Origin of the sequence: Paraclostridium bifermentans (assembly GCF_019916025.1) — a bacterium.
Taxonomy (GTDB): domain Bacteria; phylum Bacillota; class Clostridia; order Peptostreptococcales; family Peptostreptococcaceae; genus Paraclostridium; species Paraclostridium bifermentans.
Window position 1 is genome coordinate 230,685 of sequence record NZ_CP079737.1, and the last position, 115,343, is coordinate 346,027.

A 115,343-nucleotide genomic window follows, 5' to 3' on the forward strand; every position below is an offset into this window, starting at 1 on the left:
ATGGAATAGGTGCTGTCAAAGATTCTAAGGTTATAGATTTAGTTATAAGATTAGAATCTTGGAATGATAAAACTTATTATGATAGATTAGGATTAGATAAAGAGTATGAGGAAATATTAGGAATAGATGTAGAAAAACTAATAGTTCCAGTAAAACCAGGAAGAAATACAGCTATGATTTTAGAAGTTGCAGCTATGAACTTTAGACAAAAGCGTATGGGATATGATGCAGCAAAAGAGTTTACAAAGAAGTTAGCGACGTTAATAGATAAAAATAAATAAGGTGTGACGATTTGTCACACCTTATTTTTATGTTCAATATAAGCAAATTTACTATTCAGTAGCTTTAGCTAATTCTTCATCACATTCGAAAAAATTGCTTTTATCGAAGTAGTGAGTATGAAGGTATTTATGAGCTAAATCACCACATGGATTACCTAAAAACTCATCATACAGTGTATTTACTGCAGGATTTTTATGAGATTTACGGATTTCTTTATTAGAATCTATATTGTATAACCCTTCAGATCTTGATTTAACTATAGAATAATCTCCGCGGTGATAAGGTTGACCTGCTCCTGCTATACACCCTCCAGGACAAGCCATTATTTCTATTATGTGATACTTAGAATTACCAGCTTTAACATCATCCATTATTTTCTTTGCATTTCCTAAACTGCTAGCAGCACAAACGTTTATTATTGAGTCTCCAATAGTAATACTAGCTTCTTTTATTCCATCAAGACCTCTAACAGATTTAAAATCTAAACTTTCTAGTTCTTGACCAGTAACCCATTCATAAGACGTACGAAGAGCGGCTTCTAATACGCCTCCTGTAGTACCAAATATATCAGCTGCACCTGTAGATTCGCCCATTGGATTATCGAAATTTTCATTATCTAAATTTAAAAAATCTATTCCAGATTCTTTTATCATTTTAGCAAGTTCTCTAGTAGTGATAGATACGTCAACGTCTAAAATACCATCATTTCCTAGTTCAGTTCTAGAAACTTCATATTTCTTTGCGATGCAAGGCATAACAGAAACCACAGTTATATCTTTAGGAGATATATTTATTTTAGAAGTAAAGTAGTTTTTAGCTATAGCTCCAAACATGTTTTGAGGAGACTTACAGCTAGAAGCTAAATTTAAACATTCAGGATAATGGTGTTCTAAGTAGTTTATCCAAGCAGGGCAGCAACTTGTTAAAATTGGTAAATTTTTGTTTTCTTTTAATCTATTTATAAATTCAGAAGCCTCTTCAAGTATAGTTATATCAGCTGCAAAATTTGTATCAAATACATATGTAAAACCTAATAACTTAAGAGCAGAAACCATCTTTCCAGTAGTTATAGTACCTGGAGCAAGCCCGAATTCTTCACCTAAAGCAACTCTTACAGCTGGAGCAACTTGAACCACTGTTGTTTTTTTAGGGTTATTAATTTCATCCCAAACTAAATCTATATTATTAACTTCAGATAAAGCCCCTGTAGGACAGACAGCAACGCATTGTCCGCAGAAAGAACAGTTAGTTTTAGCCATATCTTCGTTAAAGAATGTAGATACCATAGTTTCAAATCCACGATTAACTCCTGATAAAACTCCTACCTTTTGTATTTCACTACACATAGTTTCACATCTTCTGCAAAGTATACATTTATCATGGTTTTTAACTATAGACTTACTAGAATTATCAATTCCTAAATTAGTTTTTTCACCTTGATAACTTATATTTCTTACTCCTAAGTCATGAGCAATAGTTTGAAGTTCGCAATTTCCATTTTTATCACAAACCAAACAATCTTGAGGATGGTCTGATAATAACAGTTCAACTACAGTTCTTCTTGCATTTAAAGCACGAGGAGTATTAGTTTGAACTTCCATACCTTCCTTAACATTAGTAGCACAAGCAGGTACTAAACCTCTTTTAGTATCGACCATACATACACGGCAAGAAGCGCATTTATTATGCATATTTATTTCATCCATATGAAGATGACATAATGTTGGAATTTTTATATTTAAATTTTTAGCTGCATCAAGTATTGTAGTTTCGTTCTCAACAGATATATTTTTACCATTTATAGTTAAATTAACTAGACTCATCGATTATCCCCCTTATCTCTTAATTATTGCATTAAATTTACAGTTGTCCATGCAAGCTCCACATTTCAAACATTTTGATACATCTATTTCATGCTTTTCTTTAACTGAACCAGATATACATCCAGCAGGGCAAACTTTAGAACATTTTGTACACCCTATACATGAATCAGTTATAACAAAGTTTAATAGTGCTTGGCATTTGCCAGAAGGACATTTTTTATCAATAACATGAGATTTATATTCATCATAGAAATAGTTAAGAGTACTTAGAACTGGGTTAGGAGCAGATTTTCCTAATCCACATAAAGATGTACTTACTATAGTTTTAGATAAATTTTCTAAATCTATTAAATCTTGTTCCGTACCTTTTCCATCTGTTATTTTTGTTAATATTTCAAGTAGTCTCTTATTACCTATACGACAAGGTGTACATTTACCGCAAGATTCTTCGACTGTGAATCCTAAGAAGAACTTGGCGATATCAACCATACAGTCAGTATCATCTAAAATAAGCATACCTCCTGAACCCATCATAGAACCTAGGTTACTTAAATTATCAAAATCTATAGGAGTATCTAAGTAATCAGAAGGAATACAACCTCCAGATGGACCACCTGTAAGTACTGCTTTAAACTCTCGACCATCCGGTATACCACCGCCTATATTATATATTACATCTCTTAGAGTTGTACCCATTGGTATTTCAACAAGTCCTACATTATTTATCTTTCCTCCAAGAGCAAAAACTTTAGTTCCAGAAGATTTCTCAGTTCCTATATTTTTATACCAATTACCGCCATTGCTCAAAATAGGAGGTATATTTGCAAAAGTCTCAACGTTATTTGCACAAGTTGGAACATCCCAAAGACCTTTTTTAGTTGAGCTATAAGTTTTCATTCTAGGTTCTCCACGATTACCTTCTATTGATCTCATTAATGCGGTACCTTCACCACAGACGAATGCACCAGCTCCGTATTTAAGTTCTATATTAAAGTTAAAATCAGTTCCTAATATATTATTACCAAGAAGTCCTAAATTTTTAGCTTGAGATATAGCTAGTTGAAGTCTTTCTATAGCAAGTGGATATTCAGCTCTTATATAAATATAACCAGTATCTGAACCTACTGCATAACCACAAATAGCCATAGCCTCTAGAACTTTATGAGGATCTCCTTCTAATATAGATCTATCCATAAATGCACCAGGATCGCCTTCATCTGCATTACAAACAACATACTTTTGATCAGATATAGATTTTCTAGTAGCTTCCCATTTTATTCCTGTTGGGAACCCTGCACCGCCTCTACCTCTAAGTCCTGAAACTTTTACTTCTTCTATAACTTGTTCAGGTGTTAACTCAGTTATACATTTACCAAGCGTTAAGTAACCATCGTTTGCTATATAATCTTCAACTTTTTCAGGATTTATGTATCCACAATTATGTAGAGCTATACGCATTTGTTGTTTATAAAAAGAAATATCCTCAGAAGCATGTACCTTTTTGTTTTCTGAAGCTTCCAAATACAACAATCTATCGACTACATTTCCTTTTACTAAATGTTCTTGAACAATTTCTTTAGCGTCATCGGAACTAACCTTTACATAGAAAACGTTATCAGGATGAACCTTAACAATTGGACCTTGAGCACAAAAACCAAAACAACCTGTTAAAGATACACTCACAATATCTTCCAAGCCTGCATTTTTTATTTCGGATTTCAAACTATCGATTATAGGCATACTATTTGCAGCTCTACATCCTGTATCTCCACAAACTAGTAATTCTTTTTTACTATTTTCATGGATTGTATTATTTCTTAAAGATAAATTTGGTTTTAACTCATCGATTAGATCTCTTAACTCATTAAATGACTTTATTTTACTCATCTATTCCCTTCCCCCTTAATTAACAAGTAGCTTCTATTTGTTTATATTCAGCTATTATATCTTTTACTTGATCAACCTTAACTTGACCATAAACTTTTCCATTTACAACAACTACAGGAGCTAGGCCACAAGCTCCAACACATCTAAGACCTTCAAGAGAGAACATAAGGTCAGATGTAGTTTCCCCAGATTTAATCCCCAATTGTTTTTCAAATTCAGCAAGTATTTTGTCTGCACCTTTTACGAAACAAACCGTGCCTAGACAGACACTTATTTTATATTCACCTTTTTGTTCAGTGGTAAAGTAAGAGTAAAAACTTACAACACCATAAACTTTAGCTGGTGATACATCTAATTTTTTTGAAATATGAAGTTGCACTTCTTTTGGTAAATAACCAAATAGACCTTGTGCATGGTGTAAAACTTGAATTAGAGCCCCTTTTTTAGTAGGTAAAGAATCTATAAATTCATCTAATTCTTTAAATACATCATTGTTACATTGAGAACATCTACACATACAGAACCTCCTTGATATTAAACTAAAACTTTATTTTTATAATATATTAATACATTTGTCGTGATATACATATTATAGCGTATTTACTATAAAGTTTTTACCAAATTTCTAAATTTTCAAAAAATAAAAAAATAACAAAAAATAAAATAAAAACACCCAAAATAATATATTTATTTTAGGTGTTTTTGTTTTATAAAACAGGAGATAGAAGTCTTGATATAGATTCTTTAAACTGAATAACTCTAGATCTGTTATCATACATTTCCTGAGTTACTTGTACACATTTTTCTATATCTGCTTCAAATATCTCTTTTTGTTTAATTGCAACATTAGAGCAATACATAAATGCATTAACTTCAAAATTAAGTTCAAAACTACGGATATCCATATTTGCAGTACCTATAGAACAAATTGAGTCATCTATAACTACTGTTTTTGAATGAAGAAAAGCATTCTTATCATAAGTATAAATCTTAGCTCCAAATTTTAAAAGTTCTCCAGCATAAGAATAGCTTGCCCAATATACAAATGGATGATCTGGTTTAGATGGAATCATTATTCTTACATCTACACCTGATAAACATGCTATTTTTAGAGCATCAAGCAAAGAACTATTTAATATAAGATATGGAGATTGGATATATAAATATTTTTTAGCTTTTTGAATCATTTTTAAGTATCCATATTTAATTTCGTCTATTTCTGATAAATCAGGACCACTATTAACTATTTGTATTCCTACATTGCCATTATACGGATTAATATCATCATTTAAATACTTAGTAAAACTAATATCTTCATGAGTAGTATATCTCCAGTCCATCATAAATCTAAGATTTAAATCATTTACTGCAGATCCTACTATTTTAGTATGAGTATCTCTCCAGTAACCAAACTTAGGATCTTTTCCTAAATATTCATCCCCAACATTAAATCCACCAACAAATCCTACTTCGCCGTCGATTACAACTATTTTACGGTGATTTCTAAAGTTTAAGTTGAAGTTTATTATCTTTAAGAATGAAGGGAAGAAAGCTCCGATCTTACCTCCAGCTTTTCTTAGCCTTTGAATTCCTTTTTCAGATAAAAGTCTACTCCCAACTGTATCATATAAAAGTCTAACCTCTACACCTTCAGAAAGTTTTTCAATAAGAATATCTAAAATTTCATTTCCTATTCCATCGTCTTTAAAAATATAAAACTCAATGTGAATATATTTTTTAGATTTTTTTAATTGAGCTTTTAATTCATCAAAGAATTCGTAACCATCAGTATAGATTGAAACTTTATTATTTGTAGTATATGGAGCACTATTTAAGGTAGCTAAAGAGTAAATCATATCTCTATGTTCTACTATACTAGGTTCAAATTTCTCTGAGTACTGTAAGAAATCTGCAGATTCAATCATTCTGCTTTTTAATTTTTTATCTTCTTCTTTTTTTAATTTGAACATATTAACTTTATTCATTTTTCTACCAAACACTATATATAAAACAAAACCTGCTGGAGGAACTATTGTTAAAATTAAAATCCAAGCAACTGAAGATTCTATACTTCTTCTTTCTCTAAATATCATATTAAGAATAACTAAAAAGTTAATCACATATAGAGCTATTACTAAAAATTCATATGAAAAAATTACGGATAAAATGATAATCCCCTCCTTAAATGCATTTTACGTAATTAGATAATTATATTAATTATAACAAAAAGACAAAAATTTAACCATATAAAAACCCTCTTATGCATAATAAGAGGGTTTAACAATATATAATATTAATTTTCGCTTTTACTCATAAATAAGAAGTAGTAAGATCCTGCGATTATCATACCACCTATTATGTTACCTATAGTAACTGGTAGGAAGTTATGTAATAAAACATTTCCAAAGTTAAAGTTTGCAACATCAGCTAAAGTTTTATGAGCTGCTTCTAAATATGTTGGGTTTAATTTAACAATTAAACCAGCTAATAAATATCCCATGTTAGCAACAACGTGTTCTACTCCGATACATACGAATACGAATATTCCTAACCAACCCATTATTACTTTTCCTGAAACAGATTTAGCTGCATATGAAGCCCAAACCGTAGCACAAACTAATAAGTTACATACTACACCTGAAGCTATAGCTGCGAAAAATTCTATGTTTGATTTACCAACAGCAGTTTTTATAACAACTCCACCGTATAAACCATTACTCCAGTCAAATACACCAGATTTAGCAACTAAAGCGGCAGCAAAAGCAGCACCTATTAAGTTTCCGATCCAAACTAAAGACCAGTTTTTAAAAGTTTGGCCCCAAGTTACTTTTTTCTTTAACGCTGCTAGTGTTATAAGAATGTTACTTGTAAATAAGTCTCCACCTGCTATTAATATAAGTACTAGACCAGCAGGGAACATAAGTCCAGCAACCATTTTTCCTAATCCGTAAGTCGCTGGATTAGCTAATAAGTTATATGATGCAGCAATAGAACCTAAAGCTCCTAAAGCTATATACATTCCAGCTAAAAATGCAGAAACTAAAACTTTTTTAGTTGGAGTAGTCGCTTTTTTTATTCCTGCATGTAAAGTATACTCAGCAACTTCAGCAGGTGTAAGCATTTTTTTATCACTCATTTAAAATTCCTCCTAATATAAAAAATATTATAATTAATTTAAAAATTTTATAAATACACAACTTCAACAATTATACAACAAATTAATTCTTTTGTATACAAAAAACGACATACAAGAAAATACAAAATTTAGGAAATAAAAAATTATTTTATTTAATTAAATTTAAAATATTGAGAAAATTTAGTCAAAGTCTTTGCTTGACTAGATTTTGAAAATTTTAAAAATGGATTTTAAATTATAGTAATGTTTCTAATTATTTTTGAAATTAATTATAACAAGCTTCATATAATTAAATATATAAATTTTAGGGGGAATATTTATGGATAAAAATTTTTTGACTCCAATAGAAATAGCGAATGCAACTGTAGAATCGGGGATAAAGAAATCAAAATTATCTACGAAAAAAAGTGTATTACTAGGTATTTTAGCAGGTTTATTTATCGGGTTAGGGGCGTTAGGTAATATTTTAATTAGTCAAACTATAAAAGACCCAGGTTTAGCAAAATTTGCAGGAGCAAGTATATTTCCAATAGGACTTATGTTAGTTGTAGTTTGTGGAGCTGAGTTATTTACAGGAAATAACCTTATGACAATGGCAGTTATGGATAAAAAAATAACAACCAAGGAAATGATTAGAAATTGGGTATTAGTATATATAGCAAATTTTATAGGAGCAGTTATACTTGTGGCGTTTGTTTATTTTAGTGATACTTTAGTTAAAGATGCAGCTATAAAGTCTATAAATATAGCACAAAGCAAAGCCAACTTAGGATTTACAAGTGCTTTTTTAAAAGGAGTAATGTGTAATATTATTGTTGTTTTAGCTGTATGGTTTGCAACAGCAGGAAAAGATATAGTTTCTAAAATTTTTGCATGTTGGTTTCCTATTATGTTATTCGTTTTATGTGGATTTGAACATAGTATAGCTAATATGTTTTTTATTCCTATGGGAATGGCTCTAGGAGCTGATGTATCAATTTTACAATTAATTTTTAATTTAATAGCAGTTACACTTGGCAATATAGTTGGAGGGGCTATTATAGTTCCATATATATACTATAATTGTTATTTAAAAGAAGATTGATTAAATTTTAATAGCAAATAAAAAACGTTGATAGTTATATCAACGTTTTTTAGTCTCAATTCAAGGTTTTTTGTATATTGTTATTTTGTTTTTAATACATTATTATAGTATATGGATAATTTTAATGTAAAGAAGAAATTAAATGAATAAAGAACACCAATTAGGAGGAAATATAATGAATAAGGAATTTATATATAAACATTTATTAAATATATTAAATAAGGAAGACATACTTTTAGACGAACCAATGAAAAATCACATATCGTTTAAGGTAGGAGGTCCAGCGGATTTTTTAGTAAAACCAAGAAATGAAGAACAGCTAAAAGATTTAGTATCTTTATTAAAAAAGGAAGAGATACCATACTTAATTGTTGGTAATGGATCAAACCTTTTAGTTAGAGATGGAGGAATAAGAGGTGTAGTTATAAAAATAGCTGACAATTTCAATGAGTTTAGAATAGAAGGAAATACTGTTTATGCACAATCAGGAGCACTACTTTCTTTTATGGGTAAAGCTATATTAAATGAAAGCCTTACAGGGTTTGAGTTTGCAGCAGGTATACCAGGAACTTTAGGTGGAGCTGTAGCTATGAATGCAGGTGCGTATGGCGGAGAAATGAAAGATATAGTAAAAAGTGTTAAACTTATGGATTTTGAAGGAAATATATGCGAATTAAGTAATGAAGAAATGCAGTTTTCTTACAGAAAGAGTATAATAAGTAAAAAGGAATATATTGTATTGTCTGCAATTATAGAATTAAAAGAAGGTAACTTTGAAGAAATAAGAGAATCTATGAGAGAATTAACAAAAAGTAGGGTAACAAAACAACCGTTAAATCTACCAAGTGCAGGAAGTACTTTTAAAAGACCAGAAGGGTATTTTGCAGCAAAACTAATAGAAGATAGTGGATTAAAAGGATTAACTTTAAGAGGAGCTCAAGTTTCAGAAAAACACTCTGGATTCGTAGTTAACTTAGGAAATGCGACAGCTAAAGATATACTAGATTTAATATATATAGTTAAAAATATAGTGAATTCTAAATTTGGTATTATGCTAGAAGAGGAAGTTAAAATACTAGGAGATGAATAATAATATGAAAATAATAGCTGATTATCATACTCACACTGTATACAGCCATGGAAAAGGAAGCATCGAAGATAATGTAAAAGTGGCTATTGAAAAAAATATCGAGAAGATAGGTATATCAGATCATGGGTATAAGCATATTGCATATGGAGTTAAATATGATAATATAGCAAAAATGAGAGAAGAAATAGATAGGCTTAATGAAAAGTATCCTGAAATAGAAATACTTTTAGGAATGGAATGTAATATATTAGATGATAAAGGAAATATAGATGTAGATTATAAAATCTCTAAAATGTTAGATTACACTATGGCAGGTTATCATTTTGGATCAATGCCAACATCTATAAAAAGCGCTCTTAATCATACATTTAATTATTTAAGAATTAAAGGACATTGCAAAGATTACAATACAAGAGCTGTAATAAATGCCATTGAAAATAATGATTTATTTATAGTTACTCACCCTGGAGATAAAGGGGATGTATATATTGATGAAGTGGCAAAGGCGGCTGCTAAACACAATACCTTACTAGAAATAAATTCACACCATGGCAATTTGAGTGTTGAACAAATAAACAAGGTGAAAAATATAGGTGTAGAGTTTGTTATAGGATCAGATGCACATACTCCAAATAACGTTGGTAATTTTGAAAAAGCCTTAGAAATTGCAAAAGAAGCAAACTTGGATTTTAGCCTTATAAAAAATATTAAACTTTAAGAGGGGGAGATAGTATGAGATTTATAATAGTAACAGGATTATCTGGATCAGGAAAAAGTGAAGCTATGAAATCTTTAGAAGATATTGGATTTTATTGCGTAGACAATTTACCTCCAACTCTTATAACTAAATTTGCGGAGTTATGTTATCAAGGAAATTCTAATATAGACAAAGTGGCTTTAGGGATAGATATAAGAGGAAGAGAGTTCTTTGAGACATTACATGAAAGTTTAAGTTACTTAGAAAAAGAAAATTATAAATATGAAGTTTTATTTTTAGATTGCGCAGATGATATTTTAGTAAAAAGGTATAAAATGACTAGAAGAAATCATCCATTAGCTAAATCCACTCAAATAACAGAAGGAATAAAAGAGGAAAGAGAAATTCTTCAAACTTTAAGGGATAAGGCTGATAGTATAATTGATACTAGTAATATGAAACCTAGGGATTTGAAAGATGAAATAAGCAAGCTATATATAGAAGGAGAAAAAACTCCTAAACTTACAATATCTGTAGTTTCATTTGGATTTAAACATGGAATACCTATAGATTCAGATTTAGTATTTGATGTTAGATTTTTACCAAATCCATATTATGTAGAAGAGTTAAGGCCTCAAACAGGGGAAGATCAAGTTGTAAGAGATTACGTAATGGACTCTGATGTAAGTAGAGAATTTTTTGCTAAGTTAGAAGATATGGTGGATTTCTTAATACCTCATTATATTGAAGAAGGAAAGAATCATTTAGTTATAGCTATTGGGTGTACAGGCGGGAGACATAGATCTGTAACAATTTCTAATTTACTTTATGACGATTTGATTAAAAAGGGCTATAGAGTTGTAAAAAAACATAGAGATTACACTCTTAGATAAAATTTGGAGGGAATTATGACATCAGTAATAATTTTTATAGGATTAGTGGGGTGGATTTTTTCACTAAGTGTAGCTTTTTTATACCTTAAAGAAAAAAAAGAAAACTCTAATAAAACTATAAAAAATAATATAAAAGAAGAAAAACCTAGGGTAGTTGTAATAGGAGGAGGAACAGGTCAATCAGTCTTTTTAAGAGGACTAAAACATTACACTCCTAATATAACGGCTGTAGTAACTGTTGCTGATGATGGTGGAGGATCAGGAGTATTAAGGGAAGATTTAGGTATGTTGCCTCCTGGAGATATAAGAAACTGTTTACTTTCATTAGCTAATATGGAGCCTACTATGGATGCTGTTATGAAATATAGATTTACAGATGGTGCTTTAAAAGGTCAAAGTTTTGGAAATTTATTTTTAGCAGCTATGAATGGAGTTTACGGAAATTTTGAAACTGCTGTTTATAAAATGAGTGAAGTTTTTGCTATAACAGGTAGAGTTTTACCTGTAACGCTAGAAGATATAAATTTAATAGCAAATCTTGATAACGGAAATATAGTAAAAGGTGAATCCAACATACCAAATCAAGTGAGAGTTCAAAATACGAAAATTAAGAGTATAGAACTAGAACCTAAAAATGCTAAACCATTAGATGAAGTTATTAAATCTATAAAAAACACAGATATTATTGTTATAGGTCCAGGAAGTTTATATACAAGTATAATGCCTAATTTATTAGTAGATGGAGTTATTGATGCAATAAAAGAATCTGAAGCTCCTAAAGTGTATATATCAAACATAATGACTCAACCTGGAGAAACTGATAACTTTAATGTTGTAGACCATATAAATGCTATAAATAAACATTGTGGGGAAAATATAATTGATATAGTAATAACTAACAATGAAGTTTTACCAAAACCTGTATTTGAAATTTATAATAAAGATGGTGCAAGCCAAGTATTATTAGACAAAAAACAAAAACAAACACTGGAAGATATGGGAATAAAAGTGGTAGAATGTAATTTAGTAGAAATAAAAAGTAACTATATAAGACACGATGCAGATTACATATCTAATGTAGTTGTTAATTTGGCACTAAGTCATATTTATGATAATGAGAAGTAAAAAAGGATTTTAAAAATTTATGTAGAAATCCTTATTATTATGTTATTTTAAGGAGTGAACACCAATGAGAGAAGAGGTTAGTGCCGGGGGCGTAGTATTGTTTGGTAATGCAGTGCTCTTACTTAGAAAATTTAATGGAGACTGGGTATTGCCTAAAGGAAAAGTTGAAATTGGAGAGAATAAGGAAGATGCAGCACTTAGAGAAGTTCTAGAAGAAACAGGTGTAAAGGCTGATATACTAAAGTATTTAGGTGAAATACATTACACTTTCAAGGAAAATTGGGATGAAAATAAAGCAGTTCATAAAACTGTATATTGGTATTTAATGCAAGCAAGAAATATGGATACTATTCCTCAAAAAGAGGAAGGTTTCATCGATGCTAAGTTTGTTCACTTAGATAGAGTAGTAGATTTAGCTAGATATGACGATGAAAAAGAAATTATAAAAGTTGCTTTAGACGAGATTAAAAAAAGATTAAAAAAGAATTAACTATAGGTGATGAAAGATGTCTTTTTCAGCAGAAACAAAAAATGAGTTAGCTAGAATTTTTTCGGATAATGAATGTTGTAATATAAGTGAACTTTCTGCAATAGTCAGATTAGCAGGAAGTATACAAATCGCTGGGTATAAAAAATTAAATTTAAAAATAAGTACTGAGTTAAACTCGACTGCTAGAAAGATTTTTAAATTATTAAAATCTAATTTTGGAATTAACACAGAGATATCGGTAAACAAAAATCAAATGTTAAAACGAAATAGCAGTTATGTACTTATGATTACTAGTGAAATGGGTGCGGAAAATTTATTAAGAGAGTTAGGTATTTTATCTCAAGAAGATTATTTCTTTACGATGAATAAAGTTCCTGAGGGTCTTATTAAAGACAATGACTGTATTAGAGCTTTTATAAGAGGTGCTTTTTTAGGTGGAGGCTCTATTAGTGATCCAGAAAAAAATTACCATTTAGAATTTGTAACAAATAATGAAGAATTTGCAGAGTCCTTAAAGGATCTTATAAATTCGTTAGGATTTAATTCAAAAACTGTATCTAGAAAAAATAATTACGTAGTATATCTAAAAGAAAGTGAACAAATATCAGATTTATTAAATATAATAGGAGCTCACCAAGCTTTATTAAGCCTTGAAAGTACGAAGATAGTAAAAGAAATGCGAAACAACGTAAATAGAATTGTTAATTGTGAAACAGCTAATTTATCAAAAACTGTTAATGCAGCTGTTAGGCAAATAGAAAATATAAAGTATATACAACAAAAAGTAGGATTAGATCACATTCCACCAAATTTAAGAGAGATAGCAGTTTTAAGAATAGAGTATGAAGATTTAACATTAAAAGAACTTGGAGAAATGGCTAGTCCTCAATTAAGTAAATCAGCAGTTAACCATAGGTTAAGGAAAATAGAACAAATAGCAGATAATTTAAGATTGAAATTCGAATAAGAGGCATTATGCCTCTTTTTTTGATTAATATATATATATTGTGGTAAAATTACTTTTATAATACATAGGAAATTATACACTTTTTATAATTATGAATTAACGTAATTTTCGTATATGTATTTCAAAAAAGCAATCATTAAAAAATTAAAATAGACGGGTTTTTACGCAGGAGGTGAGGTCTTTGAGCAAAGATTTTGTACATTTACATGTTCATACAGAATATAGTTTGCTAGATGGTTTTTCAAGAATAAAAAATTTAGTAAACAGGGCTAAAGAATTAAATATGAGTGCAGTTGCAATAACTGACCATGGATGTATGTTTGGGGCCATAGACTTTTTTAAAGTAGCAAAAAAAGAAGGAATAAAGCCGATTATAGGATGTGAGGTTTATACAGCACCTAGAGGAATGAAAGATAAAGACCCTAATTTTGATAAATCTCAGGGACATTTAATACTTCTAGCTAAAGATACTACAGGATATCAAAATCTAATTAAGTTAGTATCAGCAGCATATGTACAAGGATTTTATTATAAACCAAGAGTTGATATAGATGAAATAAAAAAACATAGTGAGGGTATCATTGCACTTTCTGCTTGTCTAGCAGGAGATGTATCACAAGCATTGATGAATAGAAATTATGATAAAGCTAAAAATATAGCCTTGAAGTATAAAGAAATTTTTGGCGAAGAAAATTATTATTTAGAAATTCAAGATCATAATTTACCTGAGCAAAAAGAAGTTAACAGAGAGTTAATAAGACTTTCTAAAGAAATTGGAGTTGGATTGGTAGCAACTAATGACGTCCATTATGTAAGAAAAGAAGATTCAAAGATACATGATATATTAATGTGTATACAAATGGGTAAAACTGTAAATGACCCAGCTAGAATGAGATTTGGGAGTGATGAATTCTATCTTAAATCTAGAGAAGAAATGGAAGAAATTTTTCCTGAAGTTCAAGAAGCTTTAGATAACACTTCTAAAATTGCACAAATGTGTAATGTTGAATTTGATTTCAATACTATACATTTACCTCAATACGATGTTCCTGATGGATATACACCTCAAGAGTATTTAAGGATGTTATGCTTTAAGGGACTTAAAGAGAGATATAAAAAGCCTTCACAAGAGATTTTAGATAGATTAGAGTATGAATTAGGTGTAATTGAGAAGATGGGTTACGTAGAGTACTTCTTGATAACTTGGGACTTTATAAATTTTGCAAGAGAAAATAGTATTATGGTAGGCCCAGGTAGAGGTAGTGCTGCTGGATCTATAGTTTCATACACTTTATATATTACTGATATAGACCCTATAAAATACTCTCTATTATTTGAGAGATTCTTAAATCCAGAGCGTGTGTCTATGCCCGATATAGATATAGATTTTTGTTATGAGCGTAGAGAAGAAGTTATAGATTATGTAAAAAGGAAATATGGTGAAGATCATGTTGCTCAGATCATAACATTTGGAACAATGGGAGCAAAAGCTGCCATAAGAGACGTTGGAAGGGTATTAGACGTTAGTTATAATAAAGTTGATAATATAGCAAAAGAGATTCCTTTTGCACTAGGAATGACAATCGATAAAGCATTAGACACAAATCCTAATCTGAGAAAACTATATGAAGAAGATTCAGAGACAAAAGAAATAATAGATGTTTCAAGAAAAATAGAAGGAATGTTAAGACATGCATCAACACATGCTGCAGGAGTTGTTATATCTAAAAAACCAATAGATGAGTATGTCCCTTTATATAAGCATCAAGATGCTATAACTACTCAGTTTACAATGACAACTTTAGAGGAACTAGGTCTATTAAAAATGGACTTCTTAGGACTAAGAACCTTAACAGTAATAAGAGATGCACTTGATTTAATAGAAAAAAATCATAATTTAAAAATAAACTTTTCTAAAATAGAATATGATGATCCTAAAGTTTATGAATTGCTTTCATCTGGAAACACTCTAGGGGTATTCCAGTTGGAGAGTGCTGGTATGAGAAGCTTTATGAAGCAGCTTAAACCGGATAATTTTGAGGATATAGTAGCCGGAATATCTTTATACAGACCAGGACCTATGGATTCTATTCCGGTTTATATAAATAATAAAAATAATCCTGAAAATGTAGAATATCTTCATAAAAAACTAAAACCTATAATGGAAGTTACATATGGGTGTTTAGTTTATCAAGAGCAGGTAATGCAAGTTGTTAGAGACTTAGGTGGATATAGTTACGGACGTAGTGACTTGGTTAGAAGAGCTATGGGTAAAAAGAAAATGGATGTAATGGAAAAGGAAAGAGAATATTTTATCCATGGTAAGACAGATGAAAATGGAGAACTTGAAATAGCTGGATGTGTTAGAAATGGAGTACCTGAAGATATAGGTAACAAAATTTTCGATGATATGATTGACTTTGCAAAGTATGCGTTCAATAAAAGTCATGCCGCTGCATATGGAGTTTTAGCATATGAAACAGCATATTTAAAAGCTCATTATCCTGTAGAATTTATGGCAGCCTTAATAACTAGTGTAATGGGTAATACAGATAAAGTTGTTGAATATATAAGAGAGTGTAATAGCCTAAAAATAGATGTTTTAAAACCAGATATAAATAAAAGTTTTACTAAATTTTCAGTTGAAGACAAAAGTATAAGATTTGGGCTTGCAGCAGTAAAAAATGTAGGTGTAAATGTATTAAATAATATAATAAAAGAAAGAGAAAGTGGCGGAGAATTTAAAGATTTTAATGAGTTTTGCAAAAGGTTAGATTCAAAAGATCTAAATAAACGTATAATTGAAAGTCTTATAAAATGTGGAGCTTTTGATGAAATGGGAGACAATAGAGCTAGCTTACTTCTTGGATATGAAAAACTTCTTGAAAGTATATCTATGGATAGAAAGAAAAATTTAGCAGGACAAGTTTCACTATTTGATGGATTTGAGATGGATGAATCTATAAATAATGATATACAAAGTATGTATACATTACCACATGTAAAAGAGTTAGAAGAAAAAGAAAGGCTTTATTTAGAAAAAGAAGTATTAGGAATGTATGTAAGTGGGCATCCATTATCTCAATATAAAGATGAAATAAAAAGAAATACTACAATAAACAATGCTGAACTAAATGAAATAAAAGACGACTATATTACTTATCTAAATTTAAATGAAAGAGAAGTAACGATGGGTGGTATAGTAATAAATAAAACTATAAGAACAACAAAACGAAATGATTTAATGGCCATAATTGAATTAGAAGATTTATTTGGAGTTATAGAAGTTATAGTTTTTCCTCAAGTTCTTCAAAAATATAATACAGTTATCCAAGAAGATAAAATTATTTATATAGATGGAAGATTGAGTATAAAAGAAGACGAAAATGCAAAACTTATAGCTAGAGAAATAAGAGATATGAATGATAGTGGGAATAAAGATAAGCCTATTTTATACTTGAAAATTAATTCTATAGAAAATAAAGAGTTAGTAAATGATTTAATATCGGTAGTAACTAAATACCCGGGAGAAAATGATATATATATATACGCAGAAAATATAAAACAGGTATATAAATGGAACCATATAAAGGTTAATATAAACGAAAATTTAATTAATGAATTGGAACATATATTGCCAAAAACAAATATAAAAGTAAAATTTTAAGGGTATTTAAAATTTTATTATATAAAAAAGTAGCGAAATTATGATATAATAGACAAAAAATAGATAGTTTCGCTACTATCTGAATTTTTTTAATTACACTGGGATGAAAATATAATATAGGGACTCAAAATGTCCCTTAAAAAATGAAATATATTAATCAACTAGGAGGTAATGTTAATGAAAACTATAGGTATATTAACTAGTGGAGGAGATGCACCAGGTATGAATGCAGCTATAAGAGCTGTTGTTAGATCTGCTATATACTATGGGTGTAAGGTTTATGGAATAAATAGAGGGTACAAAGGATTAATAGAAGAAGACATACAAGAAATGAATTTATCTTCAGTTGGGGATATAATACATAGAGGTGGAACTATATTAAAATCATCTAGATGTGAAGAATTTAAAACAGAAGAAGGAAGAGCTGTAGCAGTAAAGATACTTAAAAAATATAAAGTAGATTGTCTTGTTGTTATAGGTGGAGATGGATCATTTAATGGAGCTCAAAAACTAAGTGATTTAGGATTCCCAGCAATAGGAATACCAGGAACTATAGATAACGATTTACCATATACAGATTATACTATAGGTTTTGATACAACAATGAATACTATAATAGATGCAATAGGAAAAATAAGAGATACATCTTCATCTCATGAAAGGGTTAACATTGTTGAGGTTATGGGAAGACACTGTGGAGATTTAGCTTTATATGCAGGTCTTGCTGGTGGAGCAGAAACAGTTATAGTTCCGGAAATAGATTTCAAAATTGATGATGTTTGTAAAAGATTAAAAACTACTCAAAAAAGAGGCAAGAGACATAGTATAATTGTTTTAGCTGAAGGGGTTGGAAATGCAAGTGAGCTAGGAAAAGAAATAGTTTCTAGAACAGGAGCTGATTTAAGAATAACAGTATTAGGACATGTTCAAAGAGGTGGAAGTCCGAGTGCATTCGATAGAATACTTGCAAGTAGAATGGGTGTACGTGCTGTAGAATTATTATTAGATGGTAAATCAGCTAGAGTAGTTGGTATAAAAGATAATAAGATTATAGATTTAGATATATATGAAGCTTTAGCTATGAAAAGAAAATTTGATGATGAAACTTATGAATTGGTAAAAATATTATCTATATAAATTAGGAGGATCTAACATGTTAAAAGGGATAAAAAAGACTAAAATAGTTTGTACATTAGGACCAGCATCACAAAGCGAGGAAACTTTAACTCAACTTGTAGAAAATGGATTAAACGTATGCAGATTCAACTTCTCTCATGGTTCTCATGAAGAGCACAAAGAAAGATTTGATATGGCTAAAAAGGTTAGAGAAAAATTAAATAAACCAGTAGCTATATTATTAGATACTAAAGGTCCAGAAATAAGAACAGGAAACTTCCAAGATCCAGAGGTTTTATTAGAAGAAGGACAAAAGTTCACAATAACAATGAAAGATGTTGTTGGTACTAAGGAAATGTGTACAGTAAGTTATAAAGGTCTTGCAGAAGATGTTACTACTGGGGACACTATACTTATAGATGACGGACTAGTTGGTCTTAGAGTAGAGGAAGTAAAAGGGGAAGAAATACACTGTATAGTTGAAAACTCAGGAATAGTTAAAAACCATAAAGGTGTTAACGTACCAAGAGTAAAAATTAATTTACCTGCTATAACAGAAAAAGACATAAGTGATATAGAATTTGGTATACAACAAGGTATAGATTACATAGCTGCATCTTTCGTAAGAAAGGCATCAGATGTTTTAGCTATAAGAGAAGTATTAGAAAATAATAATGCTACAGAGATACAAATAATATCTAAAATAGAAAACCAAGAAGGTGTAGATAATATAGAGGAAATATTAAAAGTTTCTGATGGTATAATGGTTGCTAGAGGAGACTTAGGTGTTGAAATACCTACAGAAGAAATACCTATAGCTCAAAAAATGATGATAAGAAAATGTAATGAATTAGGTAAACCAGTAATAACTGCAACACAAATGTTAGATTCTATGATAAGAAATCCTAGACCTACAAGAGCAGAAGTAACAGACGTTGCAAACGCTATATATGATGGAACAGATGCAATAATGTTATCAGGAGAAACTGCAGCTGGTAAATACCCTGTAGAAGCTGTAAAAACAATGGCTACTATAGCTAAGAGAACAGAAGAAACTTTAAATTACAATGAATTATTAAAAAATAAGAAACTTAACGGAGTAAATGTTACAGATGCTATAAGTCATGCAACATGTACAACTTCAGTAGATTTAAATGCTTCAGCTATAATAACTTCAACATCTTCAGGACACACAGCTAGAATGGTATCTAAGTTCAGACCGGAATGCCCTATAATAGCTGCTACAAATGATGAAAAAGTTATGAGAAGATTAGCTTTAACTTGGGGTGTGTATCCTATAATGGCAAGTGAAGCTACAAATACAGACGAAGTTATAGAAAACTCTATAAATGCAGCTAAAGAAGCTTCTTACTTACAAAATGGAGAATTAGTTGTTATAACTGCAGGAGTTCCAGTTGGAGTTAGCGGAACTACTAACTTAATAAAAGTTCATGTAGTAAGTGAAGAAATAACTAATGGTATAGGTGTAGGAACTAAAACTGTAGAAGGTAGAGTTAGAATATTTGATAATAAAAATGAAGTTTTAGACTTCGAAGAAGGCGATATAATAGTAACTCACATGACAGATGCTCATATGAATCCATATATAGAAAAATGTGGGGCTATAATAACTGAAGATGGTGGAATGACATCTCATGCTGCTATAGTAGGTATAAACTTAGATAAAGCAGTAGTAGTTTCAGCTAAAAATATAATGGATTTAGTAAATGATGGTGAAGTAATCACAGTTGACACAGCTAGAGGCGTTATATATAGAGGAGCAAGTAGAGTATTATAAAACTATAAATTTAAAAAATTTGTGCTATATTTAATATAGGGGCTTTATAAGCTCCTATTTTTTTGGTAAAATAAGTTTTTGTAGTTTAATTATTATGTTCGGAGGAAAAGTCTATGCTATTAAAAGACAGAGAGTATGAAGTTGACGTTGTTGATATAGGTCAAGGTGGCGTTGGAATTGGTAAGCATGACGGGTTTACAGTTTTTGTAGATGGTGGCTTGATAAGCGATAAGCTAAAAGTAAAAATAACTAAATCTAAAAAAAACTATGCAGTTGGAGAAATAGTAGAAATAATAGAAAAATCTCCATTTAGAGTTGAAAGAGTATGCGCAGATAAACTATCTGATTGTGGAGGTTGTCAAATACAAGAGTTAGACTATCAAAAGCAATTAGACATAAAGACTAATGAAGTAAAGCAAACTATTAGTAGAATCGGTAAATTAAATGATACACTAGTTCACCCAACATTAGGAATGGAGAATCCATTCAGATATAGAAACAAAGCTCAGTTTCCAATACAAAAAATAGATGGAAAAACAGTTATAGGTTTTTATAAAAAGAAGAGTCATGATGTGATTCCTACAGATAAGTGTATAATTCAGCACGATGTAAATGATAAAATAATTAAAATAATAAAAACTTATATAAAAGCTTATAATGTTAGTATATACGATGAAAAGACTCATACAGGAGTATTAAGACATTTAGTAACTAAAGTTGGATTTGAAACTAAAGAGGTAATGGTTGTTTTAGTAGCGAACGGAAAGAAACTTCCATATTTAAATGAATTAGCCTCAGTATTAAAAGAAAATGTACCAGGGTTTAAGACTCTTGTTTTAAATACAAATAGAGAAAAAACTAATGTAATTTTAGGAAAAGAAAACAAAGTTATATATGGTGATGGGAAGATAAATGACTATATAGGAGATTTAGTTTTTGAAATTTCTCCATTATCGTTTTTCCAAGTTAATCCATCACAGACGGAAGTTTTATATAATAAAGCATTAGAATATGCTGATTTAAAAGAAAATGACACAGTATTTGATATTTACTGCGGAATAGGAACAATATCTTTATTTTTAGCTCAAAAAGCAAAAAAGGTTTATGGTGTTGAAATTGTTGGAGATGCTATAAAAGATGCTAAAATAAACGCGAAATTAAATAAGCTAGAAAACACAGAATTCTTTGTAGGTAAAGCAGAGGAAGTAGTTCCTAAGTTATACAAAGAAGGTAAAACAGCTAATGTAGTAGTTGTAGACCCACCTAGAAAGGGATGTGAAGAATCAGTATTAGATACTATAGTATCTATGGAACCTGATAAAGTGGTATATGTATCGTGTAATCCATCAACTTTAGCTAGAGATTTAGCTTATTTAGATGAAAGAGGATATAAATGTAAAGAAATTCAACCAGTAGACATGTTCCCACATACTATGCACGTTGAATCTGTAGCATTATTATGCCGTGATTAGTAAATTAAATTAATATATATAATAAAAGGCTATCTTAAGTCACTTTATGTGATTTAAGATAGCCTTTTAAGTTTATAAATTTATTTAAATATAGCTAAAAGATATTAAGCATTTACAAGTTTTAACACATTATTAACGCTATCACCAGTAGCTAAAACTTCTTTTACACAATTTAATGCAGTACTTACTAAATTATCAACTGCAGTAGTAGTAAAATAGCCTATATGATGAGTAAATAGTACATTTTCCATATTTAATAATTTCTTTACTTGAGGATCAGTAAGGTCATGATGAGGTATTACTTTGTTTAAGAAAGTACCTTCAGTTTCAAATGTGTCTAAAGCAGCAGCACATAGATCTTTATTTTCTAAAGCTTCAATTAAATCGTCTGTACAAACAACTCCACCTCTACCCGTATTAACTAAAAAAGCATCTTTTTTCATTAATTTAAGGTTATCTTTATTTATCATGTGTTTTGTATTTTCATTAAGAGGTGTGTGTAAAGACACAACGTCAGCTTCTTTCATAAGATCATCTAAAGAATCTTTATAAGTTAAAATTTCTTTTAGATCTTCGTTAGGATAAGCATCATATGCTATAACATTTGCACCTAGTCCTTTGAATAACTTAGCTGCAGTTGAACCTATCTTACCTGTACCTACTATACCTACTGTAGTAGATCTAATTTCTCTTGCAATTAAATTAGCTGACCATCTAAAGTCCCCAGTATTAACATTTCTATTAATAAGGTGCATGTTTCTCAGGAGATTCATTGTCTGAGTTACCGCAAGTTCTGCTACTGAGTTTGGTGAATAAGCAGGTACATTAGTTATAACTAAATCATTTTTAGTAGCTTGGTCTAAATCAATCATATCAAAACCAGCTGCTCTAGAAGCTATTTGTTTTATTCCAAATTCTTTTAATTTTTCATAAATTATAGCGTCATCAATTGGATTAGTTTGTTGAATAGAAATTCCGTCGTATCCTTTAGCTTTGTCAACAGTCACTGATGATAAGCCTTCTTCAATTGTATCGACTTGAACATTGTTCCCATTCTCCTCAATCCATTTTGCTATTGCAGGTAATTCATGTTCACGTGTACTAAACATTAATATTTTCATATTAAAGCCCCCTTATTTTTTAATAGACAAGCTATTATACAATTAAAAAAGTAATATAAATAAAACACTATAACAATATATTTATATGAGTAGCTCATCTATTATAATAATTATTTATATAATGACAACTTATAGTCAAAATATAAAAAAGCACATAACTATAAATAGCATATAGAAATTAAATAATTAACTAACAATATGCTATTATGATTAAATCATAACATACACTTAGTTAATTTTACAACAATCTAAATGGATAAATTTTCAATCAAATTTAAATGAAATATATATTTAAAAAATAGTGAAAATAAAAAGTCTTGCAAATTGCAACACTCTAGAGGTATTTTGCAATGAAAATTAGATTGATTAATAAAAATATAAAAAAATAAAACATAAGAGAATGTGTAAAAATTAACTATTTGATTAAAAAAATAACTTTTGGCACGATAAATGCTTAACAATATAGGTATCAAAATAAAATTTATCTCAAAAGTTTTTAAAACTTATTATTAGAATTATTAATTATTAAATTAAATTAAATATTATATGATGTTTATAATTATAGGAGGTTGAGTTATGGATAATAAAGCATTACTAAAAGGTGTTAGGGTTGTTGAATTATCAAGTTTCGTAGCAGCTCCTTGCTGCGCCAAATTACTTGGAGATTGGGGCGCAGAAGTAATTAAGATAGAGCCACTTGGTGGAGATGGAATAAGAGTTATGGGTGGAACTTTCAAATCTCCATGTACAGATGAAGAAAATCCAATGTATGAATTAGAGAATGGAAATAAAAAAGGTATAAGTGTAAATGTAAAAACAAAAGAAGGAGTAGAAATAATTCATAAGCTTTTAGCTAAAGCTGATATATTTATTACTAATGTTAGAGAACAAGCTCTTTCAAAAATAGGTCTTACTTATGATCAATTAAAAGATGAATTCCCTGCTCTTATACATGCTCATATACTTGGATATGGAGAAAATGGACCATTAAAAGATAAACCAGGATTTGACTATACAGCATATTTTGCAAGAGGTGGAGTTAGTCAATCTCTTATGGAAAAAGGAACTTCTCCTTGTAATACAGCAGCAGCATTTGGAGATCACTATGCAGGAGTTTCATTAACAGCAGGTATCTTAGCAGCTCTTTACAAAAAACAAATGACAGGTGAAGGGGATAGAGTAACAGTAAGTTTATACCATACAGCACTTTATGGAATGGGAATGATGATTACTACAGCTCAATATGGAAATAAAATGCCTATATCAAGAGCTAATCCAAATAGTCCACTTATGACTACTTATAAATGTAAAGATGGTAAATGGATACAACTTGCATTAATTCAATATAATAAATGGCTTCCAAAATTCTGTAACGTTATAAATAGACCAGAAATAATGGAAGATGAAAGATTCAATGATATAAAAGTAATGCCATTACACGTTGATGAAATGGTTGAAATAGTTGGAGAAGCAATGCTTGAGAAAACATTAGATGAATGGTCAGCATTATTAGAAGAAGCAGACCTTCCATTTGAAAAAGTTCAAAGTTGTGAAGATATACTTGAAGATGAGCAAGCTTGGGCAAACGATTTTCTATTTAAAACTAAATATGCAAATGGAAATGAAGGTGTGTTAGTAAACGGGCCAGTTAAGTTTAAAACTATGGGAATAAAAGAATATACACCAGCTCCAAGAGTAGGAGAGCATACAGAAGAAGTTCTTAAAGAGTTAGGTTATACAGAAGAAGAAATATTAAACATGGTTAACTCTCAAGCTGTTAAGTTAGATGATTCAAAAGAGCTAGTTTAGAGATAAAAAGGGGCGCTCAAAATGTACACAATGGGATTAGATATAGGGTCAACTGCATCTAAAGGACTTATTTTAAAAGATGGAAAAGAAATAGTAGCTTACTCTACAATATCTTCAGGAACTGGAACTAGCGGGCCTGCTAGAGTTCTTGAAGATTTGTATAAAAAGCTTAATATAAAAGGTTCTGATATTCAAAATACTGTAGTAACTGGTTATGGGCGTATGAAATACGCTGAAACTCATAAACAAATAAGTGAATTAAGTTGTCATACTAAGGGTGTAAAATTTTTAGTACCTACAGCTAGAACAGTAATAGATATCGGAGGGCAAGATGCTAAAGCACTTAAGTTAGATAATAACGGGGTTATGTTAAACTTCCTAATGAACGATAAATGTGCAGCAGGTACTGGTAGATTTTTAGATGTTATGGCAAAAATCGTTGAAGTGGATGTATCTGATCTTGGAGATATATCAATGAGATCTCAAAATGAAGTATCCATAAGTAATACATGCACAGTTTTTGCAGAATCAGAAGTTATATCACATTTATCAAATGATATAGCTATAGAGGATATAGTTGCAGGAATACATACTTCAGTTGCTAAAAGGGTTGCCAGTTTGGTAAAGCGACTTGGAGTTAAAGAGGATGTAGTTATGGTTGGAGGAGTTGCTAAAAATTCAGGCGTCGTTAAAGCTATGGAAAGAGAGTTAGGGACTAATATAATAGTTCCTGAGATACCTCAACTTACAGGTGCCTTAGGAGCAGCTATATATGCCTACAATGAAACAAAAAAATAATAGTAAAGAGGGATGAAAATGTCTGAAAAAAAAGATGCTAAAACAGTAATAAATGAGCTCTTAGCTCAACAGTATGCAAATGCTTTTAAAGCTAAAGAAGAAGGTAGACCTGTTGGTTGGTCAACTTCAGTATTTCCTCAAGAATTAGCAGAGGTATTTGATTTAAATTTATGTTATCCAGAAAATCAAGCAGCAGGAGTAGCTGCAAAAAAAGAATCATTAGATTTATGCGAAAGATCAGAAGCTCAAGGGTATTCTATAGATTTATGTGCTTATGCTAGAACAAATTTTGGTTTTTTAGAAAAAGGAAAAAGTGATACTTTAGATATGCCACAGCCAGACTTTTTACTATGTTGCAACAATATATGTAACCAAGTAATAAAATGGTATGAAAATATATCAAAAGAGTTAAATATACCTATGATAATGATAGATTTACCTTTCAATGATGAAGATCATGTTACAGATGAAAGGGTTGAATATATAAAAGCTCAATTCCAAGAAGCTATAACACAACTTGAAAAAATATCAGGCAAAAAATTTGATCCTAAAAAGTTTGAAGATGTAATGAAGACATCTGCTGAGAATGGTAGACTTTGGAAATACTCAATGAGTTTACCTGAAGGTTCAAATCCATCTCCAATGAATGGATTTGATTTATTCACTTATATGGCAGTAATCGTTTGTGCAAGAGGTAAAAAGGAAACTACAGAAGCATTTAAACTTTTAATAGATGAATTAGAAGAAAATAAGAAAAATAAAGTCTCTACATTTAGAGGAGAAGAAAAATATAGAATAATGATGGAAGGAATTCCTTGTTGGCCTTATATAGGATATAAAATGAAAACACTAGCTAAATATGGCGTTAATATGACAGGTAGTGTTTACCCACATGCATGGGCTCTTCAATATGAAGTTAATGATTTAGATGGAATGGCAAGAGCTTATAGTGGAATGTTCAATAATGTTAACTTAGATCAAATGACAGAGTTTAGAGTTAATTCATTAAGAGATGGTAAATGTGATGGAGCTTTCTATCATATGAATAGAAGCTGTAAGCTTATGAGTTTAATTCAGTATGAAATGCAAAGAAAAACTGAAGAGATTACAGGAATACCATCAGCTGGTTTTGATGGAGACCAAGCAGATCCTAGAGGATTTACTAAGGCTCAATTTGAAACTAGAATACAAGGTCTAGTTGAAGTTATGGATGAGAGAAAAAATCTTAACAGAGGTGAAATATAATGGAAGCTATGTTAGCAAGAATGCAAGAGGTAATTGATAATCCAAATGAGGTTATCAAAAAATTTAAAAAAGATACTGGAAATAAAGCTATAGGATGTTTCCCAGTTTACTGTCCAGAAGAAATAATCCATGCAGCAGGAATGTTTCCTGTAGGTATATGGGGTGGACATACTGAATTAGATCTAGCAAAACAGTATTTTCCAGCATTTGCATGTTCAATAATGCAATCATCTCTAGAATATGGACTTAAAGGAGCTTACAATGAACTTTCAGCTGTTATAATACCTGGAATGTGCGATACATTAATATGTTTAGGTCAAAACTGGAAGGTAGCAGTTCCACAAGTACCTTATATAGCTTTAGTTTATCCACAAAATAGAAAACTAGATTCAGGGGTAACATACTTAGTTAATGAATTTAAACATGTAAAAAAAGAATTAGAAAAAATATGTGGTCATGAAATAACAGAAGAAAAATTACATGAAAGTATAGAAGTTTACAATGAACATAGAAGAGTAATGCAAGAGTTTGTAGCGTTAGCTCCTAAGTATTCAAAAACAATAAAACCTTCAGTTAGAAACTTAGTTATAAAAAGCGGATTCTTTATGAGAAAAGAGGAACATACTGATTTAGTTAAAAACCTTATATCTAAACTAAATAAAATGCAAGTTGAAGAATGTACAGGAAGCAAAGTTGTACTTACTGGTATATCACTGGACTCAAAAGATATCTTAGAGATATTAGAAGAAAATAATATAACAGTTGTTGCAGATGATTTAGCTCAAGAATCTAGACAATTTAGAACTTTAGTTCCAGATGGAAAAGATGCTTTAGAAAGATTAGCAAGACAATGGTCAAATGTAGAAGGCTGTTCATTAGCTTATGATCCAGATAAAAAACGTGGTTCTATGATAGCTGATGAAGTAAAAGCTAAAGGAGCAGATGGGGTAGTATTCTGTATGATGAAATTCTGTGATCCAGAGGAATATGATTATCCAGTAGTTAAAAAGGATATAGAATCAAGTGATATTCCTACTTTATATATAGAAGTAGATCAACAGACATCAAACAATGAGCAAGTAAGAACTCGTGTGCAAGCCTTCTCTGAGATGCTTAGCTTCGCCTAAAATTTATATTTGTAACAAGCGAAATCTTTATATTTAATAAACTAAATAGATGCATTGATTATAGGAATTATTTATAAGGATTTCGTTTTTAATAATATCTCATATCAAAAATTTTAGAATATAAAATGGAGGAGAATATGTTATTTAATAAAGAGAAAGAACTTTTAAGAAAAGCAGTAAGAGACTTCGTAAGTAGAGAATTGGCAACTTTACCAGAAGAAATTGATAAAACTGGGGAAATGCCAAGAGAATTATTAGACAAAATGGCCAAAACAAAATATACAAGCGTTACTGTACCTGAAGAATATGGGGGAGCAGGTTCAGATTACGTATCATATGCAATAATAATGGAAGAACTTAGTAGAAGATGCGCATCAACTGGAACTTATGCAACTGCAGCATCATCTCTAGTATCATTACCGATACTTAACTATGGAACTGAAGAACAAAAACAAAAATATTTAAGAGGTATCGCATCAGGTGAAATGATAGGAGCGTTTGGTCTTACAGAACCAGGAGCAGGATCTGATGCTTCAGCACAACAAACAACAGCAGAACTTGATGGAGATTATTATATATTAAATGGAAGAAAAACATTTATAACTAATGCTCCTATATGTGACGTTGCTATAGTAATTGCAGTTACAGATAGATCAAAAGGTCTAAAAGGAACATCTGCATTTATAGTAGAAAGTAAATGGGAAGGATTCTCTCACGGAGCTCATGAAGATAAAATGGGTATAAGAGGAACTCAAACTTCAGACCTAATATTTGAAAATGTAAAAGTACCAAAAGAAAACTTATTAGGAAAAGAAGGTATAGGATTTAAAATAGCTATGAATACTCTTGATGCTGGTAGAATAGGTGTTGCAGCTCAAGCATTAGGTATTGCACAAGGTGCACTTGATGAAGCTATAAAATATACAAAAGAAAGAGTACAGTTTGGGAGAACGCTTTCTAAATTCCAAAATACTCAATTTACTTTAGCTGATATGGAAACAAAAGTAAATGCAGCTAGATGGTTAGTTTATGATGCAGCTGAAAAGAAAGATGCAGGAGTAAATATGACTAAAGAATCTGCGATGGCTAAATACTATGCAGCTGAAATAGCAAATGAAGTTGCTTATAAAGCATTACAATTACATGGTGGATATGGATTTATAAAAGATTATCCAATCGAAAGAATATATAGAGATGCTAGAATAATGTCTATATATGAAGGTACATCAGAAGTTCAAAAAATGGTAATATCTTCAAGCATTTTAAAATAAATTAAACCTTTAAAAATATTTTATACTAGTTAAATGGAGGTAAAGACTTTGAAAATATTAGTTTGCGTTAAACAAGTTCCAGATACTAATGAAGTTAGAATAAATAAAGAGACAGGAACTCTTATAAGAGATGGTGTTCCAAGTATATTAAACCCTGATGATGCAAATGCATTAGAGCAGGCATTAAGATTAAAAGATGAACATGAAGGATCAAAAGTAACAGTAATAACTATGGGACCTCCTCAAGCAGACTTTATGCTTAGAGAGTGTTTAGCTATGGGTGCTGATGAAGCAATCCTTCTTAGTGATAGAGCGTTTGGAGGAGCTGATACTTGGGCAACTTCAAATACAATAGCAGCAGGAATCAAAAAGGTAGGCGATTACGATATAGTATTTGCTGGAAGACAGGCTATAGATGGGGATACAGCTCAAGTTGGACCACAAATTGCTGAAAAACTTGATATACCTCAAGTTACATATGTGCAAGATTTCTCTATAGATGGAGATACAGTAACTGTACAAAGACAATTAGAGGATGGATACGAAGTAATAAAAGTAAAAAAACCTGTTCTTTTAACAGCTGTTAAAGAACTTAATGAACCAAGACATATGTCTGTTGATAAAATAGTAAAAGCATTTAAAACAGAAGTAAAAGTTTGGACTATAGACGATTTAGATGTAAATAGAGAAGAAGTAGGACTTAAAGCATCACCAACAAAAGTATTTAAATCATTTACACCAGATCCAAGAGGTAAAGGGGAAATACTTAAAGGTAATCCAGAAGATATTGTGAATACGGTACTAGTAGGACTAAAACAAAAGCACATTATATAAGTTGGAGGTTAAGATGAATACAAATATAAATGAAAATATAAAAGATTTTAGCTCATATAAAAATGTTTGGGTGTTTGCAGAGCAAAGAGATGGTGCAATAACACCAGTTGTAATAGAATTACTTGGAGAAGGTAGAAAATTAGCTGATGAAATAGGTGTTAACCTATGTGCAATATTATTAGGTAAAAATGTAGATTCTATGGCTAAAGAATTAGTTGCTTATGGAGCGGATACAGTTTATACTGCGGATGATGAATTGTTAGAAAAATTCACAACTGATGCTTATACAAAAGTTATAACTGATGCAATAAATGAATTTAAACCAGAAATAGTACTTTATGGTGCTACTCATATAGGAAGAGACTTAGCTCCAAGAATAGCTTCAAGAGTAAGTACAGGTCTTACTGCAGACTGTACAAAACTTGAAATAGATCCAGATGATAAAAAATTAAAACAAACTCGTCCAGCGTTTGGTGGTAATATAATGGCTACGATTATATGCCCTAACACTAGACCTCAAATGTCTACAGTTAGACCTGGAGTTATGGAAAAAGCAGAGAAAAATGATTCTAGAGATGGAAAAATAGTTCCTATGTCATTTAACTTAAGCAAAGATGATATAAGAGTAGAAGTTATAAAAACTGTTAAGACTAAAAAAGATTTAGTATCTTTAACAGATGCAAATATAATAGTATCTGGAGGACTTGGAATGGGAAGTCCTGAAGGATTTGAAATGTTAAAACAATTAGCTGATAAATTAGGTGGAGTAGTAGGAGCATCACGTGCAGCTGTTGACGCTGGATGGATAGACCACTCTCATCAAGTTGGTCAAACAGGAACTACTGTTAAACCTAACCTGTATATAGCTTGTGGTATATCTGGGGCTATACAACATTTAGCAGGTATGCAAAACTCTGATTTTATTATAGCTATAAATAAAAATGAAACAGCTCCAATACTTGATATAGCAGATTATGGTATAGTAGGAGATGTTAAAGATATAGTTCCATTACTTACAGAAAAACTTGACAGTGTAGATGATTTAATCGAACTAGTTAATGCATAGATTTTATAAAATTAATCTAGTCGTAAAAACTTATATATTATAGTAAACCTAACCAAAATAATCCTTGTGTATAATGTGATTCAATATTATATACAAGGATTATTTAATTTAGCGTCTAAGTATATAATTAGGGCTAAATTTAATTAGTACCAATTACATAAAAATATAAAAAAACATAGAAAATTAGACAAAATGACAAATTTAATAAAAAAATAACAATAAATTTATAATTAATACATTGTAGATGATATAATGTTCTTAGGTAGGAAAATGGTTTTTTATATTTAATAGGGGTGTAATTTACTAAATAAGGAAGGGCTGAATAGAGTGTATAATGATTTTAGGGGCTTTATTAATCACTTAGAAAATCCAGCAATTTTATGCAGTGAAACTGGGGAAATACTAGATTTTAATGCACAAATGAAAAAGATTTTTAATTTTGTTGATGTGGACAAGCCATCAAATATATCTGTTTTGGATAGTACATTTAATGAAAATGACTATTTTTCAAACAATAGAAAAAAAATACAGCTTAGAGATTTAAATATGTTTGTAGACGTTTATTCCATTAGAGATTATAAAAATGAATTACAGTATATTTATTTATTTGAAAAATCTATGATAACAGATAAGGTTGTAGAGGACATAATTGAACATATAGATGAAGTTGTAGTTATATTTAATAAAGATGGTGTTATTGAAAAGATGAACAGCTTATGTGATGAAATATTACCATTTAAAAGAAAAGAAGTTCTTGGGAGAAAAATTGACAAACTAGTTTATATGGGATTAGTAGAAGAACCGATAATACTAAATATGCTAGGAGTTAAGAAAAAAACTTATAAAAATATAGTTTATCCTGGAGGTAAAGTTATAGCATACACAGCAGTTCCTATATGGGATAACAAGGGAGAAGTAAAAGGGGGAGTATTAACTGGTAGAGATATTTCTAGAGTTATAAACTTAGATTCTCCTCACGCGAAAGATTGTACAACAGCCACTAACTCGGAATATATAAGCAAAAGTGAAGTTATGGATAATATAAAAAATGTAGTAAAGAGAGCAGCAGCATCTGATTCTTCTATTTTTATAACTGGAGAGTCTGGTGTAGGAAAAGAAATTATAGCTAGAAAAATATGTAAGTATAGTCATAGAAGGGATAAACCATTTATAGCAATTAACTGTGGTGCAATTCCTAATGAGCTCCTAGAATCAGAGTTTTTCGGATATGAAGAAGGTTCTTTTACTGGAGCTAAAAAGTCTGGGAAAAAAGGTCTTTTTGAGCAAGCAAATGGAGGTACTATATTTTTAGATGAAATAGGCGAATTGCCACTTCAAATGCAAAAAAAATTACTTAGAGTTATACAAGAAAATACGATTACTAGAGTTGGAGGAACTAAACCCATAAAAATTGATGTAAGGTATGTAAGTGCTACTAATATTTCAAATGAGGATTTACATGATAATTTGAAGTTTAGACAGGATTTATATTATAGACTTAGTGTTATACCTATAAAAATACCTCCATTAAGGGAAAGAAAAGAAGACATAATGCCTTTGGTTGAATATTTCTTAGATTTATACAACACTAAATATAATAGAGAAATAAGCATTTCTCCTAAGGTTATGGAATTGTTAAATAATCATTCATGGCCTGGAAACATAAGAGAACTGAAAAATATTATCGAAAGGTTTGTTGTTTTATCAGTTAAAAATACGATAGGAGAAGATGAGTTTAATATGCTAATAAATTTAGATGATTTATCTAAGGAAAACGACTTAAAATCTCCAATAGTTGTAAATGGTATTGTAAATTTAAATGAAGCATATAAAATAGTAGATCAAATAATTATACCTAGAGCAATAGATAAGTATGGTTCTATTACACAAGCATCAAAACAAATAGGGATAGATTCTTCTACTATACATAGAAAAATAAAAAGTGGATATTTAAAATTGTAAAAAATAATTATAGTAGTTGCGAAGCCTAAATGATTCTGCTATCATTATGGTATAAGTACATATGATTCAAAGAGGCCATGAAGGTTTTAAAACTTTCATGGTCTTTTTTGTTTTATTAGTACAAAAAAAACTCTATATAAAATAGATAGACTTTAACACTATCTATTCCCTTTTATAAGATGCTATATAGCATCTTTTTCTTTTTTAAAAAAATTTATTTTTAAATCATTATTGTAAATAGAGTTTGCAAAGCTCTTACAAAAATATGATAGGAAAGTAGGGTCTTTAAATGCTACATCCTTTATAATTGACACAGGTATTCCTATAAAAATACATTCATCTAAAGCTCTTAAACTATATTCAAATTTATTTTCTGTAAATATTTCCAAAGAGCCAATAATATTTAAATTATTTATAGAAGATTTAAGTATATTATTATTATCAAAAGAATTTTCTAATTTAATAGTAGTTCCCTCCACGAGAAAATATAAGTAATCGGGAGTTGTATTTTTAAGAACTATAAGTTCATTTTTATTAAAACAATGAAGTTCCATATGAGAGTTCAAATTTACATCAAACATATTATTTATTTTATAATTTTCAATATAATATCTTAAACTATCGTCATGATGAAGTTTAAGCATAAAATCACCCCTTAAAAAATATTATCATATTGAAAGTATTAACTTATATTTGAAAATATAAACTATGATATATAAATAAAAAACAGGTCAATTGTTCAAATTTATAATTTGGAAATTATATACATCAAAAGCTTGTAATTCCTAAGAATTAAAAATTAAAAACTGGACAATATATTATTAAATAAATACACAAAACACCTCAGTGATGGCATTCTAATATATAGTGTATTTATATAAAATAGATTAAGTCCTTTAATTATTTAATAATTAAAGGACTTTTATTTTTAAGATAAAATATAATTAACTATTAGATATGGGAGGAGATACTTTATGAAATTATTAGTTACAAATAAATATGAGGATAATGAAATAAATAAATTGATAGATTTAGGATATGAAGTAATATATATGAAGGAATCTAAGGCTGAAGTAAATAATGAAAATAAAGATATTGAAGTAATAGTAGGTTATAATCCGTTTAACACACTTGATATATCGAAACTAGAAAATTTGAAACTAATTCAATTAAGTAGTGTTGGAATAGATCAAATACCAAAAGATGAAATTATAAAAAATAATATTACGGTATGTAATAACAAAGGAAATTATAGTATTCCTATGGCGGAATATATAGTTATGTATATTTTAAATGTATATAAAAACACAAAACAAATGTATGAAAACCAAGCACAAAAGAAGTGGAAATTAGCTATAAACTTAGAAGAACTAACTGATAAAAAAGTAATGTTTATAGGAACTGGTACAATTGCAAAAAATGCTGCTGATAGGTTAAAAGCATTTGGAGTATATGTTTATGGAGTTAATACAGATGGTAGAGACGTTGTAGGATTTGATGAATGTATATCTATAGGAAATATAACCGAAGGGTTAAAAAAATGTGATGTAGTAGTTATTACTTTGCCATCAACAAAAGAAACTAGAGGAATGATTAATGATGAAAAATTAAAAACTATGAAAGATGGATCAGTGATTATAAATGTTGGTAGGGGAAACATAATAAATGAAAATGATTTAATCAATAATATAAGTAAGTTTAAAGGTGTTTGTTTAGATGTATTTGAAAGTGAACCATTAAATAAAGAAAATAAACTTTGGGAATTTGAAAATGTAACTATAACCCCTCATAATTCATGGATATCTGATAAAAATAGAAGTAGAACATTTAATACTATATATGAAAATTTAAAGAATTATATAAACAAAAAAGAGCTTAAAAACGTTGTAAATATTCAAAAAGGATATTAATAGTTTAGTTGTAATTTTAAGAAGGAAATTATGGTATACTAAGATAGTATTGCATTGAAATTAGTACGATTTACATAGATTTTAAAAGAGGTGATTTATATGGACATAAAAACTAGAATGGATGAATTGATAGATCAAATAAACTATCATAGCAATAAATATTATAATGATGATGCTCCTGAGATATCAGATTATGAATATGATAATTTAATGAAAGAACTTATAAAAATTGAAGAAGAAAATCCTCAAATAAAAAGAGCTGATTCACCAAGTAGTAGGGTAGGAGGTAAGCCTTTAGATAAATTTACGCAAATAACACATAAAATACCTATGCTTAGTTTATCAAATGCTTACTCAGATAAGGATTTAAAAGATTTTGATAAAAGAGTAAGAGAATTAGCTGATGATAGTGTTGAATACGTAGTTGAATTTAAAATAGATGGATTATCAGTTGGATTAACATATAAAAATGGAGTTTTTGAAAAGGGAGCAACAAGAGGTAATGGAGTAGTTGGAGAAGATATAACAGAAAACTTAAGAACAGTAAAGACTATACCTTTAAAAATTAATGATACAGAAGAAGTTGTAGTAAGAGGAGAAGTATATATATCTAAGGAAAATTTCGAAAAAATAAATGAATTACAAGAAGAACAAGGACTTCAATTATTTGCTAACCCTAGAAACTTAGCAGCAGGAACTTTAAGACAGTTAGATTCTAAGTTAACAGCTAAAAGACCTTTAGATATATTTATATTTAACCTAGAGTATATTGAAAATACAAATTTAAAAAGTCATAGTGAATCATTAGAATATCTTAAAAACTTAGGATTCAAGGTTAGTACAGATTACAAAGTTTGTTCAAATATAGAGGGAGTTATAAAGCATATTGAATATTGGACAGAAAATAGATCAAAACTACCGTTTGAAATAGATGGAATGGTTATTAAAGTTAATGATTTACAACAAAGAGATATTATGGGTTATACAGCTAAAAGTCCAAGATGGGCAATTGCATATAAATTCCCTGCAGAGCAAAAGAAAACGAAGCTTATAGATATTATAGTTGAAGTTGGTAGAACAGGAACTATAACGCCTACAGCTATACTTGAACCAGTTAGATTAGCTGGAACAACAGTTTCTCGTGCAACTTTACATAATGAAGATTATATAAATGAAAAAGACATAAAAATTGGAGATACAGTTTTAGTTCAAAAAGCCGGAGATATAATACCACAAGTAGTTCAAGTTGTTAAAGATGATAGAGATGGAAATGAAATAGAATTTAAATTCCCTGATAAATGTCCTGTATGCTCAGAGCCTACTGTTAGATTAGAGGGAGAAGCTGCAGTAAAGTGCATTAATATTAGTTGTCCAGCTCAAATTAGAAGAGGAATAATACACTTTGCTTCAAGAGATGCAATGAATATAGAAGGACTAGGAGAATCTATAGTTGGATTATTACTAGATAACAATATAATTAAAGATATAGCTGACCTTTATTACATAAAAAAAGAAGATGTAATAAATTTAGAAAGAATGGGCGAAAAATCAGCTGAAAATTTAATTAAAGCAATAGAAAAATCTAAACAAAATGAACTATATAGATTAATAAATGGATTAGGTATTAAATATATAGGAGTTAAAGGTGCAAAAGTTTTGGCTAAAAGTTTTGATAGTTTAGATGAAATAATAAATGCAGATGCAGTTCAGTTAACTAATCTTGAAGAATTTGGAGATATAATGGCAAACAGTGTTGTTGAGTTCTTTAAAGAAGAAAAAAATATGACGGTTATAAATAAATTAAAAGATGCTGGGGTTAATACAGAATCTATAAAAAATAAAGATGAGTCTATAGTTAATATTTTTGAAGGAATGAAGATTGTATTAACAGGTACTTTACCTACTTTAAAAAGAAATGATGCAAAAGAAATGATTGAGGCAAGAGGAGGAAAAGCAACTTCTAGTGTAAGTAAATCTACAACATTTGTTTTAGCTGGAGAAGAAGCAGGATCAAAGCTTACAAAGGCTAACGAATTAGGAGTCAAAGTTATTGATGAAGCTAAGTTTTTAGATATATTAAACTTAAGCTCAAAAGAAGAAGTTCAAGAAGTTATTAAGTAAAAATATTGGGGAAATTATATTAATAAATAACTACTATTTAGGGTTAAATAATGCTAATATATTATAGTATATACAATATTTAAGTTACAGTTCGGGTAAGTTAATTAGTGTGAATTTGCTTTAAAAAATGTTTGAAAGAGGTAATATAAATGACGAGAATTGATGGTAGAAAAAATGATGAAATAAGACCAGTTAAAATAACTAGAAACTTTACTAGATATGCAGAGGGATCTGTATTAATTGAAATGGGAGAAACTAAAGTTATCTGTACAGCTTCTATAGAAGATAAAGTACCTCCTTTCTTAAGAAATTCAGGAACTGGATGGATAAATGCAGAGTATTCTATGTTACCAAGATCTACACACCAAAGAAAAATAAGAGAGTCATCAAGAGGTAAAGTTGATGGAAGAACTCAAGAAATACAAAGATTAATAGGAAGAGCTATAAGATCAGTTATAGATTTATCTAAAATAGGAGAAAGAACTATATGGGTAGACTGTGATGTAATCCAAGCTGATGGAGGAACTAGAACAGCATCTATAACAGGAGCTTTTGTAGCAGTAGCAGAAGCTTTATATTCTTTATATGAAAAAAAACAAATAAAAACTTTACCTATAAGAAACTTTGTATCAGCTATAAGTGTAGGTATAGTTAATGGAGAGCATGTTTTAGATCTATGCTATGAAGAAGATTCAAATGCACATGTTGATATGAATGTTATAATGACAGACAAAGGTGAATTTGTAGAGGTTCAAGGAACAGGAGAAGAATCTCCATTTACTAGAAAAGATTTAAATGCATTACTTGAATTAGGAGAAAAAGGAAATAAAGAGCTTATTAAAGTTCAAAGAAAAGCATTAGGGAAAATAGCAAGTGAAGTTCTTGGAGAAGAAATTCCAGATGAAGTTGTTATAGCTACAAATAATGCTCATAAATTAGAAGAAATTTCAGCTATACTAAATGATTTTGATTGTAAAATATATTCTCTTAAAGATGTGGATTTAGCAGGAATAGAAATAGTAGAAGATGGTCATACATTTGAGCATAATGCTCTTATAAAAGCTAGAACTATAGCTAAAGCTACAAATATGGTAGCAGTTGCGGATGATTCTGGTCTTGAAGTGGATGCTTTAGGTAAAAAGCCAGGGGTTTACTCAGCTAGATATGCAGGAGAAAATGCAACTGATGAGCAAAATAGAGAAAAACTTGTAAAGGCTATGAAAAATGTGCCTATGAGTCAAAGAACAGGAAGATTTGTATCAGCTATAGCTGTAGTATTCCCAAGTGGAAAAGAGTTTGTAGTAAGAGGAACTTGTGAAGGAACTATAGCATTTGAAGAAAAAGGTGAAAATGGATTTGGATATGATCCATTATTTATAGTGAATCAATATAATAAGACATTTGGAGAATTACCTAGTTCAATAAAAAATTCAATAAGTCACAGAGCAAATTCTTTAAAACTTATGAAAGATGAATTTAATAAAAGGATAGTGAAGTAATGAAAATTGGGGTAATAAGTGACACTCATAGAATGAATAGGTTTATAGATAAAACTATTCCATATTTAAAAGAATGTGACTTAATTATACATGCAGGAGATAATTTTATAGATTCAAAATATATTCATAAGATGACTGGAGTTTCGATGATGGCAGTTAGAGGGAACTGCGATTTTGAAAATACAGAAGATGAATTAGAGTTTGAGATAGAAAATAAAAATATATTTGTTTGTCATGGGGATAAGTATGGCGTTAAATATGGTATTGAACAATTACATGAAAAAGCTAAAAATATATGTGCAGATATTGTTATATTTGGGCATACGCATACACCAGTAATAAAAGAAAAAAATAACATACTATATATAAATCCAGGTAGCATATCATTACCAAGAGGAGTAAATTATAGAAGTTTTGTTATATTAGAAATATCTAGTGATAATGTGAGTATTGATGAGATAAGGTTATAAAAATAATTTAGGGGGATTAGTAAATGGAATTTGTTTTGGGGTATTTACTCATATTTTTGGCTAAATGTTCAGATGTAACATTAGCAACAATTAGGACTATATTTGTAGTAAAAGGTAAAAAGAAACTTGCGTTTTGCATTGGGTTTCTTGAAATTTTAATATACCTATTTGCTATGGATAAAGTACTAGGTGACATGGGGGACATAGTAAAAGTAATGTCATATGCGCTTGGATTTGCAACAGGTAACGTAGTTGGAATCACACTTGAGGAAAAACTTGCAATAGGATTAATAACAGCTCAAGTTTTCACTGGTGAAGATGTAGATCAATTTGCAGAGTACTTAAGACAGCATGGTTTTGGAGTTACTGTCATAGAAGGTAGAGGAAGAGAAGGCGTAAAGTATATACTACAAGTTGTTTTAGATAGAAAGCACCTTCATAATTTCCAAAATACTATAAATAGTTATGATTCTAGGGCATTTGTAGCAGTATCTGAAATCAAGAACGTCAGAGGTGGATATTTTGGTCGAAATGCGATGAAATAAGGCGCTTTTCAAAGCCAGTTCATATCAATGCGGTACTTGTAAATAAAAAAAAGAATGTGTTATAATAAAATAGTAAAATTATAGTAACGAAATCTATTATACTATATATAAAAGAATACATAATCAATAGGAGGATTAATAATAATGAAAGCAGAATTACTTAAGAAAGAAGGTAACAAAGTTACTTTTAAACTAACAGTTGATAATGATAAATTTGAAGGTGCAGTAACAAAAGCTTACAACAAAAACAAAGGTAAATTTAATATACCAGGATTTAGAAAAGGTAAAGCGCCTAAGCAAATAATAGAATCTCAATATGGAAAAGGAGTATTCTACAACGATGCTATAGATATGTTATTCCCAGAAATATATCCATCAGCTTTAGAAGAGTTAAACATAGATCCAATAGATAGACCTGACTTAGACATAGAAGAAATAAGCAAAGACAACGGATTAGTAATGGTTGTTAATGTAGAAGTTAAGCCAGAGTTCGAACTTGGATCATACAAAGGTATAGAAATAGCAAAACCTGACTATACTGTAAATGAAGATGAAGTAACTTTAAGATTAGATGAAATGAGAAACAAAGCTTCAAGATTAGTAGATGTTGAAGGTAGAGCTATAGAAAATGGAGACAATACTGTTATAGACTTCGAAGGATTTGTAGATGGTGTTGCTTTTGAAGGTGGAAAAGGAGAAGACTATAGCTTAGTTATAGGATCAAACACATTCATACCAGGATTCGAAGAGCAATTAATAGGTAAAAATAAAGGTGAAGAAATAGAAGTAAACGTTGAGTTCCCAGCTGAGTACCATGCTGAAAACTTAGCAGGAAAGCCAGCTACTTTCAAAGTTGTTATAAAGAATGTACAAAGCAAAGAATTACCAGAATTAAATGATGAATTTGCAGCTGATACAACAGAATTCAATACATTAGAAGAATTAAAGAGTGATTTAAAAGCTAAAGTAGAAGAAGAAGCTAAAAATAGAGCAGATGCTGAAATGAGAAATTCTTTAGTTGAAAAAATATCTGAAGGTACAGAAGTAGAAGTTCCAAATGCAATGGTTGAAACTCAAATAGATAACATGTTAATGGAACTTAACTACCAATTACAATACCAAGGATTACAATTAGAGCAATTATTACAAATGACTGGAAGATCAATAGAAGATTTAAGAAATGAAAAGAGAGAAGAAGCTACAAAGTTAGTTAAATCATCTTTAGTATTAGAAGCTATAGCTAAAGCTGAAAATGTAGAAGTTTCTGAAGCTGATGTTGAAGCTGAAGTTGAAAAAATGGCTAAAATGTACAATATGGAAGTTGAAAAAATAAAATCAGTAATGAGACCAACTGACTTAGAAGATATAAAAGGTCAATTAAAAATAAGAAAAACAATAGATTCATTAGTTGATAGTGCTAAATTAGTTTAATCATTATAGGTATATTTCATACAGTAGCTGTTACAGCTACTGTATATTGTATATATAGATAATTATGATAGGGGGTATAATCCATGGCATTAGTACCTGTAGTAGTAGAACAAACAGGAAGAGGAGAAAGATCTTACGATATATATTCAAAACTTCTAAAAGATAGAATAATATTTTTGGGTGATGAAGTAAATGATGCTACAGCAGGACTTGTAGTAGCTCAGTTATTATTCCTAGAGGCAGAAGACCCAGATAAAGATATACACTTATATATAAACTCTCCAGGAGGAAGTATAACGGCTGGTATGGCAATATATGATACTATGCAATATATAAAACCAGATGTATCAACTATATGTATAGGAATGGCTGCATCTATGGGAGCATTCTTATTAGCAGCAGGAGAAAAAGGAAAAAGATATGCACTTCCAAATAGTGAAATAATGATACATCAACCACTAGGAGGAACAAGAGGGCAAGCTACTGACATAGAGATACATGCAAATAGAATAGTAAAAATGAAACAAACGTTAAATTCTATATTAGCTGAAAGAACAGGTCAGCCTATAGAAAAATTAAAAATGGATACTGAACGTGATAACTTCATGAGTGCTGAAGAAGCTAAACAATACGGCTTAATAGATGAAGTAATTACTAAAAGACCGTAGATAAGAGAGGTGTTAATATGTCAAAATATGAAGATAAGAGACAATTAAAATGTTCATTCTGCGGTAAAAACCAAGAACAAGTTAGAAGACTTATTGCAGGTCCAAATGTATATATATGCGATGAATGTGTTGAATTATGTGATGAGATAATTCAGGAAGAAGTTGAAGAAACAACAGAAGAGGAAACTGTAAATTTACCGAAACCAAAAGAAATGATGAACACTCTTAATGATTATGTAATAGGACAAGAAAAAGCTAAAAAAGCTTTATCAGTAGCTGTTTACAATCATTATAAAAGAATCTATGGAAAAAACAAAGGAACTAACAAAGATGTTGAGATACAAAAAAGTAACATACTTTTATTAGGACCTACTGGATCAGGAAAAACGCTTCTTGCTCAAACACTAGCTAAAACTTTAAATGTTCCATTTGCAATGGCAGATGCAACATCACTAACTGAAGCTGGATATGTTGGAGAAGATGTTGAAAATATATTATTAAAGCTTATACAAGCAGCGGACTTTGATATAGAGAAAGCTGAAAGAGGTATAATATATATAGATGAGATAGATAAGATAGCTAGAAAATCAGAAAATCCATCTATAACTAGAGATGTTAGTGGAGAAGGTGTTCAACAGGCTCTACTAAAAATCTTAGAAGGAACTGTAGCTAATGTTCCACCACAAGGTGGAAGAAAGCATCCACACCAAGAGTTCTTAAAGCTAGATACTACTAATATACTATTTATATTAGGAGGAGCCTTTGATGGAATAGAAAGAATAATTCAAAAAAGAGGCGGCGAAAAAACACTAGGATTTGGAGCTAAGATAGAAAGTAAAAAAGATATGGACCTTGGAAAAATTTATGCACAAGTTCAAACAGAAGACTTACTTAAATTTGGTATAATACCAGAATTTATAGGTAGAATTCCTGTAGTTGCAACTTTAGAATTATTAGATGAAGATGCACTAGTAAGTATACTAAAAGAGCCTAAGAACTCTTTAGTAAAACAATTCCAAAAATTATTTGAATTAGATGGAGTTGAACTTGAATTTGAAGATGCTGCACTTAGAGCAATAGCTAAAAAAGCTATTGAAAGAAATACGGGTGCAAGAGGTCTAAGAAGTATTGTTGAAAATATAATGATGGATATAATGTATGAAATACCATCTAGAGATGATATAAAGAAAATAATACTGACAGAAGAGTCTGTTAAACAAGATTCTGATCCAGTTATTGTTTTAAAAGATGAAGAAGAAAGTGCATAAAAAAAGGAGCTAATTAAGCTCCTTTTTATTTTAAAAAAAAGATAATAAAATACCTATGCATCCATATATAAACACGATGGCTATTGAGCCAACTTTTTTTGTGTATAATAAGTAAAATGCTGATATAAAAGCTATAATATCATAAAGTCCCCAGGTTATTCCTGTAGCAGACGAAAATACTGCCGATAATATAAAACCTAAGGTTATTGGACGTAAAACAGAAAGAATTTTTTCAACTTTTTCATTATCTTTAAATTTATCAAATAGGCTTGCAATTATTGTAAGACCTATTACTGAAAATAATACAACACCAATACTTGAAGCTAAAGATCCCCAAAAACCGCCTGCTTTAAATCCTATAAAGGTAGCACTATTTATAGCGATAGGACCTGGAGTAGATTGGGATAATGCCAATAAATCTAAAAATTCTTTGTTTGTAATAAAGTGGTATTTATCTATAAATTCTTGTTGAATAAATGGAAGCATAGCATAGCCTCCACCAAAACTAAAACTACCTATTTTAAAGAATATTAGGAATAACATTAAGACTTTTGACATAGAGCGTAAACACCTCCTAATATTATTAAATATATTGGACTGATATTAAATACACCTACACAAAAGAATGATATAATTAAAAATGATATATTTTTCTTAGATTTGGGTAATTTATTAAACATATTTACAAATGAGTAAAGTATTAAAGCTATAACGACTGGATTTACTCCAGAAAAGAACCCATTTAAAATATCTGAGCTTTGGTTGTTGAAATAAAAATATGATAATACTAATACTATACAAAATGATGGAAGTATTGAACCTAATGTACAAACTAAAACACCTGGAATTTTATAAAGCCTGTAACCTAATAAAATAGAGATGTTTGCGCCTAATACACCTGGATAGCTTTGGGCGATAGATAGATAGTCAATAAACTCTTGTTGAGTTAATAGATTTTGCTTTGTGACAAGCTCATCTTCTATCAAAGGAACCATAGCATAACCACCACCAAAGGTAAATGCACCTATTTTTAAAAATGTTAAGAAAAGTTTAAACATAAAATCCTCCACATTAAAATTTGGTATATAAGTAATATTATTATAACATAATAGTAATAAATGGATGGAAATGATTAAGAAATAGCTAATGTTGTTGAAAATTCAATTATGTAAATATATAATAAATAAAGTGACGCAATCTAGCATTTGGAAGGAGTGATGTTAGCATGGATAAAAATTATACTATAATAGAACGTGAATTACCGTTAATCCCGCTAAGAGGATTGGCTATATTCCCATATATGATACTAAGCTTTGATGTAGGTAGAGAAATTTCTCTAAAGGCATTAGATGAAGCTATGGCTGATGATGAAATGATATTCTTAACAGCTCAAAAAGATTCATCAATAGATATACCTACAGAGGATGACTATTATCATACGGGTACTATATGTAAAGTAAAACAACTGGTAAAATTACCAGGAGAAGGGGTTAGAGTACTAGTTGAAGGTATATCTAGAGGAACTATAACAGAGTTTGTGCAAGACGAACCGTATATAAAAGTTGCTATAGAAGAAGCTGTTTATGATGTTGAAAGCATAAATGAAGATAAAGAGGTACAAGCAACTGTTAGAAATGTATTTGATGCTTTTGAAGAGTATATAAATATAAGTAATAGAGTTTCACCAGAAATTCTTATAAATCTAGCTGAAATGGATAATGAAAATAGATTTGTAGATACAATAGCTGCAAATATGTTCTTAAAACCAGATCAAAAACAAGCAATATTAGATGAATTTGATATTCAAGCTAGACTAGAATTAATTCTAAGAACATTATTAGAAGAAATTGAGTTATTAAAAATAGAAAAGAAAATAGCTTTAAAAGTAAAGAAAAGTATGAACAAAGTTCAAAAAGAATATTATCTTAGAGAACAGCTAAAAGCTATACAAAAAGAATTAGGAGAAGATGAAGATATAGATTCTGAAACAGATGAATATAGAAAAAAACTTCATAAGATGAAAGCTTCTAAAGAAACTAAAGAAAAGATATCAAAAGAAATAGATAAGTTCTCTAAAATTTCTCCTATGGCTCCTGATTTAGCTGTAAGTAGAACTTACTTAGATACTATATTCTCACTACCTTGGAATAAAGAAACTAAAGATAAGTTAGATATAAAAAGAGCTGAAGAAATATTAAATGAAGAACATTATGGTTTAGATAAAGTAAAAGAAAGAATAATAGAATACTTAGCAATTAGACAATTATCAAAGAGTCTAAAAGGGCCTATATTATGTTTAGTTGGACCTCCAGGTGTTGGTAAAACATCTATAGCTAAATCTATAGCAAATTCACTAGATAGAAAATTCGTTAGAATTTCTTTAGGTGGAGTTAGGGATGAAGCCGAAATAAGAGGACATAGAAGAACTTATGTAGGAGCTCTTCCAGGAAGAATAGTTAATGGATTAAAAGAAGCAAAAACTAAAAATCCTGTATTCTTATTAGATGAAATAGATAAGATGTCATCAGACTTTAAAGGAGATCCAGCAGCAGCTATGCTAGAGGTTTTAGATCCAGAGCAAAACAAAGACTTTGTGGATCACTACTTAGAAGTTCCTTTTGATTTATCTAAAATACTATTTGTTACAACTGCAAATACATTAAGTACTATACCAAGACCATTACTTGATAGAATGGAAATAATAGAGATATCAGGTTATATTGAAGAAGAAAAATTAAATATAGCTAAAAAATATTTATTACCAAAACAAATAAAAGAACATGCTTTAAAAGAAGAGTTTATAAAAATAGATGATGAAACTATGCTTGAAATAATAAGTAGCTATACAAGAGAAGCAGGAGTTAGAGGTTTAGAGAGAACTCTTGGAACAATATGTAGAAAAGCTGCTAGAAAATATGTAGAAGATGAATCTATAGAAGAGATAGTAGTAAATAAAGATAATTTAGAAGACTACTTAGGAAAACAAAAAGTAAGACATCAAGTTGCAGGTAAAGAGCCAGAGGTTGGAGTTGTTACAGGACTAGCATGGACAGCTGTTGGAGGAGAAACTTTAACAACAGAAGTAAATGTGTTAAAAGGAAAAGGTCAAATAGTTTTAACAGGAAAGCTAGGAGATGTAATGAAGGAATCTGCTCAAACTGGTATATCTTATATAAGATCTATAGCAGACAGATTTGATATAAATCCAAACTTCTATAAAGAAAATGATATACACATACATTTACCAGAAGGAGCAGTACCTAAGGATGGACCGTCTGCAGGTATAACTATGGCTCTAGGAGTTATATCAGCATTAACTAACATACCAGTTAGAAACAATGTTGCTATGACAGGAGAGATAACTTTAAGAGGTAGAGTCCTAGCTGTTGGAGGAGTTAAAGAAAAACTTCTTGCAGCACATAGAGCGGGTATAACTAAAGTTTTATTACCGCAAGAATGTGAAGCAGACTTAGATGAAATACCTCAAAAGGTAAAAGATGAAATGGAATTTGTTTTAGTAAGCCATATGGACGAAGTATTAGAACATGCATTATTAAGGAACGGTGAAAAAAATGAAAATTAGAAGTGCTGAAATTACAATGAGCGCAGTTAACAAAAGTCAATACCCAGAAGAAGGTATACCAGAAATTGCATTAGTTGGAAGATCTAATGTTGGAAAATCATCGACAGTAAATACTTTATTAAACAGAAGAAATTTTGCAAGAACAAGTCAAACACCAGGAAAGACTAGAACTATAAATTTCTACCTAATAAATGAAGAGTTTTACTTTGTAGACTTACCAGGATACGGATATGCAAAGCTATCTAAATCTGAAAAAGAAAAATGGGGAGTTATAATGGAAAGATATTTACAAGAAAGAGAAGAGCTATGTGCTATTTGCCTACTTGTAGATATAAGACATGAACCTTCAAATGAAGATAAGATGATGTATGACTGGATAAAACACTTTGGATATGATTGTGTAATAGTTGCAACTAAAGCAGATAAAATATCTAGAGGACAATATCAAAAACATTTTAATATAATTAGAAAAAAATTAGAGTTATCAAAAGAAGATAAAATCTTCCCTATATCTGCACTTAAGAAAACAGGTGTTGAAGAATTATGGGCAGAGGTTATAAAACAATATACACACAAAGGCTATGAAATAAGAGTTGATTAATTTAAAGCAACTAAACTCATTGAGTTTAGTTGCTTTTTTATATTTTAAAAACTTTTTTAGTATTTTACTAAGTTCTGGCTAAGCATGATGCCTGCTACATACAGACATTTAAATGGAATGTATTTTTATGTTAATAAATTTTTGGACAAACACAAATAATATAGAAGTTTAATAATTTAATAAAGGCAATAAATTTTTATTTGGAGGGAAGTTTACAATGGATGGTAAAGTAAGAAAAATGTTTCCAGGTGGAAATACATCAAAAGGATTTAAATCATTTTTTGATTATGCAATTCCTAAAGATGTAAACAGAATCTTTTGTATGAAGGGAGGACCTGGAGTAGGGAAATCATCATTAATGAAAAAAGTTGCACAAGAGATGATTTCTAAAGGATACGATGTAGACTTATACCCATGTTCTTCTGATCCAGATTCATTAGATGTTATAGTTATAAAAAAACTAGGTGTTGTTATGCTAGATGCAACAGCTCCTCATATTGTAGATCCTAAAAATCCAGGAGCTATAGATGAAATTTTAGATTTAGGAAGATATTGGGATAGAAAAGCTATTGAATTGAATAAAAAAGACTCTATTGAGTGTAATAAAGAGGTAAGTAGATTCTTCCAAGTTGGATTTAAATATTTTGAAGCAGCGGCTCCGATAGCTTACGAAATACAATCTAAAAATGTAGATTGTATGGACTTTGGGAAAGTAAACTTGTTAACTGCAAATTTACTTCAATCAATATTTGAAAATGTAATTCCTAATGGTGAATATAAAGAACAAATACATTTATTTGGAAGTGCATTATCTCCTTTAGGTCATGTAGAATATACAGATACGATTCTGAAAGATGTAAATAAAATTTACTACCTAGAAGGAGATTTAGGTACGGGGAAATCAACTTTACTAGATAAAGTTGCAAATAAAGCTACAGAAAATGGTTTAGAGGTAGAAATATTCCATGCTCCACTATTACCAGAAAAAATAGAAACTATTTTAATTAAAGATTTAGACTTAGCTATAACAACTAGCAAATTATTTAAAGATAAAAACTTAGAAACTTTAGATTTAAATAGTTATATGGATACTAAAAAACATGATAAGTATGAAGATGAGTTAAGTTATAGTAATAAAGTTTTAAATGATTTAGTTGAATATGGATTGTTAAATATTAAAAGAGCAAAACAACAACATGACTTATTAGAAGAGTATTATGTTCCTAATATGAATTTCTCAGAAGTAAATAAATTAAAAGATATAATAATAGATAGAATTTTAGAATATAAATAAAACAAAAAGAGAGCCTTATTAGGCTCTTTTTTATGCTTAAGTTAATTATTTATATAATTTTATTTATATAAATAGAAGTATTTGAATGTATGAATAAATCCTATATGTTAATAATTGTAGGTAAAGTTAGTATATAGATTATTGGAACACTTAAGAGTCTATATACTAACTTTAAAATAATATAAACAAGTGAAAGGAGAATGAGATAAATTTTAGTATTAGATAAAAAAGCACCATCTACAATAAGAAAAAATTTAGCTATAAAGTATAATGCAATACCGATTGAAATAAGAGAAAATGATTTGGTAGTAGCTATAAACAAAGAAAATATTTATGCATTGCAAGATTTTAGATTGGCAACTAGAAAAAATATAGTTTTTAAACTAGAAGATGAATTGAAAATAAAAGAAGCTATAAAAGTATATTATTCAGATTGTGATATAAATAATGATGACTATTACCAAAGTGTATTAAATGAGATGCTATGTAAAGCGTTAAATTTTAATTCAAGTGATATACATATAGAGCCATTTGAGGATACTCTAAAAATTAGAATGAGAATAGATGGGAACTTAAAAGAAATTTATAACTACTCAAAAGATATGCATATGCAATTAGTTACAGTTATAAAATTAATTGCGGGATTAGATATAGCTGAAAAAAGATTGCCTCAAGATGGGCGTATAGATAAAAAAATTAATGAAAATATATTAGATCTTAGATTATCTACTATACCTACTGTGCATGGAGAAAAAGTAGTTATTCGAATATTAAATAGAAATAAATTTCTAAAGAATAAATCAGAAATTGGATTTTCAAATATTGCTGTAAACAAGATTAGAAATATAGTTAATAGGATGAGCGGTATATTGCTTATAACAGGGCCTACTGGAAGTGGTAAAACAACAACTTTATATTCAATATTAAATGATTTTAAATTTATGGATAAAAATATAGTAACAATAGAAGATCCAGTTGAGTACAAGATAGAAGGTATAAATCAGACTCAGGTAAATACAAAAATAGGATTAACTTTTTCAAAAGGATTAAGGTCGATATTAAGACAAGATCCAGATGTAATAATGGTAGGAGAGATAAGAGATAAAGAAACTGCTCAAATAGCTATTAGAGCTGCTTCTACAGGTCACTTAGTAATAAGTACAATGCATACTAATAATGCGATTGAGTCAGTAAATAGATTGCTAGATATGGGTATACCGAGGTATTTAATTGCATCAACATTAAACGGTATAATATCTCAAAAATTAATCAGGCGTGTATGTAAAAATTGCAGTTATGGAGAAACTATAGAAACAAATATATCTAAATATCTAAAATTACATAAGGATATAAAAGTTAAAAAGGCTAAGGGGTGTAGAGCTTGCAATGGTACTGGATATAAAGGAAGAGTAGCATTGTATGAAATAGTAGAAGTGGATAAAGATATTAGAAGAGCGATAATGAGTCAAGAGAACATAGAAGATATTTATAATACTGCTAGATTAAATAATATGATTACATTTTTAGATAGTTGCTCATATTTAATTAATGAAAACATAACAACAATAGAAGAAATTATAAGTGCTAGAGTCATATTAAATAGAGGTGAAGCAAATGTCTCTATATGAGTGTATAGTATATGATAAGCATGGAAACAGATCAAGGAAAAAATTAAGTTTTGATTCAGAAAAAGAATTAAAAGTATATGCAATAGAAAAAAATTTGAAAATAGCAAATATAAAATTGATAAAAAATAAAAATAACAAAAATTTAAGAGACAAAGACCTATCTGTTTTATGTAATCAATTAGGGATGTTGATTTCATCTGGATGTGAAATTACACATTCTCTAAATACAATTCAATTAAATTGCAGTAAAAAATTAAAACCAATTCTAAAAAGTATAAATTATAATCTTCAAAAAGGAAACCCTATATCATTGTCATTTAAAAATTCAGCTAAGTTTTCCAAGTTTTTTATAAATATGGTTAAAGCAGGCGAAGTAAGTGGTAAATTAGATGAAATCTTAATGAATCTATCTGATTATTATAAAAAAGAATATGAATTTAAAAGAAAACTAATCTTGGCTATGGTATATCCTATAGCATTAATTCTTACATGTATATGTGTAATTTTGTTTACATTAATATATACTGTCCCTAAATTTCAACAATCATTTATTGGAAGTGAAAGTAACTTGCCTCTAACCACTAAGATTTTAATAAATTTTTCTATGAACTTAAGAAATCATTATAAAATAATTTTTTTAATAGTAGGTGCTATTATAGGACTTCTAATTTACATGTTTAAAAAAGAATATAAAGTTAGGATGTATTTTGATAAGAAGCTATTTGAATTTAAATTAACTAGAAATATTATTCAAACTATAGAAGTAAATAAATTCATAAGGTGTATATACATATTGATAAGTAGTGGAGTACAAATTACAAAGGCCCTAGATATATCTTGTGATGTAATAAGTAACAAATATATGGCACAAAAACTAAATATATCAAAAAGCTTAATTCAAAAAGGAAACAGCATAGCATTCTCATTAGATAAGTCACAAGTATTTCCTAAAATAGTTATATCTATGATAGAAGTAGGTGAAGAAACAGGTAAAATGGAACATTGCCTACGAAATATAAATACAAATTATGAAAATAATTTAGACAATTTAACTAGTAAAATAATTAAACTAATAGAACCTATTATTGTTTTAGTTTTAGGATTAGTTATAGGAACTTTACTAGTTTTTATAATGACGCCTGTATTTGATGCAGTAACTTCATTTGAATAAAAATAAATAAAAGGAGAAGTAAAATGAAAATAGATAAGAAGATAATTATGAAAAAAAGAAGAGGGTTCACATTAATAGAACTTGTAATTGTAGTTGCAATACTTGGAGTACTATCAAGCATTGCATTAGTCAAGTTTGGTGATGTTGAAAAAAACAGTAAGATAAATGCAGATTACGTTACGGCTAACAATATAGCTACAGCTGCAAAAATAGCGATTAATAGTGATGTATCTGAAGATGAAATTAGTATAGATTATTTAGTTGAAAATAATTATTTAGAAGGTAAGCCCAAAGTTCAAAGCCAAAAAGATAAAAACTTTAAAGTATATACAGAAAATGAAGATATAAAGGTGAAAGTAGACGGACAAACTTTTTATCCTAAAAACGAACAAGAATAAAGTATAGAGGTGATAAAAATAAAAACATTAACTTTAGAGATAAAAGAAAATACAATTAAAATGCTTGTTATAGAAAAGTATTTTGGCTATGTTAAATTTATAAATATGAAAACTTTTGAGTTTAATCAAATAGACCGAAATGGATTGATTTTAGATATCAACAAGTTAAGTAAAATAATAAAAAATGAATTAAATAATTTTAAAATACCATGTAGAAGAATATCTTTTGCAGTTCAAAATGAAAGTATAATAAATAGGAATGTTAAAGTAATAAACACTGGGTACAAGGGTGATATAAAGGGGCTTATAGCATATGAGTTAAGTGAATATCTGCCTATAAATATTAAAGATTATATACTAAAGTACAACATATTAAAGCAAGAAGAAGATTACCTAGATGTACAGGCTATACTTATGCCAATATCCCTTATGAAAAGCTATAGAGAATTAGCTAAATCATTAAAATTTAAGCCTATAAGCTTAAGTGTTAATTTTGATATATTAAATAGACTTATATATAACGAAGATGTTGAAATAGAAGGAGAAAATAATTTGATTTTAGATATAGGAAGACAATACACCAATGTAAATTTAATAAAAAATAAACTTATTATAAACTCATACACGTTAAATAATATGGATGTATATGAGTTTTTGAATAATGAAATTGAAAATAATTATGGGAAAATATATTACTACGGGTTTCAAAACTGTGAACTTATAAAAAATTTAAATACAAAGTTTAAGCTAAATAAACTTTTTTTAAAAGATGCAAAACAAGATGAATTAAATAATTTTATTAATAATATAGGATTGATATAGTTATGAAAAATGAAAAAATATTAAACTTTTTTTACGAAGATGAGAAATTTTATAATAAAGAAATAGATAAAGAAAAATTAATACTAATTAGCATTATAGTATTTACAATTGTAATCAATTTAAATAAATTTTATAAAATTCAAAAGTTAGAAGAAAACGTGACAGAAAGAAAATCTGTTTTAAATTGTACTGAACAAAATAAAGAAACTTCAAATATAAAACAAACCACATCAAAACTATCTAGTATACTGAATTTAATGGATGCTAGTGAGTTGAAAAGTGTAGAAATGAAAAATAAAAAATTAAAATTTAAAGGTGAAGCCAATGACTTTGAAAAAATAAAAAATTACTTAGATATAGTTAAGAAAATAGCAAATACAAAAGAAACTAATATAGATTTTATAAATAACAATGAAAACATATATGAATTTGAAATAAGTAGCTTTTAGGAGTTAATAATGAAAATAAATAAAAATAAAATAAATATAAGTATTTTTTTAGTATTATTCTTAGTCTTGAACTTTAATTTTGTATATTTAAAATTAGATAAAAAAGAAAAATTGTTATCTAATCAAATTAAGGTTATAAAAAAGTTAGAAAATGAAAAAGAAGAAAAATTTAAAAATAGATATAGGGAAGATGTGGTCATAAGTTTGCAGAAACAATTTAAAGATATAGCTACAATAAAATATATCAAGACAGATTTAAATAGTAATAATGAAATAGAGCTAGAAGGTGAAATAAATGGAGATAGAAATTTAATATATAAAAGTATTGAAAGCATAAATAAATCAAAGAAAAAAATAAGTGTAAATAGTATAAATATAACAAAAATGGATGAAAATATTATAGATTGCAAATTTAAAGTAAAAGTGATATAAAAGGTTTTCCTATGTTTTGTGTAGAATATTTAATATATAAGAATATTCTACAAATTCTTAAGGGGGACTCCAATGGATAATAATATACTTTTTTTAAACAATTATATAAATGATATAGAATATGATTTTCTTAAAAATGGAAACACAAAGTATACTTACATATGTAAAAAGTTTTATGGTGTAGATATAGAAAAGATAAGCATACATATTTGGACATTAAATATAATGGATGAATTTAGTCAAGTAATTAATGAAAAGTGTAAAGACATACATAACATAGAGAAAATATCTAAAGATGTTTATGATTTAATAAAGACGGATAGGAAAAAAGTTATATTGTATTCATATTTAAAAGGGCATTTGTTGGGATACAACAATTACATTTTAATAAAAGAATTTAAAAATATAAATAAGGATATTAATGAAGCAGATTTTGATGAACTCTTATCAAAATCTGAAGATGATGAATACCTTGAAATAAAAAAATTTCAAAACGATATAAAGTTAAAAGATATATATATTAATGATGAAAATAAATTAGTTGAAAATATAAAAAAATTTTACCTAACTAGTATGGAGGAAAGAATAAGGGAGTTAAATTTAAAAGAAAATGTAGAAAAGATAATTAACTCAGTAAATGAAATTATGATAGATGATGCGAAAAACAAATATAATGAGGCAATTTTAGATGGAATCATACAGAAAATCAATAAAAAATCGCCTAAAATCAATAAAATACCTTTATAGTGTAGAATCATTGAGGGAAAGATGATATAATTATAAATTGTATTTAAATTTAGAAATGAAGGAGTGAAAGTAACAGTGTTAGGGAGAAACGAGTTATGCCCATGCGGAAGCGGGAAAAAATATAAAAAATGCTGTTTAAATAAAGATGTTGTGTCGGAGAGAGCTAGTAGAAAAATTGTACTTTCACAAAAACAATATTCACAACTGTACTCAAAACTATATGAATATTCAAGACAGCCAAAGTTTAAAGAAGAGTATAAAAAAGCACAAGAAATGTTTTATATATTAGATGATGAAAATGTAAATGGTAAGTTTGAAAGCTTCTTTAATACATACTTTATACAAGACCATATAATGGAAAATAAAAAAGTTATAACTGTAGACTTTTTTGAAGAAAATAAAAATAGTTTAACTAAGCCAGAAGTAGATATACTAAAAAGCTTATTTGAATCTTATGTAAGTGTGTATGTTATAAAAGAAAAGTTAGAAGATAGAATCTTATTAAAAGATGCTATAACAGGAGATGAAATATACACTGAAGATATAAACCTATTAAACGGATTTAATCAAGGTGACTGTATAATAGCTAGAATAGTTGAAGTAGGAGAATCTCATCTATTATTAGATGTTACAGTAAGTATATCAGATGCTGTTAAGGACGTAATAGTAAATGATATAAATCATTTCTTTAGCCAATATGAAGATTTATATAAAGATATAAAAACTTTCTTAATATATCATACTCATATACTTTACAAGTACATTCAACAATTACTAGATCCTAACATAGCTGAATATCTTAAAGAGCAAAAAGACGTTAAAGCTAAAAAACAAGAAGAAGTTAAAGAAATGATTGATGAAAATGAATGTTCAGTTTCAGCTTTACTTAAAGCTCAAGTTGAAAGTGATATACTAGAAAACTGTTTAGAGTTTTGGAACGAATATAAAGCTAAAAATAGCGAAATAAAAGGTTCTGAAAATGGATGGGCAGCAGCAGTAGAATATCATATTAAGAAAGAAAATGGACAAACAGTAACTCAATCACAAATCTCTAAAAAATATGACATAAGTCCAAGTACTTTAGGTAAGAGACATAAAGACTTAAAAATGTAGTAAAAACTTAATTTAAAATATACAGAAAGAGGTATATAGATGAGTCTTAATTTAGGAAAAGCAATTGCTGTATCAACAAGTTATATAAAATCTAATCCAGCAGTACCAGTATATAAGGGAGATGAAACTCCTGAGAATTTATATGCAGTGATATACCATATAGAAATAGGGTACAACGAAAGTAGTTTAGAAAAGGCGATGCAATACATAATTATAGATTATAAAGAATTTGAATTATGTGATAGCGATAAAAATGAATTAGTAAGTATAGCAAAACAATACTGTGAACAAAACGGTATAAAAGATGATGAGCAAACTCAAATAGCATTACTAGATAATGAAGAGGCAGAGAATTTCTTAGAAAAAGTATTTAACAACATGAAAGTTATAAGAGGGTTAATAACTCAAAGAGATTAAGTAACAATATAATTAGAATTACCATAAAAGCTAGGCCCTACGAAGCCTAGCTTTTATTTTTACTAAAGAAAGGTAGGTATGACATGTTAAGAGTTTCTAATATTAAATTAGATATAAATGAAAGCTTAGATAATATAAAACCTATGTTATTAAGAAAATTAAAAATTAGTGAAAAAGAATTACTTAATTATAAGATATATAAAGAATCTATAGATGCTAGAAGAAAAGGCAAAATAGATTTTGTTTACACTGTTGATGTAGAACTTAAGCATGAAAATAACATATTAAAAAAATCAAAAATTAAAGATGTTGTAGAAGTTAAAGAAAAATCATATACAGATGTACAAAGTGGTACTGAAAAGCTAAAAAACAGACCTGTTGTAATAGGAAGTGGACCGGCTGGATTATTTGCAGCATTAGTTTTAGCTCAAAGAGGATATAATCCAATACTACTTGAAAGAGGCTTAGATGTAGATACAAGAACAGAAGATATTAAAAAGTTCTGGGAAGATGGAAAGTTTAATTCAAAATCTAATGTTCAATTTGGAGAAGGTGGAGCAGGAACATTTTCAGATGGAAAATTAACTACTAGAATAAAAGATATAAGATGCAGAAAGGTTTTAGAAGAACTTGTTAACTTTGGAGCTCCAGAAGAAATCTTGTATTCATATAAACCGCATGTTGGAACAGACATATTAAAAGAAGTAGTTAAAAATATAAGAGAAGAAATTATAAGACTAGGCGGAGAAGTTAAATTTGATGCTAAAGTTACAAAGATAGATATAGAAAATAACGAAATAAAATCTGTAATTGTAAATGATAAAGAAACTTTTGAAACAGAGGCTGTAATACTTGCAATAGGACATAGTGCTAGAGATACGTATAAGATGTTATATGAGCAAGGTGTAAAAATAACTCAAAAACCTTTTGCTATAGGAGCAAGAATAGAGCATCCTCAAACATTAATAAATAAATCTCAATATAAAGAGTTCCATGATCACCCTAGATTAGGGGCAGCAGATTATAGATTAGTTGAACATACATCAAATGGAAGAAGTATATATACTTTCTGTATGTGTCCAGGAGGGACTGTAATAGCCTCAGCATCTGAAGAAGGACAAGTTGTTACTAATGGGATGAGTGAACATGCTAGAGACCAAGAGAACGCAAATTGTGCAGTTTTAGTAAATGTTACTACAGAGGACTTTGAAAGTGACCATCCGTTAGCAGGAGTTTACTTCCAAGAAAAATATGAAAGATTAGCATTTGAACTAGGTGGTAAAAACTATAAAGCTCCAATTCAATTAGTAGGAGATTTTCTAAATGATAGAGTAAGTACTGAATTAGGATCTGTAAGACCGTCATATAAACCAGGTTATGAATTTATAGATTTAAGAGGTTGTTTACCAAAGTTTGTATGTGACACAATGAAAGAAGGACTACTTTTACTAGATAAAAAGTTAAATGGATTTGCTATGAATGATGCAGTTCTAACAGGGGTAGAAACTAGATCTTCTGCTCCTATAAGAATAGTTAGAGATGAGCAAACATTAGAATCTGTTAATGTAAAAGATTTATATCCTAGTGGTGAAGGCGCTGGATATGCAGGAGGAATAGTAACTGCAGCTGTAGATGGAATAAAGTGTGCTGAAAAAATTATTTCTAAATATTGTGAAAATTAAAAGTTAACCATAATTTAATAAATATTTAATATATTTTTAATATTTAACATAGATTTAACAAAACTAGACAAGCTGTTTGATAAAATGGATAAGGCGCTATATTTGTAGACTAATAGTATAAATATTTCAAGGAGGACATGAAATTGGATATAGTAATTAGCCTTATGGGAGGATTAGGTTTATTCTTATATGGAATGAACTTAATGGCAGAAGGTCTTGAAAAATCAGCAGGATCAAAACTTAAAAGAATAGTTGAACTTCTTACTAGCAATGTATTCATGGGGGTTATTGTAGGTGCATTTGTTACAGCAATCATACAAAGTAGTAGTGCTACAACAGTTATGGTAGTTGGATTTGTAAATGCAGGTATAATGAACTTAACACAAGCAATAGGCGTTATAATGGGAGCTAACATAGGAACTACTGTAACTGCTCAGCTTGTATCATTTGACTTAAATGGAATGGCACCTATAGCATTAGGGATCGGTATTATTTTATATTTATTTGCATCTAAGCCAAAAGTTAAAAACATAGCAGAAATACTAATTGGATTTGGTATATTATTTACTGGTATGGACTTTATGAAAAATGCAGTTGAACCATTGGCTGAATACAAAGGATTTACAGACCTATTAGTAGGGTTTGGAGATCATCCTTTATTAGGATTATTATTAGGATTTGGTATAACAGCTATAGTTCAAAGTTCAAGTGCTTCTATGGGAATGCTTATAGCCTTAGCATCACAAGGGTTAATACCTTTAAATGCAGCATTACCTATATTATACGGACAAAATATAGGTACATGTGTTACATCATTAATATCAAGTGTTGGAGCGTCTAGAAATGCTAAAAGAGCAGCAGTTATGCACTTAATATTCAACGTTTTAGGTACAGCAGTGTTCTTAATAGTATTAAACAAACCAGTAGTAAGCTTTGTAACTAATATGAATCCTGGTGATGTAGCTAGACAAATAGCTAACACTCATACATTATTCAATATAATATCAGTTATTATATTACTTCCATTTACTAAGTTTATTATAAACCTTGCTATAAAACTTGTTCCAGATAAAGCTGGAGAAGAAGATGAAAGTAAAGCTATAAAGTATCTAGATGATAGAATAGTTGAAACGCCATCAATAGCTGTAGCAAGTGTAGTTAAAGAAACTTTAAGAATGGGTAAAAAAGCTAAAGAAAGTGTAAATTATGCACTAGATGGATTTTTAGAACAATCTCAAGAGAATATAGATAAATCATTTAAAAATGAAAAAATAGTAAACGAATTACAAAAAGGAATTCTAAACTACTTACTTAAATTATCAAAAGCTCATTTAGATGAAGATGCTAGAGATATAGTAGACTCTTTATTTAATACAGTAAATGATATTGAAAGAATAGGGGACCATGCTGAAAATATAGCTGAGTTAGCTCAAGATATAATTGATTCAGATTTAAAATTATCTAAGCAAGGAACTGAAGAAGTAAGAGAATTATACAATAAAGTTATAGCAACTTATGAGTATGCACTAGAAGCTATGAAAACTTATGATGTAGACTTAGCTTGCAAAGTTATAAAGATGGAAGAACAAGTTGATATAATGGAAAAATCATGTAGAGCAAATCATATACATAGATTAAATAATAGTTTATGTAGTATAGACAGCGGAATTATATTCTTAGATTTAATATCTAACCTTGAAAGAATATCAGACCATGCGGTTAATATAGCTCAACAAGTTATAGCAAACAAATTAGAAAAACAATAATATAATTATCGACAAACTCCTGTATAAAAAATATACAGGAGTTTTGTATATATAAATGAATAATTGAAAATATTATAATTAAATTATAAATAAATATTATAATTAATTTGGAAAAATACATATTGTTTGATATAATTTTCTATATAATAAATTTTTAACGAGATAAGGAAGGTAATGGGCTATGAAAAAGTTAAGTTTTGATTATAGTAATTCAATAGGTTTTTTTAATCAAAAAGAAATCGATTGTATGAGCGAGTATGTAAAAGTTGCTCATGAAATGATACATAATAAAACTGGTGAGGGGAACGATTTCTTAGGTTGGGTAAACTTACCTAGTGATTATGACAAAGAAGAGTTTGATAGAATAAAAAAAGCTGCACAAAAAATAAAGGAAGATTCAGATGTACTTTTAGTTATAGGAATAGGTGGATCTTACTTAGGAGCAAGAGCTGCAATAGAAACATTAGGACACTCATTTAGAAATAACTTAACTAAAGAAGAAAGAAAATCTCCAGAGGTTTACTTTGTGGGTCAAAATATAAGTTCTACATATATGTTAGATTTATTAGATATAATCAAAGATAAAGATGTATCTATAAATGTTATATCTAAATCTGGAACTACAACAGAGCCAGCTATCGCGTTTAGAGTATTCAAAGATTTCTTAGAGAAAAAGTATGGAAAAGAAGAAGCTAGTAAAAGAATATATGCTACAACTGATTCTAAGAAAGGGGCATTAAAATCTTTAGCAAATGAAGAAGGATATGAGTGCTTTGTAATACCTGATGATGTTGGAGGAAGATTCTCTGTATTAACTCCTGTTGGATTATTACCAATAGCAGTTTGTGATATAAATATAGATGCTATGATGCAAGGTGCAAAAGATGCAATGGATGATTTTTCTAATCCTGACTTAAAGTCAAACTACAGTTATCAATATGCTGTAGCTAGAAATGTTCTTCACAGAAAAGGTAAAGATGTAGAGTTAATGGTAAATTATGAGCCAAGCTTACATTATGTTGGAGAATGGTGGAAACAACTTTACGGAGAAAGTGAAGGAAAAGATAACAAAGGTATATATCCAGCTTCAGTAGATTTTTCAACAGATTTACATTCTATGGGACAATATATACAAGAAGGTAAAAGAATAATATTTGAAACAGTTTTAAATGTTGAAAAAACTAGAAGAGAAATAACTATAAATGAAGAAAAAATAGATTTAGATGGCTTAAATTACTTAGCTGACAAGACTGTTGACTTTGTAAATAAGAAAGCTTTCCAAGGAACTTTATTAGCACATACAGATGGAAATGTTCCAAACTTAATAGTAAATATACCTCAATTAGATGAGTATAACTTTGGATACTTAGTTTACTTCTTTGAAAAAGCATGTGCAGTAAGTGGATACTTATTAGGGGTAAATCCATTCAATCAACCTGGAGTAGAAGCATATAAGAAAAATATGTTTGCTTTATTAGGAAAGCCTGGTTTTGAAAAAGAAAGAGCTGAATTAGAAAAAAGATTAAACAATTAAGGTTTAATTAAGGATACAGTTATATAATAAACACTATACAGAAATTAACTGTATAGTGTTTTTATATTTAAGAATATAAAAACACTAAAAAAATAATAATAATACAAAAAGTAAAATAATATAAAAATTAAAATAGGAGGGATAAATATATGAGTAGTGGAAAGAAGACTAGTATAACTCTTATTATAATAGTTAGTATAATAAGTGCGATGGTTGGAAGTTTTATAACAGCTTTTATACTTGGGGATAAGCTATCATCTAAATCTGATGGGAATAAACAAGATATAGTTGTAAATGAAGGGACTAAAAGTGAAAATATATATCATGCAGTAACTGACAAGGCAATGCCTTCTGTAGTAGGTATAACAACTACTACAATAGATACTAATAATATATTTGCAATACCACAACAATCACAAGGTGTAGGAACAGGATTTATAGTAGATTCTAAAGGATACATATTAACAAATTCACATGTTGTATCTGATGGAAAAGCATCTGATGTAAATGTTTTATTTAATGATGGATCAACTTCAAAGGGAAAAGTTTTATGGAATGATCCAACTATAGATTTAGCTATTGTAAAAGTTGATAAGACAGGACTTCCTGTAGCAGACTTAGGAAATAGTGATTCTGTAAGAACTGGAGATTTAGCAGTAGCAATAGGAAATCCACTAGGATTAGAATTCCAAAAAAGTGTTACACAAGGAATAATAAGTGGATTAGATAGAAGCATACAAACAGAACAATCTAATATGACAGGACTTATACAAACTGATGCAAGTATAAATCCAGGTAACAGTGGAGGACCTTTATTAAACGATAAAGGAGAAGTTATAGGTATAAACACAGCTAAAGCATCTGGAGCAGAAGGATTAGGATTTGCAATACCTATAAATACAGCAAAACCTATAGTAGAGCAAATTATTAAAGATGGTAAATTTGAAAAAGTGACATTAGGTATAAAAGGTATAGATGTAAAAACATTTGAAACAACAACAGGAACTGATTTAGCTGCTGATGAAGGTGTTTATATAGCAGAAGTAGTAGCTAATACTCCAGCTCAAAAATCAGGAATACAAGCAGGAGATGTAATAACAAAGGTTGGAGATACAAAGATAACATCAATGAGTGATTTAAATAAAGCATTATATAAATTCTCAGTAGGAGATAAAGCTAAGGTAGAAGTAAACAGAGGCGGAAAGAATATAACTATAGATGTTAAGTTCTAATATATAAATAAAAAAAGATGGGATCTAATCCCATCTTTTTTTATTTATATTAAATAGATTAACTTGTCATTTTGTTTTTGCTGCTAGGGCAAGAACCGCTGCTAGAACAACCAGAACAACCAGAGCATCCATTACCTTTTGCTTTTACGTTCTTATAAAGAATAAATGCTGCTGCAAGTACGATTATTCCTCCAACTAATAACTCTACTAATGAAGAAGCTGAAGCACCTTCAAACGCTAGTGAACCTAGAGTTTTAACTATGAATGCTACAATCCAAGCTAAAACAAATTGGTAAACTGCTGATATCATCATCATCTTGCTTCCGTATTCTTTTCTCATTGTAGATAAAGCTGCTATACATGGAGTATATAAAGCAGAGAATACTAAAAATGCATAAGCTGAAACACTTGTAAATACTGTTGGTAAAACTGTATTTAAATTTCCATAAAGTATTTCCATGGTACTTATAAGAACTTCTTTTGCACTTATACCAGTTAATATAGAAACTCCAGCTCTCCAATCTCCGAATCCTAAAGGAGCAAATATAGGAGCTATTAATCCACCTATTAAAGCTAAGAAACTAGTATTTATATCACTAGTAAATCCGCTGAAGTTAAATGATGATAATGCCCATATAACAACAGACATAGCAAACATTATTGTACAAACTTTTATTAAGAAACCTTTAGCTTTATTCCATGTATTTTTAAATAAAGCGTTTAGAGTTGGAAGTTTGTATTCTGGTAACTCTAGAACAAAAGGTTCTATATCAGCTTTATAAACTGTTTTATTTAATATTAAGGCTATTATTATTGCAATTACGATACCTAATAGATATAAAGATGTAGTTACAATAGCTGCATTTTTAGGGAAAAATATAGAAACAAATAATGCGTAAACAGGTACTTTAGCACCACAAGTCATAAGCGGAGCAATAAGTGCTGTAACTTTTCTATCTTTTTCACTTTCTAAAGTTCTAGTAGCCATTATCGCTGGAGAAGCACAACCGAATCCCATTATCATAGGTATAAAGGCTTTACCAGATAAACCAACTTTTTTCATTATGTTATCCATTAAGAATGCTGTTCTAGCCATATATCCACTATCCTCAAAGAATGACATTCCTAAGAATAATACAAATATTAATGGGAAGAATGGTAGAGCTCCACCTAATCCACCTATTATTCCATCTACTATTAGTGAATGGAACCAAGGACTAGAATTTGCTAACAAAGCATCTACAGGTGTAGATATATAAGTATCTATTAAAGTTTCTGTTAATGTTTGAAGAGGACCACCGACCCATTCAAATGTAAATTTAAAAAGTGTTAATAGTGCTAAAACAAATATAGGATAAGCTAATATAGGATTTAATATTATATTATCTAATTTACTACTAATACTTTCTTTATTTTTAGAATCCGACTTCATAGATTTACTTAATATTTTTTCAATTTCTTTATAGGTATTTATTTCGTTTCCAAAATCTTTTCTATAATTAAAAGTTGTATTTAAACATGATTTTATTTCATTAGATATATTTTCAAGACCTTCTTTTTTCTTAGCAACTATAGGTATTACTTTAACCCCTAATTCCTTTTCAAGCTTTGCTGGGTCTATGTGTACACCCTTAGCTTCTGCAACATCTATCATATTAAGTAATAATATAATTGGTTTATTGTATTGCATAAGCTGAGTAGTTAAATATAAGTTTCTATCTAAGCTAGATGCATCTACTATGTTTAATATTAAGTCTACATCTCCGCTTTCTAAAAAACTTTTAGATACTTTTTCTTCGTTAGAGAATGTATCCATAGCGTATATACCAGGAAGATCTACAACCTTAATATCTTCATTTATAAATCCTTCTTTTTTTTCTATAGTAACTCCAGGCCAGTTACCTACATATTGTTTAGATCCAGTAAGAATATTAAACACTGTAGTTTTACCAACGTTAGGATTACCGAATAATGCAACATTAATCACGATGATACCTCCTATTTTAAGCTAATGTTTTTTGCGTCACTTTTTCTTATCGCTAAATCAAATCCTCTAAAACGAACTAATATAGGATCTCCTAATGGAGCGATTTTTCTTACTTCTATTTCAGTTTCATTTATACATCCAAGAGCTAATAATCTTTTAGCTAATTTTTCGTTTCCATATATATTATTAATGATACCTTTTTCACCGACTTTTAAATCGTAAACAGTCATCATTAGCACCTCCTAATGAGTTTCATTCTCAATTAATTATAATATAAATATACCATTTAATATTCAAAAAGTCAATAAATAGTGAATAGATTAAAAAAATAATTAAAAAACTTACTTTAAGACTATGGTAATATATAGATAATAGAAAATTTCAACTAAGGGGGAGCAAAATATATGAAGACTAAAAAACTGGCTCATATGTCATTGATGGTTGGATACAGCTTAATATTGTATATAATAGAAAGCTATATGCCAAATCCACTAATTGCTATATTTCCAGGCGCTAAGTTAGGGATTGCAAACATAGTTACTTTAACTTCTTTAGTTTTATTTGGTCTAAAGGATACATTCATAATTTTATCTGTAAGGGTGATTATGTCATCTATATTTGCAGGACCAATATCATATTTATTGTTTAGTATAGCGGGTTCATACTTAAGTTTGATATTTATGTACCTAGCTTTAAAAATTAATAAATTTTCATTAATAGGGGTAAGCGTCATAGGAGCTATTGGTCATAATATAGGGCAGTTAGCAGTGGCTGGAATGATAATAAAAAATGGAATGATATTTGGATATTTACCATATATGTTATTCGCATCTATAATAACTGGGCTGTTTGTTGGAATTGCTTCTAAATTTACAGTAGGAAAGTTATCTAGTATTGATAAAAACGTTTATTGACACACTAGGGAAAACCTTGTTAAAATATAAATGAATATATATAAATTTGTAACTATGGTGATAATATGACTAAAAATGAACTGGTTTTGCTAAAGAAAGAAATAGAAGCTTTAAGGGAAGAAATAAATACGTATATAGAATACCCGGATATATTTAAAGATGAGTTGGTTAGTACAAGTAATAAAATTGATCAAGCGATAAATAAGTATATACAGCTTAGCAAAGAGTCTTCCGAATAAAGAGAAGGCTTTTTTGCGATTAAGCAAAGTTAATTTTTGCATGTGGAAAAATTAACAAATGATAGATATATAAACTGGTTTGATTAGGTATATCATTTAAGTATAGCGTTAATAATTAATAATTGAGATATAGAAATTGTTAAAAGAAAGGTATTAATTATGATTTTGGCAAAGTTAATAAACTCAGTTATTATAATTATTTGTGCGTACGTTTTATTAAAATTAATACAATACTTTTTAAAAAAACTATTTGAATTTACTAGATTTGATGTAAGGTATGAAAATACTTTAAACAGTCTTTTATGCTCAATGTCATATTATGTTATATTTATTTTAACAATAATATTATTATTGAAAGAATTTAATATAGTTGATGTAACTAAATTCGGTACTTTAGTTACAGGTGCAAGTATAGTCGGATTGATAGCTGGGGTTGCATCTCAAAGTATATTAAAAGATATATTCAATGGTTTTTTTATAATATTTGAGAAACAAATACAAGTTGGTGACTTTGTTTATATAAATGAAAAATATAGAGGGACTATAGAAGAAATAGGTCTTAGGAGCACCAGCTTAAGAGATTGGGATTTGAGAAGAGTAACTATTCCAAATGGAAATATTATTAGTATCAGAAATTATAGCAGGAAAAATATGAGAGTAGTTGTAAGTGTTAGAGTTCCATATCAAGAAGATCCTCTAGAAGTTATTAAGTCTTTAGAAGAAGTATGCGACATATTAAATGAAAGACATAAAGAATTTTTACATACAAAAAAGGGGAAGGAAAATGCTGGATCATTTAGCGTATATGGAGTTACAGATATTGAAGAAAAGTCTGTAGGAGCTAAGTACACTATAACAGGTGTTGTTCAATCTCATAAGTATTTTACAGTGCTTAAAGACACAAAATTGCAGATACTAATAACATTTAGAAATAATGGAATAAATATAGCTTACCCTACTCATATAAATATAGTTAAACAAAATATGTGTGATTAAGATTAAGGACTATTCAAAATAGTCCTTTTTATTTTTGATTAAAATATAGTCGTAATAATGGACTAACCCCTGCAAATATAAATATAAATATACCTAACTATAAAGGAGGGGGAGTAAAATATCACCTACTGAAATTTTAACTAGATTATTAATAGCTCTTATTATAGGAGGACTGACTGGACTAGAGAGGGAAAAGTCGTATCAATTTGCAGGATTTAGAACACATATTTTGGTTTCAATTGGATCGTGTATAACAGCTATAACATCTGTAATATTGTTTATGGAATATAGTTCAAAAACAAATTTAGACCCATCGAGATTAACAGCTCAGGTATTGTCAGGTATAGGTTTTTTAGGAACAGGAGCTATACTTAAAAACTCAAGTGGAATAAGAGGGCTTACTACAGCAGCAGGAATATGGGCAACAGCATGTATAGGAATTGCTATAGGCTATGGTCAATATATATTAGGAATATCAGCATGGCTATTTGTAATGGTTACACTATATATATTGAAAAATATAGATAAGGTAGTTTTTAGAAAAAAACAAAATATATTAACTATAAAGGTTAATAATGTAAATATTATTTCTACTATATACAATAAACTTGAAAAATCTCAAATAAATGTTAGTAATATTGATGTAGTTAGTGGAGAAAATGATTATATAATAAACTTTTTCATTGTTTATGATAGACGAATTATGGTAGAAAAGATAATATTAGAATTAAATGACCTAAAAAATATAATAAGTGTAGATTATTTACATTAAAATATATAAAATAAGATATAGCTATAATTAAAATCGAGGTGTATGAATTGAAGACAAACATAAGAGTAATAATTGAAGGGTCAACTGATTTCCCTAAAGAACTATTAGATGAAATGGGAGTGAAAGTTGTAGGAATAAATATAGCATTTGGAGAGGAAAACTATATAGGCGGAGAAGAAATTACTGAAGAAACGTTTTATGAGAAAATGAAGGGGTGCAAAGAATTACCTAAGACATCAAGTCCATCACCTGAGAGATTCATAGAAATGTTTGACTGTGAAGAAGAGGAAATATTAATTATTACACTTACTTCTAAATTATCTAGTACTTATAGTAGTGCTGTATTAGCTAAAAATATATATTTAGAACATAATCCTGAAAGTGAAAAAAGAATAGCTGTTGTAGATTCATTAAGTGGATCTATAGGAGTTGGATTAATGGTTTATAAAGCTAACAAATTAATAGAAGAAGGAAAATGTTTAAAAGAAGTAGTTGAATACTTAGAAGATATAAAAGGAGATATAGCTTTTTATGGTGCGTTAGATACGCTTGAAAACGCTATAAAAGGTGGAAGAGTGAATCCTATTGCTGGAAAATTAATAAATGCGCTTAACTTTAAAGTTATAATAGAAATATCAGAAGGATTAGTTAAACCTATAGATAAAGCAAGAGGCGAAGGTAATAGTATGAAAAAGCTATTTGAAAAGGTAAAAAACAATGTTCATGATATAAAAAATAAAACTTTAGTTATAGGACATTCAAACTGTAAAGAAAAAGCTGAAAAAATAGCTAAACATATAGAAGAAAATTATGAACATAAGGACATAATAATATCAAGTATAGGTCCTGTTATGGGAACTTACACATCAGAAGGAGCAATATTAATAGCTGTTCTGTAAAATATTATAAACAAAGGAGTGAAATTATGGGATTAGATAGAGCTTCTATAGAAGAAAAGTTTAAATGGGATATAGACACGATGTATAAAAGTGAAGAAGCTATAGACCAAGATATAAAAAAAGTAGATGAAATTATAGGTGAACTTAAAACTTATAAAGGAAAACTTGCTGATAGCAAAGAAAACCTTTATAAGGTATTAACTGACTCAGAAAAAGCATCTAGAATACTTCAAAATTTATATGTATATACTCATATGAAACAACATGAAGATACTAGAAAAAATGAGAATCAAGCTAAAGCTACTAAGACTGAAATGTTATCTACAGAATTATCAATGGCAACATCATATATGGTTCCAGAGATAATAGCAATGGATGAATCAAAATTACAAGAGTATTTAAGTGATGAAAAATTAAGCTTTTACAAAAAACATTTAGATGAAATACTAAGAGATAAACCTCATACACTTACAGAAAAAGAAGAAGAAATACTAGCAGCAGCTTCAGATTTAAGTGGAATAGCTGAAAATGTATATGAAATGTTTTCTTTTGCAGATTTAAAATTCCCTGAAATAAAAGATGAAAAGGGAGAAACTGTACAAATTACTCATGGAAATTACTCTTCGTTCTTAAAGAGTAAGGATAAAAGAGTTAGGAAAGATGCATTTGATGCAGTGTATTCAACTTATGATGAATATAAAAATACATTTGCATCAACTTTATACGGTGGAATAAAAAGTGAAATTTTCTATGCGAAAATGAGAAACTTTAAATCAGCTATAGAAGGTTCATTATTCCAAGATGATATAAGTGTAGATGTATATAATAACTTAATTGATGCAGTTGATGAGAGTTTAGATACATTAAATAAATATGTAGATTTAAGAAAAAAATATTTAGGTATAGATGAAATGCATATGTATGATTTGTATGTGCCTATAAAATCAAACTTTGATATGAAGGTAACTTATGAAGAAGCACAAGAAATAATATTAAAAGCATTAAAGCCATTAGGTGAAGAATACTTAAGTGTTGTTAAAAAAGCTTTTGATGAAAGATGGATAGACGTTTATGAAAATGAAGGTAAGCAAGGTGGAGCTTATTCGTGGGGAAGTTATGATTCATCTCCATATATATTGATGAGCTATAAGGATGATTTAAACTCATTGTTTACATTGATTCATGAACTTGGACATTCTATGCATAGTTACTACTCAAGAAGTAATCAAGAATATTTGTATTCGTCATATAAAATATTTGTAGCAGAAGTTGCATCAACTTTAAATGAATTATTACTTGTAAATTATTTATTAGAGAACTCAAAATCAAAAGAAGAAAGAATGTATCTTTTAAATTATTATTTAGAACAATTCAGAACTACAGTATATAGACAAACTATGTTTGCTGAATTTGAAAAGATAACTCATGAAAAAGTAGAAAACAAAGAACCGTTAACTGCTAAAGAGTTTACAGAAATATATTATGATTTAAATAAAAAATACTATGGAAAATCTTGCATAGTAGATGAACCAATAGGATTAGAATGGGCTAGAATACCTCATTTTTATTCTAATTTCTATGTGTATAAATATGCTACAGGATTTTCAGCGGCTAGTGCTTTAAGTGAAAAAATCTTAAGAGAAGGCGATGCAGCTGTTGAGAAGTATATAGAATTCTTAAAAAGTGGAGGATCAGAATATCCACTTAATCAATTAAGAGCTGCTGGAGTAGACATGGAGAAAAAAGAATCTATAGAAAATGCATTAAATGTATTTAAAGAATTAGTAAATGAATTAGAGAGAGAATGTTAATCAACATTCTCTTTTTTTTTGGAAATATTGAATTTAGTTTGAAAAACGTCATTTTACGGCGAGTTAACATACTTTACTTTCAGTTAACATAACTCTAATTTAAACTTAACATTTAAACTTTATTATTGAATTGTAGAGAAAAAACTTAAAAAAGAATAAAGCATAGTAAAGTTGACAAACTAAAATTATAAATTAGAAATCATAAGAGTTATAAAAAAATGGAGGTATTTATGTTAGCTAATGAGCAACTGATTAAAACTAAAAATAACAACAAAACAAAGTATACAATAGAAAAAATAGCAAAAAATGTATTCATGATAAGTGCTTTAATTGCAGTAATTAGCTTATTACTTATTATAGGTTTTGTTTTTTATAAAGGACTTACACCATTTATATCAAAGGGATACTCATTTATAGACTTTTTAACAGGTACTTCATGGGTTCCAAGTGCAGATCAATATGGAATTTTACCTATGATAGTAGCATCAACTTTATCAACGATAGGTGCACTTTTAATAGGAGCTCCGATTGGAATTCTTACTGCAGCATTTATTGCAGAAGTAGCTCCTAAAAAAATAGCAAACATAATAAGTTCTGGAGTTGACTTATTAGCAGGAATACCATCTGTACTTTATGGATTATTTGGATTAGCAGTTATTGTTCCAAATATTCAAGGTGTATTTAATTTACCAAAGGGACAAAGTTTATTTGCTGTAATAATAGTTCTTTCTATAATGATGTTACCTACAATAATAGCTGTTTCAAAAACTGCTATAAAAGCTGTACCAGATGCTTATAGAGAAGGGTCTTTAGCTTTAGGAGCATCAAAAATTGAAACAATATTTAAAGTAGTTTTACCAGCTGCAAAATCAGGTATTTTAGCGGCGGTAGTATTAGGAACAGGAAGAGCTTTAGGTGAGACTATGGCAGTAATATTAGTTGCAGGTAACTCACCAGTTTTACCTAACTCACTTATGGATAGTGTAAGACCATTAACAACTAATATTGCATTAGAAATGGGATACGCATTTGGAACACATCAAGAGATGTTATTTGCGACAGGAGTTGTACTATTTATATTTATATTAGTACTTAACCTAGTATTAAGTAAACTTTCTAATAAGGCAGGCAATTAATATGAGAAAATTAAGAGAAAATTTTTTAAAGGCGGCAGTTTGGCTATCAGCTATATTTACAATAGGAATGTTGTTAATAATAGTTGGATTTATATTTATAAAAGGTATTGGGGGAATAAACCTAAACTTTTTAATTAGTGATTATTCAGCAAGTGGTGATGGTGGAATACTACCAATGATCGTCACAACTTTATATACAGTATTTTTATCATTAATAGTTGCTACACCAATAGGTGTTTTAGCGGCAGTATATTTACAAGAATATGCTAAAAAAGGACCAATAGTTAATATTGTAAGATTTGCAACAGAGAGTTTAGCAGGTATACCATCTATAGTTTATGGATTATTTGGAGGTATATTCTTTGTTATAACACTTCAAATGGGATATTCAATTATTGCAGGATCATTAACAGTAGCTATAATAATTTTACCTGTAATAATACGTACAACAGAAGAAGCATTAAAGACAGTTCCACAAGGATATAGAGAAGCATCTTTAGCTATGGGAGCTACAAAATTCCAAACTCTATACAAAGTAATAGTACCAAGTGCATTACCAGGGATTTTATCAGGAATAATACTATCGATAGGTCGTGTGGTTGGGGAGTCAGCAGCTATATTATTAACAGCTGGAACAGTAGCACAAATGCCAACTAGCATATTTGATAGTGCTAGAACACTTACAGTTCAATCTTACTTAGTTGCTAAAGAAACTGGAAATATACAACAAGCAGCTAGTGTAGGTGTAGTTTTAATAATTATAGTATTATGTTTAAATACTTTAGCTAAATTTATAGTTAAAAAGCTTAGTAAGGAGAGCTATTAAGATGAATAATATAAAAATAAATGTAAAAAACTTAGAACTTTTCTATGGAGATAACAAAGCATTAAAAGGAATAGACATGCAGATAAAAGAAAATAAAGTAACTGCATTAATAGGACCTTCAGGATGTGGAAAATCAACTTTTTTAAGAACTTTAAATAGAATGAACGATTTAATTGAAAATGTTAAAATAAAAGGGGAAATATCTGTAGACGGAGAAGATATATATAAATCTGATGATGTTATAAAACTACGTACAAAAGTAGGAATGGTATTCCAAAAACCAAATCCATTCCCAATGAGTATATATGATAATGTTGCTTATGGACCTAGAATACATGGAATAAAAGATAAAGCTACATTAGATAAGATTGTTGAAGAGAGTTTAAGAGGAGCTGCTATTTGGGAAGAGGTTAAAGACAGATTAAATAAATCAGCTTTAGGATTATCAGGAGGACAGCAACAACGTATTTGTATAGCTAGAACAATAGCTATGAAGCCAGAAGTAATATTAATGGATGAGCCAACTTCAGCGCTAGATCCAATATCAACATCTAAAGTAGAAGAATTAATAGATGAGTTAAAAGATAAATATACTATAGTAATAGTAACTCATAATATGCAACAAGCAGCTCGTGTATCGGATGAAACTGCATTTTTCCTATCAGGAGAAGTTGTAGAATTTGACGAAACAAAAACTATATTTACTAGTCCAAGGGATAAACGTACAGAAGATTATATAACAGGAAGATTTGGATAAAATAAATATAAAATAATCAATAAAAAGGAGTTTTAAAATGGTCAACAATAACTTAGAGTTAAATATAAATACCCTTATAAACTATACACTAAAAATGTTTGACAAAAGTCAAGAAATTCTAGAAGAATCAGTAAACAGCATGATGACAAAAGATATTGAAAAAGCAAAAGGAATTTCAGAAAAAGATGATGAAATAGACACTTTAAGAGACTATATAAGGGATAGAAGTATTGAGCTTATGGCATTAAAACAACCTATGGCAAAAGATTTAAGATTTATATATGCATTAGAAAGTATGTGCTTAGAGTTAGAGCGTATAGGCGATTATTCTGTAAATATATCAGTTGAAGTTGTAAAGATAGGAAAAGAAGAATATATAAAAGAATTAATAGATATACCTAAAATGAAAGATATATGCATTGATATGATAAAAGATGCAAAGAAAGCTTTAGAACTAAGAGATGAAGAACTTGCATACAATACAGCTTTAAAAGATGACTTAGTAGATAAGTTGTATGATGTTATACATGAACATACACTTAAGGTTATGCATGAAAAAGAAGTAAACATAGACCAAGGAGTGACAATGATGTTTGTTGCTAGGTATTTAGAAAGAATTGGAGACCATATTACCAATATATGTGAAAAAATTATATATGCATTAAGAGGCGATATGATTGAAATAGGATAAAACTACAGGAATGTAGTTTTATTTTTTTTGTGCTAATATTTTATTGAGTACAAACATATCTATTAAAGTACAGTGTTTAATTATAAAATTTAGCTATATTGATTGAAATAATTGTCAATAATAACTAATAGTATTTATTAAAATATAAAAAACAAAGGGGAAGTGGGGATGAAAAGAAAAATAAAACCTATTTTTTTAAGTGTATCTACAGTTGTATTACTTTTGTTTTTATTATTTGTTACATTTGATAAAATAATTGCTACATCAAGTGAACAAAATAATATAGATATAAAATTGCTAGAAAGTGATACGATGACATTAACTGACCTCATGATGAAAGCAAGTAGTGTAAATAATAGAGGACCGAAGCCAAAACCTGAGAAGGTTGCTTATATAACAATTGATGATGGGCCATCTAAATATACTGATGGAATACTATCTATTCTAGATAGCAATAACGTTAAAGCCACGTTCTTTATGATAGAAGGTAATATGAAACAACATCCAGAACAATTAAAAAGAATCGCTCAAGAGGGACACTCTATGGGATTTCACAGTGTAAGTCACGACATATCTGTACTATATAAAACTCCTGAAAATACTGTTAATGAATTTGATAAGTGCCAAGACACATTAAATAAAATTGCTAAAGTAAACTCAAACTTAATAAGATTGCCTTATGGTAGTAAACCTTATGCTCCAGAAGAATCATACAATGCATTAGTTGATGATGGATTTAAAATCTGGGATTGGAATTTGGATACGGAAGATTGGAAGGGAACTCCACAAACTATAGTAAATAATGTAAATAAATATTCGGATCAACATAGTGAAGTTGTACTTTTAATGCATGAAAAGGAACAAAGTGTTAAAGCTCTTCAAGGTATAATAAATCAATTAAAAGAAAAAGGATATACAATAATGCCAATAGAAGAAAGTGATATGCCTAAAAACTTTTGGGAACAAAATTTACGTAACTGAATATAATATTTATAAATATTGACAATAATAATGATGATTATATATAATTAAAAGATAAACAGAATATTTAAAAACTGAGAAAAAGAGGAGTATGCAAACTCAACTTACAGAGAGGGAAGTTCACCGGCTGAAAGACTTTCCAAGAAATGAATTGCAGAAGGTAGCTTTGGAGTTTCTAAGCTGAAAATAACAGTAAGCTTAGACGGTGAGAATCGTTAAATTTATTAAGTGTTATGTAGAGTTTGATTAAAAACTTTATATAAAATTAAGGTGGTAACGCGAGCTTTTCGTCCTTAAATAGGATGAAGGGCTCTTTTTTATGTATATAAAATAAAAAATAGGAGGAATTTACATGGAAAATACAAACTTACCAAAAACGTATAATCCAAAAGACTTTGAATCAAGATTATATTCAAAGTGGGTAGAAGAAGGTTTATTCAAATCTAAGCCAAACCCAAATAAAAAGCCATTTACTATAATGCTTCCCCCACCAAACATAACGGGGCAATTACACATGGGGCATGCTCTTGACCATACATTACAAGATATACTTATAAGATGGAAGAGAATGGACGGTTATGAAGCTTTATGGCAACCAGGAACAGACCATGCATCTATAGCAACAGAAGTTAAAGTTGTTGAGAGAATAAAAGAACAAGAAGGAAAAACTAAGTACGAAATAGGAAGAGAAGAGTTCTTAAAAAGAGCTATGGACTGGAGAAATGAATTTGGTAGAAAGATAGTAGACCAAATGAAACAATTAGGAGATTCATGTGACTGGGAAAGAGAAAGATTTACAATGGACCAAGGTTGTAATGAAGCAGTTACAGAATTCTTTGTAAAGTTATATGAAAAAGGTCAAATTTACAAAGGAAATAGAATAATAAACTGGTGTCCAGATTGTAAAACTACATTATCTGATGCAGAAGTTGAGCATGAAGAACATGATGGAAAGTTCTATCATATAAAATACCCAATAGCAGGTAGTGATGAATTTTTAGAAATAGCTACAACTAGACCAGAGACAATGCTTGGAGATACAGGTATAGCTGTAAATCCAGAAGATGAAAGATACACTCATTTAGTAGGAAAGCATGCTATACTTCCACTAGTAGGAAGAGAACTTATTATAGTTGCAGATGATTACGTTGATTTAGAGTTTGGTACAGGTGCAGTTAAAATGACTCCAGCACATGACCCTAATGACTTTGAAGTAGGTCAAAGACATAATCTTGAAAAAATAAACGTAATGAACGAAGATGGAACTATGAATAAATTAGCTGGTAAGTACGAAGGTATGGACAGATATGAGTGTAGAAAGCAACTTATAGCTGACTTAGAAGAAGCTGGATACTTAATAGCTATAAAAGATCATAATCACAATGTAGGATCTTGTTACAGATGTAAAACTGTAGTTGAGCCAAGATTATCAGATCAATGGTTCGTTAAAATGGATGAATTAGCAAAACCTGCTATAGACATATTAAAGAAACAAGATTTAGAATTTGTTCCAGATAAATTTGATAAAACTTACCTACAATGGTTAGAAAATATAAGAGACTGGTGTATATCAAGACAGTTATGGTGGGGACATCAAATACCAGCATACTACTGTCAAGAATGTGGTGAGGTAGTAGTTGCTAAAGAAATGCCAAAACAATGTAAATGTGGACATACTCACTTCAAGCAAGATGAAGATGTATTAGATACATGGTTCTCATCTGCATTATGGCCTTTCTCAACATTAGGATGGCCTAATAAAACAGAAGAGCTAAACTATTACTATCCAACAAGTGTACTTGTAACTGGATACGATATAATATTCTTCTGGGTTGTAAGAATGGCATTTGCAGGAATGTTCTGTATGGGAGAAACTCCATTTGAACATGTATTAATACATGGACTTGTAAGAGACTCAGAAGGTAGAAAAATGAGTAAATCTCTAGGAAACGGAATAGACCCATTAGAAGTAATAGACATGTACGGAGCTGATGCTTTAAGATTCATGTTAGCTACAGGAAACTCTCCAGGAAATGATATGAGATTCTATATGGAAAGAGTTGAATCATCTAGAAACTTTGCTAATAAGTTATGGAATGCATCTAGATTCGTATTTATGAACATAGATGAAGAAATAATGGATGGTGTTACTAGAGAATCAGTAGAAAAAAATATGACTTTAGCTGATAAATGGATAATTTCAAGAGCTAATAATGTTGTTAAAGAAGTTACTGATAACATGGATAAGTTTGACTTAGGAATAGCAGCTCAGAAGATATATGACTTTGCTTGGTCAGAGTACTGTGACTGGTATATAGAAATAGTTAAGCCAAGATTATACTCAGATGATAAAGAAGCTAAGCAAACAGCATTATATACATTAACATATGTATTAGAAAAAATATTAAAACTTCTTCATCCATACATGCCATTTATAACTGAAGAGATATATACTCACCTTCCAACTGTAGAAGGAAGTATAGTTGTAGCTCAGTTCCCTCATTACGATGAAGCTGACAATATGGCTAAAGAAGAAGAAATGATGAACTTAACTATGGATGGTATAAGAAACATAAGAAACGTAAGAGCTGAAATGAACGTACCACCATCAAAGAAAGCTAAAGTTATAATAGTTCCAACAGCTGATAAAAAAGAAGCTATGGAAGCTGGACTTGATTACTTTGTAACATTAGCATCTGCATCTACAGTTGAAATAGTTGAAGATGAAACTAATATACCAGAAGACGCTGTAAGTGTTGTTATAGATGGTGTAAAAATATTTATACCTCTTGATGAATTAGTTGACTTCACTAAAGAACTAGATAGATTAAATAAAGAAAAAGCTAAATTAGAAGGTGAAATAAAGAGAGTAAACGGAAAACTTTCTAATCAAGGATTCTTAGCTAAAGCTCCAGAAAGCTTAGTTAATGAAGAAAAAGCTAAAAAAGAAAAATTTGAAGAAATGATGAAATCAGTTATTGAAAGAATAGAAAATATAGAAGCTAAAATGAAGTAGTAAAAATAGTAGAGACCCTGTTTAAGTTTTGCTCCACAAAGCTGAAAATACGCTTTGAAATGTCGCTAAAACTTAAACAGGGTCTCTTTATGATGGAGATAAAAATGAAAGTTTTGCTCCACAAAGCTGAAAAGATGCTTTGAAATGTGGCTAAAACTTAAACAGGGTCTCTTTATGGTAGGAATAAAATGAAAGTTTTGTTCTACAAAGCTGAAAAGATGCTTCGAAATGTCGCTAAAATTTATATAGGGTCTCTTTATGATGGGAAGATAAGGATAAAGGTAAAGAGTTATGTGAAGAATATGGATTATAGGGTATAATAGTAAATAATAAAATTTAAGGAGGGGTATTTATGGCAGGAAATTTATTTGGAAGAATGGCAGCTGATACTTTAGGATTATCGGATATAGGTAAAATAATATCGCCAAGAGATTTTGATAAAGTAGATGGTGATGATTATATAATGCATGAAGATGGAGAAAAAATATTCTTCGTTATAAAATCAAAATCAGATGAATATGTGTTTACAAATAGAGGCCTTTTACATGTAGACGGAGCTAATGCAATTAGTAAAAAAAGAACTGTTAAAAGACATGAATTTTATTATGAAAGGGTACATTCAGTAACTCTAGAAACTGCAGGAACTGTAGATTTAGATATAGAGATAAAATTTAGCTTTGGAGAAGAAGCATTTAGTATAGATGTAGATAAAAAACAATTAGAGCAATTAAAAGATTTATATAAAGCTTTAGTTGAAGTTGGAATACAACAAGGTAAAAACCAAGTTGCTATACAAGATGGAACAAAAGGGCTTGATATGGCAAACAATGCAATTTCAAGATGCAATTTAGATGGAAATGCAGTAAATGTTGTAAAAGAGTTAACTAACTTTAACTTAGATTGGATGGAATCGCTAAGATTAAATTATAGCAATAAAGATTTCACTGAAGTATTTGAAAAATATATAAATAATTAAACCTATATATAATAATAGAGTATGTAGAGTCCATATATAAGTTTTGCTCCACAAAGCAGTAAAGATGCTTTGAAATGTAGCTAAAACTTATATATGGGCTATTTTATATTTATAGCGAAAAAATATGAAATAGTATATAGATAACTTACCTAGATATAAGTTAAAATATAAGTTGGCAATTTTATTTTTGAAAATTTTCAGACAAGAAATTTGCATAGAATTTTTAAGTTATTAACAAGAGGATTAATTGAGTATTTTGCCGAAATTAAATAACATTAGAAATAATTTACACTTAATTATACAATGGAGGAACAATATGAATTATAATGAGGCTTTACAGTTTATACACGAAAGTCATAAGTTTGGTATGAGACTAGGATTAGATAATATAAAAAAATTATTACAACTATTAGGAAACCCGCAAGATAATTTAAATATAATACATGTTGCAGGTACTAATGGTAAAGGGTCAACATGTTCTTTCATATCATCTATTTTAAAAGAAAGTGGATATAAAGTAGGATTATATACTTCTCCATTTTTAGAGACATTTACAGAACGAATAAGAGTAAATGGAGAAAATATAGCAGAAGAAGAAGTTGGGAAAATAGTATCTTTAATAAAAGAAAAAATAGAAATAATGGTTAGTGAAGGATATTCTTATCCTACTGAATTTGAAATAGTTACGGCTATGGCATTTTATTATTACAACCAAGAAAAAGTTGACTTTGTTGCTCTAGAAGTTGGGCTTGGAGGTAGATACGATGCAACTAATGTTATCGATAAACCTTTAGTAAGTGCAATAACTTCAATAAGTTTAGATCATACAGGTATACTTGGAGATACATTAGGAAAAATAGCTTTTGAAAAGGGCGGAATTATAAAAGAAGATTGCCCTACTATAGTATATCCACAGCAAGAAGAAGCAAGTGAAGTTATAAAAAATATATGTGCTGAAAAAAAATCTAAATACATAGAATGTAATTTTAAAAATATAGAAATAAAATCATCAAATATTAACTCACAAATATATAATTGTAATATAAATGGAAAAGAATTAAATGATTTAGAAATTAAATTAATAGGAGAACATCAGATAAAAAATTCTATTGTAGCTTTAAATGTTATTGAGTATTTAAATGATATTAAAATTACAAATATATCTGAAGAAAATATTAGAAAAGGTCTATTAGAAACTAAGTGGCCAGGAAGAATAGAAAAAATAAGTGAAAATCCAATGTTTATAATAGATGGAGCACATAATGAAGAAGGTGCTAAATCACTTGCAAATTCTATTGATAAATATTTTGAAAATAAAAATAAAATTTTAGTTATAGGAATGCTTGAAGACAAGGATATAGAATCTGTATTAGATTTATTAATACCGAAATTTAATAAAGTTATAACTACTACTCCTGATAATCCAAGGGCTATAGATGCTAATAAACTTAAAGAAAAAATAGAAAGATATAATATAGAAGTAACTTGCAAACCAAATATAAAAGAAGCTGTTGACTATGCATTAGAAATATCAAATAAAGATGATGTAATAATAAGTGCAGGATCTTTATATATGATAGGGAACGTAAGAACTATAATAGTAAATAAATAAAAATAGAGTTTGTAATCTGAGTTAAAATACTTAAATTACAAACTCTATTTTTTATTTTGATAATTGTTCAAGTAAAGCTTTTGATAATTGATCAGGACAAGAAGTTGATTTTCCTCCACAAGTTATACCAGCTAATTTCTCTGCAACTTCATCAGCACGAGTTCCCTCAACAAGATGTTTAAGACCTAATAAGTTACCAGGACATCCACCAACGAAGTCTACACTTGTAACTATATTATTTTCATCGATATCAAACACCATTTCCTTACAACAAACCCCTGATGGTTTAAATGATACTTTCATTGTAAATACCTCCAAAAACATGATAAGTAAATAATATCAAATAATATAGATGAATATCAACAACTTTTTAATAAGTATAATTTCCTAGTTAGTAAAAAAAGTAATAAGACGAGCATTTTAAACAATATACTATGATAGTACATTTTATTGCGAGGAGGTTTTGTTTTGAAGCTATATACATCTAATTATTTATCACAGAGTTTAAGTGTAATAGATTATCAGACTCTTAAATTGGAAAAAGAAATAAATTTAGGACCAGACATATATCCTCACCATTTTTGCATAGAAAAAGATAAAAACATAATGTATATACCAAGTTCGTTTGATGGAGTTCTTTATGTTTTAGATATTGGAAAAGAGAAAATAATAGATTCTGTATCTATAGGAGGAAATTTAAGCCAGGTTTCGCTTTGTAAAAATGAACTTTTTGTAGCTAATGAAGATTCGAATAGTATTTATGTATTGGATAAGGATAATCTGGAACCAATAGGGGTTATTAGCGTTGATAATATGCCTCATGGGTTTGCATATGATAAAGTAGATAATAAACTATATGTCCCTTGTATCGATTCTATTTTATGTATAGATATAGAGAAGAAAATAGTTGAACGAAAGGTCGATTTAGATTATAAAGCATGGCATATAAAAATAGATAAATATAAGGATATTATATACACATCTACATTAGATGGTAAGATAATTATTTTAGATAAAAAAAACTTAAATATATTAGATACAATAGGAAATTTTTTAATTCCAGTTGAAATATGCGTAAATTATAAAAAAGAACATATATATATAGCAGATTTAGGCTATAAAGCTATAAAAATATTAGACTATAAAACACATAAAGAAATTGGATGTATAAAGATAAATGGAAATCCTCAAGGGTTAGAACTATCAAATGATAGTAAGTTTTTGTTTTTGACTGATACTTTTAATAATAGTGTTAAGATTTATGGAACGGATAACAATGAGATTATAGATGAAATTAAGGTAGGAAAAGAGCCTACCACCATAGTTTTTGTGTAGGCTATTTTTTGTTTGTAATAAGTAGTTCTATTATTTCAGCATACATATACGATGCATTCTTTTTCCAATTGTCGCATATTAATTTTGCTTGTTTTTCGGAAGATACGTTTAAATTTAAATCTATTAAGTTTGATTGGTTTTCAATAACTCGTAGATTTACTATATATTCATTATCACTTTGCTTGACAAAGCTTGACTTTACTTGAGTATCTGCTAATAAGTTTTCTTTATTTAATTTTATATACTCATCTAGCTTCTCTGTAATTTGAGAAGGAATTCTAGATAAGAAGTAGTTTAGAGTCTCAATACCTTTTTGTGTTAAAGTGTAATACTCTCTATTTGAATCTTCATATATTTTTAAGAATTTGGCATCCATAAGTTGTGAAAGAAATTGCTGTAATGAGAAATAATTCATTACTTCCGTCTCAAGAATAACTTGTGTTATTTGAGAATTTGTTAAATCCATTTTAGCTTTTTCTAAAACATATAAGATTAATAACTTATGGTAAGCTAATTCTTCAGATGAGTTTTCAAACATAATATCATCCTCCGTATAATGTTTCTATATAACTACTATATTAAACTAAAACATATAAAAATAAAAGTAGAATTTAATATTTAAATATATGCACTTATATAAAAATTTTATTTATCTATGTAAAAAGGCTACCTTGTCAGGTAGCCTTCTTATGAATCCTAGGTGTCTAATTTACTACTTATTTTCCAGACATTTGTCTTTCTGCCATTTCTACTAGCTTTTTAGTCATGTATCCACCTACATATCCATTTTGTCTAGCAGTTAAGTTTCCTTTATCTACTGATTCATAGTTAGATAAACCTAACTCATTAGCTATTTCTAGCTTCATTTGATTTAATGCTGCTTTAGCTTCTGGAACGGCTTTTTTAGTTGACATAGTAAATTTCCTCCTTAAAGTTATAAGATGTCTCAACAAGTTTTTTTCTAAAATCTTGTTGTTGGTATTAATTTAACCAATGCCCAAAATTATATTCACATTTTTAAAAATTTTTTTATTTAAATTTTTTATTTATTTTTATCTTTTTATCTTTTCTAATGCCTTCTTGAATACCATGAGCTTCTCTTAAAAAATGTGTACTGTTTAATTTAACACTTTTGATTTCATTGTCTTCAGCTTTTCCTTTTAAAATTCCAAACTCACTTCTTAGATTAGTCATAAATACACCACCTTTTTTTAGATTACAATTAACTTTCCCAATTAATAAAATTAATTTAGTAGTAATTTTTTGAAAAAAATAAAAATAAACTTGTACTAGAGTATTTATAATTGGAGGGATGATATGAATAAGAAAATAACTGAAATTAAATCGTTGATATCTAGTTTCTTGTTTTTTGCTTTTACGCTTACAATTGTATTTGGGGTAGTGTATAGCGTAAGGTACATAGGGGAAAATATGTCAAATGAAAAAATGCCAATAAGTAAAGTAGAAACTGATGATAAAAAAATATCTTTAACTTTTGATATAGCATCTGGATCATCTAATATAGAAACTATATTGGATACTTTAGATAAATATAATGTAAAAGCATCATTTTTTCTAGTTGGAAATTGGGTAGATGAAAATGAAAAAATAGTAAAAGAAATTAGTGAGCGTGGGCACGATATAGGAAACCATTCAAATTCACATGCTAATATGAAAGAGATAAGTGAATCAGACTTGAAAAATGAATTAAATACAACATCATCCAAGATAGAATCTATAACAGGAGAAAAGACAACTATGTATAGACCTCCTTTTGGAGAATTTGATAATAAGAGTTTAAAGGTTTGCGAAGATTTAGGATACACTGTAGTTAATTGGGATATAGATTCATTTGACTGGAAGGAAATAGGGCCTAATTTTGTTACAGAGAAAGTTTTAAAGGGAGTTAAGCCAGGATCTATAGTTTTATTTCATGGAGATATAAAAAATAGTAAACAATACTTAGAAAAAACAATATCAAAGTTAAAAGAAAAATATGAAATAGTTCCGCTATCTAAGTTAATGTATAATGAAGGTTATGAAGTTGATTCAAATGGAATTCAAAAATTAAAAAGTAATTAGAAAAAAGTTATAGGCAAAAGCCTATAACTTTTTTTCTAATTATGTATTTTCTAAAAGGTATTTAAATAGAAAGTATTTTATGTAGAAAGTATATAGTATAATAGTACTTATAAAAATTTTCATTCTCAGGAGGTTATAATGTTTTCTGTACCAGAAACTAAAATAGTAAAAGATGTTATGGGAAAGAGTTTTGTCTTAGTTGATGAAAATATCACACTAGGACAAGCTATCGACTTGATTGTAAGTAAAAATGAAAGAGAAGTTATGGTTGATAATGGAAACGGCGGCATAAAAGGAATAGTATCATTAACGGATATATGTAATCTATCATTAAAACGTAAAGATTATAAAAATGAGTTAGTTAAAAATGCAATGAGTAAAAATCTAATAAGTATAAATAAAGATGCAAAGTTAGATGAATGCAGAAACATAATGATGAGAAATAACATAGGGGTATTACCAGTACTAGAAAATGAAAAGTTAATAGGGGTCGTAAATCAAAAACATATAAGAGATTTCTTATATATGGAGTTAGAAGATTACGGAATAACTGTTAAGCATATAATAGGTGAAATAAAAGAAGGAATATGTGCTATAAATACAGATGGAAAAGTTGTTCTTTGGAATAAATTTATGGAAAATAGATATGGAATAAAGTCAGAAGAGATTGTTGGTAAATCCATGGAAAAGTATCTTAGTGGAACTATATCAGCTAGAGTTTTAAGAACTAAAACAAGAGAAAGTGGTATATACAAAAATAATGATAATGAAAATGATGTTTATGGAGTAGTTGATGCAAACCCTATATTTATAAATTCGGAATTTGTAGGAGTTGTATGTACAGAAGTAGACATAACGGAGGCTCAAAAGCTTTCAAGAAAGCTTGATAAGGCGAATGATAGATTAAAATACTTAGAGGATGAAGTAAAAAACTTATCAAAAGGAAGTTTTGATAATATATTAGGTAGAAGTTATAAATTAGAAAGAGCTAAGGAAGTGGCTAAAAGGGTTTCGAATACAAATAGTAGTATATTTATATTTGGAGAAAGTGGAACAGGTAAAGAAGTTTTTGCACGTGCTATACATGATTATAGTGAAAGAAAAGGTCCTTTTATACCTGTAAACTGTAGTGCCATACCATCAGAATTATTTGAGAGTGAATTTTTTGGATATGAAGCAGGGTCGTTTACCGGTGCAAATAAAAAAGGCAAAATTGGTATATTTGAACTAGCAAAGCACGGTACTGTATTTTTAGATGAGATAGCAGATTTACCATTAAGCATGCAGGCGAAACTATTAAGAGTATTGCAAGAAAAAGAAGTAAGAAGAATAGGTGGAGAAAAAACTATAAAAATAGACGCTAGAATTATATCTGCAACTAATAAAAATTTACAAAATTTAGTTGAAGAAGATAAGTTTAGAGAAGATTTATATTATAGATTAAATGTAGTAGAAATAGATTTACCACCATTAAGAGAAAGAAAAGAAGATATATTACTTTTAGTTAATAAATTTATAAAAGAGATATGTGAAGAAAATAATCGAGAGCCACTAAAAATAAGTAAAGAAGCTATGGATGTATTACAAAGATATACGTGGAAAGGTAATATAAGAGAATTAAAAAACACGATAGAAAATATAGTAGTGTTATCTACTGGAGATATAATAGATAAAGATGATATACCTGTTTATATAGTTGAATCTAGTCAACATATAAGCGTAGATGAAGAATATCCATTAGACCTTAATAAAGCTATAAGCAAATTAGAAGTAAAAACTATAAAGGTTGCACTAAGCATAACTAATGGAAATAAAGCAAAAGCAGCTAAAATACTTAATATACCAAGAACGACTCTTTATTATAAGATTGAACAGTATGATATAGAAGTGACTAAAAATAGACATTAGACGAAAAACTGACATTTGTAACGTTTTCAATTTGAAATAGGGAAGTTAGGGGGATGTGATAAAAATAACTATAAAAAAATTAAAATGAAACCTTAAAAGTGTCGGAAATATGACGTTTATTCTCGGGAAAACGTAATTTGTCGTTGTAATTTGATGAAATTTGGTATAAAATATATGTAGATATTGAAGATAAATACAAAAAACTTGTCGAAAAATGATATTTTATAAACAAATACGACAAAAATTTTAAAAAAATAATTAAAACAAAATAATTGGCACGGTAATTGCTAATAATAAAACAGTGTAAAATAAAATTAGTCAGGGGGTGAAATCTATGATGCTTAAAATAGAATTAAGACAGCATGTAGGTGCGCCATGTAAACCTATAGTTGAGGTTGGAAGCGAAGTTAAAAAAGGACAACTTATAGCTGAGCCACAAGGATTAGGAGCAAATATACATTCAAGTGTTTATGGTAAAGTTGTTGAAGTTACAGAAAGTTCTATAATAATAGAGGCTTCTGAGAATCAACCTGATGAGTATGTAAAAATAAAAGATACAGAAAGTAACTTAGACGCTATAAAAGAAGCTGGTATAGTTGGTGCAGGAGGAGCTGGTTTCCCTACACATGTAAAACTTAATGTAGATCTTACAGGAGGATGTATCATAGCAAATGCTGCAGAATGTGAGCCAGTACTTGGTCACAATGTGGAGTTAATGGAAAATAATCCAGAGATAATAATTAAAGGATTAAAATACATGCTTGATATAACTAAAGCTGATAAAGCTTATATAGCTGTAAAGCCAAAGTACAAAAAAGCCATAATGGCGTTAGGAAAAGCTTGTAAGAATGAAGCAAACATAGAATTAAAATATTTACCAGATATGTACCCAGCTGGTGACGAGAGGGTTATAATAAGAGAATTATTAGGAATAACTCTTGTTCCAGGACAACTTCCAATAGAAGCGAAAACTGTAGTTTCTAATGTTGAAACTATAAAACGTATAGTCGAAGCTATAGAAGAAAGAAAACCTTTTATAACTAAAGACATAACTGTTGGAGGAAGAGTAAAAGGTGCAGAGAACAAAGGCAAAGTATTTATGGATGTTCCTATAGGAATGCCTATAATAACATATATAGAAAAATGTGGAGGATTCATTGCACCATATGGAGAAATAGTACTTGGAGGTCCTTTCACTGGAAGACACGGTGAAGAAGAAAGTCCAGTTACTAAAACTTTAGGTGGAATATTAGTATCTATGCCACTTCCACAAGAAAGCAAGAAATTAGGAATAATAGCTTGCGAGTGTGGAGCACAAGAAGATAGACTAAAACAAATTGCATCTTTAATGGGTGCTGAAGTTGTAGCAGAAGAAAAATGTAAGAGAATGACTGAGGTAAATGGTAGATTTAGATGTGATTTACCAGGTATATGCCCAGGTCAAGCAGAAAAAGTGCTTAAGTTAAAGAGTCAAGGAGCTGAAGCTGTATTAATAGGTAACTGCGAGGACTGAACAAACACAGTTATGCAAGTGGCGCCTAGGTTAGGTTTGCCTGTATACCATAGTACAGACCATGTATTAAGAGCTTCGGGACATAGATTATATAGAAGAAAAAAATAATGCTAGGAGGTATTAGAAAATGTCAATAACTGTAGAAACAGCTAAAGCTCATGCTAAAGATCCAGCGGTATGCTGCTGTAGATTTGAAGCTGGGACTGTACTAGAACCATCAAATTTAGAAGATCCAGCAATATTCGCTGACTTAGAGGATTCAGGATTATTAACAATAGCAGATGATTGTTTAACAATAGAGCAAGTTTTAGGAGCTAAACTATTAAAAACTTTAGATGCTTTAACTCCAATAACTGCTGACTGTGTAGAAGGTGTAGTAGCAGTAGCTGAAGAGGCTAAAGAAGAAGTTAAGGAAGAAGTTAAAGAAGTAGCACCAGTTGCTTCAGTAGCTCCAGTATCTCAAATAGCTCCAGTAAATGGACAAACTATAAAGATACATATAGGTGAAGGTAGAGATATAAACTTAGAAATACCTTTAAATGTAGCTCAAGGAATGGGTGTAGCACCAGTTGCTCCTGTAGCTGTAGCAGAAAATGCAGAAGCTGTAGAAGTTAAAGCTGAGCCAGTTCAAGAAGCTAAAGCAATGAGAAGCTTAACTAAAAAACATTTTAAAATAGAAAAAGTAGTTTTCGCTGAAGAAACTAAAATAGATGGAACTACTTTATACTTAAGAACTCCAGAAGAATTAACTAAAGAAGCTGTAAATTCAGAAGAATTAGTTGTTGATATGAAGTTAGAAATAATAACTCCAGCTGAATACAACAAATACAGTGAAACTATAATGGATGTTCAACCTATAGCTGCTAAAGAAGAAGGAGAAATAGGAGAAGGTGTAACAAGAGTTATAGACGGAGTTATAATGATGGTAACTGGTACTGATGAAAACGGAGTTCAAATAGGTGAATTCGGTTCTTCAGAAGGTGTATTAGAAACTAACATAATGTGGGGAAGACCAGGTGCTCCTGATAAAGGTGATATATTCATCAAAACTCAAGTAACAGTTAAAGCTGGTACTAACATGGAAAGACCAGGACCATTAGCTGCTCACTGTGCATCTGATTATATAACTCAAGAAATAAGAGAAGCATTAAAGAACGCTGAAGAGTCTTTAGTAGTTGATACTGAAGAATTAACTCAATATAGAAGACCTGGTAAGAAAAAGGTTGTTGTAGTTAAAGAGATAATGGGACAAGGGGCAATGCATGATAACTTAATATTACCTGTTGAGCCAGTTGGAACATTAGGAGCTAAACCAAACGTTGACTTAGGAAACGTTCCAGTAGTATTATCTCCACTTGAAGTATTAGATGGTGGTATACATGCATTAACTTGTATAGGACCTGCATCTAAAGAAAACTCTAGACATTACTGGAGAGAGCCATTAGTAATAGAAGCTATGCATGATGAAGAAATAGATTTAGTAGGTGTTATATTTGTAGGATCTCCACAAGTAAATGCTGAGAAATTCTATGTATCTAAGAGATTAGGTATGATGATAGAAGCTATGGGTGTTGATGGTGCTATAGTAACAACTGAAGGATTCGGAAACAACCATATAGATTTCGCTTCTCATATAGAGCAAATAGGTAAGAGAGATGTAGCTGTAGTAGGTGTAAGTTTCTCTGCTGTTCAAGGTGCTCTAGTTGTTGGTAATGAATACATGAAATACATGATAGACAACAACAAGTCTAAACAAGGTATAGAAAATGAAGTATTATCAAACAATACATTATGCCCAGAAGATGCTGTAAGATCTTTAGCAATGTTAAAGACAGTAATGGGTGGAGAAGAAGTTAAAGCTGCTGAGAGAAAATGGAATGCTAACGTTAAATTAAATAACGTTGAATTAATAGAAAAAGAAACTGGTAAGAAGTTAGAACTTGTTGAAAACGAGCAAACTTTACCAATGAGTGAAAAAAGAAAGAATATATACGAAAAAGACGCTAAATAGTAAAAGACGTTAATAGGTTATGGAAGGATGAAATATTATGGATAGATTAAAATATATATCAACTGAAAGAATGTATGAAGGAGTTATAGTAGATATCACTGACGGTGGAGTTACTATAGACTTAAAAGGCAGATTAGGCCAATTTAAAATACCGAAAAGAATGCTTATAACTGATTATGAGCTTAAGCTTGGTCTTGAGGTTGGGTTTATGTTAAGTTATCCAGAAGTACTAAGTCCGGAACCTAATCAAAAGTATGTAGATATAATCGAAAGAAATAAAAAAAATAAAGAAGAATTAGAGAAATAGAAGGGAGAGAAAAACTATGAGCCTTACAACAATAAAAGGACTTCAATCTGAAATATTTGTACCAATAACACCTCCTCCTGTTTGGACTCCTGTAACTAAAGAACTAAAGGATATGACTATAGCTTTAGCTACAGCGTCAGGTGTACATTTAAAAGCTGATAAGAGATTCAACCTAGCAGGTGACTTTACATTTAGAGAAATACCAGACACAGCAACTACTGATGAGATGATGGTATCTCACGGAGGATATGATAACGCTGATGTTAATAAAGATATAAACTGTATGTTCCCTATAGACAGACTACATGAATTAGCTAAAGAAGGATTTATAAAATCTGTAGCTCCAGTTCATATAGGATTCATGGGTGGTGGTGGAGACCAAACTAAATTCACTGAAGAAACTGGTCCTGAAATCGCTAAAAGATTAAAAGATGAGGGAGTAGACGGTGTAGTTCTAACAGCTGGCTGAGGTACTTGCCATAGAACTGCCGTGATCGTGCAGAGAGCAATAGAAGAAGCTGGTATACCAACTATAATAATAGCAGCTCTTCCTCCAGTAGTTAGACAAAACGGAACTCCAAGAGCAGTTGCTCCACTAGTTCCAATGGGTGCTAATGCTGGTGAACCAAACAATAAAGAAATGCAAATGCATATATTAAGAGATACTTTAGAGCAATTAATAGCTATACCATCTGCTGGTAAGATAATTCAATTACCATACGAGTATGTAGCTCAAGTATAATAGATAACACAGCCCTTCCCTAGCAATAGAGAAGGGCTTATATAAAAAGGTGATATAAATGGAAGAGAAAATACTTAGACGTTTGGTAATTAAACCATTTCATATAAATAATGTTGAATTCAATGAAAAGTTCTCAATAAAAAAAGGTACACTATCCATAAACAATGACTACATAAATGAAATTAAAAATTCACATGAATTAATAACGGACATAAAATTAGATATAATCAAACCAGGAGATTATAACAAGGAAATTAATACTATCATGGATATAATCCCTATATCTACTAAAGTTTTAGGTAGATTAGGTGAAGGAATAACACACACTTTAACAGGTGTTTATGTTATGCTTACTGGTGTTGATGAAGATGGAAGACAAATGCATGAATTTGGATCTTCAGAAGGTATACTTTCTGAGCAAATGGTGTTTGGAAGATATGGTACTCCATCTACTAATGATTACATAATTCATTTTGATGTTACAGTTAAAGGTGGGTTGCCATATGAGAGAAAACTTCCGATGATGACATTTAAGGCATGTGATACTTTTATACAAGGTATAAGAAATGTTTTAAAACAGCAAGACGGAAGAGATGCTACAGAAATTCGTGAATATTTTGACAAAATTAGACCTGACGCTAAAAAAGTTGTAATAGTAAAACAAATAGCAGGTCAGGGTGCAATGTATGACAATCAATTATTTTCTCATGAACCAAGTGGTTTAGAGGGAGGTACATCCATTATTGATATGGGAAATGTACCGATGATAATATCACCTAATGAATACAGAGATGGCGCCTTGAGAGCTATGACTTAATGAGGTGAGATAATGGGTATAGGACCATCAACTAAAGAAACATCATTACATCACTTTAGAGATCCGCTTCTTGATATAGTTAGTAATGACAAAGACATAGATCTTCTGGGGATAGTAGTAGTAGGAACACCTCAGGACAACAAAGAAAAAGAATTTGTTGGACAAAGAACAGCTGCATGGCTAGAAGCTATGAGAGCAGATGGTGTTATAATTTCATGTGATGGGTGGGGAAACTCACACGTAGATTATGCTAATACTATTGAAGAAATAGGAAAAAGAGAGATCCCGGTAGTTGGACTTACATTTAATGGAACACAAGCTAAGTTTGTAGTTACAAATAAATATATGGACACAATAGTAGATTTTAATAAATCAGACAAGGGGATAGAAACAGAAGTTGTCGGAGAGAACACTGTAAGCGAGTTAGACGCAAAAAAATCATTAGCCTTATTAAAATTAAAAATGCAAAGAAATAATAAAAAATAATAATAATATAGGGGGCCGTAAAATGAAATTTTCAAGAAGTATACAAGCGATAGATTCTCATACAATGGGAGAACCAACAAGAATAGTAACAGGTGGAATACCTAATATAAAAGGAAAGACTATGGCTGAGAAAAAAGCGTTTTTAGAAAATAATCTAGATCACTTAAGAACAGCTATAATGTTAGAGCCAAGAGGACATAATGATATGTTCGGTTCTATAATAACTCAACCTTGCAACGATGAAGCAGATTTCGGAATAATCTTCATGGATGGTGGAGGATACCTAAACATGTGTGGACATGGTTCAATAGGAGCTGTAACAGCTGCAATTGAAACTGGTATGGTAGAAATGAAAGAGCCTACAACTCATGTAGTTATGGATACTCCAGCAGGAATAGTAAGAGCAGATGCTAAAGTTGAAAATGGAAGAGTTCAAGAAGTTTCTATAGTAAACGTACCTGCATTCTTATACAAAAAAGATGTACAAATAGAAATGCCTGAAATAGGAACTGTAACTTTCGATATATCTTTCGGAGGAAGTTTCTTTGCTATAGTTAAAGCTAGTGAGTTAGGATTAAAAGTTGAGCCAAAGAATGCTCAAAAACTAACTGAAATAGGTTTAAAAATGAGAGATATAATAAACGAAACTATAGAAATACAACATCCAGAGTTACCTCATATAAAAACTGTTGACTTAGTTGAAATATATGACGATCCAACTCATCCAGAAGCTACTTACAAAAACGTAGTTATATTTGGACAAGGACAAGTAGATAGATCTCCATGTGGAACAGGAACAAGTGCTAAGCTTGCAACTTTATACTCTAAAGGAGAATTAAAAGAAGGCGAATTATTCGTATATGAAAGTATATTAGGAACTCTATTCAAAGGAAGAATAGTTGGTGTTGATAAAGTAGCTGATTATGAAGCAATAATACCTGAAATAACAGGAGCTGCGTATATAACAGGATTCAACCATTTCGTAATAGATGATAATGATCCAGTAAAATATGGATTTATACTAAAATAATATGTAAAAAAAAACAGTATAAATTCTAATTAAAATATGATTAAATACTACTAGTAGTATTTAATCATATTTCTATGTAAGACACTTTTTAGTAAAATCATTAGGAGGAATTATTTGAGATGTTAAATTTAATAAGAGTATTATTAGCAGCTTTTGTTTCATTATTCGGTTTTAACTTCATCAAGGACTTATCAAAAGCTAAATCATCTAACGGATTTGAAGATGTACCAGCTTGGAAGCCTTTAGCTACAGGTTTTGTAACAGACTTCTTTGACACTTTAGGAATAGGGTCATTTGCGCCAACAGTAGCAATGATGAATGCTCTAAAAATTAATATACCTGACAAGTTAATACCAGGTACGCTAAACGTATGTCATACAATACCAGTTGTATTTGAAGCATTTATATTCACGACAGTTATAAAAGTTGATTCAATAACTTTAATAAGTTTATTAGGAGCAGCAGTTGTAGGCTCTTATGTAGGTGCTGGAATTATATCTAAGATGGATGAAAGAAAAATCCAAATAGTTATGGGATTCGCACTAGTTGTAACAGCTATATTAATGTTATTAGCTCAATTAGGATTAATGCCTGGCGGAGGAAACGCAACAGGATTAACTGGGGCTAAGCTTGTTATAGGGGTAGTAGGTAACTTTATATTAGGAGCATTAATGACTGCTGGAGTTGGACTATATTCTCCTTGTATGGCAATGGTTTATTTCTTAGGAATGTCACCAACTGTAGCATTCCCTATTATGATGGGATCTTGCGCTTTATTAATGCCAACAGCAAGTGTTAAATTTATAAAAGAAGGAACATATGCTAAGAAAACTTCTTTATTCATAACAATAGGTGGAGTTATAGGGGTATTTATAGCTGCTAACTTTGTTAGCTCAATGCCTATGGATATATTAAGATGGGTAGTAATAATTGTAATAGCATATACTTCAGTAACTATGTTAAAAAAGGCATTTACTAAGCAAACAGCTTAATAAATTTAATAAGATAAGACTATACCGTATTTAAAAATACGGTATATTTTTTATTTTTTGAAATTTAAAGCCTTTAATCAAATTTATTTTATTAAAGGTGTAATAAAAATGGCCATGCAGAAATATATTTATTATATAGATTTTAAGATAAAATATGGTTTAACAATTGTGGGGGGAATAAAATGATAAATTTAAAAGAAGATACTAACATAGTAAATTTAAGAGGAGAACTTGAAGAGGAATTGACATTTAGCCATGAAATATTTGGGGAAAAATTTTATAGTGCAAGGATAAGAATACATAGATTAAGTGATACATATGATGTTTTACCTATAACTATATCAGAAAGATTATTAGAAGAAGTAAATTTAAATGAAAATAACTTAGTTGACCTAGTTGGTCAGTTAAGATCTTATAATAAAAATATAGATAATAAAAATAAATTAGTTCTCACTGTATTTGCAAGAGAAATAAAAGTTGTTGATGGAGAAGCTAAAGATCCAAACAATATTTTCCTTGATGGATATATATGTAAAGATCCAATATACAGAAAAACTCCATTAGGAAGAGAAATAGCAGACTTACTAGTTGCTATAAATAGACCATATAATAAATCTGATTACATACCATCAATAGTATGGGGTAGAAATGCGAAATTTGCAAAAAATCTGAAAGTTGGAGATAGAATCCAAATGTGGGGTAGAGTGCAAAGTAGAGACTATGAAAAGAAACTTGAAAATGGAGAAATAGAGAAAAGAGTTGCATATGAAGTCTCTATTTCTAAAATAAAAAAATTGGATGAAAATAATATAAATTAATATAGAAAGTCAAGGAAAACATTATTAAAAAAATAATTTTAAAATACTTTAAAATGGTTATTGAATAGTTGCTTGGGATTTATTATAATCTATTCTATGATGTAAAAAATGATAATAAATCCAAAAGAGGGGGAGCACTGTGAAAAGCGTAGTACAATGGAATTATGAAGCAAATTATTTTGCACAGGATACCGTAGAAGATATATTAAATGTAATTAAATATGAAATGGGAGAAAGAATCCTATTGGTAGGAAATATAGGTACCCTAGGCAAGAGGTTAAGGATGCTTGGAGCCAATGTAACTATACTTGAAGATAGTGCATACCAAGATATCTGCTATTCATTAATTCATAATGAAAACTGCAGTGTTGTTAAAGGTTGTTTAGAATTATTACCATTTGAAGATGGATTTTTCGATAAAGTAATAGTACTAAATCAATTTAATTACACTCATAACCAAAAGAAAGCATTGAAAGAAATTTATAGAGTGTTAAAATTAAGAGGAGAGGTTGTATTACAAGACTCTAATCTACACAAATTTAAAGTTAAACTTAAGAAGTTTAAGCATAGAGTATGTGGAGAACGTATAAAATACTACTACCCACATGAACTTATAAAGACATTAGAACATTCAAAATTTAAAGGAATATTAGAAAATAAAGACTGTGAAAAGTATATTTATATAGGAATGAAGAATGATTAAAAAGACTGGGGTTAAACCTAGTCTTTTCTTGTAGGAGGAAATTTTATGAAAATACATTATAATGTGATAATTATCTGTATGTTGTTTGTAATCTTAGTATCAATACAGTATACTTTAAATAAAATATACAAAACTCTCAATGAAATTAAAGTACTGATGTACAAAGATAAACTAAGGGATGGGAAGTATGATTAATTTAAACTTTATAAGAAAAGATATACAAAACATAGCAGAAGCTATATCGTCTGTTTTAGAAATTGATGTAACCATAGTAGATTCGAGTTTAGTTAGAATAGCGGGTACCGGAACTTATTTTCATAAAATAGGACAACAATTAGAAGAATACTCAGCATTTAAATATTCTTTAACTACTAAAAAAGAATTAATAATAGAAGATCCAAAGAGCAATGAGATATGCAATGAATGTTATACTCGTGAAGTTTGTAAGGAGTTTGCAGAGGTATGTTGCCCTATAGTATATGATGATAAGTCTTATGGTGTAATTGGGCTTATAGCTTTTACTAAAGAGCAAGCCGATGTAATTAAATTTAGAAAAGATGATTTAATGAACTTCTTGCATAAAATGGCAGATTTAATATCAAGTAAGTTAAAAGCAGAAATAAAAACTTATGAGGTAGAGTTAGAAAAGAAAAAGCTAAAAACATTATTAGATAATATGGATAAAGCAGTTGTGTCATTAGATAAAGATGCGAATATAGAAAAGTACAATTTGAAATTCAAAGAAATTTTTGAAGTTAAAGGTAATATAATAGGAAGTTTTATAGGCGATGTATTAAACTTTGCTAAAGACAATAATTTCAATGATATAAATAATGATAAATCTTGTAGTTTTACATATAGAGGAGCAAAGAAGGAATTTAAAGGGATATATAATATAAAGCCTATCATTTTAAATGAAGAATTAAAAGGATATGTATTGGATTTTATAGATAAAGTAGATGCTATAAAAAACTATAACAAGATAAGTAATGATCATAAGATATATTTAGAAAATATAATAGGAAGCAGCTATGCCATAAATAAATCAAAAGAAGAAGCGTTGATGGCATCTAAAACTAATTCTACAGTTTTAATAACTGGAGAGAGTGGTACAGGAAAAGAACTATTTGCAAGAGCTATACATAATCACAGTTGTAGATCAGGAAATCCTTTTATAGCTATAAACTGTGCAGCTATTCCAGATAACTTACTAGAAAGTGAATTATTTGGATATGAAGAAGGTGCATTTACAGGAGCTAAAAAAGGTGGAAGCTTAGGTAAATTTGAATTAGCTGATAAAGGTAGCATTTTTCTTGATGAAATAGGTGATATGAGTTTACATTTACAAGCAAAACTACTTAGAGTATTGCAAGAAAAAGAAGTTGATAAAATAGGGGCTAAACACAATGTATCAATTGATGTAAGAATAATAGCGGCTACTAATAAAGACTTAGAGCACATGGTCAGAAAAGGCACATTTAGAGAGGATTTATACTATAGACTAAACGTTATACCCGTAGTTCTTCCAACTTTAAGACAAAGAAAAAATGATATACACTTACTAATTGAATATATGATGAAAGAATATTCTAATAAGCTAGATAAAAATGTACAAGATATAGATTTACAAGCATTAGAATATTTATGTGAATATAGTTGGCCAGGAAACATTAGAGAACTACAAAATGTTATAGAATATAGTGTTAATAGATGTGAAGGTAAGATTATAACATTAGATAATTTACCTAATAGAATAAAACGTGCAAATTCAAATGAAGATCAAATTATAGAGTCTAATGAAAACATAAAAACTTTAGACGAGCTTGAAAAGAAAGAAATAATAAAAGCATTAGAAAAATATAAAGATTATAAAAAAGATAAGGATTTAGCTGCAAAAGCTTTAGGGATATCTAGAGCTACCTTATATAGAAAAATAGAAAGATATAAAATAGTCTCAAAATGATACTTAATCTCATTTTGAGACTATTTTTTTTCGAAATGAGATTGGAATGATAAAAAATTATTTTTGTAAAATGTAAATAAAGCGATTTCAAGGGTTTGAAAAATAATAAAAGTTGGCATAGTTCTTGCTTTATAAATAAGACATAAATATTATAGCTATCAGGAGGAAAACACAATGAAAAATTTACAAACAAAATTAGTTAATATATTAAATGCAGAAGTTAAACCAGCTTTAGGTTGTACAGAACCAGTAGCAGTAGCATTAGCTTGTGCTAAAGCAAAAGAAACTTTAGGTGAAGAAGTAGTAAAATGTACAATAGGTCTTAGTCCTAACGTATACAAAAATGGTATGTGTGTAGGTATACCAGGAACTGAAAGATTAGGATTAAAAATATCTGCAGCAATGGGACTTATAGGTGGAAAATCAGAAAACGGATTAAGAGTTTTAGAAACATTAACAAAAGAAGATGTTAAAGTTGCAGAAGACTTCATGGATAACAACGATATAAACATATCACCAATAGATACAGAAGAAAAAGTTTATATAGAAGTTGAATTAGAAGGTAAAAACAACACTGCTAAAGTTGTTATAAGAACTAAACATGACAACATAGTATTTGTTGAAAAAAATGAAGATGTATTAGTAAGTGAAGAAGTAGTTGAAGTTGCAACTACAGCAGAACCTAAAGAAAATATATTAGATACTATAACAATAAAAGAAATAGTAGAAGCTATGGAAACTGTAGATTTTGAAGACATAAAATTCTTATTAGATGGAATAACTATGAATGAAGAGATAGCTAAGTACGGATTAAATGAAAAAGTAGGAGTAGGAGTAGGATTCGGTATAAAGAAATCTATTGAATCAGGATTATTAGGTGATGACTTAATGAACTACACAATGATGATAACAGCAGCTGCATCAGATGCAAGAATGGCTGGAGTTAAATTACCAGTTATGAGTTCTAACGGAAGTGGAAACCACGGTATAACTGCTATACTTCCAATAGTTGCATACAACGATAAATTCCCTCAAAGCGAAGAGAAATTAGCTAGATCATTAGCAATATCTCACTTATTAACTGCATACGTTAAAAACTACACAGGAAGATTATCTGCAGTATGTGGATGTGGAGTTGCAGCAAGTATAGGAGCTACATCAGGATTATCTTGGTTAATGGGATGTAATGAAACTCAAATAGAAGGTGCTATAGAAAATATGGTAGCTAACTTAAGTGGTATGATATGTGATGGAGCTAAAGCTGGATGTGCATTAAAACTTGCATCAGCAGCATCAGCAGCAGTACAAAGTGCTATAATAGCTAAACAAGACTGTATAGTACCTCCAATGAACGGAATAGTAGGAACTGGAGCAGAGCAAAGTATACAAAACCTAGGAAGAGTAAGTGATAAAGGAATGACTACAACTGACAAGGTTATAATAAGAGTAATGGACGACATGAATAAAGCTAACTAATATTGTATTTACCCCGTTGCAAAATTGGTAAATCTCCTATAAAATAGATATACTATAACATTTCGGAGGTTGTAACATGGATATAGAAACTAAAAAATGGGAAGTATTATGCTCAGAAGAACAAATACAAGAAAGATTAAAAGAATTAGGAGCACAAATATCTAAAGATTATGAAGGAAAGAAATTAATGGTAATATCACTATTAAAAGGAAGCTTCATATTCTGCGCAGACTTAGTAAGAAACATAACAGTACCTGTTAAAATCGGATTTATGACTACTTCAAGCTACGGGCATGGAGAAAGCAGTACTGGTCAAGTTAACATGGTAGCAGATATAAGTGATGATATAGAAGGATATGATGTTTTAGTTGTAGATGATATAACAGATACAGCTCTTACAATGAACTTTGTTATGGGTCACTTAAAAACTAAGAACCCTGCTAGTATAAAATGTTGTGTTCTTTTAGATAAACCAAGCAGAAGAAAAGTGGAATTAGTTCCTAACTACTGTGGATTTGAAATAGAAGATAAATTTGTTGTAGGATACGGATTAAACTTCGGAGACTACTACAGAAACATACCTTACGTATTTAACGTTACTGACGAAGATAGATAATAAAAAGATTGGGATTTTCCCAATCTTTTTTTATGCTTAAATAAATTATATTAAACAAGGCATTAATAACAATAGTTTAAAAAAACTTAGGCACTAATAGCAATACAAAGCGCATATATATTGGGTATAATAAAAATATATAAATTGATAATAAAGGAGATTTGTATGGAAAATATATGTAATATAAAAGAGTGCATGAAAAATAATAGAAAAGAATTACATGTACTAGCTGAAATAGGAAATCAAGAGTTTAAAACTAGTAAATATATAAAAGATTATTTAAATAATATAGGTGTAGAATATGAAGAAATGTTGGACACTGCTGTAGTTGGAATTATAAAAGGGAAAAATCCTAAAAAAACTATAGCTTTTAGATCGGATATGGATGCTCTTACATTAGGGGAAAAAGCTATGCACTTATGTGGTCATGATGGACATATGAGTATATTACTTGGATTAGTAACATACTTAAATGAAAATAGAGAAAACCTGATGGATAATATTGTATTTATATTCCAACCAGCAGAAGAAGGGCCAGGAGGAGCTAAACCATTAATCAACGCAGGTATAGTAGAAAAGTATAAAATAGATGAAATATATGGTCTTCATATATATCCAGAAATACCTGAAGGTTATGTAGGGACTAGACCAAATTACTTCTTAGCTCAGGTTGGAGAATTAGACATAGATATTATTGCTAAAAGTGGTCATGGAGCTATGCCTCAAAATGGAATAGATGGAATAGTTTTAGCTTCTAGCTTTATTAGTAGCTTACAAACAATAGTATCAAGAAATATAAGTCCACTTGACAATGCCGTACTTACTATAGGTAAGATGCATGGAGGGACTAGAAGAAATATAATAGCTGAAAATATTAGAATAGAAGGTACTATAAGAGCTTTTAAACCAGAGGTATATGAAACTATTAAAGAAAGAATTAGAGAACTAGCAAAAGGATATGAAGTGGCTTATAACTGTAAGATAGAAGTAGAAATAAGAGATGACTATCCAGCTGTTAATAATAATGAAGTTTTATTTGAAGAGTTTGAACAGGCTATAGGAAGCGATAAACTTATCAAACTAGAACCTATAATGATATCAGAAGATTTTTCTTACTATCAACAAGTTCTTCCAGGCTTATTCTTCATGCTAGGTGCAAGAAATGAAGAAAAAGGATTTGTAAATGGACTTCATAGTTTAAACTTTAATTTTGATGAAAATATATTAGGAAATGCATTAGATGTATATATCAAATTATTAAAATATAAAAAATCAATATTATAATACTAAATCACTCCTCAATTTTGTATAAATTTTGTCCATATGACAAAAATATAAAATAAAGGAGTGATTTTTATGAATTATAAAGATATTGATATAAATAAACCAAGAGAGAAAAGCGCAACTAAGAAAAAGAAAATATTGACAGATGATGATATAATGAAATATGAGATAGCATCAGAACTTGGTCTAATGGATAAGGTTTCTGAGCTTGGTTGGGGAGGTTTAACAGCCAAAGAAGCAGGGCGTATAGGTGGTACGTTAACATCTCGTAAAAAGAAAAAGAAAAAAATGGAAAAGGAAGAAAATAAAGACGATGGATCAGTATAGAGATTTTGCATTTGTATATGATGAACTTATGAATGATGTTGATTATGACAAATGGGTTAAATATATAGAAGATATAATAGACAACGAAAATGTAAAAGTTAAAAATATACTAGAATTAGCATGTGGAACAGGAAATATAACTATTCCTTTAGCTAAAAAAGAATACGATATAGCTGGAATTGATATATCTGCAGAAATGTTAGGTGTAGCTAGAGAAAAAGCTGAAAAACAAGGAATAGAGCTTGTATTATTACAACAAGATATAGCTGAACTTGATTTTGATATAACAGGTTTAGATTGTGTTTTATGTGCTTGTGATGGATTCAACTATATAACTTATGATGATGATTTACAAAATGTTTTTGATACAACACATGAGTTATTAAAAGAAAATGGAATATTCATATTTGACATAAGTTCATATTATAAATTAGCCAATATATTAGGTGGTAATATATATGGTGAAAATAGAGAAGATGTATCTTATTTATGGCAAAATTATTTTGATGCAGAAGAAAACTTATTAGAAATGGAATTAGCATTTTTCATAAAAGGTGAAGATGGAAGATATGATAAGTTTGAAGAGGTACATCAGCAAAGAGCATATACAGAAGATGAAATAGTAGAAATGCTTCAAGAATCAGGTTTTAAAGATGTAAAAGTGTATGGAGACTTTACATTCAATAAACCAAGGGATGATTCGGAAAGAGTATTTTTTGTTTGCAAAAAATAGACAGAAAGTTTTAACGTGATTGGAGGAAAATATTATGAAGGATTATGTTTTAAGATCAACGGCTGGAGATGGTCAGGTAAGAGCTTTTGTTGCAACTACTAGAAATATGGTAGAAAGAGCTAGAGATCTTCATAAGACAAGTAAAGTTGCTACAGCTGCTTTAGGAAGAACATTAACAGCAACATCTATGATGGGTCTTATGATGAAAAACGATGGAGATAAAATAACAGTTATAATAAAAGGTGGCGGACCTATAGGAAGTATATTAGCTACAGCTAACTCTAAGGGGATAGTAAAAGGGTACGTTGATAACCCAAATGTTGTAGTAGAAGATTATGAAAATGGTAAGTTAAATGTTGCAGCTGCTGTTGGAAGTGAAGGAACAGTAAGAGTAACAAAAGACTTAGGATTAAGAGAACCTTATAATGGGTCATATCCTATGGTTAGCGGAGAAATAGCCCAAGATTTAACATATTATTTCGCACTATCAGAACAAACTCCATCAGTAGTAGCACTAGGAGTATTGACAAAAGAAGAAGAAGTTGAATATGCAGGTGGATTTATAGTTCAATTAATGCCAGATGCAACTGAAGAAACTATATCAAAATTAGAGTCTAACGTTGCTAACTTAGATTCTATGACAAATATGTTAAAAGAAGGAAAAACTCCTGAAGATATACTTAATATAGTACTTGATGGATTAAATCCTCAAATTCTAGATAAGTGTGATGTTGGATTTGAGTGTGAATGCTCTAAAGAAAGAGTTGAAGGAGTTTTAATATCTATAGGACAACATCAATTAGCTGAAATGATAGAAGAAGATAAAAAAGCTGAAATAGGATGTCAATTCTGTAACTCAAAATACATGTTTGATGAAGATGAATTAAAAGCTATATTAGATAAAATGAACAAGTAATGAAATAATAAATAAAACCCTTTTGCATAAGAGTCATACCAAGTGGTAGAATATATTTATGCGGAAGGGTTTTTTTGGATTGAAAAAATAAAAGCGGGGTGAAAAAATTTGAACTTTAACAACAGGCTAGAATTAACTCAATCTCAAAAGCTGGTGATGACTACACAGCTAAAACAGTCATTAGCAATACTCAATATGAGTAAAGTTGAATTAGAAGAAGAAATAAGAAAAGAATCAGAGGAAAATCCCTTATTAGATATAGAACGAAAAGAAGAAATAGACTGGGAAGCTTATGTGAAAAATATGGACACCGGATATAAAAGAGAAGTAAATTATAATCCAGATAATGATTTGAATTTAGAAAATATGATAAAAGAAGATGTTAATTTATACGAACACTTAAGTCTTCAAATAGGATTATATAAAATTAGCGACTTAGAAAAAGAAGTTTGTAATTACATAATTGATAGCTTAGATGAAGATGGATATCTAAGATTTTCAGAAGAAATAATGTTGAATGAGTTAAAAGAGTTAAATGTAGATGAAGATACATTTTTAGAGTGTTTAGAAAAAGTTCAGCAGCTAGATCCTATAGGAGTTGGGGCTAGAGATTTAGTTGAATGTCTAATCTTACAAATTGAAAATTCAGGAGAATATGATGAAGATTTAATAAACATAATCAAAGAAGATTTGGACTTAATAGCTTCTAATAAAGTTAAGGAAATAAGCAAAAAACATAAGATTCCGATGCAAAGATGTGTTAATTTAGTTCATAAAATCAAGTCATTGGATCCTAGACCTGGGAGATTATGTTGCAGTGAGAAAACGGTATACGTGCAACCTGATGTTATAGTTGAAAAAATTGATAATGAGTTTATAGTTTATAAAAATGAAAAAGATTCTTATATGTTAAAGATTAATAATTTTTATAAAGAAGTACTTAGAAACACATCATCAGATAATGATGCTAAAGAATTTATAAAATCAAAATTAAATTCTGCTACTAGCTTAGTAAAAAATATACAAAGTAGAAATAATACAATACTTAAAATTGCAGAAACAATAGTTTCTTGCCAAGAAGAATTTTTTAATAAAGGACCACAATTTATAAAACCACTAAAATTAAAAGATATAGCTCACATAATTGACTGCCATGAATCTACAGTAAGTAGAGGCGTAAATGGAAAATATATGTTAACTCCATTTGGAGTATACGAATTTAAATACTTCTTTAGTAGTGCCATCGAAACACAAAATGATGAAATGGCATCTAGCACCAGCATAAAAAAAATAATAAAGGAAACAATAAAGTCTGAAAATAAGAAGAAACCGTTAAGTGATGAGCAACTATCTAAAATTTTAAAGGAAAGCGGAATTTCAGTAGCTAGACGTACTGTAGCCAAGTACAGAGAAGAGTTAAAGATACCTTCATCTAGTAAAAGAAAAGAGTATTAAAATAATTAAATATAAAAAAATTTTAAAAACTATTGAAATTAATAAGGATTTCCTATAAAATAAAATTAACTTGTGGGACTAAAATATGAACAAGGGACACAGAATGTCCCTGAGATAAGAATTATATTGAAGGAGTAACTTTTAATGAATGACTTAATTAATATACAAAAGAAACTAATTCCACAGGTAATAGAAATCATGGAAAGAAGATATTCTATATTAAGACAGATATCTTTAAGTGAACCAATAGGAAGACGTACATTATCAAATATGCTAGAGATTAGCGAAAGAATAGTTAGATCAGAGACAGAAGTCTTAAAAGAACAAAATCTAATAAATGTAGCCGTTTCAGGAATGACGGTGACAGAAGAAGGATTAGAACTTTTAGATCAACTAAAAGATATTATGAATGATGTTATGGGTCTTTCACAGCTACAACATAAAGTTAAAGAGAAATTAGGAATTAAAAAAGTTATAATTGTTCCTGGTGACTTTGAAAAGAATGAGAGTTTATTAAAAGATGTAGCAAAACAAGGTGCTGAATACTTCTTAAGTATACTAAAAGACAATAGTGTCGTAGCAGTAACAGGTGGAAGTACTATGCTAGAGTTTGCTAATAGTTTAAAAAGCGACAAAAAATACAATCAAACGACTATAGTTCCTGCTAGAGGAGGAGTCGGAAAAGATGTAGAAACTCAATCTAATAACATAGTAGCTATATTAGGAAAAAAATTAGGAGCACATTACAAATTACTTCATGTACCAGATGAACTAGGTGTAGAAGCAATGAAAACGCTTAGTCTAGAACCAGAAATACACAAAACATTAAATTTTGTTTTAAACACAGATATACTTGTATTTGGAATTGGAAGAGCCGATGAAATGGCTACAAGAAGAAAATTACCAAAAGAGCAAGTTAAAGAAATTTTATCTAAAGGAGCTGTAGGTGAAGCATTTGGATATTATTTCAACAAAAATGGTGAAATAGTATATGAATTAAATACTGTAGGAATAAAATTAGAAACATTTAAATCTGTAAAAAACAACATAGCAATATTTGCAGGATCAAGCAAAGCAGAAGCGGTTACTGCAATATCTAAGTTAAATGATAATATGGTCATAATTACAGATGAACAAAGTGCTTATAAAATATTAGAAGTAAATTAGTTAATAACTAGCAAAGCTAGCTAAATATACACACATTTATATTAGGGAGGCAAACATAATGGTTAAAGTAGCAATTAATGGATTTGGAAGAATAGGTAGATTAGCTCTAAGAAGATTAATGGAGCAAACAGATAAATTTGAAGTAGTAGCAATAAATGACTTAACAGACGCTAAGACATTAGCTCACTTATTCAAATATGATTCAGCTCAAGGAAGATTCAACGGTGAAATAGAAGTTAAAGAAGGAGCTTTCGTAGTTAACGGACAAGAAATAAAAGTTACTGCTGAGAGAAACCCTGCAGACTTACCTTGGAAAGAATTAAATGTTGATATAGTATTAGAGTGTACTGGATTCTTCACTTCTCAAGAAAAAGCTGGTCTTCATTTAGAAGCTGGAGCTAAAAAAGTTGTTATATCAGCACCTGCAACAGGAGACTTAAAAACAGTAGTATTTAACGTTAACCATGATATATTAGATGGAAGCGAAACAGTTATATCAGGGGCTTCTTGTACAACTAACTGTTTAGCACCAATGGCTAAAACTTTAAATGATAAATTCGGATTACAAAAAGGATTCATGACTACAATACATGCATACACTAATGACCAAAATACTTTAGATGGTCCTCATGCTAAAGGAGATTTAAGAAGAGCTAGAGCTGCTGCTGCTAACATAGTTCCTAACACTACAGGAGCTGCAAAAGCTATAGGTTTAGTTATACCAGAATTAAAAGGTAAATTAGACGGAGGAGCTCAAAGAGTTCCAGTTATAACTGGTTCTTTAACTGAATTAGTTTGTACATTAGATAAAAAAGTAACTGTAGAAGAAATAAATGCTGAAATGCAAGCTGCTGCTAATGAATCTTTCGGATATACTGAAGAGCCATTAGTATCTTCAGACATAGTAGGAATAGAGTTCGGATCATTATTCGATGCAACTCAAACAAAAGTTATGGAAGTAAACGGAGAGCAATTAGTTAAAGTTGTTTCTTGGTATGACAATGAAATGTCTTATACTTCTCAATTAATAAGAACTTTAGGATACTTCGCTAACTTAGCTAAGTAATTATATACAGGCTTTAAAAAGTCCGGGTTTGTAGTTTAACACTACGGGCTCTGGACTTTTTTACGATTATAGATCGTACTAGACAAAAATTTTGATTATAAATCATCCAAAGTAGGTATATCAGCACTTGTGATAAATAGTAAAGAATTTTTTAATAATGAATTTTTTATAAATGTGACATACTTTATTGGTCATAAAGCATAAATATGATATACTGATTTGTGGAAAACATTTTTTGAGAGGAGATATGACCATGTCAATGCTTAATAAGAAAACTATAGAAGATATAAATGTGTGTGGTAAAAAGGTTTTAGTTAGATGTGACTTCAACGTACCTTTAAAGGATGGGGTTATAACTGATGAAAATAGATTAAACGGAGCTATGCCTACTATAAAATACTTAGTAGACAACGGAGCAAAAGTTATATTATGCTCTCACTTAGGAAAACCAAAAGGTGAAGCTAAGCCAGAATTATCTTTAGCACCAGTAGCTAAAAGATTATCTGAAATGTTAGGCAAAGAAGTAGTATTTGCAGCTGACGAAAACGTTGTAGGGGAAAATGCAAAAACTGCTGTAGAAAAAATGGAAAACGGAGATATAGTATTATTAGAAAATACTAGATATAGAAAAGAAGAAACTAAAAATGAAGAAAACTTCTCTAAAGAGCTAGCTTCATTAGCTGAAATATTTGTAAATGATGCATTCGGAACTGCTCATAGAGCTCACTGTTCAACAGTTGGGGCTGGAGAGTTCTTAAATGAAAAAGTTTGCGGATACTTAATACAAAAAGAATTAAAGTTCTTAGGAGAAGCTGTAGCTAATCCAGTAAGACCTTTCACTGCTATATTAGGAGGAGCAAAAGTTTCTGATAAGATAGCTGTTATAAATGAATTATTAGAAAAAGTAGACAACCTAATAATAGGTGGAGGAATGGCTTACACATTCTTAAAAGCTCAAGGATACCAAATAGGAACTTCATTAGTTGAAGAAGATAAGGTAGAATACGCTAAAGAAATGATGGAAAAAGCAAAAGCTAAAGGTGTTAAATTATTATTACCAGTAGATAATGCTGTTGCTGATAAATTTTCAGATGTTGCTCCAGTTATAACTGAAGATGCAAACATACCAGAAGGATTCATGGGACTAGATATAGGACCAAAAACTATAGAAGAATACGTAAATACAGTAAATGCTTCTAAAACAATAGTATGGAATGGACCTATGGGAGTTTTCGAATTTGAAAACTTTGCAAAAGGAACATTAGCTGTTGCTAAAACTATGGCAGCTTTAGAAAATGCTACAACAGTAATAGGTGGAGGAGACTCTGCTGCAGCTGTTAACCAATTAGGATTTGGAGATAAGATGACTCACGTTTCTACAGGTGGAGGAGCTTCTCTAGAATTCTTAGAAGGTAAAGACTTACCAGGTATATCAGCATTAGACAATAAATAGGCCTTAAATTTTATCAATAATTATATATAGCTTACAGTAGATAAAATTGATTTTATCTACTGTAAGCAAAAAAAGTACTATATTTAATTTATAGTAATGGAGGAAGTAAAAATGAGAAAACCTATAATAGCAGGAAACTGGAAAATGCACAAAACTATAGCAGAAGCTGTAGAGTTTGTTAATGAGATAAAAGGAAAAGTAAATAATACAGATGTAGAGGCAGTTATATGTGCTCCTTTCACTTTATTAAAAGATTTAAAGGAAGCTACAAAAGGAACTCCTATAAAAATAGGTGCTCAAAATATGCACTATGCAGATAATGGAGCATTTACAGGAGAAATATCTGCACCTATGTTAAAAGAATTAGATATAGATTACGTAGTATTAGGACATTCTGAAAGAAGACAATACTTTAATGAAACTAACGAAACAGTTAATAAGAAAGTATTAAAAGCTTTAGAAGCTGGAATAGATCCAATATTATGTATAGGTGAAACTTTAGAAGAAAGAGAAGCAGATAAAACTAAAGATGTTTGTAAAGTGCAAACTGAGAAAGCTTTAGAAAATGTAACTGCAGAATATATGAAAAAAGTAGTTATAGCTTACGAGCCAATATGGGCTATAGGAACTGGAAAAACTGCAACTGCTGAGCAAGCTAACGATGTAATAGCATACGTTAGAGAAGTAGTTAAAGGATTATACGGAGAAGAAATATCAGAAGAAGTAAGAATACAATACGGAGGAAGTGTAAAACCTTCTAATGTATCAGAAATAATGAACCAAACTGATATAGATGGAGCTTTAGTTGGTGGAGCTAGTCTACAACCAGCTGACTTCACAGAACTTGTTAATTTCTAAGGAGTGAAAAAAGACATGAAAAAACCAGTAGCATTAATAATAATGGACGGTTTTGGATGTAGTGAAGTAAAGATAGGAAATGCAGTAGCAAGTGCAAAAACTCCTAACTTAGACAAATTACATGAAAACTACCCTCATACTTTAATACAAGCTAGTGGTCTTGATGTTGGTCTTCCAGATGGACAAATGGGTAACTCAGAAGTTGGTCACACAAACATCGGAGCAGGAAGAATAGTATATCAAGATTTAACTAGAGTTAGTAAGGCAATAGAAGATGGAGAACTTTTCAAAAATGATGTCTTATTAGAAGCAATGAAAAATGGGAAAGAACATTCACTTCATTTAATGGGATTAGTATCTAATGGAGGAGTTCATTCACATATAGACCATTTAAAAGCTTTAATAAAAATGGCTAAAGAAAATGGTGTTGAAAATGTATATGTTCATGCATTCACAGATGGTAGAGACACTGATCCAAAGAGTGCTTTAACATTCATCGAAGATGTTGAAAAATACATGCAAGAAGTAGGAGTGGGGAAATTTGCATCAGTATCTGGTAGATACTATGCTATGGATAGAGATAAAAGATGGGAAAGAATACAACTAGCTTATGAAGCTATGGTTGATGGAAAAGGCGAAACTGCTACTTCTGCAAAAGAAGCAGTAGAAAAAGCTTATAAAGAAAATAAGACTGATGAATTCGTACTACCAACTGTAATAGTTGAAGACGGAAACCCAGTAGGTCTTATAAAAGAAAATGACTCAATAATATTTGGTAACTTTAGACCAGATAGAGCAAGACAAATAACAAGAGCATTAGTTTGCGATGAATTTGTTGGATTTGAGAGACCATGTATGAAAACTTACTTTGTTTGTTTAACTACATATGACATAACTATAAAAAATGTACACGTAGCATTTAAACCACAAAGCTTAGAAAATACATTAGGAGAATATTTAGCTAAAAACGGTAAGACTCAATTAAGAGCTGCTGAAACAGAAAAATATGCTCATGTTACTTTCTTCTTTAATGGTGGAGTTGAAGAACCAAACAAAGGTGAAGATAGATTATTAGTACCATCTCCAAAGGTTGCAACATATGATTTACAACCTGAAATGAGTGCTGATGAATTAACAGAAAAAATGTTAAAAGCTATAGATGAAGATAAATATGACTTTATAGTACTAAACTATGCTAACCCAGATATGGTTGGACATACTGGAGTTATAGAAGCAGCAGTTAAGGCTGTAGAGGAAGTTGATAAATGTGTTGGACAAGTTACAAATAAAGTTTTAGAAAAAGGTGGAGTAGCTTTAATAACAGCTGACCATGGTAATGCAGAATTAATGCAAGATCCAGAAACTAAAACAACTATAACTGCGCACTCAACTAACCCAGTACCATTTATGGTTGTTGGTGATGAATACAAGTCTTCTAAACTTAGAGAAGGTGGAAGATTATCTGATATAGCACCAACTGTACTTGGCATAATGAATTTACAAAAACCAGAAGAAATGACTGGAGATTCATTAATACAAAAGTAATGTAATTTTACAAAAGATTACATTAAATACTATTAATTACCAATATTTATAATATAATATAGATATATATTTAAAACTTTAATATATAAACTTGAAAGGAGACATAATTATGTCATTAATCGATTTAGTATACGCTAGAGAAGTATTAGATTCAAGAGGAAACCCAACTGTAGAGGTTGAAGTAGTATTAGAAAGTGGAGTAACTGGTAGAGCTATAGTTCCATCAGGAGCATCAACAGGAGCTTTCGAAGCAGTTGAGTTAAGAGATGGAGATAAAGGAAGATACTTAGGAAAAGGTGTTGAGAAAGCTGTTGACAACGTTAACGAAATAATAGCACCTGAATTAGAAGGTATGGATGCAACAGACCAACCTGGAATAGATGGATTATTAATAGAATTAGATGGAACTCCAAACAAAGGTAAATTAGGAGCAAACGCTATATTAGGTGTTTCTATGGCTGTAGCTAGAGCTGCTGCTGAAGAAGTTGGTTTACCATTATTCCAATACATAGGTGGAGTAAATGCTAAGCAATTACCAGTTCCAATGATGAACATACTAAACGGTGGAGAGCATGCTGATAATAACGTAGACGTTCAAGAGTTCATGATATTACCAGTAGGTGCTAAATCTTTCAGAGAAGGATTAAGAATGGGAGCAGAAGTATTCCATTCATTAAAGAAAGTTTTAGGTGAAAATGGATTAGCTTGTGGTGTTGGTGACGAGGGTGGATTCGCTCCAAACTTAGATTCAAACAGAGCTGCTTTAGAATTAATAGTTGAAGCTATATCAAAAGCTGGATATGAGCCAGGAAAAGACGTTATGTTAGGACTTGACGTTGCTGCTACAGAAATGTACAACAAAGAAACTAAAAAATACGTTTTAGCTGGAGAAGGAAAAGAATTAACTTCTGCTGAAATGGTTGATTTATATGAAGATTGGGCTAACAACTTCCCTATAATAACTATAGAAGATGGATTAGACGAAGAAGATTGGGATGGATGGAAAGTATTAACTGACAGATTAGGAAACAAATTACAATTAGTTGGAGACGACTTATTTGTTACTAATACTGAAAGATTAGAAAGAGGAATAGAAGCTGGTGTAGCAAACTCTATATTAGTAAAAGTTAACCAAATAGGTACTTTAACTGAGACTTTAGATGCTATAGAAATGGCTAAGAGAGCTGGATACACTGCAGTTATATCTCATAGATCTGGAGAAACTGAAGATACTACTATAGCTGACTTAGCAGTAGCTGTAAATGCTGGTCAAATAAAAACTGGTGCTCCATCAAGAACTGATAGAGTTGCTAAATACAACCAATTATTAAGAATAGAAGAGATGGTAGGGGAGTCTGCTAGATACTGCGGATTAAACTCATTCTATAACTTAAAGAAATAACCTCAAATTATATAGATAAATGCTAAAAAAGAGTCTTAGTTTACTAAGGCTCTTTTCAGTTTTATAACCTTTTAGAGGGTCCTCGGGTGCATGTATAAGTTTTGCTCCTAAAGCTAGAAAAAAGCTTTAAAAGTCGCTAAAACTTATACATGCACCCTTCGGACATTTGTGAAATAAAAATTTATAAAATGAAAGTTTGTTTGAGGTTTGGGAAAGATTATATATGAATATGATTTATATTAAAGTATTGATGAAGAAGGTTATGTTATGGCTATAAATAAAATTAGTAAGAATTTAGCTCAAGAGATAGTGAATGCAGTTAAGGAAGTTGTAGATAAGGATATAAATTTCATTGATAAAAATGGAGTTATAATAGGTAGTACTGATAAGAATAGGTTGAACACATTTCATCAGGCTGGATATAAGGCTGTGAAGACTCTTAGTAATATAACTGTTGAGGATAATTCTGAGTATGAAGGTAGTAAAAAAGGAATAAACTATCCTATAAAAATCAATAAAGATGCAATAGGAGCTATTGGAATAACTGGAGAACCGAGTGAAGTAAGTAAATATGGTTTTTTAGTAACTAAGATAACTGAAATATTTATAAAAGAGCAAGAGCTAAATTATAAATATGAAGCAGATAAGCAACGAATAAATTATGTAGTTAAGTCTCTTATATATGACAGTATAGAAGACAAAAATGAGATTGAAAGTATTTTAGAGCAATTTGGGATAGGAGTAAATCAGAAATTTGCTGTTGTACTTATGAAAATCAAAAAGAATCACAATGATAGAGAAGTAGAAATTATAGAAGAAGATATAAGTAAGGTATTTGATTCTATAGGTAATATCTTTAAAATATATGTTTATCCTAATGAATGTATAGCTTTAGTAAATGAGCAAAAGTATGAAAAACTTAAACTTGTTTATATGGATATATTAAATAAATATAAAGATAAGCTAAACGGTGGAGTAGGAAGACTAAAAGATTTATATGATACTCATAAATCATATCAAGAAGCTAGAATAGCACTTCAGTATTCTAAAAAAAATAATAAGATATTAACTTATATAGATGATTTAGATTTAGAGTTGATATTAGAAAATCTAGATATGGAAATTAAAAATCAATATATAGAAAAAGTTTTAAAGAACTTAGATGATGAAGATATAAATTTATTAGAAATTTATTATAAAAATGATATGTCATTAAAAGCAACATCTGAAGAATTATATATTCATAAAAATACTTTACAGTATAGATTAGAGAGGATTTACCAAAGAAGTGGACTAAACCCTAGATATTTTAAAGAGTCAGTAGTTTTATATATAGCAATAGCTATACGATTATCAAAATTTAATTAAAATAAAAAGTACCATATCAAAACAAAATAGTTTTTGATATGGTACTTTTTGTTTGAAGCATTAAAGGAATAGCTTTTCAATAGTATGAATACCAAAATTAAGTGAAATGAAGTTATATTATTTGGTATATATAACATTCGGTTAGAAAAGCTAATTTGTTATAATGAAAATATCAAAGGGAGGCGACAAAAATGAAAATAGTAATTTCGATAGATTCGTTAAAAGGAAGTTTAACTTCGATAGAAGCAGCAAATGCAATTAAAAAAGGAATATTAAGTGTTGATAATAAATCAGATGTAGTGATAATGCCCCTTGCAGATGGAGGCGAAGGGACTGTAGAGGCTTTAGTACAAGGGATGAACGGAGAAGAAAAAGTAATAACTGTAACAGGACCTATAAATGAAAAAGTAAATGCAACTTATGGAATATTAAAGGAAACAAATACAGCAATAATAGAAATGGCTCAAGCATCAGGATTACCATTAGTTCCAGCAGAACTTAGAAATCCTTTAAATACAACAACTTATGGAGTTGGAGAAATAATAAAAGAAGCTATAGAAAAAGGATGTAGAAACTTCATAGTTGGAATCGGTGGAAGCGCTACAAATGACTGTGGGGTAGGAATGCTTCAAGCATTAGGATTTGAGTTTTATGATGAAAATGATAACTTAGTAGGATTAGGTGGAAAAGTTTTAAATCAAATAAAAAGAATAAATACAGAAAACAAATTAAAAGAATTAGATGAATGTAATTTCAAGATAGCATGTGATGTAAATAATCCTTTATATGGTGAAAATGGAGCAGCTTATATATATGGACCTCAAAAAGGCGCAACTAAAGAAATAGTAAAGGAATTAGATAAAGGACTTAAAAACTTTGCAGAAGTTGTAAAAAAAGATTTAGGAAAAGATATAGCTCACATAGAAGGAGCAGGAGCAGCTGGAGGACTAGGATTTGGATTCTTAGGATTTTTAAATTCTAAATTAGAGTCAGGAATAAAGATAATTCTAGATGAAATAAAGTTAGAAGAAGTAGTAAAGGATGCAGATCTTGTTATAACAGGGGAAGGAAGATTAGACAATCAAACTGCTATGGGAAAAGCACCAATAGGAGTAGCTAAGTTAGCTAAAAAACATGGAGCAAAAGTAATAGCAATAGCAGGATGCACTACACCAGATGCAGTTAAATGTAATGAAGAAGGTATAGATGCTTATTTCTCTATAGTAAACAAGGCTATGACAATAGATGAAGCAATGAAAAAAGAAAATGCAACTCAAAACATGATTGAAACAACAATACAGATTTTTAACCTTATAAAAGCAGTAAAGAACTAATCAAAACTAAAAAATAAGGCGGTGGACGAAGATGGAAGTACAAATAACAACACTAGGAGCAATACTAGGACTTTTATTATCGATAATACTTATAATAAAGAAATTTCATCCGGCTTACAGTTTAATACTAGGAGCGGTAGTAGGTGGATTAGTAGGTGGTGCAGGTCTTACAGGTACAGTAGATGTAATGATGACTGGAGCAAAAGACATAATGCCGGCAATTCTTCGTATAGTAACATCTGGGGTTTTAGCTGGAGTATTAATAAAAACAGGTGCAGCAGCTAAAATTGCAGATCAAATTATAAAAACACTAGGCGAAAAAAGAGCATTATTCGCATTAGCATTATCAACTATGATATTAACATCAGTTGGAGTATTCGTAGACGTAGCAGTTATAACAGTAGCTCCAATAGCATTAGCAATAGCTAAGAAAATAGGATATGCGCCAATGGTTATACTTTTAGCTATGATAGGTGGAGGAAAAGCAGGAAATGTAATATCTCCAAATCCAAACACTATATCAGCGGCAGAAAACTTTGGGGTAGATTTATCATCGTTAATGGCAGCAAATATAATACCAGCAATAGTAGGACTTATAGTAACAGTTATATTAGCAAATATGCTAGGTAAAAAAATAAAATCTAAAAAATTAGAAGAAATAGAAGATGAGATAGAAAATGAAAGTGAAAAGGTAGAATTACCATCATTTATATCAGCAATAGTAGGACCTGTGGTAGCTATAATGTTATTAGCATTAAGACCTATAGCAGGAATAGCAATAGATCCACTTATAGCACTTCCAGTAGGAGGTATAGTTGGAGCATTAGCTATGGGTAAAATAAAAAATATTAATGAATACGTAACATTTGGTTTATCAAAAATGATGCCAGTTGCAATCTTATTAATAGGAACTGGAACAGTAGCAGGAATAATAAAAGCATCAACATTACAACAAACAACAATAGCAATATTAAGCGCAGTCCATATGCCAGCATTCTTATTAGCACCGATATCAGGAGTATTAATGTCAGCAGCTACTGCATCTACAACAGCAGGAGCAACAATAGCATCAGCAACATTTGCACCAGCTATAATAGCATCTGGAGTATCACCATTAGCAGGTGGAGCGATGGTACACACAGGAGCAACAGTGCTTGACCATTTACCACATGGATCATTCTTCCATGCAACAGCAGGAGCTACTAATATGAGTATAGGCGAGCGTTTAATGTTAATACCATATGAGTCTTTAATAGGACTTTCAATGACAATAATTTCAACTATAATGTGGGGAATAATACTTTAGGAGGAAACTATGATAAACAATAGAAAAAGAACTAAGATAGTATGTACACTAGGACCAGCATCAGATAAAGAAGAAATATTAAAAGAGCTTGTAGAAAATGGATTAAATGTATGTAGATTTAACTTCTCTCATGGATCGCATGAAGAACATAAACAAAGAATGGATATAGTTAAAAAAGTTAGAGAAGATTTAAATGAACCAATAGCTATATTATTAGATACAAAAGGTCCAGAGATAAGAACAGGAAACTTTGATGCACCTGAAGTATTATTAGAAGAAGGTCAAAAGTTCACTATAACAATGAAAGATGTTATGGGGGATAAAAATAAATGCACAGTAAGTTATAAAGGATTAGCAGAAGATGTAGTACCTGGAGATACTATATTAATAGATGATGGATTAGTAGGATTAAGAGTTGAAGAAGTTCAAGGTGACGATATAGTTTGTACGGTAGAAAACTCAGGAATAGTTAAAAATCACAAAGGTGTTAACGTGCCAGGGGTAAAAATAAATTTACCAGCACTTACTCAAAAAGATATAAGTGATATAGAGTTTGGTATAGGACAAGGTATTGATTATATAGCAGCATCTTTTGTTAGAAAAGCATCTGATGTTTTAGCTATAAGAGAAGTTTTAGAAAACAATAATGCAACGCATATACAAATAATATCTAAGATAGAAAATCAAGAAGGTATAGATAATATAGACGATATAATAAAAGTTTCTGATGGGATAATGGTAGCAAGAGGAGATTTAGGAGTTGAAATTCCTACAGAAGAAATACCAATAGCTCAAAAGATGATGATAAGAAAATGTAATGAGTTAGGAAAGCCTGTAATAACAGCAACTCAAATGTTAGATTCTATGATTAGAAACCCTAGACCAACTAGAGCTGAAGTGACAGATGTTGCAAATGCAATATATGATGGGACAGATGCAATAATGTTATCAGGAGAAACTGCAGCAGGTAAGTATCCAGTTGAAGCTGTAAGAACTATGGCTACAATAGCTAAGAGAACAGAAGAAACTTTAAATTATAATGAGTTACTTAAAAAGAAAAAGTTAAAAGACGTTAATGTAACAAATGCTATAAGTCATGCTACATGTACAACTGCAATAGATTTAAATGCAGCATCAATAATAACATTTACATCAAGTGGGCATACAGCAAGAATG

At 29.7% G+C, this 115,343-nt stretch carries 101 protein-coding genes, 2 pseudogenes and 1 other annotated feature (2 of these 104 cut by a window edge); of the genes and pseudogenes, 88 read left to right on the forward strand and 15 right to left on the reverse strand.

What is annotated here, in order from left to right:
- Positions 1-281 carry the 3' end of an HPr(Ser) kinase/phosphatase gene (gene hprK, locus KXZ80_RS01370; protein ID WP_021430144.1) on the forward strand. Its footprint begins 667 nt before the window's first position, so only the last 281 of its 948 coding nucleotides appear in the window; its start codon lies off the left edge, out of view; the stop codon is at positions 279-281.
- 51 nt (positions 282-332) lie between these two features.
- Here hprK and KXZ80_RS01375 read toward each other — a convergent pair whose 3' ends face one another.
- From KXZ80_RS01375 to KXZ80_RS01395, 5 genes are all read right to left on the reverse strand, one after another.
- Entirely contained in the window at positions 333-2,105 is a 1,773-nt protein-coding gene (locus KXZ80_RS01375) for an NADH-dependent [FeFe] hydrogenase, group A6 (RefSeq protein WP_021434166.1), read from the reverse strand.
- Between the two features lie 12 nt (positions 2,106-2,117).
- Positions 2,118-3,992 carry an NADH-quinone oxidoreductase subunit NuoF gene (locus KXZ80_RS01380; protein ID WP_021434165.1) on the reverse strand — a complete coding sequence of 625 codons (1,875 nt, stop codon included), beginning with the start codon at positions 3,990-3,992 and terminating at the stop codon, positions 2,118-2,120.
- 19 nt (positions 3,993-4,011) lie between these two features.
- Positions 4,012-4,509, reverse strand: coding sequence for an NADH-quinone oxidoreductase subunit NuoE family protein (locus KXZ80_RS01385; RefSeq protein WP_021434164.1), 498 nt, complete (start codon positions 4,507-4,509; stop codon positions 4,012-4,014).
- Positions 4,510-4,699: 190 nt separating this feature from the next.
- Positions 4,700-6,166 (reverse strand): cardiolipin synthase, encoded by a 1,467-nt coding sequence (gene cls / locus KXZ80_RS01390; protein WP_332844006.1) that lies wholly within the window; start codon positions 6,164-6,166, stop codon positions 4,700-4,702.
- 119 nt (positions 6,167-6,285) lie between these two features.
- Complete coding sequence (locus tag KXZ80_RS01395) at positions 6,286-7,128, reverse strand: formate/nitrite transporter family protein (RefSeq protein WP_021434162.1); 843 nt, start codon at positions 7,126-7,128, stop codon at positions 6,286-6,288.
- 319 nt (positions 7,129-7,447) lie between these two features.
- Between KXZ80_RS01395 and KXZ80_RS01400 the strand changes: the two genes are divergently transcribed.
- From KXZ80_RS01400 to rlmD, 11 genes are all read left to right on the forward strand, one after another.
- Positions 7,448-8,212, forward strand: coding sequence for a formate/nitrite transporter family protein (locus KXZ80_RS01400; protein WP_021434161.1), 765 nt, complete (start codon positions 7,448-7,450; stop codon positions 8,210-8,212).
- Between the two features lie 175 nt (positions 8,213-8,387).
- A complete protein-coding gene (murB, locus tag KXZ80_RS01405; protein WP_021430181.1) occupies positions 8,388-9,302 on the forward strand; it encodes a UDP-N-acetylmuramate dehydrogenase in 915 nt (304 codons plus the stop codon).
- Between the two features lie 4 nt (positions 9,303-9,306).
- Positions 9,307-10,020: a PHP domain-containing protein gene (locus tag KXZ80_RS01410; RefSeq protein ID WP_021434160.1), complete on the forward strand. Its 714-nt coding sequence runs from the start codon at positions 9,307-9,309 to the stop codon at positions 10,018-10,020.
- A 14-nt stretch (positions 10,021-10,034) separates the two neighbouring features.
- On the forward strand, positions 10,035-10,892 hold the full coding sequence (gene rapZ / locus KXZ80_RS01415; RefSeq protein ID WP_021434159.1) for an RNase adapter RapZ: 858 nt from the start codon (positions 10,035-10,037) through the stop codon (positions 10,890-10,892).
- A gap of 15 nt (positions 10,893-10,907) precedes the next feature.
- Complete coding sequence (locus KXZ80_RS01420) at positions 10,908-12,017, forward strand: gluconeogenesis factor YvcK family protein (RefSeq protein WP_021434158.1); 1,110 nt, start codon at positions 10,908-10,910, stop codon at positions 12,015-12,017.
- Between the two features lie 64 nt (positions 12,018-12,081).
- A complete protein-coding gene (locus tag KXZ80_RS01425) occupies positions 12,082-12,507 on the forward strand; it encodes an NUDIX hydrolase (protein WP_021430207.1) in 426 nt (141 codons plus the stop codon).
- A gap of 16 nt (positions 12,508-12,523) precedes the next feature.
- Entirely contained in the window at positions 12,524-13,474 is a 951-nt protein-coding gene (whiA, locus tag KXZ80_RS01430) for a DNA-binding protein WhiA (RefSeq protein ID WP_021434157.1), read from the forward strand.
- Between the two features lie 181 nt (positions 13,475-13,655).
- Positions 13,656-17,141, forward strand: coding sequence for a DNA polymerase III subunit alpha (locus KXZ80_RS01435; protein WP_021434156.1), 3,486 nt, complete (start codon positions 13,656-13,658; stop codon positions 17,139-17,141).
- A 177-nt stretch (positions 17,142-17,318) separates the two neighbouring features.
- Positions 17,319-18,278: a 6-phosphofructokinase gene (pfkA, locus tag KXZ80_RS01440; protein WP_021434155.1), complete on the forward strand. Its 960-nt coding sequence runs from the start codon at positions 17,319-17,321 to the stop codon at positions 18,276-18,278.
- Positions 18,279-18,294: 16 nt separating this feature from the next.
- Positions 18,295-20,055 carry a pyruvate kinase gene (pyk, locus tag KXZ80_RS01445; RefSeq protein ID WP_021434154.1) on the forward strand — a complete coding sequence of 587 codons (1,761 nt, stop codon included), beginning with the start codon at positions 18,295-18,297 and terminating at the stop codon, positions 20,053-20,055.
- A 113-nt stretch (positions 20,056-20,168) separates the two neighbouring features.
- Positions 20,169-21,527: a 23S rRNA (uracil(1939)-C(5))-methyltransferase RlmD gene (gene rlmD, locus KXZ80_RS01450; RefSeq protein ID WP_021434153.1), complete on the forward strand. Its 1,359-nt coding sequence runs from the start codon at positions 20,169-20,171 to the stop codon at positions 21,525-21,527.
- Between the two features lie 104 nt (positions 21,528-21,631).
- Here rlmD and KXZ80_RS01455 read toward each other — a convergent pair whose 3' ends face one another.
- Positions 21,632-22,648: a D-2-hydroxyacid dehydrogenase gene (locus tag KXZ80_RS01455; RefSeq protein WP_021434152.1), complete on the reverse strand. Its 1,017-nt coding sequence runs from the start codon at positions 22,646-22,648 to the stop codon at positions 21,632-21,634.
- A gap of 576 nt (positions 22,649-23,224) precedes the next feature.
- Between KXZ80_RS01455 and KXZ80_RS01460 the strand changes: the two genes are divergently transcribed.
- The 8 genes from KXZ80_RS01460 (at position 23,225) to KXZ80_RS01495 (ending at position 32,760) form a co-directional block, all read left to right on the forward strand.
- Positions 23,225-24,457: a CaiB/BaiF CoA transferase family protein gene (locus KXZ80_RS01460; RefSeq protein WP_021434151.1), complete on the forward strand. Its 1,233-nt coding sequence runs from the start codon at positions 23,225-23,227 to the stop codon at positions 24,455-24,457.
- A 21-nt stretch (positions 24,458-24,478) separates the two neighbouring features.
- Positions 24,479-25,255: an acyl-CoA dehydratase activase gene (locus tag KXZ80_RS01465; protein ID WP_021430301.1), complete on the forward strand. Its 777-nt coding sequence runs from the start codon at positions 24,479-24,481 to the stop codon at positions 25,253-25,255.
- A gap of 18 nt (positions 25,256-25,273) precedes the next feature.
- Positions 25,274-26,500, forward strand: a complete 1,227-nt coding sequence (gene hadB / locus KXZ80_RS01470; protein ID WP_021434150.1) for a (R)-2-hydroxyisocaproyl-CoA dehydratase subunit alpha — start codon at positions 25,274-25,276, stop codon at positions 26,498-26,500.
- Positions 26,500-27,627: a (R)-2-hydroxyisocaproyl-CoA dehydratase subunit beta gene (gene hadC, locus KXZ80_RS01475; protein ID WP_021434149.1), complete on the forward strand. Its 1,128-nt coding sequence runs from the start codon at positions 26,500-26,502 to the stop codon at positions 27,625-27,627. The genes hadB and hadC overlap by 1 nt, the downstream gene beginning before the upstream one ends.
- 137 nt (positions 27,628-27,764) lie before the next feature.
- Entirely contained in the window at positions 27,765-28,898 is a 1,134-nt protein-coding gene (gene acdB, locus KXZ80_RS01480; RefSeq protein WP_021434148.1) for a putative isocaproyl-CoA dehydrogenase AcdB, read from the forward strand.
- Between the two features lie 48 nt (positions 28,899-28,946).
- A complete protein-coding gene (etfB, locus tag KXZ80_RS01485; RefSeq protein WP_021430126.1) occupies positions 28,947-29,732 on the forward strand; it encodes an electron transfer flavoprotein subunit beta in 786 nt (261 codons plus the stop codon).
- Between the two features lie 13 nt (positions 29,733-29,745).
- On the forward strand, positions 29,746-30,798 hold the full coding sequence (locus KXZ80_RS01490; RefSeq protein ID WP_021434147.1) for an electron transfer flavoprotein subunit alpha/FixB family protein: 1,053 nt from the start codon (positions 29,746-29,748) through the stop codon (positions 30,796-30,798).
- A gap of 327 nt (positions 30,799-31,125) precedes the next feature.
- A complete protein-coding gene (locus tag KXZ80_RS01495) occupies positions 31,126-32,760 on the forward strand; it encodes a sigma-54 interaction domain-containing protein (RefSeq protein ID WP_021430149.1) in 1,635 nt (544 codons plus the stop codon).
- A gap of 182 nt (positions 32,761-32,942) precedes the next feature.
- Here KXZ80_RS01495 and KXZ80_RS01500 read toward each other — a convergent pair whose 3' ends face one another.
- The gene (locus KXZ80_RS01500) at positions 32,943-33,404 is read right to left on the reverse strand and encodes a cyclic nucleotide-binding domain-containing protein (protein ID WP_021434146.1); all 462 of its coding nucleotides are present in this window, start codon (positions 33,402-33,404) and stop codon (positions 32,943-32,945) included.
- Positions 33,405-33,734: 330 nt separating this feature from the next.
- Between KXZ80_RS01500 and KXZ80_RS01505 the strand changes: the two genes are divergently transcribed.
- From KXZ80_RS01505 to clpX, 8 genes are all read left to right on the forward strand, one after another.
- Complete coding sequence (locus KXZ80_RS01505) at positions 33,735-34,670, forward strand: phosphoglycerate dehydrogenase (RefSeq protein WP_021434145.1); 936 nt, start codon at positions 33,735-33,737, stop codon at positions 34,668-34,670.
- Positions 34,671-34,769: 99 nt separating this feature from the next.
- Entirely contained in the window at positions 34,770-36,791 is a 2,022-nt protein-coding gene (ligA, locus tag KXZ80_RS01510) for an NAD-dependent DNA ligase LigA (protein ID WP_021434144.1), read from the forward strand.
- 149 nt (positions 36,792-36,940) lie between these two features.
- Positions 36,941-38,290, forward strand: coding sequence for a ribonuclease PH (rph, locus tag KXZ80_RS01515; RefSeq protein ID WP_021434143.1), 1,350 nt, complete (start codon positions 36,941-36,943; stop codon positions 38,288-38,290).
- Entirely contained in the window at positions 38,290-38,760 is a 471-nt protein-coding gene (locus KXZ80_RS01520) for a metallophosphoesterase (RefSeq protein ID WP_021434142.1), read from the forward strand. Before rph ends, KXZ80_RS01520 begins: the two co-directional genes overlap by 1 nt.
- Before the next feature lie 23 nt (positions 38,761-38,783).
- Entirely contained in the window at positions 38,784-39,305 is a 522-nt protein-coding gene (locus tag KXZ80_RS01525) for a DUF2179 domain-containing protein (protein ID WP_021430240.1), read from the forward strand.
- A gap of 144 nt (positions 39,306-39,449) precedes the next feature.
- Positions 39,450-40,736 (forward strand): trigger factor, encoded by a 1,287-nt coding sequence (gene tig / locus KXZ80_RS01530; protein WP_021434141.1) that lies wholly within the window; start codon positions 39,450-39,452, stop codon positions 40,734-40,736.
- An 83-nt stretch (positions 40,737-40,819) separates the two neighbouring features.
- Entirely contained in the window at positions 40,820-41,404 is a 585-nt protein-coding gene (gene clpP / locus KXZ80_RS01535) for an ATP-dependent Clp endopeptidase proteolytic subunit ClpP (protein ID WP_021434140.1), read from the forward strand.
- Positions 41,405-41,421: 17 nt separating this feature from the next.
- Positions 41,422-42,672, forward strand: coding sequence for an ATP-dependent Clp protease ATP-binding subunit ClpX (gene clpX / locus KXZ80_RS01540; RefSeq protein WP_021430344.1), 1,251 nt, complete (start codon positions 41,422-41,424; stop codon positions 42,670-42,672).
- A gap of 30 nt (positions 42,673-42,702) precedes the next feature.
- On the opposite strand, the gene KXZ80_RS01545 is transcribed toward clpX, so the two are convergent.
- Both KXZ80_RS01545 and KXZ80_RS01550 read right to left on the reverse strand, forming a co-directional pair.
- Complete coding sequence (locus KXZ80_RS01545; protein ID WP_021434139.1) at positions 42,703-43,230, reverse strand: chromate transporter; 528 nt, start codon at positions 43,228-43,230, stop codon at positions 42,703-42,705.
- A complete protein-coding gene (locus tag KXZ80_RS01550; RefSeq protein WP_021430250.1) occupies positions 43,215-43,730 on the reverse strand; it encodes a chromate transporter in 516 nt (171 codons plus the stop codon). The genes KXZ80_RS01545 and KXZ80_RS01550 overlap by 16 nt, the downstream gene beginning before the upstream one ends.
- A gap of 167 nt (positions 43,731-43,897) precedes the next feature.
- Between KXZ80_RS01550 and lon the strand changes: the two genes are divergently transcribed.
- From lon to htrA, 16 genes are all read left to right on the forward strand, one after another.
- Positions 43,898-46,255 (forward strand): endopeptidase La, encoded by a 2,358-nt coding sequence (lon, locus tag KXZ80_RS01555; RefSeq protein WP_021430256.1) that lies wholly within the window; start codon positions 43,898-43,900, stop codon positions 46,253-46,255.
- Entirely contained in the window at positions 46,245-46,856 is a 612-nt protein-coding gene (yihA, locus tag KXZ80_RS01560; RefSeq protein ID WP_021434138.1) for a ribosome biogenesis GTP-binding protein YihA/YsxC, read from the forward strand. The genes lon and yihA overlap by 11 nt, the downstream gene beginning before the upstream one ends.
- A 217-nt stretch (positions 46,857-47,073) precedes the next feature.
- Positions 47,074-48,150, forward strand: coding sequence for an ATPase (locus KXZ80_RS01565; RefSeq protein ID WP_021434137.1), 1,077 nt, complete (start codon positions 47,074-47,076; stop codon positions 48,148-48,150).
- 302 nt (positions 48,151-48,452) lie between these two features.
- Positions 48,453-49,778 carry a GspE/PulE family protein gene (locus KXZ80_RS01570; protein ID WP_021434136.1) on the forward strand — a complete coding sequence of 442 codons (1,326 nt, stop codon included), beginning with the start codon at positions 48,453-48,455 and terminating at the stop codon, positions 49,776-49,778.
- Positions 49,765-50,949, forward strand: coding sequence for a type II secretion system F family protein (locus tag KXZ80_RS01575; RefSeq protein ID WP_021434135.1), 1,185 nt, complete (start codon positions 49,765-49,767; stop codon positions 50,947-50,949). The genes KXZ80_RS01570 and KXZ80_RS01575 overlap by 14 nt, the downstream gene beginning before the upstream one ends.
- A gap of 23 nt (positions 50,950-50,972) precedes the next feature.
- Positions 50,973-51,347, forward strand: coding sequence for a prepilin-type N-terminal cleavage/methylation domain-containing protein (locus KXZ80_RS01580; RefSeq protein ID WP_021434134.1), 375 nt, complete (start codon positions 50,973-50,975; stop codon positions 51,345-51,347).
- 9 nt (positions 51,348-51,356) lie between these two features.
- Positions 51,357-52,169, forward strand: coding sequence for a type IV pilus biogenesis protein PilM (locus KXZ80_RS01585; protein ID WP_021434133.1), 813 nt, complete (start codon positions 51,357-51,359; stop codon positions 52,167-52,169).
- A 2-nt stretch (positions 52,170-52,171) separates the two neighbouring features.
- Positions 52,172-52,618, forward strand: coding sequence for a hypothetical protein (locus KXZ80_RS01590; protein WP_021434132.1), 447 nt, complete (start codon positions 52,172-52,174; stop codon positions 52,616-52,618).
- A gap of 9 nt (positions 52,619-52,627) precedes the next feature.
- Positions 52,628-53,050 (forward strand): hypothetical protein, encoded by a 423-nt coding sequence (locus KXZ80_RS01595; protein ID WP_021434131.1) that lies wholly within the window; start codon positions 52,628-52,630, stop codon positions 53,048-53,050.
- Positions 53,051-53,122: 72 nt separating this feature from the next.
- Positions 53,123-53,797 carry a hypothetical protein gene (locus tag KXZ80_RS01600; protein ID WP_021434130.1) on the forward strand — a complete coding sequence of 225 codons (675 nt, stop codon included), beginning with the start codon at positions 53,123-53,125 and terminating at the stop codon, positions 53,795-53,797.
- A 75-nt stretch (positions 53,798-53,872) separates the two neighbouring features.
- Positions 53,873-54,910 carry an SEC-C domain-containing protein gene (locus KXZ80_RS01605; RefSeq protein ID WP_021434129.1) on the forward strand — a complete coding sequence of 346 codons (1,038 nt, stop codon included), beginning with the start codon at positions 53,873-53,875 and terminating at the stop codon, positions 54,908-54,910.
- 39 nt (positions 54,911-54,949) lie between these two features.
- Positions 54,950-55,327: a hypothetical protein gene (locus KXZ80_RS01610; RefSeq protein WP_021434128.1), complete on the forward strand. Its 378-nt coding sequence runs from the start codon at positions 54,950-54,952 to the stop codon at positions 55,325-55,327.
- A gap of 83 nt (positions 55,328-55,410) precedes the next feature.
- The gene (locus tag KXZ80_RS01615) at positions 55,411-57,009 is read left to right on the forward strand and encodes an NAD(P)/FAD-dependent oxidoreductase (RefSeq protein ID WP_021434127.1); all 1,599 of its coding nucleotides are present in this window, start codon (positions 55,411-55,413) and stop codon (positions 57,007-57,009) included.
- A gap of 143 nt (positions 57,010-57,152) precedes the next feature.
- A complete protein-coding gene (locus KXZ80_RS01620) occupies positions 57,153-58,775 on the forward strand; it encodes a Na/Pi cotransporter family protein (protein WP_021434126.1) in 1,623 nt (540 codons plus the stop codon).
- 181 nt (positions 58,776-58,956) lie between these two features.
- A complete protein-coding gene (locus KXZ80_RS01625; RefSeq protein ID WP_021434125.1) occupies positions 58,957-60,309 on the forward strand; it encodes a glucose-6-phosphate isomerase in 1,353 nt (450 codons plus the stop codon).
- 149 nt (positions 60,310-60,458) lie between these two features.
- A complete protein-coding gene (gene htrA / locus KXZ80_RS01630; protein ID WP_021434124.1) occupies positions 60,459-61,541 on the forward strand; it encodes a serine protease HtrA in 1,083 nt (360 codons plus the stop codon).
- Positions 61,542-61,599: 58 nt separating this feature from the next.
- On the opposite strand, the gene feoB is transcribed toward htrA, so the two are convergent.
- Together feoB and KXZ80_RS01640 are read right to left on the reverse strand one after the other, a co-directional pair.
- Positions 61,600-63,528 carry a ferrous iron transport protein B gene (gene feoB, locus KXZ80_RS01635; RefSeq protein WP_021434123.1) on the reverse strand — a complete coding sequence of 643 codons (1,929 nt, stop codon included), beginning with the start codon at positions 63,526-63,528 and terminating at the stop codon, positions 61,600-61,602.
- 11 nt (positions 63,529-63,539) lie between these two features.
- On the reverse strand, positions 63,540-63,758 hold the full coding sequence (locus tag KXZ80_RS01640; protein WP_025162334.1) for a FeoA family protein: 219 nt from the start codon (positions 63,756-63,758) through the stop codon (positions 63,540-63,542).
- Positions 63,759-63,932: 174 nt separating this feature from the next.
- On the opposite strand from KXZ80_RS01640, the gene KXZ80_RS01645 reads away from it, so the two are divergent.
- From KXZ80_RS01645 to KXZ80_RS01710, 14 genes are all read left to right on the forward strand, one after another.
- Positions 63,933-64,442, forward strand: coding sequence for a Gx transporter family protein (locus KXZ80_RS01645; RefSeq protein ID WP_021430337.1), 510 nt, complete (start codon positions 63,933-63,935; stop codon positions 64,440-64,442).
- An 86-nt stretch (positions 64,443-64,528) separates the two neighbouring features.
- Entirely contained in the window at positions 64,529-64,681 is a 153-nt protein-coding gene (locus tag KXZ80_RS01650; protein WP_226883832.1) for an aspartyl-phosphate phosphatase Spo0E family protein, read from the forward strand.
- 165 nt (positions 64,682-64,846) lie between these two features.
- A complete protein-coding gene (locus KXZ80_RS01655; RefSeq protein WP_167699378.1) occupies positions 64,847-65,677 on the forward strand; it encodes a mechanosensitive ion channel family protein in 831 nt (276 codons plus the stop codon).
- 151 nt (positions 65,678-65,828) lie between these two features.
- A complete protein-coding gene (locus tag KXZ80_RS01660; RefSeq protein WP_261914080.1) occupies positions 65,829-66,449 on the forward strand; it encodes an MgtC/SapB family protein in 621 nt (206 codons plus the stop codon).
- A gap of 47 nt (positions 66,450-66,496) precedes the next feature.
- Entirely contained in the window at positions 66,497-67,348 is an 852-nt protein-coding gene (locus tag KXZ80_RS01665) for a DegV family protein (protein ID WP_021430294.1), read from the forward strand.
- Positions 67,349-67,374: 26 nt separating this feature from the next.
- On the forward strand, positions 67,375-69,159 hold the full coding sequence (gene pepF / locus KXZ80_RS01670; protein WP_021434120.1) for an oligoendopeptidase F: 1,785 nt from the start codon (positions 67,375-67,377) through the stop codon (positions 69,157-69,159).
- Positions 69,160-69,389: 230 nt separating this feature from the next.
- Positions 69,390-70,295: a phosphate ABC transporter permease subunit PstC gene (pstC, locus tag KXZ80_RS01675; protein WP_021434119.1), complete on the forward strand. Its 906-nt coding sequence runs from the start codon at positions 69,390-69,392 to the stop codon at positions 70,293-70,295.
- Between the two features lies 1 nt (position 70,296).
- A complete protein-coding gene (gene pstA, locus KXZ80_RS01680) occupies positions 70,297-71,121 on the forward strand; it encodes a phosphate ABC transporter permease PstA (RefSeq protein WP_021434118.1) in 825 nt (274 codons plus the stop codon).
- Between the two features lies 1 nt (position 71,122).
- Positions 71,123-71,878, forward strand: coding sequence for a phosphate ABC transporter ATP-binding protein PstB (gene pstB / locus KXZ80_RS01685; RefSeq protein ID WP_021430165.1), 756 nt, complete (start codon positions 71,123-71,125; stop codon positions 71,876-71,878).
- A gap of 37 nt (positions 71,879-71,915) precedes the next feature.
- Positions 71,916-72,569 carry a phosphate signaling complex protein PhoU gene (gene phoU / locus KXZ80_RS01690; RefSeq protein WP_021434117.1) on the forward strand — a complete coding sequence of 218 codons (654 nt, stop codon included), beginning with the start codon at positions 71,916-71,918 and terminating at the stop codon, positions 72,567-72,569.
- Positions 72,570-72,737: 168 nt separating this feature from the next.
- Positions 72,738-73,550 (forward strand): polysaccharide deacetylase family protein, encoded by an 813-nt coding sequence (locus KXZ80_RS01695; protein ID WP_021434116.1) that lies wholly within the window; start codon positions 72,738-72,740, stop codon positions 73,548-73,550.
- 67 nt (positions 73,551-73,617) lie between these two features.
- Positions 73,618-73,848, forward strand: a binding site (T-box leader).
- Positions 73,849-73,902: 54 nt separating this feature from the next.
- Positions 73,903-76,566, forward strand: a complete 2,664-nt coding sequence (locus tag KXZ80_RS01700; protein ID WP_021434115.1) for a valine--tRNA ligase — start codon at positions 73,903-73,905, stop codon at positions 76,564-76,566.
- Positions 76,567-76,918: 352 nt separating this feature from the next.
- On the forward strand, positions 76,919-77,542 hold the full coding sequence (locus KXZ80_RS01705; RefSeq protein WP_021434113.1) for a PH domain-containing protein: 624 nt from the start codon (positions 76,919-76,921) through the stop codon (positions 77,540-77,542).
- Positions 77,543-77,858: 316 nt separating this feature from the next.
- On the forward strand, positions 77,859-79,154 hold the full coding sequence (locus KXZ80_RS01710; RefSeq protein ID WP_021434112.1) for a bifunctional folylpolyglutamate synthase/dihydrofolate synthase: 1,296 nt from the start codon (positions 77,859-77,861) through the stop codon (positions 79,152-79,154).
- 51 nt (positions 79,155-79,205) lie between these two features.
- On the opposite strand, the gene KXZ80_RS01715 is transcribed toward KXZ80_RS01710, so the two are convergent.
- Complete coding sequence (locus KXZ80_RS01715) at positions 79,206-79,457, reverse strand: TIGR03905 family TSCPD domain-containing protein (protein WP_021434111.1); 252 nt, start codon at positions 79,455-79,457, stop codon at positions 79,206-79,208.
- A 165-nt stretch (positions 79,458-79,622) separates the two neighbouring features.
- On the opposite strand from KXZ80_RS01715, the gene KXZ80_RS01720 reads away from it, so the two are divergent.
- Positions 79,623-80,489: a YncE family protein gene (locus KXZ80_RS01720; protein ID WP_021434110.1), complete on the forward strand. Its 867-nt coding sequence runs from the start codon at positions 79,623-79,625 to the stop codon at positions 80,487-80,489.
- A gap of 1 nt (position 80,490) precedes the next feature.
- On the opposite strand, the gene KXZ80_RS01725 is transcribed toward KXZ80_RS01720, so the two are convergent.
- The 3 genes from KXZ80_RS01725 to KXZ80_RS01735 form a co-directional block, all read right to left on the reverse strand.
- A complete protein-coding gene (locus KXZ80_RS01725) occupies positions 80,491-81,027 on the reverse strand; it encodes a DUF4364 family protein (RefSeq protein ID WP_021430274.1) in 537 nt (178 codons plus the stop codon).
- Positions 81,028-81,205: 178 nt separating this feature from the next.
- Positions 81,206-81,403, reverse strand: coding sequence for an alpha/beta-type small acid-soluble spore protein (locus KXZ80_RS01730; RefSeq protein ID WP_021430292.1), 198 nt, complete (start codon positions 81,401-81,403; stop codon positions 81,206-81,208).
- A 115-nt stretch (positions 81,404-81,518) separates the two neighbouring features.
- Complete coding sequence (locus tag KXZ80_RS01735; RefSeq protein ID WP_021434109.1) at positions 81,519-81,683, reverse strand: hypothetical protein; 165 nt, start codon at positions 81,681-81,683, stop codon at positions 81,519-81,521.
- Positions 81,684-81,806: 123 nt separating this feature from the next.
- Between KXZ80_RS01735 and KXZ80_RS01740 the strand changes: the two genes are divergently transcribed.
- The 29 genes and pseudogenes from KXZ80_RS01740 to pyk (KXZ80_RS01885) all read left to right on the forward strand — a co-directional run.
- Positions 81,807-82,571, forward strand: a complete 765-nt coding sequence (locus KXZ80_RS01740) for a polysaccharide deacetylase family protein (protein ID WP_038285934.1) — start codon at positions 81,807-81,809, stop codon at positions 82,569-82,571.
- A 138-nt stretch (positions 82,572-82,709) separates the two neighbouring features.
- On the forward strand, positions 82,710-84,479 hold the full coding sequence (gene prdR, locus KXZ80_RS01745; RefSeq protein WP_021434106.1) for a sigma-54 dependent transcriptional regulator PrdR: 1,770 nt from the start codon (positions 82,710-82,712) through the stop codon (positions 84,477-84,479).
- Positions 84,480-84,813: 334 nt separating this feature from the next.
- Positions 84,814-86,100: a proline reductase-associated electron transfer protein PrdC gene (gene prdC / locus KXZ80_RS01750; protein ID WP_173391677.1), complete on the forward strand. Its 1,287-nt coding sequence runs from the start codon at positions 84,814-84,816 to the stop codon at positions 86,098-86,100.
- Between the two features lie 19 nt (positions 86,101-86,119).
- Positions 86,120-88,003, forward strand: coding sequence for a D-proline reductase (dithiol) proprotein PrdA (gene prdA / locus KXZ80_RS01755; RefSeq protein WP_021434105.1), 1,884 nt, complete (start codon positions 86,120-86,122; stop codon positions 88,001-88,003).
- A 37-nt stretch (positions 88,004-88,040) separates the two neighbouring features.
- Positions 88,041-88,310, forward strand: coding sequence for a CBO2463/CBO2479 domain-containing protein (locus tag KXZ80_RS01760; protein ID WP_021430161.1), 270 nt, complete (start codon positions 88,041-88,043; stop codon positions 88,308-88,310).
- A 16-nt stretch (positions 88,311-88,326) separates the two neighbouring features.
- Complete coding sequence (gene prdB, locus KXZ80_RS01765) at positions 88,327-89,052, forward strand: D-proline reductase (dithiol) protein PrdB (RefSeq protein WP_077175920.1); 726 nt, start codon at positions 88,327-88,329, stop codon at positions 89,050-89,052.
- A gap of 58 nt (positions 89,053-89,110) precedes the next feature.
- Positions 89,111-90,355, forward strand: a pseudogene (gene prdD, locus KXZ80_RS17605) (proline reductase cluster protein PrdD).
- A gap of 22 nt (positions 90,356-90,377) precedes the next feature.
- Positions 90,378-91,385: a proline racemase gene (locus tag KXZ80_RS01780; RefSeq protein WP_021434104.1), complete on the forward strand. Its 1,008-nt coding sequence runs from the start codon at positions 90,378-90,380 to the stop codon at positions 91,383-91,385.
- A 119-nt stretch (positions 91,386-91,504) separates the two neighbouring features.
- Positions 91,505-92,377 carry a sulfite exporter TauE/SafE family protein gene (locus KXZ80_RS01785; RefSeq protein WP_021434103.1) on the forward strand — a complete coding sequence of 291 codons (873 nt, stop codon included), beginning with the start codon at positions 91,505-91,507 and terminating at the stop codon, positions 92,375-92,377.
- 182 nt (positions 92,378-92,559) lie between these two features.
- Positions 92,560-93,195 carry a single-stranded DNA-binding protein gene (locus KXZ80_RS01790; RefSeq protein WP_021434102.1) on the forward strand — a complete coding sequence of 212 codons (636 nt, stop codon included), beginning with the start codon at positions 92,560-92,562 and terminating at the stop codon, positions 93,193-93,195.
- A 139-nt stretch (positions 93,196-93,334) separates the two neighbouring features.
- On the forward strand, positions 93,335-93,898 hold the full coding sequence (locus tag KXZ80_RS01795; protein WP_021434101.1) for a class I SAM-dependent methyltransferase: 564 nt from the start codon (positions 93,335-93,337) through the stop codon (positions 93,896-93,898).
- Between the two features lie 187 nt (positions 93,899-94,085).
- Positions 94,086-95,861 carry a sigma-54 interaction domain-containing protein gene (locus KXZ80_RS01800; protein WP_021434100.1) on the forward strand — a complete coding sequence of 592 codons (1,776 nt, stop codon included), beginning with the start codon at positions 94,086-94,088 and terminating at the stop codon, positions 95,859-95,861.
- 174 nt (positions 95,862-96,035) lie between these two features.
- Entirely contained in the window at positions 96,036-97,337 is a 1,302-nt protein-coding gene (locus tag KXZ80_RS01805) for an L-cysteine desulfidase family protein (RefSeq protein ID WP_021434099.1), read from the forward strand.
- Between the two features lie 76 nt (positions 97,338-97,413).
- Positions 97,414-97,953, forward strand: coding sequence for a hypoxanthine phosphoribosyltransferase (gene hpt / locus KXZ80_RS01810; RefSeq protein WP_021430311.1), 540 nt, complete (start codon positions 97,414-97,416; stop codon positions 97,951-97,953).
- A gap of 165 nt (positions 97,954-98,118) precedes the next feature.
- Positions 98,119-99,237 carry an N-acetyldiaminopimelate deacetylase gene (locus KXZ80_RS01815; RefSeq protein ID WP_021434098.1) on the forward strand — a complete coding sequence of 373 codons (1,119 nt, stop codon included), beginning with the start codon at positions 98,119-98,121 and terminating at the stop codon, positions 99,235-99,237.
- A gap of 72 nt (positions 99,238-99,309) precedes the next feature.
- A complete protein-coding gene (locus KXZ80_RS01820) occupies positions 99,310-99,564 on the forward strand; it encodes a small, acid-soluble spore protein, alpha/beta type (RefSeq protein ID WP_021430255.1) in 255 nt (84 codons plus the stop codon).
- Positions 99,551-100,297 carry a class I SAM-dependent DNA methyltransferase gene (locus tag KXZ80_RS01825; protein ID WP_021434097.1) on the forward strand — a complete coding sequence of 249 codons (747 nt, stop codon included), beginning with the start codon at positions 99,551-99,553 and terminating at the stop codon, positions 100,295-100,297. The genes KXZ80_RS01820 and KXZ80_RS01825 overlap by 14 nt, the downstream gene beginning before the upstream one ends.
- A 34-nt stretch (positions 100,298-100,331) precedes the next feature.
- Entirely contained in the window at positions 100,332-101,213 is an 882-nt protein-coding gene (gene hslO, locus KXZ80_RS01830) for an Hsp33 family molecular chaperone HslO (protein ID WP_021434096.1), read from the forward strand.
- 108 nt (positions 101,214-101,321) lie between these two features.
- Complete coding sequence (rpoN, locus tag KXZ80_RS01835) at positions 101,322-102,668, forward strand: RNA polymerase factor sigma-54 (RefSeq protein WP_038285929.1); 1,347 nt, start codon at positions 101,322-101,324, stop codon at positions 102,666-102,668.
- A 144-nt stretch (positions 102,669-102,812) separates the two neighbouring features.
- Complete coding sequence (locus KXZ80_RS01840) at positions 102,813-103,835, forward strand: sugar-binding transcriptional regulator (RefSeq protein WP_021434094.1); 1,023 nt, start codon at positions 102,813-102,815, stop codon at positions 103,833-103,835.
- A 58-nt stretch (positions 103,836-103,893) separates the two neighbouring features.
- Positions 103,894-104,901: a type I glyceraldehyde-3-phosphate dehydrogenase gene (gap, locus tag KXZ80_RS01845; RefSeq protein ID WP_021434093.1), complete on the forward strand. Its 1,008-nt coding sequence runs from the start codon at positions 103,894-103,896 to the stop codon at positions 104,899-104,901.
- 253 nt (positions 104,902-105,154) lie between these two features.
- Complete coding sequence (locus tag KXZ80_RS01850; RefSeq protein WP_038285927.1) at positions 105,155-106,354, forward strand: phosphoglycerate kinase; 1,200 nt, start codon at positions 105,155-105,157, stop codon at positions 106,352-106,354.
- A gap of 111 nt (positions 106,355-106,465) precedes the next feature.
- The gene (tpiA, locus tag KXZ80_RS01855) at positions 106,466-107,212 is read left to right on the forward strand and encodes a triose-phosphate isomerase (RefSeq protein WP_021434091.1); all 747 of its coding nucleotides are present in this window, start codon (positions 106,466-106,468) and stop codon (positions 107,210-107,212) included.
- A 15-nt stretch (positions 107,213-107,227) separates the two neighbouring features.
- Positions 107,228-108,757, forward strand: a complete 1,530-nt coding sequence (gene gpmI / locus KXZ80_RS01860; protein ID WP_021434090.1) for a 2,3-bisphosphoglycerate-independent phosphoglycerate mutase — start codon at positions 107,228-107,230, stop codon at positions 108,755-108,757.
- 109 nt (positions 108,758-108,866) lie between these two features.
- A complete protein-coding gene (gene eno, locus KXZ80_RS01865; protein WP_021434089.1) occupies positions 108,867-110,159 on the forward strand; it encodes a phosphopyruvate hydratase in 1,293 nt (430 codons plus the stop codon).
- 267 nt (positions 110,160-110,426) lie between these two features.
- On the forward strand, positions 110,427-111,527 hold the full coding sequence (locus tag KXZ80_RS01870) for a CdaR family transcriptional regulator (RefSeq protein WP_021434088.1): 1,101 nt from the start codon (positions 110,427-110,429) through the stop codon (positions 111,525-111,527).
- 191 nt (positions 111,528-111,718) lie between these two features.
- Positions 111,719-112,861 (forward strand): glycerate kinase family protein, encoded by a 1,143-nt coding sequence (locus KXZ80_RS01875; protein WP_021434087.1) that lies wholly within the window; start codon positions 111,719-111,721, stop codon positions 112,859-112,861.
- A 31-nt stretch (positions 112,862-112,892) separates the two neighbouring features.
- Positions 112,893-114,167, forward strand: coding sequence for a GntP family permease (locus KXZ80_RS01880; RefSeq protein WP_021434086.1), 1,275 nt, complete (start codon positions 112,893-112,895; stop codon positions 114,165-114,167).
- Between the two features lie 9 nt (positions 114,168-114,176).
- Positions 114,177-115,343, forward strand: a pseudogene (gene pyk / locus KXZ80_RS01885) (pyruvate kinase); its annotated part runs 255 nt beyond the window's last position; the annotation flags it as partial.

Bases quoted from the DNA above. Each gene is read 5' to 3' on its own strand.
- KXZ80_RS01375 (WP_021434166.1), bottom strand. From the start codon at position 2,105: ATGAGTCTAGTTAATTTAACTATAAATGGTAAAAATATATCTGTTGAG.
- KXZ80_RS01380 (WP_021434165.1), bottom strand. From the start codon at position 3,992: ATGAGTAAAATAAAGTCATTTAATGAGTTAAGAGATCTAATCGATGAG.
- KXZ80_RS01385 (WP_021434164.1), bottom strand. From the start codon at position 4,509: ATGTGTAGATGTTCTCAATGTAACAATGATGTATTTAAAGAATTAGAT.
- KXZ80_RS01395 (WP_021434162.1), bottom strand. From the start codon at position 7,128: ATGAGTGATAAAAAAATGCTTACACCTGCTGAAGTTGCTGAGTATACT.
- KXZ80_RS01400 (WP_021434161.1), top strand. From the start codon at position 7,448: ATGGATAAAAATTTTTTGACTCCAATAGAAATAGCGAATGCAACTGTA.
- murB (WP_021430181.1), top strand. From the start codon at position 8,388: ATGAATAAGGAATTTATATATAAACATTTATTAAATATATTAAATAAG.
- KXZ80_RS01410 (WP_021434160.1), top strand. From the start codon at position 9,307: ATGAAAATAATAGCTGATTATCATACTCACACTGTATACAGCCATGGA.
- rapZ (WP_021434159.1), top strand. From the start codon at position 10,035: ATGAGATTTATAATAGTAACAGGATTATCTGGATCAGGAAAAAGTGAA.
- KXZ80_RS01420 (WP_021434158.1), top strand. From the start codon at position 10,908: ATGACATCAGTAATAATTTTTATAGGATTAGTGGGGTGGATTTTTTCA.
- KXZ80_RS01425 (WP_021430207.1), top strand. From the start codon at position 12,082: ATGAGAGAAGAGGTTAGTGCCGGGGGCGTAGTATTGTTTGGTAATGCA.
- whiA (WP_021434157.1), top strand. From the start codon at position 12,524: ATGTCTTTTTCAGCAGAAACAAAAAATGAGTTAGCTAGAATTTTTTCG.
- pfkA (WP_021434155.1), top strand. From the start codon at position 17,319: ATGAAAACTATAGGTATATTAACTAGTGGAGGAGATGCACCAGGTATG.
- pyk (WP_021434154.1), top strand. From the start codon at position 18,295: ATGTTAAAAGGGATAAAAAAGACTAAAATAGTTTGTACATTAGGACCA.
- rlmD (WP_021434153.1), top strand. From the start codon at position 20,169: ATGCTATTAAAAGACAGAGAGTATGAAGTTGACGTTGTTGATATAGGT.
- KXZ80_RS01455 (WP_021434152.1), bottom strand. From the start codon at position 22,648: ATGAAAATATTAATGTTTAGTACACGTGAACATGAATTACCTGCAATA.
- KXZ80_RS01460 (WP_021434151.1), top strand. From the start codon at position 23,225: ATGGATAATAAAGCATTACTAAAAGGTGTTAGGGTTGTTGAATTATCA.
- KXZ80_RS01465 (WP_021430301.1), top strand. From the start codon at position 24,479: ATGTACACAATGGGATTAGATATAGGGTCAACTGCATCTAAAGGACTT.
- hadB (WP_021434150.1), top strand. From the start codon at position 25,274: ATGTCTGAAAAAAAAGATGCTAAAACAGTAATAAATGAGCTCTTAGCT.
- hadC (WP_021434149.1), top strand. From the start codon at position 26,500: ATGGAAGCTATGTTAGCAAGAATGCAAGAGGTAATTGATAATCCAAAT.
- acdB (WP_021434148.1), top strand. From the start codon at position 27,765: ATGTTATTTAATAAAGAGAAAGAACTTTTAAGAAAAGCAGTAAGAGAC.
- KXZ80_RS01490 (WP_021434147.1), top strand. From the start codon at position 29,746: ATGAATACAAATATAAATGAAAATATAAAAGATTTTAGCTCATATAAA.
- KXZ80_RS01500 (WP_021434146.1), bottom strand. From the start codon at position 33,404: ATGCTTAAACTTCATCATGACGATAGTTTAAGATATTATATTGAAAAT.
- KXZ80_RS01505 (WP_021434145.1), top strand. From the start codon at position 33,735: ATGAAATTATTAGTTACAAATAAATATGAGGATAATGAAATAAATAAA.
- ligA (WP_021434144.1), top strand. From the start codon at position 34,770: ATGGACATAAAAACTAGAATGGATGAATTGATAGATCAAATAAACTAT.
- rph (WP_021434143.1), top strand. From the start codon at position 36,941: ATGACGAGAATTGATGGTAGAAAAAATGATGAAATAAGACCAGTTAAA.
- KXZ80_RS01520 (WP_021434142.1), top strand. From the start codon at position 38,290: ATGAAAATTGGGGTAATAAGTGACACTCATAGAATGAATAGGTTTATA.
- KXZ80_RS01525 (WP_021430240.1), top strand. From the start codon at position 38,784: ATGGAATTTGTTTTGGGGTATTTACTCATATTTTTGGCTAAATGTTCA.
- tig (WP_021434141.1), top strand. From the start codon at position 39,450: ATGAAAGCAGAATTACTTAAGAAAGAAGGTAACAAAGTTACTTTTAAA.
- clpP (WP_021434140.1), top strand. From the start codon at position 40,820: ATGGCATTAGTACCTGTAGTAGTAGAACAAACAGGAAGAGGAGAAAGA.
- clpX (WP_021430344.1), top strand. From the start codon at position 41,422: ATGTCAAAATATGAAGATAAGAGACAATTAAAATGTTCATTCTGCGGT.
- KXZ80_RS01545 (WP_021434139.1), bottom strand. From the start codon at position 43,230: ATGTCAAAAGTCTTAATGTTATTCCTAATATTCTTTAAAATAGGTAGT.
- KXZ80_RS01550 (WP_021430250.1), bottom strand. From the start codon at position 43,730: ATGTTTAAACTTTTCTTAACATTTTTAAAAATAGGTGCATTTACCTTT.
- lon (WP_021430256.1), top strand. From the start codon at position 43,898: ATGGATAAAAATTATACTATAATAGAACGTGAATTACCGTTAATCCCG.
- yihA (WP_021434138.1), top strand. From the start codon at position 46,245: ATGAAAATTAGAAGTGCTGAAATTACAATGAGCGCAGTTAACAAAAGT.
- KXZ80_RS01565 (WP_021434137.1), top strand. From the start codon at position 47,074: ATGGATGGTAAAGTAAGAAAAATGTTTCCAGGTGGAAATACATCAAAA.
- KXZ80_RS01575 (WP_021434135.1), top strand. From the start codon at position 49,765: ATGTCTCTATATGAGTGTATAGTATATGATAAGCATGGAAACAGATCA.
- KXZ80_RS01580 (WP_021434134.1), top strand. From the start codon at position 50,973: ATGAAAATAGATAAGAAGATAATTATGAAAAAAAGAAGAGGGTTCACA.
- KXZ80_RS01590 (WP_021434132.1), top strand. From the start codon at position 52,172: ATGAAAAATGAAAAAATATTAAACTTTTTTTACGAAGATGAGAAATTT.
- KXZ80_RS01595 (WP_021434131.1), top strand. From the start codon at position 52,628: ATGAAAATAAATAAAAATAAAATAAATATAAGTATTTTTTTAGTATTA.
- KXZ80_RS01600 (WP_021434130.1), top strand. From the start codon at position 53,123: ATGGATAATAATATACTTTTTTTAAACAATTATATAAATGATATAGAA.
- KXZ80_RS01610 (WP_021434128.1), top strand. From the start codon at position 54,950: ATGAGTCTTAATTTAGGAAAAGCAATTGCTGTATCAACAAGTTATATA.
- KXZ80_RS01615 (WP_021434127.1), top strand. From the start codon at position 55,411: ATGTTAAGAGTTTCTAATATTAAATTAGATATAAATGAAAGCTTAGAT.
- KXZ80_RS01625 (WP_021434125.1), top strand. From the start codon at position 58,957: ATGAAAAAGTTAAGTTTTGATTATAGTAATTCAATAGGTTTTTTTAAT.
- htrA (WP_021434124.1), top strand. From the start codon at position 60,459: ATGAGTAGTGGAAAGAAGACTAGTATAACTCTTATTATAATAGTTAGT.
- KXZ80_RS01640 (WP_025162334.1), bottom strand. From the start codon at position 63,758: ATGACTGTTTACGATTTAAAAGTCGGTGAAAAAGGTATCATTAATAAT.
- KXZ80_RS01645 (WP_021430337.1), top strand. From the start codon at position 63,933: ATGAAGACTAAAAAACTGGCTCATATGTCATTGATGGTTGGATACAGC.
- pepF (WP_021434120.1), top strand. From the start codon at position 67,375: ATGGGATTAGATAGAGCTTCTATAGAAGAAAAGTTTAAATGGGATATA.
- pstC (WP_021434119.1), top strand. From the start codon at position 69,390: ATGTTAGCTAATGAGCAACTGATTAAAACTAAAAATAACAACAAAACA.
- pstA (WP_021434118.1), top strand. From the start codon at position 70,297: ATGAGAAAATTAAGAGAAAATTTTTTAAAGGCGGCAGTTTGGCTATCA.
- pstB (WP_021430165.1), top strand. From the start codon at position 71,123: ATGAATAATATAAAAATAAATGTAAAAAACTTAGAACTTTTCTATGGA.
- phoU (WP_021434117.1), top strand. From the start codon at position 71,916: ATGGTCAACAATAACTTAGAGTTAAATATAAATACCCTTATAAACTAT.
- KXZ80_RS01695 (WP_021434116.1), top strand. From the start codon at position 72,738: ATGAAAAGAAAAATAAAACCTATTTTTTTAAGTGTATCTACAGTTGTA.
- KXZ80_RS01700 (WP_021434115.1), top strand. From the start codon at position 73,903: ATGGAAAATACAAACTTACCAAAAACGTATAATCCAAAAGACTTTGAA.
- KXZ80_RS01705 (WP_021434113.1), top strand. From the start codon at position 76,919: ATGGCAGGAAATTTATTTGGAAGAATGGCAGCTGATACTTTAGGATTA.
- KXZ80_RS01710 (WP_021434112.1), top strand. From the start codon at position 77,859: ATGAATTATAATGAGGCTTTACAGTTTATACACGAAAGTCATAAGTTT.
- KXZ80_RS01715 (WP_021434111.1), bottom strand. From the start codon at position 79,457: ATGAAAGTATCATTTAAACCATCAGGGGTTTGTTGTAAGGAAATGGTG.
- KXZ80_RS01725 (WP_021430274.1), bottom strand. From the start codon at position 81,027: ATGTTTGAAAACTCATCTGAAGAATTAGCTTACCATAAGTTATTAATC.
- KXZ80_RS01730 (WP_021430292.1), bottom strand. From the start codon at position 81,403: ATGTCAACTAAAAAAGCCGTTCCAGAAGCTAAAGCAGCATTAAATCAA.
- KXZ80_RS01735 (WP_021434109.1), bottom strand. From the start codon at position 81,683: ATGACTAATCTAAGAAGTGAGTTTGGAATTTTAAAAGGAAAAGCTGAA.
- KXZ80_RS01740 (WP_038285934.1), top strand. From the start codon at position 81,807: ATGAATAAGAAAATAACTGAAATTAAATCGTTGATATCTAGTTTCTTG.
- prdR (WP_021434106.1), top strand. From the start codon at position 82,710: ATGTTTTCTGTACCAGAAACTAAAATAGTAAAAGATGTTATGGGAAAG.
- prdA (WP_021434105.1), top strand. From the start codon at position 86,120: ATGTCAATAACTGTAGAAACAGCTAAAGCTCATGCTAAAGATCCAGCG.
- KXZ80_RS01760 (WP_021430161.1), top strand. From the start codon at position 88,041: ATGGATAGATTAAAATATATATCAACTGAAAGAATGTATGAAGGAGTT.
- KXZ80_RS01780 (WP_021434104.1), top strand. From the start codon at position 90,378: ATGAAATTTTCAAGAAGTATACAAGCGATAGATTCTCATACAATGGGA.
- KXZ80_RS01785 (WP_021434103.1), top strand. From the start codon at position 91,505: ATGTTAAATTTAATAAGAGTATTATTAGCAGCTTTTGTTTCATTATTC.
- KXZ80_RS01790 (WP_021434102.1), top strand. From the start codon at position 92,560: ATGATAAATTTAAAAGAAGATACTAACATAGTAAATTTAAGAGGAGAA.
- KXZ80_RS01800 (WP_021434100.1), top strand. From the start codon at position 94,086: ATGATTAATTTAAACTTTATAAGAAAAGATATACAAAACATAGCAGAA.
- KXZ80_RS01805 (WP_021434099.1), top strand. From the start codon at position 96,036: ATGAAAAATTTACAAACAAAATTAGTTAATATATTAAATGCAGAAGTT.
- hpt (WP_021430311.1), top strand. From the start codon at position 97,414: ATGGATATAGAAACTAAAAAATGGGAAGTATTATGCTCAGAAGAACAA.
- KXZ80_RS01815 (WP_021434098.1), top strand. From the start codon at position 98,119: ATGGAAAATATATGTAATATAAAAGAGTGCATGAAAAATAATAGAAAA.
- KXZ80_RS01820 (WP_021430255.1), top strand. From the start codon at position 99,310: ATGAATTATAAAGATATTGATATAAATAAACCAAGAGAGAAAAGCGCA.
- KXZ80_RS01825 (WP_021434097.1), top strand. From the start codon at position 99,551: ATGGATCAGTATAGAGATTTTGCATTTGTATATGATGAACTTATGAAT.
- hslO (WP_021434096.1), top strand. From the start codon at position 100,332: ATGAAGGATTATGTTTTAAGATCAACGGCTGGAGATGGTCAGGTAAGA.
- KXZ80_RS01840 (WP_021434094.1), top strand. From the start codon at position 102,813: ATGAATGACTTAATTAATATACAAAAGAAACTAATTCCACAGGTAATA.
- gap (WP_021434093.1), top strand. From the start codon at position 103,894: ATGGTTAAAGTAGCAATTAATGGATTTGGAAGAATAGGTAGATTAGCT.
- KXZ80_RS01850 (WP_038285927.1), top strand. From the start codon at position 105,155: ATGTCAATGCTTAATAAGAAAACTATAGAAGATATAAATGTGTGTGGT.
- tpiA (WP_021434091.1), top strand. From the start codon at position 106,466: ATGAGAAAACCTATAATAGCAGGAAACTGGAAAATGCACAAAACTATA.
- gpmI (WP_021434090.1), top strand. From the start codon at position 107,228: ATGAAAAAACCAGTAGCATTAATAATAATGGACGGTTTTGGATGTAGT.
- eno (WP_021434089.1), top strand. From the start codon at position 108,867: ATGTCATTAATCGATTTAGTATACGCTAGAGAAGTATTAGATTCAAGA.
- KXZ80_RS01870 (WP_021434088.1), top strand. From the start codon at position 110,427: ATGGCTATAAATAAAATTAGTAAGAATTTAGCTCAAGAGATAGTGAAT.
- KXZ80_RS01875 (WP_021434087.1), top strand. From the start codon at position 111,719: ATGAAAATAGTAATTTCGATAGATTCGTTAAAAGGAAGTTTAACTTCG.
- KXZ80_RS01880 (WP_021434086.1), top strand. From the start codon at position 112,893: ATGGAAGTACAAATAACAACACTAGGAGCAATACTAGGACTTTTATTA.